At 62.2% G+C, this 115,343-nt stretch carries 96 protein-coding genes and 1 pseudogene (1 of these 97 running past the window's edge); 67 read left to right on the plus strand and 30 right to left on the minus strand.

Annotated features, from left to right (window positions below; genetic code table 11):
* Positions 1-843: hypothetical protein (locus JF616_07940; protein ID MBW8887672.1), on the minus strand; the 843-nt coding region annotated here is incomplete at its 3' end.
* 608 nt (positions 844-1,451) lie between these two features.
* Here JF616_07940 and JF616_07945 point away from each other — a divergent pair.
* The 7 genes from JF616_07945 (at position 1,452) to JF616_07975 (ending at position 10,190) form a co-directional block, all read left to right on the plus strand.
* The gene (locus JF616_07945; protein MBW8887673.1) at positions 1,452-2,315 is read left to right on the plus strand and encodes a hypothetical protein; all 864 of its coding nucleotides are present in this window, start codon (positions 1,452-1,454) and stop codon (positions 2,313-2,315) included.
* 4 nt (positions 2,316-2,319) lie between these two features.
* Positions 2,320-3,144 carry a hypothetical protein gene (locus tag JF616_07950; GenBank protein MBW8887674.1) on the plus strand — a complete coding sequence of 275 codons (825 nt, stop codon included), beginning with the start codon at positions 2,320-2,322 and terminating at the stop codon, positions 3,142-3,144.
* Positions 3,145-3,250: 106 nt separating this feature from the next.
* Complete coding sequence (locus tag JF616_07955; GenBank protein MBW8887675.1) at positions 3,251-6,001, plus strand: vitamin B12-dependent ribonucleotide reductase; 2,751 nt, start codon at positions 3,251-3,253, stop codon at positions 5,999-6,001.
* A 75-nt stretch (positions 6,002-6,076) separates the two neighbouring features.
* Positions 6,077-8,098, plus strand: a complete 2,022-nt coding sequence (locus JF616_07960; GenBank protein ID MBW8887676.1) for a thioredoxin domain-containing protein — start codon at positions 6,077-6,079, stop codon at positions 8,096-8,098.
* A gap of 14 nt (positions 8,099-8,112) precedes the next feature.
* A complete protein-coding gene (locus JF616_07965) occupies positions 8,113-8,433 on the plus strand; it encodes a DUF167 domain-containing protein (GenBank protein MBW8887677.1) in 321 nt (106 codons plus the stop codon).
* Positions 8,434-8,883: 450 nt separating this feature from the next.
* On the plus strand, positions 8,884-9,180 hold the full coding sequence (locus tag JF616_07970) for an HU family DNA-binding protein (protein MBW8887678.1): 297 nt from the start codon (positions 8,884-8,886) through the stop codon (positions 9,178-9,180).
* A 131-nt stretch (positions 9,181-9,311) separates the two neighbouring features.
* A complete protein-coding gene (locus tag JF616_07975; protein ID MBW8887679.1) occupies positions 9,312-10,190 on the plus strand; it encodes a menaquinone biosynthesis protein in 879 nt (292 codons plus the stop codon).
* A gap of 22 nt (positions 10,191-10,212) precedes the next feature.
* On the opposite strand, the gene JF616_07980 is transcribed toward JF616_07975, so the two are convergent.
* Together JF616_07980 and JF616_07985 are read right to left on the minus strand one after the other, a co-directional pair.
* Positions 10,213-10,872: an alpha/beta fold hydrolase gene (locus JF616_07980; protein ID MBW8887680.1), complete on the minus strand. Its 660-nt coding sequence runs from the start codon at positions 10,870-10,872 to the stop codon at positions 10,213-10,215.
* Positions 10,873-10,891: 19 nt separating this feature from the next.
* Positions 10,892-11,179 (minus strand): hypothetical protein, encoded by a 288-nt coding sequence (locus JF616_07985; protein MBW8887681.1) that lies wholly within the window; start codon positions 11,177-11,179, stop codon positions 10,892-10,894.
* Here JF616_07985 and JF616_07990 point away from each other — a divergent pair.
* The 3 genes from JF616_07990 (at position 11,178) to JF616_08000 (ending at position 13,852) form a co-directional block, all read left to right on the plus strand.
* Positions 11,178-12,506, plus strand: coding sequence for a serine/threonine protein kinase (locus JF616_07990; GenBank protein MBW8887682.1), 1,329 nt, complete (start codon positions 11,178-11,180; stop codon positions 12,504-12,506). The two genes, JF616_07985 and JF616_07990, sit on opposite strands and share 2 nt — an antisense overlap.
* Positions 12,507-12,510: 4 nt before the next feature.
* Complete coding sequence (locus JF616_07995) at positions 12,511-12,849, plus strand: Rieske 2Fe-2S domain-containing protein (GenBank protein ID MBW8887683.1); 339 nt, start codon at positions 12,511-12,513, stop codon at positions 12,847-12,849.
* A 73-nt stretch (positions 12,850-12,922) separates the two neighbouring features.
* Positions 12,923-13,852 carry a hypothetical protein gene (locus tag JF616_08000; GenBank protein ID MBW8887684.1) on the plus strand — a complete coding sequence of 310 codons (930 nt, stop codon included), beginning with the start codon at positions 12,923-12,925 and terminating at the stop codon, positions 13,850-13,852.
* Between the two features lie 6 nt (positions 13,853-13,858).
* On the opposite strand, the gene JF616_08005 is transcribed toward JF616_08000, so the two are convergent.
* Positions 13,859-14,218: a DUF423 domain-containing protein gene (locus JF616_08005; protein MBW8887685.1), complete on the minus strand. Its 360-nt coding sequence runs from the start codon at positions 14,216-14,218 to the stop codon at positions 13,859-13,861.
* Positions 14,219-14,367: 149 nt separating this feature from the next.
* Between JF616_08005 and acs the strand changes: the two genes are divergently transcribed.
* The gene (gene acs, locus JF616_08010; GenBank protein ID MBW8887686.1) at positions 14,368-16,323 is read left to right on the plus strand and encodes an acetate--CoA ligase; all 1,956 of its coding nucleotides are present in this window, start codon (positions 14,368-14,370) and stop codon (positions 16,321-16,323) included.
* A gap of 13 nt (positions 16,324-16,336) precedes the next feature.
* Here the strand turns inward: acs and JF616_08015 are convergent, their stop codons facing one another.
* Positions 16,337-18,322 (minus strand): right-handed parallel beta-helix repeat-containing protein, encoded by a 1,986-nt coding sequence (locus JF616_08015; protein MBW8887687.1) that lies wholly within the window; start codon positions 18,320-18,322, stop codon positions 16,337-16,339.
* Between the two features lie 166 nt (positions 18,323-18,488).
* On the opposite strand from JF616_08015, the gene JF616_08020 reads away from it, so the two are divergent.
* The 10 genes from JF616_08020 (at position 18,489) to JF616_08065 (ending at position 31,950) form a co-directional block, all read left to right on the plus strand.
* Positions 18,489-19,367: a DUF3078 domain-containing protein gene (locus tag JF616_08020; protein ID MBW8887688.1), complete on the plus strand. Its 879-nt coding sequence runs from the start codon at positions 18,489-18,491 to the stop codon at positions 19,365-19,367.
* A gap of 45 nt (positions 19,368-19,412) precedes the next feature.
* Complete coding sequence (locus JF616_08025; protein MBW8887689.1) at positions 19,413-21,725, plus strand: hypothetical protein; 2,313 nt, start codon at positions 19,413-19,415, stop codon at positions 21,723-21,725.
* Between the two features lie 75 nt (positions 21,726-21,800).
* Positions 21,801-22,787, plus strand: a complete 987-nt coding sequence (locus JF616_08030) for a Rieske 2Fe-2S domain-containing protein (protein MBW8887690.1) — start codon at positions 21,801-21,803, stop codon at positions 22,785-22,787.
* A gap of 32 nt (positions 22,788-22,819) precedes the next feature.
* The gene (locus tag JF616_08035) at positions 22,820-24,667 is read left to right on the plus strand and encodes a fatty acid desaturase (protein MBW8887691.1); all 1,848 of its coding nucleotides are present in this window, start codon (positions 22,820-22,822) and stop codon (positions 24,665-24,667) included.
* A 2-nt stretch (positions 24,668-24,669) separates the two neighbouring features.
* A complete protein-coding gene (locus tag JF616_08040) occupies positions 24,670-26,304 on the plus strand; it encodes a GH3 auxin-responsive promoter family protein (protein MBW8887692.1) in 1,635 nt (544 codons plus the stop codon).
* On the plus strand, positions 26,301-27,311 hold the full coding sequence (locus JF616_08045) for a fatty acid desaturase (GenBank protein ID MBW8887693.1): 1,011 nt from the start codon (positions 26,301-26,303) through the stop codon (positions 27,309-27,311). Before JF616_08040 ends, JF616_08045 begins: the two co-directional genes overlap by 4 nt.
* Positions 27,311-28,648 (plus strand): B12-binding domain-containing radical SAM protein, encoded by a 1,338-nt coding sequence (locus JF616_08050; protein MBW8887694.1) that lies wholly within the window; start codon positions 27,311-27,313, stop codon positions 28,646-28,648. Before JF616_08045 ends, JF616_08050 begins: the two co-directional genes overlap by 1 nt.
* Before the next feature lie 74 nt (positions 28,649-28,722).
* Positions 28,723-30,066 (plus strand): B12-binding domain-containing radical SAM protein, encoded by a 1,344-nt coding sequence (locus tag JF616_08055; GenBank protein MBW8887695.1) that lies wholly within the window; start codon positions 28,723-28,725, stop codon positions 30,064-30,066.
* Positions 30,063-31,205, plus strand: coding sequence for a hypothetical protein (locus JF616_08060; GenBank protein MBW8887696.1), 1,143 nt, complete (start codon positions 30,063-30,065; stop codon positions 31,203-31,205). The genes JF616_08055 and JF616_08060 overlap by 4 nt, the downstream gene beginning before the upstream one ends.
* 1 nt (position 31,206) lies before the next feature.
* Positions 31,207-31,950 carry a hypothetical protein gene (locus JF616_08065; GenBank protein ID MBW8887697.1) on the plus strand — a complete coding sequence of 248 codons (744 nt, stop codon included), beginning with the start codon at positions 31,207-31,209 and terminating at the stop codon, positions 31,948-31,950.
* On the opposite strand, the gene JF616_08070 is transcribed toward JF616_08065, so the two are convergent.
* On the minus strand, positions 31,938-33,050 hold the full coding sequence (locus tag JF616_08070; protein MBW8887698.1) for a sulfotransferase: 1,113 nt from the start codon (positions 33,048-33,050) through the stop codon (positions 31,938-31,940). The genes JF616_08065 and JF616_08070 overlap by 13 nt on opposite strands.
* 35 nt (positions 33,051-33,085) lie before the next feature.
* Here JF616_08070 and JF616_08075 point away from each other — a divergent pair, with 35 nt between their 5' ends.
* The 6 genes from JF616_08075 (at position 33,086) to JF616_08100 (ending at position 38,294) form a co-directional block, all read left to right on the plus strand.
* On the plus strand, positions 33,086-33,886 hold the full coding sequence (locus tag JF616_08075) for a hypothetical protein (GenBank protein MBW8887699.1): 801 nt from the start codon (positions 33,086-33,088) through the stop codon (positions 33,884-33,886).
* A 6-nt stretch (positions 33,887-33,892) separates the two neighbouring features.
* Positions 33,893-34,579, plus strand: a complete 687-nt coding sequence (locus tag JF616_08080; protein MBW8887700.1) for a hypothetical protein — start codon at positions 33,893-33,895, stop codon at positions 34,577-34,579.
* Positions 34,580-34,617: 38 nt separating this feature from the next.
* Positions 34,618-35,943, plus strand: coding sequence for a cytochrome P450 (locus JF616_08085; protein ID MBW8887701.1), 1,326 nt, complete (start codon positions 34,618-34,620; stop codon positions 35,941-35,943).
* Positions 35,936-36,811, plus strand: a complete 876-nt coding sequence (locus tag JF616_08090) for an acyl-CoA desaturase (GenBank protein MBW8887702.1) — start codon at positions 35,936-35,938, stop codon at positions 36,809-36,811. Before JF616_08085 ends, JF616_08090 begins: the two co-directional genes overlap by 8 nt.
* A gap of 389 nt (positions 36,812-37,200) precedes the next feature.
* Positions 37,201-37,461, plus strand: a complete 261-nt coding sequence (gene hisE, locus JF616_08095; protein ID MBW8887703.1) for a phosphoribosyl-ATP diphosphatase — start codon at positions 37,201-37,203, stop codon at positions 37,459-37,461.
* Entirely contained in the window at positions 37,458-38,294 is an 837-nt protein-coding gene (locus JF616_08100; protein MBW8887704.1) for an ATP phosphoribosyltransferase, read from the plus strand. Before hisE ends, JF616_08100 begins: the two co-directional genes overlap by 4 nt.
* A gap of 27 nt (positions 38,295-38,321) precedes the next feature.
* Here JF616_08100 and JF616_08105 read toward each other — a convergent pair whose 3' ends face one another.
* The gene (locus JF616_08105) at positions 38,322-39,668 is read right to left on the minus strand and encodes a hypothetical protein (GenBank protein MBW8887705.1); all 1,347 of its coding nucleotides are present in this window, start codon (positions 39,666-39,668) and stop codon (positions 38,322-38,324) included.
* Positions 39,669-40,001: 333 nt separating this feature from the next.
* Complete coding sequence (locus JF616_08110) at positions 40,002-42,710, minus strand: choice-of-anchor D domain-containing protein (protein MBW8887706.1); 2,709 nt, start codon at positions 42,708-42,710, stop codon at positions 40,002-40,004.
* 447 nt (positions 42,711-43,157) lie between these two features.
* Here JF616_08110 and JF616_08115 point away from each other — a divergent pair, with 447 nt between their 5' ends.
* Positions 43,158-43,667: a phage tail protein gene (locus JF616_08115; protein MBW8887707.1), complete on the plus strand. Its 510-nt coding sequence runs from the start codon at positions 43,158-43,160 to the stop codon at positions 43,665-43,667.
* Positions 43,668-43,744: 77 nt separating this feature from the next.
* Here the strand turns inward: JF616_08115 and JF616_08120 are convergent, their stop codons facing one another.
* The 3 genes from JF616_08120 to JF616_08130 form a co-directional block, all read right to left on the minus strand.
* Positions 43,745-45,166: a hypothetical protein gene (locus JF616_08120; protein MBW8887708.1), complete on the minus strand. Its 1,422-nt coding sequence runs from the start codon at positions 45,164-45,166 to the stop codon at positions 43,745-43,747.
* Positions 45,167-45,257: 91 nt separating this feature from the next.
* A complete protein-coding gene (locus JF616_08125; protein MBW8887709.1) occupies positions 45,258-45,848 on the minus strand; it encodes a peroxiredoxin in 591 nt (196 codons plus the stop codon).
* A gap of 102 nt (positions 45,849-45,950) precedes the next feature.
* Complete coding sequence (locus JF616_08130) at positions 45,951-46,736, minus strand: hypothetical protein (GenBank protein ID MBW8887710.1); 786 nt, start codon at positions 46,734-46,736, stop codon at positions 45,951-45,953.
* A gap of 195 nt (positions 46,737-46,931) precedes the next feature.
* Between JF616_08130 and JF616_08135 the strand changes: the two are divergent.
* The 3 genes and pseudogenes from JF616_08135 (at position 46,932) to JF616_08145 (ending at position 51,566) form a co-directional block, all read left to right on the plus strand.
* Positions 46,932-49,491, plus strand: a pseudogene (locus JF616_08135) (glycogen/starch/alpha-glucan phosphorylase).
* Positions 49,492-49,576: 85 nt separating this feature from the next.
* A complete protein-coding gene (locus JF616_08140) occupies positions 49,577-50,671 on the plus strand; it encodes a ribose-phosphate pyrophosphokinase (protein ID MBW8887711.1) in 1,095 nt (364 codons plus the stop codon).
* 1 nt (position 50,672) lies between these two features.
* Positions 50,673-51,566: a glycosyltransferase family 9 protein gene (locus JF616_08145; GenBank protein ID MBW8887712.1), complete on the plus strand. Its 894-nt coding sequence runs from the start codon at positions 50,673-50,675 to the stop codon at positions 51,564-51,566.
* 22 nt (positions 51,567-51,588) lie between these two features.
* Here JF616_08145 and JF616_08150 read toward each other — a convergent pair whose 3' ends face one another.
* Both JF616_08150 and JF616_08155 read right to left on the minus strand, forming a co-directional pair.
* Positions 51,589-51,951: a four helix bundle protein gene (locus JF616_08150; protein ID MBW8887713.1), complete on the minus strand. Its 363-nt coding sequence runs from the start codon at positions 51,949-51,951 to the stop codon at positions 51,589-51,591.
* Between the two features lie 62 nt (positions 51,952-52,013).
* Positions 52,014-52,904, minus strand: a complete 891-nt coding sequence (locus tag JF616_08155; protein ID MBW8887714.1) for an MBL fold metallo-hydrolase — start codon at positions 52,902-52,904, stop codon at positions 52,014-52,016.
* 120 nt (positions 52,905-53,024) lie between these two features.
* Here JF616_08155 and JF616_08160 point away from each other — a divergent pair, with 120 nt between their 5' ends.
* Both JF616_08160 and JF616_08165 read left to right on the plus strand, forming a co-directional pair.
* Positions 53,025-54,755: a serine/threonine protein kinase gene (locus tag JF616_08160; protein ID MBW8887715.1), complete on the plus strand. Its 1,731-nt coding sequence runs from the start codon at positions 53,025-53,027 to the stop codon at positions 54,753-54,755.
* A gap of 183 nt (positions 54,756-54,938) precedes the next feature.
* Positions 54,939-55,661: a hypothetical protein gene (locus JF616_08165; protein ID MBW8887716.1), complete on the plus strand. Its 723-nt coding sequence runs from the start codon at positions 54,939-54,941 to the stop codon at positions 55,659-55,661.
* 339 nt (positions 55,662-56,000) lie between these two features.
* Here the strand turns inward: JF616_08165 and JF616_08170 are convergent, their stop codons facing one another.
* Complete coding sequence (locus tag JF616_08170; protein ID MBW8887717.1) at positions 56,001-57,875, minus strand: OmpA family protein; 1,875 nt, start codon at positions 57,873-57,875, stop codon at positions 56,001-56,003.
* 210 nt (positions 57,876-58,085) lie between these two features.
* Here JF616_08170 and JF616_08175 point away from each other — a divergent pair, with 210 nt between their 5' ends.
* The 3 genes from JF616_08175 to JF616_08185 all read left to right on the plus strand — a co-directional run bounded on the left by JF616_08175 (position 58,086) and on the right by JF616_08185 (position 61,259).
* A complete protein-coding gene (locus JF616_08175) occupies positions 58,086-58,946 on the plus strand; it encodes an HDOD domain-containing protein (GenBank protein ID MBW8887718.1) in 861 nt (286 codons plus the stop codon).
* Between the two features lie 223 nt (positions 58,947-59,169).
* Positions 59,170-60,345 (plus strand): nickel pincer cofactor biosynthesis protein LarC, encoded by a 1,176-nt coding sequence (gene larC / locus JF616_08180; protein MBW8887719.1) that lies wholly within the window; start codon positions 59,170-59,172, stop codon positions 60,343-60,345.
* The gene (locus tag JF616_08185) at positions 60,342-61,259 is read left to right on the plus strand and encodes a hypothetical protein (protein ID MBW8887720.1); all 918 of its coding nucleotides are present in this window, start codon (positions 60,342-60,344) and stop codon (positions 61,257-61,259) included. The genes larC and JF616_08185 overlap by 4 nt, the downstream gene beginning before the upstream one ends.
* A 34-nt stretch (positions 61,260-61,293) precedes the next feature.
* Here the strand turns inward: JF616_08185 and JF616_08190 are convergent, their stop codons facing one another.
* Complete coding sequence (locus tag JF616_08190; protein MBW8887721.1) at positions 61,294-62,070, minus strand: UDP-2,3-diacylglucosamine diphosphatase; 777 nt, start codon at positions 62,068-62,070, stop codon at positions 61,294-61,296.
* A 37-nt stretch (positions 62,071-62,107) separates the two neighbouring features.
* Here JF616_08190 and JF616_08195 point away from each other — a divergent pair, with 37 nt between their 5' ends.
* Complete coding sequence (locus JF616_08195) at positions 62,108-62,431, plus strand: (2Fe-2S) ferredoxin domain-containing protein (protein MBW8887722.1); 324 nt, start codon at positions 62,108-62,110, stop codon at positions 62,429-62,431.
* 86 nt (positions 62,432-62,517) lie between these two features.
* Here the strand turns inward: JF616_08195 and JF616_08200 are convergent, their stop codons facing one another.
* Positions 62,518-64,242, minus strand: a complete 1,725-nt coding sequence (locus JF616_08200; GenBank protein ID MBW8887723.1) for an MFS transporter — start codon at positions 64,240-64,242, stop codon at positions 62,518-62,520.
* A gap of 363 nt (positions 64,243-64,605) precedes the next feature.
* Between JF616_08200 and JF616_08205 the strand changes: the two genes are divergently transcribed.
* A complete protein-coding gene (locus JF616_08205) occupies positions 64,606-65,808 on the plus strand; it encodes a hypothetical protein (protein ID MBW8887724.1) in 1,203 nt (400 codons plus the stop codon).
* A gap of 42 nt (positions 65,809-65,850) precedes the next feature.
* Here JF616_08205 and JF616_08210 read toward each other — a convergent pair whose 3' ends face one another.
* Both JF616_08210 and JF616_08215 read right to left on the minus strand, forming a co-directional pair.
* Positions 65,851-66,870, minus strand: coding sequence for an RluA family pseudouridine synthase (locus JF616_08210; GenBank protein ID MBW8887725.1), 1,020 nt, complete (start codon positions 66,868-66,870; stop codon positions 65,851-65,853).
* A gap of 100 nt (positions 66,871-66,970) precedes the next feature.
* Complete coding sequence (locus tag JF616_08215) at positions 66,971-67,546, minus strand: TlpA family protein disulfide reductase (protein ID MBW8887726.1); 576 nt, start codon at positions 67,544-67,546, stop codon at positions 66,971-66,973.
* 326 nt (positions 67,547-67,872) lie between these two features.
* Here JF616_08215 and JF616_08220 point away from each other — a divergent pair, with 326 nt between their 5' ends.
* The 5 genes from JF616_08220 (at position 67,873) to JF616_08240 (ending at position 74,436) form a co-directional block, all read left to right on the plus strand.
* On the plus strand, positions 67,873-69,603 hold the full coding sequence (locus JF616_08220) for a SpoIIE family protein phosphatase (protein MBW8887727.1): 1,731 nt from the start codon (positions 67,873-67,875) through the stop codon (positions 69,601-69,603).
* A gap of 202 nt (positions 69,604-69,805) precedes the next feature.
* Positions 69,806-70,813, plus strand: a complete 1,008-nt coding sequence (gene galE / locus JF616_08225; GenBank protein ID MBW8887728.1) for a UDP-glucose 4-epimerase GalE — start codon at positions 69,806-69,808, stop codon at positions 70,811-70,813.
* Positions 70,814-70,875: 62 nt separating this feature from the next.
* Positions 70,876-72,369, plus strand: a complete 1,494-nt coding sequence (locus tag JF616_08230) for a magnesium chelatase (GenBank protein MBW8887729.1) — start codon at positions 70,876-70,878, stop codon at positions 72,367-72,369.
* Positions 72,370-72,371: 2 nt separating this feature from the next.
* A complete protein-coding gene (locus JF616_08235) occupies positions 72,372-73,514 on the plus strand; it encodes a VWA domain-containing protein (protein MBW8887730.1) in 1,143 nt (380 codons plus the stop codon).
* A 106-nt stretch (positions 73,515-73,620) separates the two neighbouring features.
* Complete coding sequence (locus tag JF616_08240; protein ID MBW8887731.1) at positions 73,621-74,436, plus strand: glycosyltransferase family 2 protein; 816 nt, start codon at positions 73,621-73,623, stop codon at positions 74,434-74,436.
* Here the strand turns inward: JF616_08240 and JF616_08245 are convergent.
* From JF616_08245 to JF616_08255, 3 genes are all read right to left on the minus strand, one after another.
* Positions 74,420-75,565: a diguanylate cyclase gene (locus JF616_08245; protein ID MBW8887732.1), complete on the minus strand. Its 1,146-nt coding sequence runs from the start codon at positions 75,563-75,565 to the stop codon at positions 74,420-74,422. The genes JF616_08240 and JF616_08245 overlap by 17 nt on opposite strands.
* A 66-nt stretch (positions 75,566-75,631) precedes the next feature.
* Positions 75,632-77,128, minus strand: a complete 1,497-nt coding sequence (locus JF616_08250) for a glycosyltransferase family 9 protein (protein MBW8887733.1) — start codon at positions 77,126-77,128, stop codon at positions 75,632-75,634.
* A gap of 8 nt (positions 77,129-77,136) precedes the next feature.
* Positions 77,137-77,301, minus strand: a complete 165-nt coding sequence (locus JF616_08255) for a hypothetical protein (protein ID MBW8887734.1) — start codon at positions 77,299-77,301, stop codon at positions 77,137-77,139.
* Between the two features lie 67 nt (positions 77,302-77,368).
* Between JF616_08255 and JF616_08260 the strand changes: the two genes are divergently transcribed.
* The 6 genes from JF616_08260 to JF616_08285 all read left to right on the plus strand — a co-directional run bounded on the left by JF616_08260 (position 77,369) and on the right by JF616_08285 (position 81,539).
* Positions 77,369-77,575, plus strand: coding sequence for a hypothetical protein (locus JF616_08260; protein ID MBW8887735.1), 207 nt, complete (start codon positions 77,369-77,371; stop codon positions 77,573-77,575).
* Between the two features lie 25 nt (positions 77,576-77,600).
* Complete coding sequence (locus JF616_08265; GenBank protein ID MBW8887736.1) at positions 77,601-78,671, plus strand: D-alanine--D-alanine ligase; 1,071 nt, start codon at positions 77,601-77,603, stop codon at positions 78,669-78,671.
* Positions 78,672-78,678: 7 nt separating this feature from the next.
* On the plus strand, positions 78,679-79,368 hold the full coding sequence (gene tsaB / locus JF616_08270) for a tRNA (adenosine(37)-N6)-threonylcarbamoyltransferase complex dimerization subunit type 1 TsaB (GenBank protein ID MBW8887737.1): 690 nt from the start codon (positions 78,679-78,681) through the stop codon (positions 79,366-79,368).
* On the plus strand, positions 79,365-79,814 hold the full coding sequence (locus JF616_08275) for a GNAT family N-acetyltransferase (GenBank protein ID MBW8887738.1): 450 nt from the start codon (positions 79,365-79,367) through the stop codon (positions 79,812-79,814). The genes tsaB and JF616_08275 overlap by 4 nt, the downstream gene beginning before the upstream one ends.
* A 65-nt stretch (positions 79,815-79,879) precedes the next feature.
* A complete protein-coding gene (locus JF616_08280; protein MBW8887739.1) occupies positions 79,880-80,359 on the plus strand; it encodes a peptidylprolyl isomerase in 480 nt (159 codons plus the stop codon).
* A gap of 7 nt (positions 80,360-80,366) precedes the next feature.
* Positions 80,367-81,539: a YdcF family protein gene (locus JF616_08285; GenBank protein MBW8887740.1), complete on the plus strand. Its 1,173-nt coding sequence runs from the start codon at positions 80,367-80,369 to the stop codon at positions 81,537-81,539.
* Positions 81,540-81,594: 55 nt separating this feature from the next.
* Here the strand turns inward: JF616_08285 and JF616_08290 are convergent, their stop codons facing one another.
* The 5 genes from JF616_08290 to JF616_08310 form a co-directional block, all read right to left on the minus strand.
* Positions 81,595-84,246, minus strand: a complete 2,652-nt coding sequence (locus JF616_08290; protein MBW8887741.1) for a hypothetical protein — start codon at positions 84,244-84,246, stop codon at positions 81,595-81,597.
* Between the two features lie 181 nt (positions 84,247-84,427).
* Positions 84,428-85,246: a prepilin peptidase gene (locus tag JF616_08295; protein ID MBW8887742.1), complete on the minus strand. Its 819-nt coding sequence runs from the start codon at positions 85,244-85,246 to the stop codon at positions 84,428-84,430.
* Between the two features lie 160 nt (positions 85,247-85,406).
* Entirely contained in the window at positions 85,407-86,459 is a 1,053-nt protein-coding gene (locus JF616_08300) for a sulfate/molybdate ABC transporter ATP-binding protein (GenBank protein MBW8887743.1), read from the minus strand.
* 116 nt (positions 86,460-86,575) lie between these two features.
* Positions 86,576-87,349: an alpha/beta fold hydrolase gene (locus JF616_08305; GenBank protein MBW8887744.1), complete on the minus strand. Its 774-nt coding sequence runs from the start codon at positions 87,347-87,349 to the stop codon at positions 86,576-86,578.
* Positions 87,350-87,352: 3 nt separating this feature from the next.
* Complete coding sequence (locus JF616_08310; GenBank protein ID MBW8887745.1) at positions 87,353-88,240, minus strand: LOG family protein; 888 nt, start codon at positions 88,238-88,240, stop codon at positions 87,353-87,355.
* Between the two features lie 88 nt (positions 88,241-88,328).
* Here JF616_08310 and JF616_08315 point away from each other — a divergent pair, with 88 nt between their 5' ends.
* The 14 genes from JF616_08315 (at position 88,329) to JF616_08380 (ending at position 107,163) form a co-directional block, all read left to right on the plus strand.
* Positions 88,329-89,474: a hypothetical protein gene (locus tag JF616_08315; protein MBW8887746.1), complete on the plus strand. Its 1,146-nt coding sequence runs from the start codon at positions 88,329-88,331 to the stop codon at positions 89,472-89,474.
* A gap of 193 nt (positions 89,475-89,667) precedes the next feature.
* The gene (gene flgB, locus JF616_08320; protein ID MBW8887747.1) at positions 89,668-90,090 is read left to right on the plus strand and encodes a flagellar basal body rod protein FlgB; all 423 of its coding nucleotides are present in this window, start codon (positions 89,668-89,670) and stop codon (positions 90,088-90,090) included.
* Between the two features lie 25 nt (positions 90,091-90,115).
* Positions 90,116-90,613, plus strand: a complete 498-nt coding sequence (gene flgC, locus JF616_08325; GenBank protein ID MBW8887748.1) for a flagellar basal body rod protein FlgC — start codon at positions 90,116-90,118, stop codon at positions 90,611-90,613.
* Positions 90,613-91,005 (plus strand): hypothetical protein, encoded by a 393-nt coding sequence (locus JF616_08330; protein ID MBW8887749.1) that lies wholly within the window; start codon positions 90,613-90,615, stop codon positions 91,003-91,005. The genes flgC and JF616_08330 overlap by 1 nt, the downstream gene beginning before the upstream one ends.
* 9 nt (positions 91,006-91,014) lie before the next feature.
* A complete protein-coding gene (gene fliE, locus JF616_08335) occupies positions 91,015-91,329 on the plus strand; it encodes a flagellar hook-basal body complex protein FliE (GenBank protein MBW8887750.1) in 315 nt (104 codons plus the stop codon).
* 209 nt (positions 91,330-91,538) lie between these two features.
* Entirely contained in the window at positions 91,539-93,122 is a 1,584-nt protein-coding gene (gene fliF, locus JF616_08340; GenBank protein MBW8887751.1) for a flagellar M-ring protein FliF, read from the plus strand.
* A 5-nt stretch (positions 93,123-93,127) separates the two neighbouring features.
* Positions 93,128-94,192 (plus strand): flagellar motor switch protein FliG, encoded by a 1,065-nt coding sequence (gene fliG / locus JF616_08345; protein MBW8887752.1) that lies wholly within the window; start codon positions 93,128-93,130, stop codon positions 94,190-94,192.
* Between the two features lie 3 nt (positions 94,193-94,195).
* Positions 94,196-95,059, plus strand: coding sequence for a hypothetical protein (locus JF616_08350; protein ID MBW8887753.1), 864 nt, complete (start codon positions 94,196-94,198; stop codon positions 95,057-95,059).
* A 53-nt stretch (positions 95,060-95,112) separates the two neighbouring features.
* Positions 95,113-96,387 carry a FliI/YscN family ATPase gene (locus JF616_08355; GenBank protein MBW8887754.1) on the plus strand — a complete coding sequence of 425 codons (1,275 nt, stop codon included), beginning with the start codon at positions 95,113-95,115 and terminating at the stop codon, positions 96,385-96,387.
* A complete protein-coding gene (gene fliJ / locus JF616_08360) occupies positions 96,384-96,869 on the plus strand; it encodes a flagellar export protein FliJ (GenBank protein MBW8887755.1) in 486 nt (161 codons plus the stop codon). Before JF616_08355 ends, fliJ begins: the two co-directional genes overlap by 4 nt.
* Before the next feature lie 8 nt (positions 96,870-96,877).
* Positions 96,878-101,590, plus strand: coding sequence for a hypothetical protein (locus JF616_08365; protein ID MBW8887756.1), 4,713 nt, complete (start codon positions 96,878-96,880; stop codon positions 101,588-101,590).
* Positions 101,591-101,692: 102 nt separating this feature from the next.
* Positions 101,693-104,635, plus strand: coding sequence for a preprotein translocase subunit SecA (secA, locus tag JF616_08370; GenBank protein MBW8887757.1), 2,943 nt, complete (start codon positions 101,693-101,695; stop codon positions 104,633-104,635).
* Complete coding sequence (tmk, locus tag JF616_08375; GenBank protein MBW8887758.1) at positions 104,614-105,297, plus strand: dTMP kinase; 684 nt, start codon at positions 104,614-104,616, stop codon at positions 105,295-105,297. Before secA ends, tmk begins: the two co-directional genes overlap by 22 nt.
* Positions 105,298-105,459: 162 nt before the next feature.
* Positions 105,460-107,163, plus strand: coding sequence for a S41 family peptidase (locus tag JF616_08380; GenBank protein ID MBW8887759.1), 1,704 nt, complete (start codon positions 105,460-105,462; stop codon positions 107,161-107,163).
* A gap of 135 nt (positions 107,164-107,298) precedes the next feature.
* On the opposite strand, the gene JF616_08385 is transcribed toward JF616_08380, so the two are convergent.
* Both JF616_08385 and JF616_08390 read right to left on the minus strand, forming a co-directional pair.
* A complete protein-coding gene (locus JF616_08385) occupies positions 107,299-108,168 on the minus strand; it encodes a DUF2807 domain-containing protein (protein ID MBW8887760.1) in 870 nt (289 codons plus the stop codon).
* 367 nt (positions 108,169-108,535) lie between these two features.
* On the minus strand, positions 108,536-108,841 hold the full coding sequence (locus JF616_08390; GenBank protein ID MBW8887761.1) for a putative motility protein: 306 nt from the start codon (positions 108,839-108,841) through the stop codon (positions 108,536-108,538).
* Between the two features lie 37 nt (positions 108,842-108,878).
* Between JF616_08390 and murA the strand changes: the two genes are divergently transcribed.
* Entirely contained in the window at positions 108,879-110,192 is a 1,314-nt protein-coding gene (gene murA / locus JF616_08395) for a UDP-N-acetylglucosamine 1-carboxyvinyltransferase (protein ID MBW8887762.1), read from the plus strand.
* Between the two features lie 42 nt (positions 110,193-110,234).
* On the plus strand, positions 110,235-111,140 hold the full coding sequence (locus JF616_08400) for a ParA family protein (protein ID MBW8887763.1): 906 nt from the start codon (positions 110,235-110,237) through the stop codon (positions 111,138-111,140).
* On the opposite strand, the gene JF616_08405 is transcribed toward JF616_08400, so the two are convergent.
* Positions 111,141-112,067, minus strand: a complete 927-nt coding sequence (locus JF616_08405; protein MBW8887764.1) for a hypothetical protein — start codon at positions 112,065-112,067, stop codon at positions 111,141-111,143.
* A gap of 34 nt (positions 112,068-112,101) precedes the next feature.
* Here JF616_08405 and JF616_08410 point away from each other — a divergent pair, with 34 nt between their 5' ends.
* Complete coding sequence (locus tag JF616_08410; protein MBW8887765.1) at positions 112,102-113,277, plus strand: hypothetical protein; 1,176 nt, start codon at positions 112,102-112,104, stop codon at positions 113,275-113,277.
* A 90-nt stretch (positions 113,278-113,367) separates the two neighbouring features.
* Here the strand turns inward: JF616_08410 and JF616_08415 are convergent, their stop codons facing one another.
* Positions 113,368-114,081, minus strand: a complete 714-nt coding sequence (locus JF616_08415) for a hypothetical protein (GenBank protein ID MBW8887766.1) — start codon at positions 114,079-114,081, stop codon at positions 113,368-113,370.
* Positions 114,082-114,420: 339 nt separating this feature from the next.
* Between JF616_08415 and JF616_08420 the strand changes: the two genes are divergently transcribed.
* Positions 114,421-115,343, plus strand: the beginning of a protein-coding gene (locus tag JF616_08420) for a S8 family serine peptidase (protein MBW8887767.1). Its footprint extends 1,444 nt past the window's final position; the window shows 923 of its 2,367 coding nt (coding positions 1-923); the start codon lies at positions 114,421-114,423; the stop codon falls past the right edge of the window.

Here is a 115,343-nt window from a genome sequence, read left to right on the forward strand (position 1 = left end):
CAGCTCCGCATTAAAGGGCGGATCATTTATGCTATAAATCGCGCCATATTTATCCCATTTCCCCTCGGTAGCCGGCATTCCGAAATTATCCAGCACTTGTGTTTCATAACGGCCTTGCTGATAAATCCCGCTATTGGCGCGACCTTGATCAGTTGCGGTGGGATTAAAACAGGAAAAAAATTCGATGTGCATAAGTACTCTGCCCATGGTGGCAACCGAGTGGATTCCACGATACAGGTAGCCGTTTAGCAGTTTTGGCGCGTTTTCCTGCGCGACCCATTTCGACAAATCAGCGGAACCGGTGGCGGAGTCGAACAGGGAGACCACTCCGCTGCCGCCAGTGAGGGCGGCGACCTTCGTAGCCTTCAGCCCCAAGGTCGGGCTATGGCGCTTGACGCGATGCAGCACATAAGTGGTCGAGCCGTTATGCAAATAAAGGGACTTCTCTTCTCCGGTACCCGTGATGCTGTCCGAGACATACCCGCCCGAAGTAGTACTGACATTAAAAATCTTATTGTTCAGGGTGCCGTTGGCGGGCCCGCTGGCTCCTTGATACAGGGTCTTCTTATCCCATCCGCCATAAGGCTGGCCGGGCATGGGCAACAAGCCGTTGGGTAGGACGACCAAACCATAGCTGGACCCGCCATTGGCAACGATCCATGCGCCTAAATGTTTGGTGGAGTCCTGGGTTTGGGTCCCGTAGTACTCACCCTGAGTTTGCCAAATGGGTAATATGGTTCCGTTTAGTGGCGGTAAGTAATCGGCTTGCGCCCGGACCATTGAGACGGCGCCCAAGACCCCAACAACCGTTAAAAGACCCCCCACTTTCACGCGATTCTTCATCTCCAATACCTTTCTGATCACAGCTCCCCCTCTAATGGTCCATCGAATGTATGGTAAGGTACCCAATTCCCCGTAAGGTCGAAGGCAAAAAGTTAGATCGTATCGCCTGCTTTTGGGGCGATCTCTCCATTCACGGCGCAAAGGATTGGGGAGATTAGGTAAATCGTAGCCATCTTTCAAACCAATTTCCGCATAGCCACGTAATCAACGGGTGTGGGGCGCTACACCTGATCATTGCGAGGCCCAGCGTCTGTTTTTCCTGCTTTTCGCGCAAGAACCAGGTTAAAGCTTCCGCTCGTCCCAGGTGTTCTGTTGCAAAAGTTATGCAGCGCAAAGAGCCGGATTTCGGTAAATTCCATCCGTCCAGTAGGCTGTTTACCCGGTTGTCGGAAAGGATTTGTGGATTTATTTTCCCCACCCTCCAGTTATCCGGGTTTCACCGTCGTGGACAAGTCGCCATAACTCATTTATCAGATGAGGCTGGCGCAGTATTTTGGCATACCTGCGTTGTGGCTGGGGTGCAGGAACGCAAAAACCGGAATTGGGCCGCGGTGTTGGGGAATGCGCTTTAGCCTTTTAGGTTGGGCGCGTAAAGAAGGGGAAGAAGAATGAAGCTGGGAAATTGGGGGACGGCGCTGGTTGCGACTGGCTTGGCCGTATGTTCGGCATCGGCGATGAGCACCTTGAACCCGTACGTGACGGTCAAGGACATCATGCCCTCCGCCTTGAGCAACATCGGCGGCATCGGCGGGATGGCTTTGCTCCCTAACGGGGACGGGGTCATCTGCACCTGGGGCGGAAGCCAGAAAACCGTAGGCGAGGTGTGGATTATCCCCGCCCTGGCCACCGGGACCCCGGGTACCCCGACGCGTATTTCCCAGGGCTTGCGCGAACCGCTCGGCGTGGCCGTGGTGGGCTCGGACTTTTACGTCATGGAGAAGCCCCGTCTCTTGAAGTTCACCGGGTCGGGCACGACTTGGACCAAGTCCACCGTTTGGAGCCTGAATACCCAATGGTATGACGACACCATGTGGCACCATTTTTCCTGGGGCTTGGTCTATAAGGATTCCGCCTTCTGGTTCACCACCGGCATGGCCTATCCCCCCAAGGAAGATGACCCCAAGCAACGCGGGGGCCTGTTAAAGGTGGCCTTCAACGGAAGCGGCTACACCCAATTCGCCCGCGGCATGCGGAATACCGACGGCATCGCGCTGGGACCGGACGACGAGATTTTCATCACGGATAACCAGGGTGACTGGAAGCCCGCGGATCTGATGTACTGGATTCCCACCAAGGGAAACTTGGCCACCGATGGCCGCTTTTACGGATACCGCACCACGGTGAACAACGCCTGCGGCACTACCCCGGACAATCTGGCCCAGGACAATTGCCCCGCCGATCCCGTCTATCCGCCGGCGGTGTGGTTGCCCTACGGAGGCTTCAGCAACAGCCCCACGCATCCATTCCTGTGAAAAGGTGAACGGCGAATACCAAGGCGCCGCTTTCACCTTCATGTCGCAAAAGTTGGGCGGGGGAGGCATCCAATTCGGCGTGCAACAATTCCTGTATACGCCAACCGGAACCATCCTGGCCGCGGGCATCGGCGGGGGCACTTGCGATCTCGGCGGCTCGAACAATTGGAACTGGCAAGGAACCTGCCGCGGTTTGGATCTGTTGACCCCTACGACGACGGCTCCTTTCGACATCCTCGCCATCCGTTCGGTGTCCGATGGATTCGATATCGAATTCACCGAAGCGGCTGGAGCCATGGCCGGCCAAGCCTCCAATTGGAGCATCAAGACCACGGTGTATACCCCCGTGCACGCTTATGGGGGCGATCTGAATACTTCCGATAACAACATCAACGTGGCGGTCTCTTCCGCCACCCTCTCAGCCGATGGCAAGCATGTCCACCTCAAACCGGCGAGCCTTTCCACCAAGCGCATGTACGCCATCACCGCCAATACGGCCATCAAGAGCGCCAGCGGAGCGGATCTGTGGACCAATGTGGGGTACTACACCTTGAACTCGGTCAACAATGTCACCACCGTGGTCTCGGCTCCCGTGGCGTCCTTCGCGAGCCGGATCCATGCCTCAATGCATCTGGGGCACGTGTCCTTGGACGTCCCTTTCGCCGGCGCCTGGAATCTGGAGGTTCTCCGTTTAAACGGCTCGCGGGCCGCTGAGGCTTCCGGTTCGGGCCCCACCCATTTCGAGAGCGGTCCGCTGCGCCCGGGCCTGTACGTCGTGGCCGGCCATGCCGAGGGTTCGTCTTTCGGGGAGAAAATCCAGGTCCAGTAAGCGGGCCCCGCTTGCCGGTGGGGCATCGGGGATTGCCCTTCGCTCGGATCCGTGATAGATTCATACTTGGAGGCGGCCCCGTTAAGGGGTAGCCTCCAGGTAACCTATGCCCGATTCCCGGCCTGAATCCCAATCTTCACCAGGTGCTTCAGGGGAACCGCCCCAGGGCCTGGAAATTCCCTCCTTCTTTGCTCCCGACGGGCACCCCTTCGAGGCCCTGGAATGGGAGCGTCGCGACGCCATCATCGAGGATGAAGCCGGTCGCGTGATCTTCGCGCAGAAGTCCGTCGAGTTCCCCAAGACCTGGTCCCAATCCGCCTCGCAAATCGTGGCGTCCAAATATTTTCATGGAGGAAGAAGCGGGCGCGAGGATTCCCTCAAAACCCTGATCGGGCGCGTGGTCGATACCATCACGGGGTGGGGGCTGGCGCAGGGGTATTTCGCCGGCGGAGAAGCCGCGGAAACTTTCCGACGCGAACTGGCCCACCTGCTGGCGCATCAGAAGCTCGCTTTCAATTCCCCGGTCTGGTTCAACGTCGGCATAGAGACTAAGCCGCAGTGCTCGGCGTGCTTCATCAATTCCGTCGAGGACGACATGGAGTCGATCCTGGGGTTGGTGCGCACCGAAGGGCGCCTCTTCAAGTACGGCTCGGGCACGGGAACCAACTTCTCCAAGCTGCGTGGAAGCAAAGAACCCATTTCCGGAGGCGGCACGGCCTCGGGACCGGTTTCCTTCATGCGCGGCTTCGACAGTTTCGCCGGGGTGATCAAATCCGGCGGCAAGACGCGCCGGGCCGCCAAGATGGTCATCGTGGATGCCGATCATCCCGATATCCTGGAGTTCATCCGCTGCAAGGCCGTCGAGGAGAAGAAGGCCTGGGCCCTTATTGACGCGGGCTTCGCGGGCGGCTTCAACGAGCCGGGAGGCGCCTACGACTCCGTGCAGTTCCAGAATGCGAACCACTCCGTGCGGGTAACCGATGCCTGCATGCGCGCGGCGCTGGAGGGCAGGGAGTGGGTTACGCATAATCGGCTGGACGGGAGCCCTGCGGGTACCATGAAGGCCGCGGATTTGTTGCGGGAGATTTCCGAGGCTGCCTGGATATGCGGCGATCCCGGCATCCAATTCGATTCGACCATCAACCGCTGGCACACCTGCCCGGAGAGCGGCCGCATCAACGCGAGCAATCCCTGCTCGGAGTACATGTTCCTGGACGATTCCGCCTGCAATCTGGCCTCGTTGAACCTGATGCGCTTCCTGGGGGACGACGGGTCCTTCGACACGGAGGCTTTCGGGCATGCCGTCGACATCTCCATCCTGGCGCAGGAGATCTTGGTCGGCGAAGCGGGGTATCCCACCGAAGCCATCGCCCGCAATTCGCATGCGTTCCGTCCCTTGGGCTTGGGCTACGCCAATCTGGGGGCCGTGCTGATGGCACTGGGCCTGCCTTACGATAGCGACGAAGGCCGCGATTACGCGGCGGCGGTGACGGCCTTGATGCATGGGCGGGCCAATGCCATGTCGGCGCGCATCGCCGCGGTCGTGGGGCCTTTCCAAGGATTTCCGCCCAACCGTTCCGCCATGCTGCGGGTGATGGGCATGCATCTTTCGGCCGCGCGGTCCCTGGGGAAAGCGGGCGCACCGGCGGCCTTGCGGACGGCCGCCCTGCGGGCCTTGGAGGAAGCCGTCGCCTTGGGCAAGGCCCATGGCTACCGTAACGCGCAGGTGACGGTGCTGGCGCCCACGGGCACCATCGCTTTCATGATGGATTGCGACACAACGGGGGTGGAGCCCGATCTCGCCTTGGTCAAATACAAGCGCCTTTCCGGCGGAGGCATGCTGCGCATAGCCAACCGCGCCGTCCCCGAGGCGCTTAAGCGGCTGGGCTATGGCGATGCGGAACGCGCCGAGATGTTGGCCTACCTGGAGAAGCGCGGTACCCTGGAAGGCGCGCCGCACCTGAAAGCCGTCCACCTGCCCATCTTCGATTGCGCTTTCGCCGCCGAAGGGGCCACGCGCAGCATCCGTCCCGAAGGCCATCTGGGGATGATGGCCGCGGTACAGCCCTTCCTATCGGGAGCCATCTCCAAGACGGTCAACCTGCCGGCCGAATCCACTCCCGAAACCTTGGCCGCCGTCTTTACCGAGGCCTGGAAGCTGGGTCTCAAGTCGGTCGCCATCTACCGGGACGGATCCAAGCGCACCCAACCCCTGTCGACGTCCGCGGGGGACCGCGTCCGCGGCGAGGCCCGCCCGGCGCGCCGCCGCCTTCCCGATGAACGCGAAGCCATCACGCATAAGTTCAGCATCGCCGGGCACGAGGCCTATGTCACCGTGGGCAAATACGAGGACGGCACGCCGGGGGAGCTTTTCATCGTCATGTCCAAGGAGGGTTCGGTAGTCTCCGGGCTTTTGGACAGCTTCGCCACCGCCGTCTCGCTGGCCTTGCAATACGGCGTGCCTTTGAAGGTCCTGGTGGACAAGTTCAGCCATAGCCGCTACGAGCCCTCGGGATTCACCAACAATCCCCACATCCGCATCGCCAAGTCGATCACCGATTACATCTTCCGCTGGCTGGCGCTCAAGTTCCTGCCGGCGGCCGAAGCCCAGGCGGCCGTCGCCGATGCGGACGAAGGCCTGCTGGCATTGGGAAGTCCCACGGCTAACCCGGGGTCCACCGCGACCGGTGTCTCCGTGTCCTCCGCCGCGGTTCCCGCGAGCGGCTTCGCGGCCTCACCTGCGCCCGCCCCCATGGACATGGACGCGCCGCCTTGCCCGGAATGCGGATCGATCATGATGCCGGCCGGGTCTTGCTTTCGTTGCGGCAACTGCGGGAGCACGAGCGGATGTTCTTGATTCGCGATCGCCATTCGTGAGCGGGACCATCAGATAAAGGTTCCCAAGCCACCGCGGTCATTCTAGTTTTGCCGCATGCCCCAGCACACCAACCGCCTCATCCACGAGACCAGCCCATACCTCCTCCAGCACGCGCATAACCCCGTGGATTGGCATGCCTGGGGCCCGGAGGCCTTGGAGAAGGCCAAGCGCGAGAACAAGATTCTGCTGATCAGCATCGGCTATTCGGCCTGCCATTGGTGCCACGTAATGGAACGCGAATCCTTCGAGGACGAGGAGATCGCCGCCCTCATGAACGAGCGCTTCGTTTGCATTAAGGTGGATCGCGAGGAGCGCCCCGACGTGGACCAAGTGTACATGAACGCGGTGCAATTGGTGAGCAGCCAAGGCGGATGGCCCCTGAATTGTTTCGCCCTCCCCGACGGCCGTCCCATCTATGGCGGGACCTATTACCGCCCGGCGCAATGGCGCGAGGTGCTGCTGGGCCTGGCGAACCTGCATGCGGGCGATCCGGCCAAGGTGGAGCAGTACGCCGAGAAACTGACCCAAGGCGTGCGGCGGCAGGAATGGTCCGGCCCTGCGGAGGCGGAGGCGCCCATGTCCCTGGACGATCTGCGCGGCCTGGTCGCGCAGTGGAAGCCGCTTTTCGATCGCCGCGAAGGCGGCGCCAATCGGGCGCCTAAGTTCCCCTTGCCGAACAATTGGCAATTCCTGCTGCGCTATGCGCGCGCCGCCGGGGACGAGGAGGTCAGGGCCCAGGTGCTTTTGACCTTGGACAAGATGGCCTTCGGCGGCATCTACGACCATCTAGGCGGAGGCTTCGCCCGTTATGCCACCGACGGCCTATGGAAGGTCCCGCATTTCGAGAAGATGCTGTACGACAACGGGCAATTGCTGGAGTTGTACGCGGAAGCCTACCAGGCGGTCGGCGATCCGCTCTATGCCCAGGTGGTCCGCGAAACCGCCGCCTTCGTGGCCCGGGAACTTACCGCCCCCGAAGGCGCGTTCTATTCGGCTCTGGACGCCGACAGCGAAGGGGAAGAGGGCAAGTATTACGTCTGGGCCAAGGAAGAACTCGAGAGCGCCTTGGCGGAAGACTTTCCCTTGTTCCGGGACGCGTATAACATCAACTCGATCGGGTTCTGGGAGGACGGCCATTATATCCCGTTGCGCAAAGCGCGGGATCGGGAACTGGCCGCGGCCGCGGGACTGCCCGTGGAAGAATGGACGCGGCGCATGGAGCGGTCCAAGGCAAAATTGGCGGGCATCCGCGCGCAACGCGTACGGCCCGGGCTCGACGATAAGAGCCTCACGGCTTGGAACGCCATGATGTCCAAGGGCTACGTGGCCGCCTATCGAGCCCTCGGCGAAGAAGCATACTTGCGGGCTGCGGAAAAGAACCTCGGCTTCATCCTGGAGAACGGCCGCCGCCCGGATGGCGGTCTGCACCGGTCCTATAAGGCCGGTCGTTGGACCATCAATGCCTTCCTGGAGGATTATGCCTTCATGGCCGAAGCCCTGGTGGAATTGTACCAGGCCACCTTCGCCGAGAAGTGGCTGACGGCGGCGCGCGAGTTGGCCGACTACGCCCTGGCGCATTTCCTGGATCCCGAATCGGGTCTATGCTTTTTCACCTCCGACCTCGATGCACCCCTGGTGGCGCGCAAGTTCGAGGTCATGGATAACGTGACTCCGGCGGGCAATTCCAGCCTGGCCAAAGCCCTGCATTCCCTGGGCACCTTGCTAGGCGATGATCGCTTCCTGGATCGATCGGCCCACATGCTCGCGCAAGTGCGAGGGGACATGCCCGCCTACGTCCCCGGCTATTCGAACTGGGCCCTCCTGGCCTTGCGCTCGGCGACCCCGTTCTACGAAGTCGTCATCGCGGGGCCGGAAGCGGAAGCGCGTCGGCGCGAGTTCGATCGGCATTGGCTTCCCGATGCGGTTCTGGCCGGTAGTACGGGTCCCAGCAGCCTTCCGCTCCTGGAAGGCCGCATCGATGCTTCGCGAACCCGCATCTTCGTCTGCCGCGGCCGCGTTTGCGATCTTCCCTCCGAAACCGTCGCCGAAGCCTTGATCCGCCTAGGCCGTTCCTGAGACAAGGCGAAGACATGGATTCGCCGGGAGCGAATGATTTGGACCTGCGTCCCGATGGCTCGGGCTGCCTCCTCAAGGTGAAGGTCACCCCGCGCGGATCGTCCGAGGCCGTGCTCGGCATCGCCGAAGGCGCCTTGCGCATCCGGCTTACGGCCCCGCCCGTGGAAGGCGCGGCCAATGCCGCTGCCCGGGCCTTCCTCTCCGATCTCCTCGGGGTTCCCAAGCGGGCGGTGGAATTGGCCCGCGGCCAGACGGCGCGCGCCAAGACCTTCCGCATCGACGGTCTCGCTCCCGATATCGTCCGGGCCCGGCTGGCGAAGTCCTTGCCCGCTTAAGCGGCGGCGGAAGCCGTTGGGCAAGGTCGAAACCCGCCGGCGTAAATCCTAACTCCTTGATTTTCATGGATCTGGATGGCATCGCGAGAAGGCTTGCGGTAGGGAAACCTACGTGTCACCCCCCGGTTCGGCTTCGATGGCGCGCGAGCGCGTAACCGACTAGATCCGATTCTACTAATTCGGCCGGCGACAATGGTTTAGATGCCTTATTCCGGCCCAATGAACACGGGCCTTCCAGGGACCGTCACGCGCAAGCCCCGTCCCACGGGGGTTCCCGGTCGCATGGCCCGGAGGCCCTATGGGCGTAAGGCTCGCGGTCGTCGATTGCGGATAAATGATCGATTCCCGCTTTCATTTTAACGGGATCGGAAGTATATAATTGGACCGAGCCGCGGAAGCATCGCATGGACGCGGTCGCGCGGGCTCGCATCCCATCGAAAGGAAAAGCGCATGAACAAGCAAGAATTGGTACAGACGGTGCTCGCGGACGGCAAGAGCGGAATCGAGACCAAGGCCGCCGCCGAGCGCGCCGTCAACGCGGTGCTGGAAAGCATCGAGTCCGGCATCAAGAAGGATGGCGTGGTGCAATTGATCGGCTTCGGCACCTTCACCGTGAAGACCCGCGCCGCCCGCAAGGGCCGCAATCCCTCCACCGGCGCCGAGATCAAGATCAAGGCTTCCAAGACCGTGGGCTTCAAGGCCGGCGTGGCCCTGAAGGAAACCGCCAAGAAGGCGAAGACCAAGTAAAAGCTCCCGCGTCCGCGTGAGTCGAATCCGCGCGAGCGGTTCGCGGCGAAACTTTCGCCGCAAAGGGGACGGCCTGGGGGTCGTCCCTTTCGTTTCCGGCCCGGCCGCTTCCGGTTTTTTAAATTAGCCGGATGGACAACCTCGGCGGCCTTCGGGCGCCTGCCCCCCTGGTCGTGGGCCGCCTGCCTTTCCTGGTCTGCGCGCCTTTCTTCCATTCCACCTTGCCGGGAACCCCTGGCGGCGCGGAGCTTCCCGACGTGCGTTTCATCGACGGCGTCCCCCGTTTCCTCAATGGCGAATTGGCCGCCGGCCGCGTCGACGCCGCGCCTTCGTCCAGCTTCGAATACGGATTGCATCCCGCGGATTACCGTTTGATCCCCGGCATTTCCACCTCCAGCACCATGGAGATGAAATCCGTGCTGTTCCTTTCCCAGGTGCCTTGGGAAGGATTGGACGGCGTTCCGATCGCGCTCTCTTCCGACTCGGCGACCTCGAACGTGCTTTTCCGCATCCTCTGCTCCCGGCGTTTCCACGTCCGGCCGCGCCTGCTCGGCGGGGGAGAGTCGGCTACCGAAACGGAAGCCAGGGAGGCCCGGGGCCGCGTGTTCATCGGCGATCGCGCCTTGCGCGAATCCTTTTCCGGGAGATGGGCTTATCGATACGATCTCGCCGACGTGTGGGCGCGTTGGCAAGACCTGCCTTTCTCTTTCGGGTTGTGGATGATACGACGCGACGCCCTGGCCGCCAAGGCCGTGGCCGCGACGCGTTTCCGTCGCGCGCTCATGGCTTCCGTGGCTGCCTTCAAGGCCGATCCCGCTTCCGCCCTGGCCCTATGGACCACGGCCTATCCGAACGATCTGCCGCGGGATCTGATGTTAGGGTTCTACGCCACGGCCGATTACGGTTTCGGCGAAAAGCATGCGAGCTCGCTTTCGATCTATTATCGCTTGGCCCACGAAGAGGGCTTCCTGCCCGCGGTCCCGGAACTCGCCTTCGCGCCGGAAACTTGAGGGACGTTTCCTTCTTCCGCTCTTATCCCGCCGCGAATTCCCGCACCGTTCGGAGCAGCCACTCACGCACCTCGCGAGGATGGGAGATGGTGATCAAGTGGTTGCCGCCCTTCAGTAGGGTCAGGTATTGAGGATCGCCCGCGGGACGGATCAGCCAATCGCCCGTGGAGTGGAGATGGCGGAAGCGCGCCGGCGGGCGGCATCCCGGCCAACGCGCGATTTTCGGCGGCATGGCCCGTAGCAGGGCGGGGGGGAAGTGCCCCATGATGTCGGCCAGCAGGGCCTGATCGGGAGGTTCCAACATCTTCTGCAAAGCCAACACGGCGGGGATCAGGCGGAATATCCGGCTGATGATGAAATCGGGCATGAGCGGGGCGATCGGCCACAACCATAGGAAGCGCTTGCGGATATGGCGCGGGTGCGTGGCGGAAGCGATGATGAGCGCCCCCCTCACGTCTATCGCCCGGGCCATCTCCAAGGCCAACATGCCGCCTAATGACACGCCGCCGATGATGTCGCCGGGCCGCAATCCGATTTCCGCCGCCATCCGCAAGGCGTAGTCGCGTAGGCTCTCGCCCCGTCGCGCGGGAATCAAATCGAAGGTCTCGAATTCGGGAGGGAGATCGAGCCGAATGAACGCGCGCTTATCCAAAGCGAACCCGGTGATCAGTAAGACGCGCATTAGGATAAAGTATATGCAATTAAGCTACATTTGAAGCTATGCGTGAGTCGGGAGGCAAGCGAATGGAATGCCGGGAATGCAGCGCGATCATCGCCGCCAACGTCGCCATCTGCCCCTCTTGCGGAGCGAGACAGGTTCCGGCGGTCCCCGCTTCCGCGCCGTCCCCATCGTCCCCGGCAACCGTGTTCCCTTCCGCGCCGTCGAGGCCGCGTACGCCCGCCCGTACCGCGGGGCAACCCGCGCCGTTTCCCGAATCCCAGGGCGCCCAGCCTCCCGCGGTCAGCGGCGGCAATCCGCTGCCGCGCATGGGCGAAACCTTCGCCGGACGCTATCGCGTGGAGAAATACCTGGGTTTGGGCGCGCTCTGCAATGCCTATTTATGCCGCGACTCGGGAGCGGGCAACCGGGAAGTGGTCCTGAAGATCATGCATGCCCGCAAGGCCGCCGAATCCGGCCTCGCGGACAGCTTCCTGTTCTTGGCCGCCTCGGTCGCCAAGTACGATCATAAAGGCATCGCCCGCATCCTGGAGACGGGACGCCACGAAGGCCAGCCCTATTACACCATGGAATGGGTGGGCGGCACGCCCCTGCGCCTTTGGCTCATGGAACGTTTAAGCTTCGATACCCGCGTGCTGCCGGGCCTGGGCCTCATCGCCTCGCTCCTGGATACCTTCGAAACCATCCATGAACGCGGATGTTACGGCTGCGTCAAGCCCGAGAACGTCTTCATCACCCTGAACGGCCCGGTCATCATGGACTTCGGCGTGGTGGGTTTCCTGAGCCCGCAGGAGTTCGAATACAACTCCTATGCCCGCCGCTATCTGCCCTACATGGCGCCGGAGCTGCGGCAGGACTGGGGCAACCTGCTCCCGCAAAGCGATTTCTATTCCATCGGCGCCTTGTTGTACGAGGTCCTGGCCGGCCGTTCCCCCGCTCCGCAATTGAAGTTGCCCAGCGAACTCTCGCGCGCTTTCGGGATCGAGGCGGACGAAATCATCCTCAAGGCCATGGCCCCCCGGCCCCTCGATCGTTTCGCTACCGTCGAGGCGTTCCGCCAAGCGGTGGTTTCCCTGCAGGCTTCCCTGCTGGCCCATCCCCAGGATAACGGTTCCATCCTCCCGGCCTCGGCGTCGCCGCAAGCCCATCCTTCCTTGGAAATCACTTCCGATCCCACCTCCGTGCACAATCCGGACGAGGACTTCGAAGACCCGGGAACCGGCACCCTGCGGATGCCGGGAACCGGAACCATGCCGGCGGGCGGAGACGAACCCTGGATGCGGGAAGCCTCGCGATCCACGGAAGGCCCCGTCTTTTCCGCCGCCGAGGCCGGGTCCCCATCGGCCAGGATGGAAGCCGGCGCCGAAGGCGGAATCCTGTCGTCTTTCGCCCAACTCGGCGATCGGTCCTTGGAGGACGCGCATTCCAAGCGGCGCTTCGCCCATGGCAAGGGGCCGTTAACGATTGCCGAACCCGAGGGGGACCCCGGCAAAGTCGCGTTAGGAGCCGGCGTCAAAGGGATGGGGCAGCCAGGGGACGATGCGTCTCCGGTGCCCGCATGGCTCTGGGTCGTCATCGCCTTGGCCGGCTGCTGCCTGGTCATGCTCTCCGCGTATTTCGGTTTCCGCGGGCGCTGAGCGGATGGAGATCCGCCTCGACGGGATCGGCGCCATGGCCCATGGCGAAGCCCGAACCTTCGCCTTCGACCGCAACGGTCGCCCGGCGCAAGGCTTCCTCATCCGCCATGGAGAAGGATACTTCGCCTACCTCAACCAGTGCCGGCACTGGTACGTGCCTCTGGATCTCGGGGACGGGGATTTCTACCACCCCGCGGCCGACCGGATCATGTGCAAAACCCACGGGGCGTCCTACCAAGTCGACACGGGCCTCTGCGACTACGGGCCCTGCGTCGGTGCTTCCCTGGATGCCTTTCCCGTTTCCGTACAGGGCGATCAGGCCCTGATCACCGTGCCCGGCTGAACTTCGCTGTCGCGTCCGCGCACGCAAAGTTTTAACTTTTCCGCAACCCAAAAACGAACCCGGAGGGGAATCCATGTTTATACCCGCATTCAATAGCTCCGCCATGCTGCAACGCAAACAGGAAATGCCGGTCATCAACGCCGACAAGCCGGGAAATCCGCTTTCGCACCCGGCCCCCAAGGCCCCGCGCATCTTCGCCGACACCGCCACCTGGTCGGAAATCGAACCCTTGTTCAAGGCCGGCATCATCAACGGCCTCACCACCAATCCCAGCCTGCTCAAGAAGGCGGGTGCCAAATCCTGGGGGAACGCCAAGGAGATCATGAAGGATCTCTGCGCCAAGTTGAAGCCGTATCCCGTCTCCCTCGAACTCACCGAGTTGGACGAGGAGAAGATGGTGAAACAGGCGGAAGAGCTTTCCGCCTTGGGGGAAAACTCCGTGATCAAGGTACCGGTGGGCGGCTATCGCGCCGTGAACGCTTCCGCCGATCCCTTCACCGGCCTCAAGGTCATCCGCCGCTTGTGGGAGCGCGGCATCAAGGTGAATACCACCCTCGTCTTCAACACCACCCAGGCCTTCTGGGCGGCCAATGCGGGCGCGACCTACGTGAGCCCGTTCCTGGGCCGCCTCGCGGATTACGCCTATAAGAATGATGCGCATGAACGCACCCCGGGCAATTCCCTCTATTGGGTCGAGGATCACAAGAACGCCAAAGGCGATCAGCATATGTCCAATACCGAATACGTGGCTTCGGCCGGACCGGCCAAGGACGCGGGCGCGCGGCTCATCTTCGAGATCGCGACCGTGTTCGCCAATTACCGCATCAAGACCGAGATCCTGGCCGCCAGCTTCCGCAACCAAGTGCAATTGACGGAATGCCTGCTGGCCGGCGCCGATATCCTCACCGTGCCCGCCGCGATCCTGTCCACCGTCGCGGATCATCCCCTGAGCGATGAGGGCATGAAGGCATTCTCGGAAGATCAGAAGGCCTTCGGCATGTAATGCCGATCAGAGCCCTTTGACGGCTATCCAACCCCAGGCGAAAAGGAAGGACAAGCCGCCGAAAGGGGTAATCGCCCCCAAGGGTCGGAAGCCCGTCAGGGCCAGAGCGTACAGGCTACCGGAGAAGAGGATAATGCCCACTACGAAGCCGATGGCCGGCGCGGTAATCGGGGCGGGCGAAGCGGCGGCCCGTGCATACAGCGCGAGGGCCAGCAGGGCCAGGGCGTGTATCAAGTGGTAGAGCACGCCCGTATGCCAGACCTCGAGCATATCGGCGGAGAGGCGGGACTTCAAGGCATGGGCCCCGAAGGCCCCGAGGGCCACCCCCAGGAATCCCAGCGCCGCCGCGATGCGGATCCAAAGCATGGGCTAAAGGTACTTCCACGCGGGGCTCCGTTCCAGGACCTCGAAGTCGCTTTCTCCCTTTTTCGCGGGAGGACCGCGGACTATATTTCCCCGGGATCCCCGCGCCATTCCCGCGCGGGTGGATAAGTCCTCCAACTCCGAGGTTACGCATGTCCGCCAATATCGACAGCGTCCTGAACGAAACCCGCAAGTTCCCGGCCCCGGAAGGCTTCCGGAAGCAGGCCGCGATTTCCTCCTGGGAGGAATACCGGGCCATGTACGATGAGTCGGTAAAGGACCCGGAGAAATTCTGGGCCGGCGTCGCGGGGCAATTGCATTGGTTCAAGAAATGGGACCGGGTGCGCAATTGGGACAACGCCCCGTTCGCGAAATGGTTCGAGGGCGGCAAGACCAACCTCTCGTATAACTGCCTGGACAAGCACCTGGCGAAGCACCGCAACAAGGCCGCCATCCTGTGGGAAGGCGAGCCGACGGGCGAGCGTAAGGTGCTCACCTATGGCGAACTCCACCGCCAGGTTTGCAAGTTCGCCAACGTCCTAAAGGCCCGCGGGATCAAGAAGGGCGACACCATCGCCCTGTACATGCCCATGGTGCCCGAACTGGCCATCGCCATGCTGGCCTGCGCCCGCATCGGCGCGGTCCATTCCATCATCTTCGGCGGCTTCTCGGCGCCTGCCATCTCGGATCGCGTGAACGATGCGCAATCGAAAATGGTCATCACCGCCGATGGCGGCTATCGCCGCGGGAACGTGCTGCGCCTGAAGGACACGGTCGACGAAGCGCTCAAGACCTGCCCTTCGGTGCATAGCTGCGTGGTGGTGAGCCGCGCCAAGACGCAGATCCAAATGCAAACCGGGCGCGATTTCTGGTGGCACGATCTGATGGGACAAGCCGATGCCGATTGCCCGGCCGAAGAGCTGGATTCGGAGCATCCGCTGTACATCCTGTACACCTCGGGAAGCACCGGGAAGCCCAAGGGCATCTTGCACACCACCGGCGGCTACATGGTGGGAACCTATCTCACCACCAAGTACGTCTTCGACCTAAAGGAAGCGGACACCTATTGGTGCACGGCCGACATCGGTTGGGTCACCGGGCATAGCTACGTCGTCTATGGCCCGCTCAATACCGGCGCCACCGTGCTCATGTACGAGGGCGCGCCCAACGCTCCCGCCAACGACCGCTTCTGGCAAATCATCGAACGCTACCGCGTCACCATCTTCTACACCGCGCCCACCGCCATCCGTTCCTTCATGAAATGGGGCGACGACCTGCCCGCCAAATACGACTTGTCATCCTTAAGGCTGCTCGGTTCGGTGGGCGAACCCATCAATCCGGAAGCCTGGATGTGGTACCACGAGGTCATCGGCGGCAAGCGTTGCCCCATCGTGGATACCTGGTGGCAGACGGAAACCGGCGCCATCATGATCACGCCCTTGCCCGGCATCACCGCGACCAAACCAGGCTCGGCCACCTTCCCCTTCTTCGGGGTGGACGTCGCCGTGGTCAATGACAAGGGCGAAGAGCTAGGCCCGAATCAGGGCGGCTTCCTGGTCATCCGCCAACCCTGGCCCTCCATGCTGCGAACCTTGTACGGCGCCGACGATCGTTATAAGGAAGTCTACTGGAACCGGTTCGCCAAGCAAGGTTGGTACCTGGCCGGAGACGGCGCGGTCAAGGACGCCGAGGGCTACATCTGGATCCTGGGCCGCATCGACGACGTGCTGAACGTGTCGGGCCATCGCTTGTCGACCATGGAAGTGGAAAGCGCCCTGGTGGCGCATGCCACGGTCGTGGAAGCCGCCGTGGTAGGCTTCAAGCATGATATGAAGGGCGAAGGCGTGGCCGCCTTCGTGATCCTGGGCCAAGGCGCGGAGAAGAGCAAGGCGACCAGCGATGCCTTGAAAGCCCACGTCCGCAACATGATCGGGCCCTTGGCCATGCCCGATCAGATCCATTTCACCGATGCGCTTCCGAAAACCCGTTCGGGCAAGATCATGCGGCGCCTGCTGCGCGACGTGGCCAACGGCGTGGATACCAAGGGGGACATGACCACCTTGGAAGATCTCACCGTGCTCGCCAAGCTGCGGCAGGACGAGGACTGAGGGTCGGAGCGCCCTATTTGCCCTTGGCGATCGGCAATATCGCCTGCAGGGCGGCTTGCCGGGTTTTCTGATCAGGATCCCCCGCCATGGCCTTGGCGAATTCGCGGAACCGGTTGGCGAGCAGGCTGGTAGGGGCGCCCGGATAGCGCGCCGTCGCGTCCCCATTGCATATCGCCGAGGTACCCGCTTCTACGCAGGCCAGATTGCCCGCGCTAGCGGTCGGAGGGCATGGGTGCGCGGAATCGGGCACGCAACGGGCTTCCGCGACGGACGCAGGCGGAAGGAATCCGGATTTTCCGTTCCACACGTTCCAAAGCACGTTATCCTGGAAATGGTTAAGCGGCGCTCCGGTGGCGCCCGCGATCCCTACGGTTCCGCCCGCAGGGATAGGCCCGCGGCCATCCCGCAAGGGCGCCAGGCGGTTCGCGTAAAGCACATTGCCTACGATGGCGTGCCCCCGGCCCCTACGGATGCAGATCCCCAAGTCCGCCTCGGCGATGAAGTTGCCTTCCGCGATAATCCCGGAAGCGTTTTCGTCCAGGAACAATCCGTAAGCCTGGGTGGATGCGCCCGCGGTTCCCGCCGCGCTTCCCGGCGCGGATAGGATCAGGTTTCCCCGCACCTCCGAGCCTTCCGTGCCCCACGGACCCTGCGCCGGCCCGGCGTGGATGGCCCCCGCTTCGTCCAAATGCAGGCAGGTCATGCGCAGCGAATTCCCCTCGACCATGTCCCTTTTGCCTAGGAACCGGATCCCGTCGCAAGCCGTGGAATCGATGCGGTTATCGCCGATGTGATCGCCGTCGCCCAAGGCGCGGATTCCGATACCCATTTCCCCGTCGTCGTCGGGGCCCGAGCGTCCCAGGTTCGCGAACAACCCGATGCGGGCGATGCGATTGCCGAGGATGCGGGCCCCCGTCTCCGCGGTTTGCAGAGGATTCAAATCCGGATCGGGCTGCGCCGAGATGCCGGCCAGCAATGCCCCTTCGATGAGGTTGCCGGTCGCCGCGAACCCGCTCCCGCGGAAATCGATCCCCGTCAGGATGGCATTGCGGATGCCGCAGGAATCGATCTCGACGTGGACGCAATCGTAAAAGTAGAGGGCGGCGGAGACCTGGGATTCGAAGTCGATGCCGGCGATGCGGACGTTCGCGATTCCCGATCCCTTGATGCCGTAGCCGGCATTGGCGATGCGCAGGGAATGGGCCGCCGGAGCGTCATCGGGCGCGAGCGCTAGGCGAAGGCGATGCCCGTCGCGGGGAAGCGGGGACTCCTCCGGGTAACAGTACCAGGATCCGGGTTGATCGAGCCCTTCGGGCGTATCGGTGAAAAAGGCTCCCGCGTTCGGGGCGGGATCCTTGGGTAGAGCCTCGTCCCAGGTGAGCCGGCCCGTCGCCGAATCGAAGCCGCGCACGGTCCGGTTCGACAGGATGCGGCGGAGCGCGCGGACCCGCAGGTTAGTCCCCGCGAAGGCATGGGGATGCCCGGCCAATGCCAACGGGTCGAGAACCAGGGATTCGGAATCCGCGCCGGCGATCTTGATGAACCCGGAGGCCGGGAAGCGCGCCAAGGGGACCACGCGATTGTCCTTGATCAGGGCGAAGGGCTGGCCGTCCGTTTCCGGCGGGATGTCGGTGGCGTAAACCCAGGCCGTTGGCCCTTGCGATACCAAGGTCCAGTTCGAAACGGGCAGGCCGCCATCGATGATGGGCGGCAATCCGTCCCCATACGCGGAAAATGACATCGGATCACGAAGGGACCCTGAGCCTTGGGCCAGTATCGATCCCGGGAACCGATCTCCGCGGCGAAGCAAAAAAGAGGCGCCCGGCAATTGGGGAAGGGCGTTCAGTCGATCCAAGGTGCGGCAAGGGGCTGAGAGGGATTGGCAATCCGAAGCGTCGTTCCCGTTGGCGGCGAAGTAATAGGTGGCGCCAGCGCGCGCGGAAACGGCGGCGCAGGCAAGGGCCGCCAGGATCGGGCGAATGACGGAGCGAAAGGGCATAGGTCGACTTATAGGACGTATGGGCGAGTCAAAGTGTAGCACCGGGCGGGGCGGGACATGCAGAGAACATACTCATTTGGGCGGGGATCCCGCCAATAACGGACCAGAAGTATTACTTTTTGCGCGCCCGCCGAATACCAGCCTTGCGGGCGGAAAGATGTCCACCATGGTACCTACTTCATCTACCACCCCTTTGCGGTCTTTGGCCCTCCTGATCGCCGGCATCGCATACTGCGTCCATGCCCAAGCGCCGACGGAATCAGCCGACAGCACGAAAAATGGTTGGAAGAGGCAATTCAACGGCATGCTCAACCTGTCCCAGGCTTATTACGACAATTGGGCCAAGGGCGGCACCGACGCCTTGACGTATGAAGTGAATTTGGGCGGAGAAGCCACCTACGACCAGGACAAATATCAATGGGACACCAAGGGCAAGGCCGTCTACGGACGCACCAAGGTCGGCTCCTTGGCTTCCAGGAAATCCTCGGACGAATTGAACCTGGAATCCATCTATACCTATAAGCTCGCGGTGATGGTGAATCCCTTCGCCTCCCTCACGGCCCAGTCCCAATTCACCCCGGGGTATGAATATTCCGGCGATACCTCCCGCACGGAAATCTCCTATGCCTTCGATCCGACCTATTTCACGGAAACGGTCGGCTTGGGAGTGACCCCGTTCAAGGGTTTCAAGGAACGCCTGGGCGCTTCCATGAAGCAGACCATGTCCTCGCGGGAATTCAAATTCGCCGATGATCCCGAAACCGACGGGATCGAATCCTTTAAGCAAGAGTATGGCGTTACGTCGATCACGGAATACGAAGCGGACCTGATGCAGAACATCAAGGGAACCACCCGGCTGGAAATCTTCGCGAACTTCAAGGGTTGGGACGAAATCGATGCGCGCTGGGCCAATCAGATCACAGCGAAAGTGAACTCGCTGATCAGCGTCAACTTCGAATACGAACTTCTCTACGATAAGGATTTGAGCAAAAGCCGCCAGACCCGCGAAGGCCTGGGCGTTGGCATTTCCTTCCTGAAAATTTAGCCTTCATCGGCCCGGCCTCAAGGCCGGGCAACCCGGGAGCCGACCATGGCTGGAACGCATAAATGGACTTTTTTCCGGGCGGGTGGCTTCGATCAGGTCAAGCTCACCACCGGAGCCGATTTGAGGAACCTCGATCAGCTCGATCAGAAGCTATGGGTGGCCTTGGCGTGCCCCACGCGCGGCTTGGAGATAGAGTCGCGCACCCTGGAGTTGATCGACACGGACGGGAACGGCCGGGTGCGCGCGCCGGAACTGATCGCGGCGGCCCGTTACGCCACGGACAACCTGAAGCGCCCCGATGATTTGTTCAAAGGCGAGGACGGCTTGCCCCTCGAGGCCATCAATGACTCCACCCCGGAGGGCCGCACCTTGGCTTCTTCGGCCCGGCAAATCCTGCGCAATATCGGGAAGGCGGACGCGGCGGCGGTTACGGTAGCCGACGTATCCGACAAAACCCGTCTCTTCGCCGGAACCCCGTTCAATGGCGACGGAGTCATCACCGAACTTTCCGCCCCGGACGAATCGGGCAAGGCCATCGTCCGCGAGATCATGGATTGCGTCGGCAGCGTTCCGGATCTTTCCGGGCAGCCGGGCATCGGCAAGGATCAGATCGAGGCTTTCTTCGCGGAGGCGCGGGCCTACGCGGCTTGGCTGGCCGAAGCCGAGACCGGGCCGGGCACCGCGAAGGTTTTCCCGCTGGGCAAGGACGCCACCATCGCGGCGGTCGCGGCGATGGAAGCCGTGCGGGCGAAGTGCGACGATTATTTCGCGCGTTGCCGCCTGGCCGCGTACGATCCGCGCGCCGAACAGGCCCTCAATCGCCGCGAAGAAGAGTACCTGGATTTCGCCGCGAAGGATCTGACGTTGACCGCATCCGAAGTGGCCGGCTTCCCGCTGGCCCACGTGACCGCCGGCCGGCCCCTTCCCTTGACGGGCCCGGTCAATCCGGCCCATGTCGATGCCCTGAAACGTTTCGCAGAAGCTACGGTCGCCCCGGCCATCGGGGCGCGCAAAGAGCTCTCCGAAGGCGATTGGCTTTCCCTGCAGGACCGCTTCGCGCCCTATAAGGAATGGGATGCGGGAAAGGCGGGCCGCAAGGTGGAAAAGCTGGGCGAAGCCCGTATCCGGGCCTTGTTGGCATCGGGCGCGCAAGCCACCGTCGAGTCCCTGCTGGCCCAGGACGAGAATCTCAAGGCGGAGACCGCCGGCATCGAGCAGGTCGAACGCTTGGCGAGGTACTACCGCGATCTCGCCTTGCTCTGCATCAACTTCGTGAGCTTCAAGGATTTCTACGACGGCCAGGATCCCGCCATCTTCCAGGTCGGCACCTTGTTTCTCGATCAACGCGCTTGCCGGTTATGCCTGCGCGTGGAGGACCCGGCCAAGCACGCGCTGATGGCCGGATTGGCGGGGGCCTACCTCGCCTATTGCGATTGCGTTCGGAGCGTCACCGGGGAGAAGATGCAAATCGTGGCGGCCTTCACGGCCGGCGACGGCGACAACCTGATGGTGGGCCGCAACGGCCTGTTCTACGATCGCAAAGGCCAGGATTGGGACGCCACCATCGTGAAGATCGTGGACAATCCCATCAGCATCCGCCAGGCCTTCTGGTCCCCGTACAAGAAATTCCTCCGCTATCTGGAGGAACAGGTCAACAAGCGCGCCGCCGCCGCGGATGCCGAAGCGCATGCCAAGCTGGCCACGGCCGCGGTGGTCGCCGTCAATCCGGATGCGACGAAACCGCCTCCCCCTCCGCCGCCCGAGCCGAAGAAGATGGACGTGGGTACGGTGGCCGCCATCGGCGTAGCCGCCGGCGCCATCGGCACCTTCGCGACCGCCCTCGTCGGCCATGCCCTGGGCATCTTCCAGATGGGAATCCTAGCCACCCTGGGCGCCCTCATCGGCTTGATGCTCCTGATTTCCCTTCCCTCGGTGGTGATGGCCTACATGAAGCTGCGCAAGCGCAACCTCGGCCCCATCCTGGATTCGAACGGATGGGCGGTGAATTCCAAGGCCAAAATCAACGTTCCCTTCGGCGCCACCCTGAGCAGCATCGCCAAACTCCCGCCGGGGGCGCGCCGCGACTTCAGCGATCCCTACGCGGAAAAAGCCTTCCCGTGGAAACTCGTGGCGACCGTCCTGCTCCTCATTTATTGCGCCTTCCATTGGTACGTGGGAGGATTCGATACCGTGCTCCCCGGCATGGCCCGGTCCACCGCGGTGCTCGGCAAATGGGCGCCCAAGCAGACCTCCGTCCCGAATGGCGCGACCCCGGGAGCGGCCGCATCATCTCCCACGCCTGCGCCACCCCCGCCGCCCGCGGTCCCAACACCGGCGCCGGCCCCAGCGGCGCCGTAACGCGCCGGCCGCTGTTGGAACCGCCCGCATGGCGCTACCTTTCCCCATGCACGATATGCCGAAGGGGCGCCTGCAATGAGACGACAAGCTCCGATTCCCCTCGGTGCGGCGGCGGAATCGGATAGATCCCCGGGCCTTCCGGCATGGCCCGATGCATGGCACGTGGTGGTGCGAAGCGCGGACCTACCCCCGGGAAAAGTCCGGAGCCTTCCCCTCGCGGGACGGGAGCTGGTGGTCTTCCGTACCGCGGCCGGTTCCCTCGGCGCCTTGGATGCCCATTGCCCCCATATGGGCGCCCATCTCGGCTGCGCCGCCGTGCAAGGCGGAAGCCTGGTATGTCCGCTCCATGGCTTCGCATTGGATCCCTCCGGCGAAGTTCGCGCGCCCGGCGAACTAGGCGGCGGCTCGCGTCCAGGCACCCGCGCATATCCGGTGACGGAAGCTTTTGGCCTCGTCTTCGTCCATCCGGGCGGGGACGTTTCGCCGGCAAGACCGCCTCCGCAACCTGCCGCGGGCATGCGATGGCTGGCCGGGAGACCGCTTCGCTTGCGCGCCGACTGGCGCCACGTGGTGGTCAATGCCTTCGACCTCCTGCATATGCGCTCGGTCCATGGCCGCGCCTTGACGGGCCCGGCCCGCATCGAGTCGAAGGACGGCGCCTTGGCCATGAGCTATGAAAGCGGGGTATTGCCGCTGTCCGGGACGGCAGGGTATATCACGCGAAGATTGTCGCGGAACCGGATCAAGGTCATGCAAACGTGCTACGGCCCATGGCTCATGGTCGAAAGCACGGTGGGGCCCATCCGGACTTGCGCCGTGTTCGGCCTCTTGCAGGAAGGCGAATACCTGCGGGTCTTCAATGCCTTCGGAACCGCCCGCCGCGACCCCCTGGCCCGCTGGGGGCTCCACCTCATCCGCCTCTTCTACTATGCCTTTCTCCGGAAAGACTTCGCCATCCTGGAAGGCATGCGTCTGCGGTTCGCGCATCCGGAAGACGAAGGCGTAGCTGCCATAACGGCCTATCTGGAATCCTTCCGCGACCTGGAGCCTTCCGAAGGATGATGGTCGCCCGGAGGAAGGCCGGCATGGATGGCATGGATGGTCTGCAACGGCCGGAGAAACTTAATCTCCTCCTCATATCGTCTGCCTCGGTCGCGAGCGCCGCATGCCTATGGATGGCTTCCCATGCGCGTGGGTGGATACCGATGCTCTTGGCCGCGTGGATCTTCTCTTTCACGGCCAATACCTTGTTCTCCTTGCTCCATGAAGCGGTCCACGGATCGTTCTCCGCGCGGCGGCCGCTCAACGAATGGGCCGGCAGGGCGGCCTCGGCCTGGTTCCCGACGGGCCTTTCGGTGCAAAGGGCCTTCCACTTGACCCATCACCGGTTCAACCGGTCCCGCTTCGAGCAATTCGATGTCCTGCATCCGGGGGACAAGGTGTGGCTGAAATACGCCCAATGGTATTCCATTTATACCGGCCTCTATTGGGCCTTCGCCGTTGCCGCGGCGGCCCTGTTCACCTTGGCGCCGGGATCCCATCGTTGGCGGGTCTTGCGCGATCGTAAAGATCCCGATGCGGCGCAAACCGGATCCGCCGTCTACGCCGAAGCCTTGGAAGGAGCGCCCCCGGTCAAGGCCCGTTCGGAAGTCTTGCTCTCCTTCGCCTTCCAGGTATTTCTCTTCTGGTCCCTGGGGCTCTCGCTCCGGGGTTGGGCCGCATGCTATGGCGCCTTCGCGTTGCAATGGAGCTGGCTGCAATACACCGATCATGCCTTTTCCCCGCTGGATGCCAAACGTGGCGCGTGGAATTTGCGCGTCGGTCCCTTAGGCAGGGCCTTCTTCCTCGACTACCACCTCCATCTCGCCCATCATCAGCATCCGCAAGCCCCGTGGAACCGCCTCCGCCACCTGATCGATGGCGCAACCCCGCGGCCTTCCTTTTTCCAAGTGTTCCGCGCGGCAATTGCGGGTCCTCGTAGGGAGGGGGAGTTCCCGGACTTCGCAGCGGCGCGTGGCCCGGGGTTCCTCGTCATCGCGGAAGCGGAAGCGATGTGCCTCGCGGACTTTTTCCGTTTCGGCCTAAGGCATGTCCGCTATTGGGGCATAGCCGCGGTGATCTTGTTGGACAGCATGCGGAGTTGGCGATCGCGGCGTGCCTTGCGTCTGGGCTTCGCCTTCCTGCAGCGGATAGATGATTTGCTCGACGGCCATCGGCCCGCGCCGCGCGAGCCCCTGCATATCGCGCGGAGCCTGGCGACGGCCCTCTGCGGAGGGGCGGGGGACGATCGGGATGCGGCCTTGATCCGCATGGCGCGCCTCCTCGCCGCCGACTTGGGCGCGCTCGCGGGCGAGGAAGGTCCGTGCAAGCTGGCGGAAATCCTGAACGTGATGTCCTTGGATCGCCAACGGGTCATGGAGGGCGCGATTTGGGATAGCGAGGAATTGCAACGGCATTTCCGGAGCACCTTCCGTTTATCCCTGGATCTCCTGCTTATGGCGCGGGGGTCGGATCTGCGCTCCGCTGATCTGCCGGACCTGGCGGATGCGCTGGCATGGTGTTCGGTGGCCAGGGATCTGCGGGAAGACTTGCGCGGCGGCTTGATTAATATTCCTCGCGAGGTGCTGGAGGTCGGCAGGGAGGGCCGGACCGGGCCTTTCGGAGAGACGACCGCGGATGATGCCAATGTGAAGGCGTGGCTCGCGGAAGAGCATGCCCGGGCCTCGGGCTTGTTGGATCGTCTGGAAGGGAACCTGGCGCTTCTGGATGCGCGTTGCCGGAATTCCGATCGCGGCCGGGGGCTTCTGCCGCTCAGCATGTTCACGCGATCCCTCCGGGATTTCCATCGCCGGCGTTTTCCGCGCCTGTACCGCTCTTCACGGATTCCGGCGATCGCTCCGAGCCCTGCGACCGTGCCGCAACCGGCCGCAGCCAGGGCATAGCGATGAAGTTCCCCTACCTGGCGAATGCCGCGTGGAGCCTCGCCAGCCGCCCGGAAGCTTTGGCTTTCGAGCGTGGCCTCCGCGACGTGGAGACGGTCCAGCGGGCGCTCCTGCGGGACCTGCTGGCGCGCAACCGTGACAGCGGATACGGAAAGGAGCACGGCTTTTCCACCCTCGTCCATGCCGAGGCCTATCGCGACCGGGTACCCGTGGCGGATTATGACGACATGGAACCCTGGATCCGCCGGGCCGCCCGGGGCGAGAAGGCCCTGACGGCGGAGAGCGTTCTGGTGCTCGAACCGACCGGGGGCAGCCAGGGCGGCAGCAAATGGATCCCCTATACCGCATCGCTCCGCAAGGAATTCCGGCGGGGCCTGGCCCCCTGGATCCATAGCATGTTCCGTCGTTTCCCGGCGGCGATGCGCGGCACCGCCTATTGGTCGCTTTCGCCGCCCCTGCAACGCGAACCGGGCTTCGAGTATTCGGTAAAGGCCGGCTTCGAAAGCGATGCGGATTACCTGGGGCCCCTCGGGCGCATCCTGGAAAGCCAAGCCTTCGCCGCGCCGTCCTCGGTGCTGCGGGAAAGGAACGCCGATGCCTTTTTCCATCTCACCGCATCGCACCTGTTGGCGTCGGAGGATCTGGCTCTCATTTCGGTGTGGAACCCTACCTTTCTCGCCTTGCTGCTCGACCGCATCCGCGCGGATCGGGAAAGCCTGCTGCGCGGCCTCCGCGACGGCGGGAGGGGCGCCCGCGCCCGGACGGTCGCAAGGGCATTGGACGGGAGCGAGGACAGGGCCTGGATCGGAATATGGCCCCGCCTCGCCTTGATCAGCTGTTGGCGGGACGGCTGGGCCGCGGGCCCTGCGGATCGTTTGGCGGAATTTTTCCCCGGAGTCGCCTTCCAGGCCAAAGGCCTCCTGGCCACCGAAGCCCTGGTTTCCTTGCCCTGGCATGTTCCAGAAACGCTATCGGAAAACGGGAAGGAAGACGGGAGGGAAGACGGGACGTATGGCGCGCCCCTTCACCTTCTCAATTATCGCGGGCACTTTTTCGAATTCCTCGACGTCGAATCCGGTAAGACCCGTTTCGCCTGGGAGACCAAGGCTGGGGGCGTCTACTCGGTGCTGGTCACGACCGGCGGCGGGCTATACCGGTACCGGCTGCGCGATCTCGTGCGTATCGAAGGTTTCCGCTCCGCCTGCCCGGCGGTGCGTTTCTTGTCGAAGGAAGAGTCGTTCTCGGATCTGACGGGAGAGAAATTGCAATCGGATTTCGTTCAGCATTGCGCGGAGCAGGCGTTAGCCGAGGCCGGGATCGGCACGGTCTTCTATCTGCTGGCGCCGGAGCCGGATGCGACGCCGCCCCGCTACGCCTTGCACGTCGGGCTGGAAGGGGATTCGCGGGCCAGCGCCCTGGAGGCCCGCCTGGAAGCGGCCTTGGAAGGGAACTTCCAATACGGCCTTAGCCGCAAGCTCGGGCAATTGGCACCAGTCCGAGTGGTGCCCGCCGGTCCCGGCGCGGAAAGTCGATATTACTACTATAAGGGCTTACGCGCGAAGTTGGGGGATATCAAGTGGAAGCCGTTGGAAAGCTCAGGCCCCTGGGCGGACATCCTGCGATCGAAACATCCATGATACCCCTGCCTACCATGGCCACCGCGCCGACGGCCCAGGAAAAGATCCGCGGCATCCGCGAGGATCTTGCCTTCGGATGCGAAGCCCGCCTTCGGGATCTGCATGCCCTGGACGCGCGCCTGCACGCGCGCTACGCCCTCTTCCCGGCCTTGCTCGCGGCGGGACTTCTGCTTTCCGCATCGGCCCTGCGCGGGCTGGAGATCGCGTGGCCGCGCTACGCCGCCGGCGTTCTGCTCGCCGCTCTGGGGATGAACAGCTGCTTTCTCCTTATCCATGAGGCCGTACACGGGATCCTGTTCCGGAACCCGGCCTGGAACCGGCTGGCGGGCGTCCTGCTTGCGGTCTGCGGCGGCATGGCCTTCAGCGCTTACCGTTTCCTCCACCTCCGCCACCATGAATTCCTGGGCGATCCCAGGGACCCCGATGACTACGCCAACTATTCGCGCAGCCCGCGCCTCGTCTGGCTCATGCATTTCGTCCGCTTGGGGCTAGGCACGGTCCTCTACGTCTTCGCCATCCCCGTGGTTTCCCTGCGCCATGCCCCCGCGGCCGATCGCCGCGCCATCCTCGCGGAATACGCCTTGCTCTCGATCCTCATCCCCGCCGTGCTGTGCCTGGTTTCCCCCGGCAAGATCCTGGCCGTCTGGGGCGCGCCCTTCCTCCTGGCGAATTGGATGATCAATATCCGGGGCTTCTCCCAGCACGGCATCGCCGAGGCTTCCGATCCGTGGCTAGCCAGCCGGTCCACCGTTCCGCATCCCCTGGTGCGGTTCTTCCTCATCAACGAGAACTTCCACCTGGAGCATCATCTTTTCCCCGGCGTACCCGGCTATCGCCTCGCGGAATTGCACGTCCTGTTGCGCCCGCATATCCCGCGCCGCTTGCTCTGCCGTTCCTACGCGTCCTTCCTGGCCGCCTTCCTGCGGCAAGCGCCCCGCATGGACGAACATCCCATCGGCCTTACCTTCCAATCGGTCCAGGGACGCGATGGAGGAAGGTGCCTATGATGGCCGGCAAGATCCGCATCGCCTTGCTCTCCCCCAAAGGCCCGCTGTACAAGCACAAGACCGGCATCTTCCGCAAGTCCCTGCGGGTGGCGCCCTTGACCTTGACTACCTTGGCTGCGCTGATCCCGGAAGACGTACCCGCCGAGTTACGCCTGATCGACGAAGGCGTGGACGATATCCCCCTGGATCTGGATGCCGACCTGGTGGGGATGACCGTCATCACCGGATCCTCCACGCGCGCCTACGAACTCTCCGCACATTTCCGCTCCCGCGGCATCAAGGTGGTGCTGGGCGGTCCCCACGTGACCCTGGTGCCGGACGAGGCTTCCCGGCACGCCGACAGCATCGTCACCGGCTATGCCGAAGAGACCTGGCCCGAACTGCTGCGGGATTTCAAGCGCGGGAAAATGCGGCCGCGCTATTCCCAGTCCCCGTCCTTCTCCCTGGCCACCCCAGGCAACCATCCGTTTCCGCATCGGCATCTCCTGCCCAAGTCCATGTACAAGACCCGCAACACCTTCGAGGCCACCCGGGGTTGCATCCATGCCTGCGAGTTCTGCGTGGTGCCCACGGCCTGGGGCCGCAAGCCTTTCCACAAGCCCGTGGGCCAAGTGGTAGAGGATATCCGCCGCACCGGCGCGAAGCACCTCGTTTTTTACGACCTCAACCTCATCGCCGATCCCGAGTACGCCAAGGAACTGTTCCGGGCCCTGATTCCGCTCAAGGTGCAATGGTTCGGGCTCTCCACCACCTTCGTCAACCGGGATCCGGAGCTGCTGGATCTGACGGCGAAAAGCGGATGCATGGGCTTGCTGGTGGGCTTCGAGAGCGTGAGCCGCGCTTCCCTGGCGGCGGTCAAGAAGGGCTTCAACAAGCCGGACGACTATCCTGGCTTCATCCGCGAATTGCACGGGCGGGGCATCGCCCTCATGGGCACCTTCGTATTCGGCTCCGACGGGGATACGCCGGACAGCTTCGCCGAGGTGGTGGACTTCGTGCAGGAGCATAAGATCGACCTGCCGCGTTATAGCGTTATGACCCCTTTTCCTGGTACACCGTTGCATACGCGCCTGGAAGCGTCGGGCCGCATCCTCACCAAGGATTGGAGCCAATACGACGGCCAGCACGTGGTGTTCCAACCCAAGCAAATGACCGCCAAGCGATTGCAAGAAGGCCATGAATGGGCCTGGAAGCGAACTTACAGCCTCAAGCACGTGGCGGGTCGCATGCTGCGCATCATGCCCCATTGGCCCCTCATCCTCACGGCCAATTTCGGCTATCGGTTCTACGCCCACAACCTGGGCCGCTTCTATACTTGCCAAGGCGGGCTGGTATGAACAAGATCCGCCTTACCATCGTCCACCCGTGCATCGGCCGCAAGCCCGGGGTGGAGTATATCCGCTCTTGGCAGATGGAGCCCCTGCCCGCGGCCTATCTGGCGGCCCTGGCGGCGCCGTACGCGGACATCTCGTTCCATGACGATCGTATGGAAGCGATCCCTTACGACGAGCCCGCGGACCTGGTGGCTATCAGCGTGGAGACTTATACCGCCAAACGGGCCTACCAGATCGCCACCGAGTATCGCAAACGCGGCGTGCCAGTGGTGATGGGCGGCTTCCATGCCACCCTCATCCCCGAAGAGGTGATGGAATACGCCGAGGCCATCGTGATCGGCGAAGGCGAGCAGCTTTTCCCCAGGCTCCTGGAAGACTTCCGGGCAGGCCGGATGAAACGCGTGTATCGCGCCGAAGGGAGATCCGAGATCGGATCCATCCGTCCCGACCGTTCCATCTTCGCGGGCAAACGATATCTCAAGATCGGGCTGGTGGAGGCGGCCCGGGGTTGCCATTTCAAGTGCGACTTCTGCGCCATCACCACCTACTTCGGCGCCACCCAGAGCCGCCGCCCCATCGACAACGTGATCGCGGAGATCCGATCCATCAAGGACGGCCGCAAGCTCTTCTTCTTCGTGGACGACAACATCGTCTCGCATCCCAAGTGGGCCAAGGAGTTCTACCGGGCCCTCATCCCCCTGAAGATCCGCTGGGTAAGCCAGGCCACCCTGACCATGGCCCAGGACAACGAGTTGATGGATCTGATGAAGCGGAGCGGCTGCCAAGGCGTGCTCATCGGCTTCGAGACCCTGGACCCTGCGAACCTGAAGGCCATGAACAAGCGCTTCAACGAAGTGAAAGGCGGCTTCCCCGCCGTCATCTCCAAGCTGAACCGCCACGGGCTCCGCCTCTACGCCACCTTCATCTTCGGCTACGACGCCGACACGCCCGAAAGCTTCGCGCGCACCGTGGCCTTCTGCAAGGAGCAGAACATCTTCATGGTCGCCTTCAACCATATCACCCCTTTTCCTGGTACGCAGTTGTACAAGCGCCTGGAAAAGGAAGGCCGGCTTCTCTACGGCAAGTGGTGGCTGGACGACCGCTACCAATACGGACAGGTGCCATTCAAGACCGTCCTGCCGCCGGAACTGATCCAGGAAGAATGCGTCAAGGCCCGCAAGAGCTTCTACAGCCTCGGCTCCATCCTGAAGCGCCTCCGCAACCGGGCCAATACCGGCAGCCTGTTCATGTTGCGCTCCTATTTCTTCATCAACTTCCTCCTGGGCAAGGAAGCCTCCCAGCGGGAGAACTATCCCTTGGGAGATGCCTCCTGGCGCGGGACCATCCTCAAGGCGGACGAGGACAGCCTGCGGCGCGCGGGCGTGATTCCTGAGATTCCCGCCATGCAGGCCGCGGAATGAAACAGGTAGGAAAGGCCATCGACTCCGTTCCGGTCCTCGACCTCCACACCGTACGGGAAGCCGTTCCCGGGGACGACGCTTCCATCCGCGCCTTGTTGCGGCGTTCCCCCATGCCCGGGGATATCCGCATGGCCTTTACCCGGGAGCCCTCTTTCTTCGCGAGCCTCGAGGTTGAGGGGAAGGCGGGCCGGGCCGCCGTCGCCGAGGCCCTGGACGGCGCTATACGGGGGCTTATCGTGCGCAACGAGAAGGAAGCCTGGGTGAACGGAAACCCCATGCCCCTAGGCTACCTGAGCGGCCTACGCGTGGAGCCGATCCCGGATCGGGTGGTCGTCCTCCGGCGAGGCGCCGATTTCATCCGGCGCTGCCATGGGGAAGGCCGCGCGCGCATCTATCTCCAGACCGTCACCGAAGGGAATCGCAAGGCCGCGGCCCTGCTCTCCGCCGGGCGCCTCGGCATGCCCCGCCTCAAGGATCTGGGCGGCCTGCATACCTTCCTGCTGTCCCCTTCCGTATCACGCAAGTTACCGAACCTTCTCGGTTACGAAGTGCGGGCCGCCTCCCGGAACGATATCCCGGAGGTGATCGCTTTCCTTGGGGGCGAAGGGGCCCGCCAATTCTTCCCTTGCTACCGACCGGAGGATTTCGGCCCCCGGGGCGGACTTCTCAAGGGCCTTTCCGCCGGCGACGTGCTCCTTCTGACCCGGGACGGCAGGCTGGCAGGAACTTTAGGCCTTTGGGACCAGGAGCCCTGCAAGCAAAGTTTCATCGCCGGCTACGGCCCCGCTCTCAATCGCATGCGGCCCTTCTATAATCTGCTGGCCCGCTTCCGGTCCCGTCCCGGCCTGCCCGCGGCCGGCGCAACCGTGCGGCATCTCAAGGCCGCCTTGCTCCGGATCGAGGGGGATGATGCCGGAGCTTTCGCCGTCCTCCTGAAGCATGCGTTGTGGAAGGCGCGCGAACGGTCTTTGCCCTTGGCCATCATGGTCCACGAGCGCGATCCCTTCCTGCCCGTCCTGCGCGCCTTGCCTTCGGTGGCCTATGCCAGCCGCCTCTTCGCGGCTTATTTCGAGGATGGCCGGGAACTGGCGGAATCCCTGGACGGCCTCGTGCCGTACGTGGAATTGGGGGCGCTTTAGCATGGCTCTCCGCGGCGAAACCGTCCCGGTGGAACAACTCCAGACCGAGGAAATCCGGCGCATGTTCCTGCTCCTGGACCGGCACTACGCCAACGCCAGTTGGGAAGGATTCCGGGAGGACCTGGCGGAGAAGACCTGGGTGATCCTCCTCAAGGACGGGGATGAGTTGGCCGGATTCTCCACCCAGCTTCTGATGGAGACGCGCTTCGAGGGAGAACTACTTTCCGTGGTCTTTTCCGGCGATACCATCATCGATCCCGCCCACTGGGGATCGCCGGAGCTGCAAACCAGCTTCGCGGCCCTATTGGATCGCCTCCACCGGGGGAGGCCGGATCGCAGGCTGTTCTGGTTCCTCATCTCCAAGGGCTTCCGTACCTATCGCATCCTGCCCATCTATTTCCTGGACTTCCACCCTCGCCATGACGTCCCCGTTCCGCCCTGGCACCGCCGCTTGCTCGATCACCTGGCGCAGACGAAGTTCCCGGCAGCCTATCGGCCCGAGCGGGGCATCTTGGATTTCAACGGGCATTCCCAATACCTGCGCCCGCCGCTGAGCGTCATCCCGGAAGCGCGCATCATGGCCAATCCCCATATCCGTTTCTTCGCCGAGGCCAACCCGGGATGGGCCCGGGGCGACGAATTGGCCTGCTTGGCGGAATACGCCCCGCATAATCTCACGCCGTACCTGAGGCGGCGTCTGCCTTCCATGCGCCGGAACCAGCCGGCCGCGCTTCAGGAAGGATAACGGAATGCGGAAAAGAATCGTTCCCACCGCCCGGCTACCAAGGCTTTGACCCGGGATTCCAAAGGATGCAGATCATTCGTCCGGTAGGATTTTACGGTAGCCAGGTAGCCCTCCAGGAACGGGCCGGCCGCGCCGAAGGGCCCGTACCCCAAGGCCCCGTACATCCGCTCCAGCTCGCGCAAGGGATCGGCCGCCAGATCCTCGTAGCGCATCTCATGCAGCCGCCCCGGCGGGATCAGGTTCCGGTCCGCCAGATAGGCGTCGTTCACGGTCTCGTACCGTTGCAGGATGTCCTCGTCCACTTCGGCGGGATCCGGGCTCTGGAGGTACATGTAGGGGAACAGGGTCGCGATGGTATGCCGCGAGCTCTTGAACACGGCGTAGGGGTCCCGCACGATATGCACGAAACGGGCATCGGGAAAGAGCTCCAGCAGAAGCGGGATGCGGGCCGTATGGGCCGGGGACTTGAACGCCAGGGTCCTGGCCCCATGGCGCCAAGCCAGCTTGCGGGCGAAGCGGCCGAAGGCGTCCTGCCATTCCTTCGCGGCGCCGGCCTCGGCCTCCTTGAAGGTGAGGTAACGCGCATAATACCTCCGGTTCGCGGGGAAGCTCACCCCGCAGTAGGGGGAGCGGCCGGTCATCAGGGCCATGGCGAACTCGTCCTCCGCGGGGGAGCCGGCGGAAAGGGCCATGCCGTCCATCGGACGGGTCTTGGGGATGAAGAACCTCAGGATGGGAGCCAACCATCCTTCCGTGAGGAGGAAGGTTTCCGGGCTCATGACTTGGAGCGTGTTGGGGCAGGCGAAGCGGTCCCGGTCCGATGCCAAGAGGTATTGCAGATGGGTCGTGCCCGCGCGCCAATGGCCCAAGACGAAAAGGGGCGGCTTCGGGGCCGGAGTCGATGCCACCTTAGCAGCGTACAACCCGCGCTCCACGCGGGAGACCAAGCTGTTAACGAGGGCGGCCGAGGTTACCGCCGCGGCGCGGTGCCAGTAACGCGGCTCCACCTTCCATCGGTTCTCCTTGAGCAGCCGCAACCACGCGCGGAAACCTATCCCGTACAAGTAATTATTCGCGAGACTTATCTTTCTGCTATCCACCAGCGCCTTCCAACTTGATCCGTAAGGGAATATCCATGAAGAAACTCCTGCTTCCAGCCGTCCTTCTTTGCCTCGCGGCTTTCACCGGCTGCAAGGACTACCATTATGTAAAAGTCGCCCAGGTGTTGCCCGTGGGCAAAACGTCCGGTCTCACGCCGGATGAACGGCAGGCGGACTCGCTGATGAAAGCGCTGGTCTCCAACCAGGCGGCCGTGGATCGCTTCCAGAAGATGTTCAAGTGCGCGGTCCTCGAGATCATCGATTTCGACAGTCTCACCTTCACGGTAAAGATAAACGCGGATTCCGCCGGCGCCGGTCACGCCAAGGCGGAATATTCCCTGGGAACGGATCCGGCCGCCAAGCCCGATCTGGTCTTGCCTATTTACCGCAAGAACCTGTCCAACCTCCTCCAGATCTTCGCCGACAATACCGTATCCGATGAAGAGGCGTACCGCATCCACCGGGCCGTCTTCGGATCTTCCCTGAGGTCCCTCTTCCAAGTGCCCGCCCTGTACGATCCGAAGATCGCCAAGCATCTGGCGCTGCCCAACTTCATCCAGATGACCCTGAAGAACGAGGGGAATTATGAATTCATGGGATCCAAGAAAGAAGCCGTGGTGACCATCGTCAACGTGGACGGCCAGTGGCTGGTGACGCAGGGCGCCTACGGCGATCCGGAAGTGAAGTGGGCCGTTACCCCCAAGCAGTTGGCGGATTTCACCCGCCTGGTATTCGAGCCCGGCAAGGGCGCCGCCACCTCCATGAGCGCCGCCCGGGCCCGCCTCAAGGAGATCAAGGCCTTCATTGACGGCATCACGGTTTATCGTCGGGGCTGATGTCCGTTGGCCGAATTCCTCGTATACCTGAACCGGGTCGTCTGGTCCCTGGCCGGTTTCCCGGTCATGGCCTGGCTGTGGTACCGGCACGGCGGGGCCAGTGTTCCCTTGGCCGCCATCGTGCTCGGCATCCCGCTGGTCTTCGGCTATCTCATACCCGGATTGGCCATCCTGTGGCTGCGCCTCTGGGAGATCAACTCCAGGTTTTCCTATAAAGGCATCCAGATCCACCAAGGCTTCATCTATGCCTCGGGCCTGTCCCTGGACGCTTACGCCGCCCACCATGTGCGCTTCGCCTCCCCCTGGGCCACCGTGATCGTGTCTTGCCTGCTCACGGGGTGCATCGTCGGCTTCACGGGATGGTTCATCGATATCGCCGGGGTCAAGGCGGGCCGTATCCGCATCGATAATCCCCCCGCCCGGGCGGGCCGCGACCCGGCCACCATCGTGACCTATTACGCTCCCGCGTGCTATTTCACCCTGGGCTTCTGCTACATGTTGGCGGTCCATTTGGTTTGGGCCTTCCTGGGCCCGGCCGCCCCGGGACTACCGGGTAACCTTCGAGATACGGTAACTCCCGGGTCACCATCGGCCTTTGCCATAGCCGCGTTGTACGCCGCAGGCTTTCTCCTCACCGCCGCTCCCGCCGGCGCGCTCTACCTTTACCTGCAAAAGAAGGGCCGGTCGGTTTGACGCCGGCATCCACAGGATTCGCGTCCTCCTTAGGCTTCATGCTCGATCCCCTGGGGCGGGGCGCAGGCTTACGGCGTCGCGGCCGCCTGGTCCGCCTGGCCAAGGCCACCGGAGGCATGATCCTGGTTTTCGATCCCGCCGACGTGGACGAGCTCCTATCCCGTCCGGATACGTTCGCCCGCTGGGAACGGGACACCGCCCCCGTCCGTTTCCCCACGGACTCGGCCTCTTCGCGCCTCATCTCGGGCCTACTGGCCATGCAGAACGGCGCTAAGCATCGGGAATTGCGGAGGCAGCTCGCTCCGGCCTTCGATCATAGTCGCCTTAAACATTACTTCGCGCTTTCACGTTCCGGCATCGCCGCTTTCGTGGAACGCCTTGAGGCATCGGGAACGGTCCAGGATCTCAACGGGATCTGCCATGCCCTGGCGATGAACACCGCCTTGCTCACCTTGTTCGGCGCGTATCCGGGCGAGGAGTCCCGCGCCTTAGCCGATGACTTCCGCGCTTGGATGAACGCGGCCTTCTCGCCTTGGACCTTGCTGCTCCGCTTCGATGCGCCGGGCACTTCCTTTGGCCGTTTCCTAAGGCACGGCGAAAGCCTGGAAAAGCGCTTGATCGCGCTCTTTTGCAACCGCCCGGAAGCCCAAGGGGCCTTGGTCCAGGTGGTATTCGGGCCCGATTGGGACCGGCAGGTCACCGAGGCGGAGTTGGTCAGCCGCGCCGCGGGCTATTTCCAAGCCAGCTATGAAACTACGGCCAATACCCTGGTCTGGACTTTGATCCTGCTGAACCTCCATCCCGAAGCGGCCCGCGCATCGAGGGAGGAAATCCGCGCCGTGATCGGCGAAGGCGAAATCGAATATGCGCATCTCCAGGCCCTGCCGTACCTACGCGCCGCGGTGCTGGAGAGCATGCGCCTGTTGCCGCCGGTTCTGCTTTTCCCCCGCATCGCGGTGCAGGAGCTCGCCTTGGGCGGCGTGGAAATCCCGAAGGGCGCCCGGCTCGCGTACGGACCGGCCTTGACACATCGCCTTCCGGACGTATTCGAGGATCCCTTGGCCTTCAGGCCCGAGCGGTTCCTGGGACCGGGCCCCCGCCCGGAGGGCTTCCTGTCCTTCGGGGGCGGGCCGCGCCGATGCCCCGGGGAGCAATTCGCTTTGAACGAAGTGCTGCTGATCCTGGCCGCTTGGCTGAGGCGGGGCTTTCCCCGCATCGAGACAGGCACTCATGTGAAATGCCATGGCTTGGTGGCCCATACTCCGGTCCGACCCGTGCCCTTCCGCAACATCCCCTGGTCCGAAGTTCCGGGGAAGCCTCCGCGTTTGCAAGGCAAGGTCTTCGCCGGGATCAAGCATGCTTAAGCCGCCCGGCCTTCTCTTCCTTGGCTTCGCGGCTGCCCTTCTGGCGGCCCTGCACGCCGGCGCCTTCGCCGCATTCTTCCATTTCGAAGCCGGGTTCTTCCTGGCCGCATTGCTCCTATGGCAGGCCACCGGCATACTGGGCGTCTCCGTCGGTTACCATCGCTTACTTAACCACCGCAGCTTCGAGTGCCCGCGTCCTATCAAATGGGTCTTGCTGTTCCTGGCCGGACTGGCGGGCCAATTGGGTCCCATCCGCTGGGTGCGCGTGCACCGTTTCCACCATGCCCACAGCGATACGGATCTGGATCCGCATACGCCCCGCCGCGGTTTCTGGTTCGCGCATCTGGCCTGGCTGTTCCAGGCAGGCCGCCGCGGGAATGAACCGGCGCTTCAGGAGCCTCCGGCCGATCTACTGGCCGATCCGGACTGCCGCTTTTTCGAACGGGCCTATCCCTTCCTGTTCTACGGCTCGCTCGCCGCCATCGGGTGGGGGTGGGGTTGGGCCGGCTTCCTCTGGCTCGGGACCTTCCGCTTGGCGGTTACCTTGCATAGCATCCTGAGCATCAACTCGGTCGGGCACGTCTTCGGCCGACGCGATTTCGACCTGCCGGACGACAGCCGGAACCTCCGCCTCTGGGCCGCCTTCACCGGCGGCGAAGCGCTCCACAACAACCACCATGCCCATCCCCGCAGCGCCCGCTTCGCCTGCCGCCCCTGGGAACCGGACGCCGGATGGTTGGCCATCCGATCCCTGGCCGCCTTAGGACTGGCCTGGAACGTCCGCTATTACGATCCCGTTACCGGCAGCCTGGCCATCCTCCGCCCCCGACCGCAATCGATCCCGCTTCCCTCGCCGGCCGGAACCTAAACCTCGGCGCCGCTTCCTCACGATAGGCGCCTCTCACTGCGACCCACCCAAATCCCCATCGACCCAACGCGCCCGGCGGACAGTCCGCGCGTCCGCCGTTGACACCGCTCAAGTCTTTCGCCGCCAAGGTTGGGGAAGGATTGGCAAAGGTGGCGGAGCGGGCCGGGGCGGGGCTCCGGGCCGGCGAATTAAAGCGGGCGGGCCATTCCGCGTCGTGGATAACCAAGTCTATGGGCAGTCCGCATGCGCGCTCTAAGCCCCGAAGAAGGATATGCGGACGTCCAGACGCGGAATGGCCCATCAGACCAATTCCACGACCCGCTTTGTCTGAGCCGGCCCGGAGCCCCGCCCCGGCCAGACCCACCCCCAAATTGCTATCCTTCCCGACCATGACATTCGAGGAAATGGTACAGCTAGCCAAAGAGCGCAAGCGCGATATGCCCGCCGGCAAAAGCACCACCGCGCTCTTCGAAAAAGGCGCCCATGCCATCGGAAAGAAGCTGGTGGAAGAGGCGGCCGAAGCCTGGATGGCCGCCCGCTTCGAAGGCCGGGAGGCCGCCTCCCTCGAATTGTCCCAAGTGCTTTATTACGTCGCCTGCATGATGGCGGAACAGGGCTTGACCCTGGAAGAGGTATACGCCAAGCTATGATCAAGGTCGCTTTGCCGAACAAGGGCCAGCTTTTCGAGCCCACCATGGACATCCTCGCGGCCTGCGGCTATCGTGTCAGCAAGTCCTTGCGCTCCCTGTCCACCCTGGACTCGGATAACCATGTCGAATTCTATTTCCTGCGCCCTGGGGACATCCCTCTCTATGTCGCCAACGGCATGCTCGATGCCGGCGTCACCGGCAAGGACTTCGTGGCGGAAAAGGGCGTCGCGCCCAACTGCCTCATCGATCTCAACTTCGGCGCCTCCAAGCTATGCGCCGCCGTTCCCGAGAACCATCCCGCGAAGTCCCTGGCCGATCTGAAAGGCATGCGCATCGCCACTTCCTTCCCGCGCATCGTTTCCGCCCAGCTTCCGGGGTGCCCTCTGATCGAACTGGAAGGCGCGGTCGAGATTTCCATCAAGCTCGGCATCGCCGACGCCATCGTGGATATCGTGGAGACCGGCACTACCTTGAAGCAGGCCGGGCTCCGTATCATCGGCGAGCCCTTGTTCCAATCCCGCGCGGCGCTCTTCGCCCATCCCGGCCGCGAAGTCCAGGAAGAAGTAACCATCCTCCGGAGCCGCATCGAAGGCAAGCTCCTGGCCCTGGAGTACATGATGGTCGAATACGATGCGCCGGATGCCTTGCTCAAGGCGGCCTGCGCCATCACCCCCGGCATCGAATCCCCCACCGTGATGTCCTTACAGGAAACCGGTTGGTTCGCTGTGAAATCCATGATCCGGAAGAAGGAAAGCCAGCGGATCATGGACAGCCTATCCAAGCTGGGCTGCAAGGGGATCATCCTCACCGCCATCGACAGCGTTCGCATCTAACCGCGGTGGGCGCCCGCGAGAGCCCCTTCAAGGCGTTACGGTCAAGGTGACCGGCACGACGTAGGGGCTGGCCTGCGCGGGATCATCGTGCAAGAGCCTGATCTCTCCCTGGTAGGTACCGGGAGCCATCCGATAGGTCCAGATGTTCATGTTCAAGGCCCGCGTCGCGCCCGCGCCCACGGTAAAGATATCGGTGCCCGGGTACGGGTAGGTTCCGTTGGTCGTCATCCACGACGTTTGCGTTCCCAGGTAATCCAGGGCGTTGGCGACCAGCCGGGGAACGTCGCCGCTCCAGTTCTGATCGCCGGGATGGAAATTCAGAAGCGCCAAGGGATACTGGATGTTGACGGCTCCGGTTATGTACCCGTTCGCGTAGTTGCCGAGGGACACGGAAGAGTTGTCCTGTACCCTATAGGTCGCCATCGCGGAGGCGGCCCAGAAGGAACTCACCCCGGCATTGATGGGATGATCCGCGAGAGTTCCGCTCTGTCCGGCGAACGCCGTTTGATATTGCTGGATCGTGGTGAAATTCTGGATGAGGCCGCCCAGGCGCGCAGGGTTATCGCTGAGCGCTTGCGAGAAGTACACCATCCTGCCTCCGCTCAGAAGGTACGCGGCGAGGGAATCCCCGGTAGCCACGGGATCGGCCCAAGCCCCGCCGGCCTCGACCATCACTACGTCGAACCGGTTCAGATAGGCCAGGGTCGGAACACCGGCGCTTCCATCGAACACGTCCAAGGTGTCCACGTTGGAGAAGGTACGGACCGCATCGATGAATTGGCCGTATCCCTCCGGGGTCGGCGTCTGCACGAAGGCCACTTTCCAGCCCGCGGCCGGGCGTGGCAGAACCGGACCGGTGAAATCGACGATCGCTTCGAGACGATCCCCGCCGGAGTTCGCGATCTGAAGCGAAGCGGTCCCTTGCGTTCCCGCGGCCTGGGTCAGCCGCAAGCTCGTTGGGGAAACGCTCATGGTGGGAGGGACCACGCCGGTGCCGTTCAAGGACACACAAGCGGGCTTCGATCCGGAGTTGGAGTAAAGGCAGGCCGAGCCGGCGACGGACCCCGGGGACTTAGGGCGCAGACGGAATTCCAGCCAGGCCGAGGTTTGCCCCGTTAGGTTCACGGGAACCGGGCTGGAGGTCCGGAAGACCGGTTTCGAGACGGTGATTTTGGTGATCGTGATCGCGCGTTCGCACGCGTTCCGGACTTGCAGGTATCCGAGACCTTCATTGCCTATCCAAACGCCGCCGAAGTCCACGGACTGGGAAACGACTTCCAAGCAGTCGTGGTTTTGGGCCGAAGCCGTAAAAGGGATCGCGAGCAGACCGGCGACAAAGCCGGCGCGGATGCGGCTGGGAAACGTTTTGTGCATGGAGGATTCCTTTCCGATCAGGATGAGGCGCGGAACCGTGCAGCGGAAAACAGCACGGCGGGCCGCGCATCAAGGAAAAAATCCTTCCCCGAGGCATGGCACTATCCGCGCGGGCCTGCAAATCCCGGAAGCTTCCGTTCCGCCGCCACTGAATTCCGGGTGTTTAGCGGGATGCTGCAAATCCGGGAGGATGCGCGTCTAAAAGGGGGGATCGCATAGGTAACACTCAAGTTACCTGTCCGGGTTCCCCGCCTGCGAAGGCCATGGAACGGAAAGGCCCGCCCGGAGGGACCGGACGGGCATACTTCGGAACGGGATCCGCTATGCGGAAGATCAGGGCGTAGCGGCGGTCTGCGAGCCGGGCTGCAAGCGCAGGGTCGCCGGAACCGCAAAAGGACTCCCCGTCGCCGGATCGTTATGGTACAGATCCAACCGCCCCGCATAGGTCCCCGCCGGAAGGCCGTACGCGGCGCCGAAGCGGATCGGCACGGTGATCTCCTCGCCCGGCCCCAACGCCAGGGTCCGTTGGGCCGGCCTCATCCAGTTGTAGAATTCGGACAGGTGCCGAAGCGAGTTCCCGAGAAAGCGCACGGTTTCGGACTGGGCATGGTCCCCGTCGTGGGGGAGGATGTTGATGAAGACCACAGGTTTCCGCGGGTTATAGGCGCCGATCAGGGCCCCAGTGGAATACCGTCCCAAGGGAATCCCCCCTCCCTGGGTCGAGGTCACATTCATCGCCCATTGGCTGAAGAGATTTACGGTGAGGCCCTCCGTTATGGGATCATCCGCGAATTCCGCCCCGAAATTCCAGACGACCGGCCCGGCCGCTGCTACTGGCGCGTAGTCCGGCGAGGTGATGCGTCCGCCCAGCGCGGAAGAATGCTGATTAAAGCCGGCCTCAGGGAAAAGCGCCGCACCCATCAGGATCACCTTGCCTCCCGCATCCACGTAGTCGGCGAGGCGGTTTCCCACGGCCTCCGAATCGGCCCATGGCCCGTCCGCCACTGCGATGACGGCGTCGAACTTCCGCATGTAGGCGAGCGAAGGCGTGCTATCGTAACCGGAATAGCTGACGATGCTATCGACGTTGGGATCGTTCAGCAAGCCCCAGAGGAAAAAGTCGCTCTGGCTCTCGAAGGTCTGGCCCGTGGTTTGGAGATACAAGACATTGAGCTTTGCCGGCCCGGTGGGATGGATTCCCGCCGCGGAATCCACCACCGCCCGTAGGCTCAACTTGAGGCTGTCGCCGCCGGGATTCCGGATGCTCAAAGGTTGATAGACGCTATCGCCTTCGGCCAGGGTCACGTCGAATCCGCGCGGTGAAACGGATAGGATGGGTGGCACGATGCCCAGTCCCCGCAAGTCGATGGCCGGGGCCGAGGGATCCTCCGCATCGCTTTGGACCAGTAGCTCCGCGCTATCGGCCCCGATGTCCGTAGGCGCGAAGGACGCATTCACGAGTGCATAGGAGAAGGCGGGAATCTCCAGGGGCAAGGCCGCGGAAAGGGAAAAGGGACCGTCCGTCGTGAATCCCGTAACGTGGGTGGCGGCGCTCCCGATGTTCACCAGTCGTACCGCCCGGTTGGCCCGGCTTCCCTGCCAGGTGGGCCCGAAGTCCACGCTCGTCGGATCCACGGCCAGCCTGCGGACTGAGGATACCGTGAGCGAGACCGGAACGTCGATCGGAACGGCGTTCGTATCGGAGGAGTTCAGCAACCGGATCGCTCCCGCGTGCGCCCCTGCGGTTAGCCGATAGGTGTTTACGGCGATCTTCAACTCCCGCGTTTCGCCATCGGGCACCACGAAAATCACGGGATCGAACGGCGGCCGCGGGGTCATCCAGGCCAGCATTCCGCCCAGATAATCGAAGGTATTCCCGAACAGGCGGGCGATATCGCCGTAAAGCTCGTTATTCCCGACGTTGAGGAAGACCAGGGGCTTGTCCGGATGGTATGCGCCTACCAGGGCTCCTCGGGAATAGTAACCCAAAGGGATTCCGATGCCTTGGCCGCGGGTGGTGCCGACGTCCCGGATGGCGCCGGCTGCGAACCAGCCTAGGCCTGCGGTGATGGGATGCGGGATCAGGCTGGCGCTGGTGTCCCGACGGGTGATCGTCCCCGGTCCGACCGGTTCATAATCCTGGATGCGTCCGTAAAGTGGATGCTCGCCGTCGGTGAGGGTACTGGCCGTAAGCAGAACCTTGCCTCCCGCCTCTAGGTAGTCGGCCAACAGGTCCCCTACGGCCACCGAGTCTTTCCATGGCCCGACGGAAGCCGCCAGCACGATGTCGTATTCCAGCATGCGGGCGAGAGAGGGCAAGGAATCGCCGCCAAACCAGGCAGCGATGGTATCCACGTTCGCCAGGGGCCTCAGTTGGGGGATCAATTGATCGTCCCAAAAGGAGGGCATGGTGGTATTGAGGTAAAGCACCCGCCATCCCCGTTCCGGTCGCGGCGTTGCGGCTCCGATGGCATCGACGAGGATTTCCGCCCGGGGCGACGTTCCATGATTGGTGATCGAAAGCCGGAAGGTATCCGTTTGCGCGGGATTGAGGGCGAGATGGACCGAGGCGGGGGCGACGGTGACGGATGCTGTCGGGGAAGGCGGCGCCGTACCGATCCCGGTCACGGGGACGCGGATCTGGGAAAGCGGAGGCTTAGCGGAGACGGTGAAAAACGCATTCGCGGTTCCCGTATCCGAAGGGGAGAAGGAGATGGGAATCGTTCCTTTGCCCATAGGCGGCAACCGCAACGATCCCGAAAAGCCCGATGCAAAAGCCTGGGATCTGCCAGCGATCTTCCAAATGCTGATGGCATGCGCGCAGCGGTTGGCAACCCGCAAGGAGTCGGTCTTCCGGGTTCCGACCTGCACGGGCCCGAAATCGAGGGGCCCGGCCTCCAGGCAGGAGGGCGGAGGGAGGTAATGTCGATGCTCTTCCGGACGGCGGCGCTCTTGCGGATGCGCCGAAACCAAGGTCGCGAACAAGGGAATGAGGGCGAAGGCCCGGCGCAAGCGCGCGGAAGGGCGAGGTGAGGCGAACATAGGAACTCCTTTGGTGGGCGGACGGATCTCCTGTCGGGGCTGGAACGCGAATCTCCCTTGCAGCGGGAATTTTTTTCGGTCCGGCCGCGCTAGGGGAATAAAATTTTTTATGGTCGCGCGCGCTACGGCCCGGTTTTCCCGCGCTCTTCGCCTGTCTAGAGCGGGCGCTTGCGGAATGCGACACCCCAGGCCCGCCGCGCGTCCAAGCAAGAATGGCCCCGGGGTATCTTGCGTGTTACCATGGCGGGGGAATCCCGGACTCCCCATTCGCGATCCGTTTTCCGTCCTTCCTGCGAGGACTCCGGGCCATCCGGCTTCGAATTCCGGCCTTTTAATGTGGCTTAGCTCACAGATCCGCAAGTTTGGGCCAACCAGCAATGGAATTGGTTATCGCTTCTTCGGGGAATTGGTTATCGTTTAGCCAGCGTTTCCGCAAAAGGAGGGTGTATGCGCCGGAGAGGTTTCCTGGCGTTGATCCCGGCTCTCGGTTTCGGGATGGCCATGGCGGCATCCCCTGCCCATCGATCCCAGCCATCCGTTCAGACGGCTTTCGGGCCGTTCACGCTTAAGGTCGAGATCGAAGGCGTGACCCAAGGGGTATTCCAAAGCGTTGAGGGCCTTGCCTCCGAATCGGAGGTGGTTTCCGGAGAGGAATACGGGGCGCCTGCTTGGATACCCGGCCCCTCGCAAGGGTCCCGCCTTATCCTGCGCCGTCCTTATGATCCGACCTTGAGCGGGCTATGGCGTTGGCGGCAATCGGTGATCGATGGCGACGCGCAAAAACGGGATGGCCACATATTCGTTTTCGATGCGGGCGGCAAGCTCGTTGCGCATTGGGTTTTCCGCAAAGGTTGGCCCAGCCGCTGGGAAGTGCCGAAATTGGAAGCCGGCGTACCCAATGCGGCCGAAGAGGTGGTGGAGATCGTGCACCAAGGCCTGAGCTTGGAAAGCCAGTAGCCGCCGTCAGGCCGGTTTCGCGGCGGCTCCAGGAAGCCCGCCGCGGGATTCCGCGACGGGACTCCCTCACATGCGGTCTAAGGCGAAGTCACTTGCAGCGTGGCGGGAATGTAGATCGGCGTACTGCCATCGTTGGTGAATATTTCCACCGTGCCATAGTTCTTTCCCGGCGCCAATGGGTAGGTATGCCCAACGGGCAGAATCATTCCGCGGGTCTCGCCGGGCGCCAGGGTGAGGACGAGTGAATGGTTCGAGACGGGATTCCTGAGCCAGTTATGGGTTCCCTGCGTTTGATCGATGATGTTGAGGATCAATTGGAACAGGCCGTTGTATCCGGAAAAGTCCGGTTCGTAGGGAAACAGGTTGATATAGTACACGGGCTTAGCGCAGTTGTAGGCCGCCGCGATATTCCCGTCCTCCAGGTAACCCAAGGCTTCGCCCTTTCCCTGCACGGTTTTCACCGCTTGGATGGAATGGCTTTCGAACCAATCCACGCTTTGGGTGAGGGGGTTATCGATGAAGTACCGGGTGGATATATCCGTGTATGGGTCGCTGGGAGACTGGGGGACGGGCGCATAATCCGGTCCGACGATCCGGCCGCCGAGGGAAAGATGGTAGCCGGAAAGATTGTTCAAGGCCATGTGCATGAGGATGACGGGACGGCCCCGGTCGACATAGTCGGCCAGCACGTTGCCGGCGGAATCCGGATCGGCCCAGTTGCCGCCGCTGGAGACGACCACCATATCGTAGTCGAGCAGCTCCTGCAGGGAAGGCGTCCTTTGCTCGCCCGACCGGATGGTAAGTTTGGACACCTTCGGAAGCGCTCCCAGGTAATCCGTGAAGGAGTTGGTGCCGTCATCCCCGTTCGCGGTCGTGAAGTAGTAGATGGACAGGCCTTTCGCGGCGGAATCGCCTCCGGTTCCCGGAGCTTCGACCCAAGTCGCCGCGAAAATCTCCATGGGGGACTGCCCATGATTGGTCAAGCTGACGATTCTGCCCGCCAAATGCCCTGCCGGAAGGGTTTCGTCGATGCGGGATGGGGAAACCTCCAGGTTACCCGAGCGGACCGCGGCCGCCACGCCCGTTCCCCGCAAGGCGATGCGCAAGGTGCGCGACGGGTTGGACGTGCCGACCCGTAACTCCCCCGATACCTTCGCCGTATCCCCCGGGGCAAAGCGAACCTGCACGTTGCGGGCGCCGAGGGCGGATATCCGGAGGGACGCGGCGTCGGCGACCGAGAACGCCCGCGGCGAGGCGGCCAAATACGTTATCGTGACGGGAAACCGGCAGGTGTTGCGCAGGGAGACCGTGCGCCCGGCCGTCCCGCCGGCCGGGACAGGGCCGAAGTCGACCGCGGCGGGTGAAGCGGTCAAGCAGGCGGTCAGCGCGGATTGCGCCTGGACGGGGCGGGAGAGCGCCAGCGGCGCGGCGAGAAGGCAGAGGCCGACGCCCGCGAAGGCCCGGCGGCGTAAAGGGATGAACACCGGGGGACATTGCATCTAAGCCGCCATGTCCGGGAAAAGAAAAGCCCGCCCGGAGGAACCGGACGGGCTTCACGAGTCGGAGGGGACGGCCGGGCGGCCTGCCCGTTTACTTGCCTTGGAAGTAGGCGCGGACGCCTTCGTTGCTGCCCTTCATGGCCTTCTTGCCCTTGGTCCAACCCGCGGGGCAGACTTCGCCATGCTGTTCGTTGTACTGCACGGCGTCGACGAGGCGCAACGCCTCTTCCACCGAACGGCCGATGGGGCGATGGCTGATGTTCTGGGCCATGACCTTGCCATCCTTGTTGATGATGAAGGTTGCGCGGTAGGTGATGCCGGCCGCTTCGTCCAGCACGTCGTAATCGCGCGAGATGGACTTGGTGATGTCGGCGACTATGGGATAGGTCACGCCTTGGATGCCGCCATCGTTCTTGGGCGTGCGCAGCCAGGCCTGATGGCTGTTCACCGAATCCACGGAAACGCCGATGACCTGGACGTTGCGGGATTCGAATTCGCCCAACGCGTCCTGGAAGGCGTGGATTTCGGTGGGGCAGACGAAGGTGAAGTCCAGGGGATAGAAGAAGAGGACCACGTACTTCTTGCCTTTGTAATCGGACAGATTGATTTCTTTGCTCTCGTTCGGCCCTACGGCGGCGGCGGCTTTGAAATCGGGGGCTTGCTTATTGACGAGGACGGCCATTGCGAGTCTCCTGGAAGATTGGTTTTTGAACTGGGTTAATATAAAAATCGGGCCCGGGAATGAAAGTTTCTCGCGGCCACAGGGCTATGGGGCCCCATCGCGTTAGGGACCCGTTCGTATTTCCAGATGGTTACGTCCCGGTGCCCTGGACCGGACCTGGGCTTTCCATCCGGAGAGCTCGAGTTGCCGCGCGACGGCGACCAAGGCTTCGGGATAGGCGAAAGGTTCCCAAAGCAGAATGCGTCCTTCCGGCGCGAGGTAGGGCTTCCAAGCCGCCAGCTTGTAGGCGAAGCCGTATCGCTGTTCCAAAAGGCCGGGTAATTCTTCCGGCGTCGCGCCCTCCGGGCGTAAAAGCGTTCCGTCATCGTCCGAGTTGATTTCCCCCAAGCTGTCTACGCAGAGGATCACGTCGAATCGGGAGTCGGGACTTGAGGGCGGGGGATGGGGGAGGAGGGACAAACCCTGGGCGGCCAGCTCATCGCGGACGGCGGGGACGGGATCGTAAACGACATAGTTCCGGGGCGCGCGATGGCGAAGCAGGGCGGCGGCCACGAAGCCTCCGCCGGCCCCGACGTCCAAGATGGAAGCGCCTGCGGGGATTTCCGCGAGCGCGTCCGATAACACGGCCGCTAGGCGGGCGAAACGGTAGCCGTTCACCTCGCGATACACTCCCAAGGCGAAGACGGTTCCGTAGAAACGCGTGAGGGTGGATTCGCTGCGGTAGGCGACGAAGTTCTTATGGGCGCGGGTGAATCGCTCCATGTCCGCGGGGGAAAGCTTGGCTTTGATGGCGGCCAGGGAGTCCTTCCAGGCCAAAGGCGCGAGGCCTTGCCGGAGCAGTTCCGCCCGCGCATCGAAATCATCTGGACTACCGGTATCTTCCGGCATCGCCTGCTTTCCGGAACACGCTTTGCTGGTGCCCTAACCCATGACAGTTTAGTTTAAAATGGCGTCGGATTGCCGACCGGAACGGCAAGCGAATGCCAGAGCCTGACAATTATTGCGCTGATTGCGTACGGTGCCTATGCTAAGATCCACCGGGATGCTGACAATTGTTCTAAATTTGCCAACCACGGGAATCCCATGCTGAAGACGAAAGCGAAAACCCCCGCCGAAACCAACAACGGAAAAGCCGAAGCCCCCGACGCGGATACGTTGCAGAGGGCCAAGGAAGTTTTCCAGGCGGCCTTCTTCCGCCACTTGCAACTTTCCCTCGGCAAAGACAAGTATTCGGCCACGGCCTATGATCGCTACCTGGCGGTGGCCTACGCCGTCCGCGACAAGCTGATCGAGCGTTGGATCCAGACCCAGCATACCTACTATCGCCAGGACGTGAAGAGCATCTATTACCTGTCGATGGAATTCCTGATGGGCCGCGCCCTCGGCAACGCTATCCTCAATCTGGGCATGGAAGAGGTGGTCGAGAAGGCCATCTATGATCTCAGCTTGGACATGGAAGAGATCCGCAATATGGAATTGGAAGCGGGACTCGGGAACGGGGGCCTCGGCCGCCTGGCCGCTTGCTTCCTCGATTCCATGGCGACCTTGCAGCTTCCGGCTTACGGGTACGGCATCCGTTACGATTACGGGATGTTCCACCAGACCATCAAGAACGGCTTCCAGCACGAGAACCCGGACAATTGGCTGCGCCTGACCAATCCCTGGGAAATCGCCCGGCCCGAATATACGGTCACCATCCAATTCAAGGGCCGCGTGGTCACGCGCAAGAATCCCCACGGCAACGTCGTCTTCGAATGGGTGGACACGGAAGACGTGTTGGCCTGCCCTTACGATACGCCCATCCCCGGCTACGGCAACAACACCGTCAACACCTTGCGGCTGTGGTCGGCGAAGTCGGCGGACGAGTTCGGCCTGCATTACTTCAACAGCGGCGACTACCTGGAGGCCAGCAAGGATATCGCCTTGGCCGAGAGCATCTCCAAGGTGCTCTACCCCAACGACACGTCCATGAACGGGAAGGAGCTGCGCCTCAAGCAGCAGTACTTCCTCTGCGCCTCTACCCTGAGCGACATCATCCGCCGCCATAAGAAATACCATAAGGATTGCAGCCGCCTGGCCGAGAAGGTCAGCCTGCAATTGAACGATACCCATCCCACCATCGCCATCCCCGAGCTGATGCGCATCCTGGTGGACTTGGAAGGCTATTCCTGGGAACAGGCTTGGGAAACCACCACCGAGGTTTTCGCCTACACCAACCATACGCTCTTGCCCGAGGCCCTGGAGAAGTGGTCGGTCGACTTGATGGGCCGATTGCTGCCACGCCATTTGCAGATCATCTTCGAGATCAATTACCGCTTCCTGAAGCAAGTCTCCTGGAAGTATCCCGGGGACGTGGAGCGCCTCAAGCGCATGTCCCTCATCGAGGAGGGCGAGAACCGCTCCGTGCGCATGGCTTACCTGGCCATCGTGGGCTCGCATTCGGTGAACGGCGTGGCGCAGTTGCATACCGATCTGCTGGAACGGCTGGTCGTGAAGGACTTCTACGATCTCTCGCCGACCAAGTTCAACAACAAGACCAACGGCATCACCCCGCGGCGTTGGCTGAAGAAGGCCAATAAGGGCCTGGCCGCGCTCATCTCCGAGGCCATCGGCGACGGTTGGGTGAAGGATTTCTCCCTGATCCGCAAACTGGAGCCTTTCGCCCAGGACGACGCCTTCGTGAAGAGATGGCAAGCGGTGAAGCTGGAGAACAAGAAGCGCCTGGCGGATCACGTGGGCAACGTCAAGGACGTCGTCATCAGCCCCGACACGCTTTTCGACGTGCAGGTAAAGCGCATCCACGAGTACAAGCGCCAGCTGCTGATGGTGCTGCATATCATCCACTTGTACAACGAAGTCAAGGCGGGCCGGGCCCGGGACATGGTGCCGCGCACCTTCATCTTCGGGGGCAAGGCCGCTCCGGGCTACTTCATCGCCAAGCTCATCATCAAATTGATCAACTCCGTCGGGGACGTGGTGAACGCGGATCCGGATACCCGCGGCCTCCTCAACGTGCTGTTCCTGGAGGACTACCGCGTCTCCTTGGCCGAGAAGATCTTCCCGGCCAGCGATCTTTCCGAGCAGATTTCCACCGCGGGCAAGGAAGCCAGCGGCACGGGCAACATGAAGTTCAGCATCAATGGCGCCCTCACCATCGGCACCTTGGACGGGGCCAATATCGAGATCCGCGAGGAAGTAGGGGCCGAGAACTTCTTCCTGTTCGGCCTCACCGCCGAGCAGGTGATGGCCCGCAAGGCGGCCGGTTACAATCCCCTCGAGTCTGATGGCCGTGATGGAACTGTTCCGCACCGGCTACTTCTGCCCGGAGGAGCCCGCCCTCTTCAATCCCCTCATCGATAACCTCATCTTCAAGGATGAGTACATGCTGATGGCGGACTTCGGCGAGTACGTGGCTTGCCAGCAGAAGGTTTCGGAACTCTACCGCGATTACGGGAAGTGGACGCGCATGGCCATCCTGAACGTGGCGCGGATGGGCAAGTTCTCCTCGGATCGCACCATCCTGGAATACAACCGGGATATCTGGCATGCGGCCCCGGTGCCCGTCGAGATCGGCGAGTGGCGCGCGGACGAGGTTAATGGCGGAGAAACGGCGCGCCCTGGCGCGTCCGTAAAATCGGAATGAAACCGGAGGGCCTCGGGGCAGCGTGAAAGATTTCATCATCATCAGTAACGTCTCCGACGACCCTTTCGCCATCGATATCGGCCACATGTGCGGCCAACCCGAGGAAATCTCGGACATCATCTCGCTCAAGGTCTACGCCAATACCGAATTCTGCCCCCGCTTCATCAGCGATGAACGGGATCTAAGCCGCATCGGCGGGCAATTGCTGGGCAAGACCATCATCATCTGCTCGGCGGCCACCAACCATACCCGCGGCTCCCTGGCCGTCCGCAACCTGATCCTGGCACGCGCGGCCAAGGACAATGGCGCCCGGCGTGTGATCCTCGTCGAACCGGATCTTTACTTCAGCGCCCAGGATCGCGGGCCTCATCGGGGCCCGGACGAACAGAGCCGAACCGTCGAGGATTTGAAAAAGTTCGACGGCCAGCCCTTCACCGCGCGCCTGTACGCCGAGCTGCTCAAGATCGCCGGCGTGGACGTGGTGGTGACGGTCCACAACCATTCCGCCAAGGTGCAGAAACTTTTCTCCTACCTGTTCAACGGCGAATTCCATAACCTGCTGCCCGCCGAGCTTTACGCCGATTACATCCGCTACAGCGATTTGGTGGTTACGGGCAAGGACGGGGATAACCTGGTCCTGTGCGCGCCCGACCACGGCGCCGAACCGTTCATGCGGGCCGTCTACGATACCCTCGGCTTGCCTAAGACCTCGCGCATCATCATGGAAAAAAGCCGGGACGGCGAGCGCAAGGTGACCATGAACGTGAGCAAGGAATCGGACCTCACCTTGGAGCAGATCGAAGGCAAGGACGTGATCGTTCTCGACGACATGGTGCGCACCGGTTCCACCATCGTCGAATGTTGCCGCCTGCTCCGCCAGGGCAAGCCGAACCGGGTTTGCTTCGGCGTGACCCACTTCATCTCCAGCGCCGAGGCCCGGGAAAACCTGAACTCGCCGCATATCGACGAGATCCTGACCCTCAACACCATTCCCGCCATCCTCAACCGCGATTCGCAAGGGCGCCTGCGTAAGAAGCTGGTCGTGCTCAAAATCGAGAAATGGATAGCGCGCTTCCTGCTGCAATACATGAGCCGGGATACGGGCAAGTTCGAAAAGGATTTCTACTCGGTCGACATGTCCTCGAAAAACCCGCGCTGGCGCCCGCCCAACCGCTACTGAGATGTCCACCTCCGCGATCCCCAAACCGGGCCCGGCCGAAGGCAAGGAGAAGATCTTCGTCTTTTCCCACCGCGGCGCCTTGGGCGATTTCATCATGACCTGGCCGGCTCTGGTCACCCTGCGCTGGAAATTTTCCGACCACCGCTTCGTAGGGCTGGGCAAGCTCCCGTATCTGAAGCTCGCGGCGGACATGGGCCTGGTGGACGACGTCTACGATTGCGAAGCCCAGGAGTTCCTGTCATTCTACTCCGGCGATATGCTGCCGCGGGCCCTGGACGGAATCACCTCGGCCCTGCTCTGGATGGAGGAAGAGCCCAAGCTCCGGACCCTCTTGCATCAGAGATGCTCCGGCCCTTTCCATATCCATCCGCCTTTCCCGGCTTCGGGCCAGGAACATGCGATGGATCATCATCTCCAATGCCTGCCTTACTTTTCTCTTCCCGCCGTGCCCGAGGAGGATTTGTACTTCCCGCTCACCACCACGCGGCAGGGGTACGCGATCATCCATCCGGGTTCCGGCAGCAAGGAGAAGAATTACGATCCCGAGTTCTACGCCTTCCTGGCGAATGAACTCAAGAGCCGGCGATATCCCGATACGCGCATCGTTCTCGGCCCGGCCGAACGCGAGCTGAAACCCCTGTTCGCGTCGCGCTTTCCCGTGATCGAGCCGGAAGATCCGCTAGAGCTGGCCCACTTGCTTTCCGGCGCCAACCTGTTCGTCGGGAACGACAGCGGCGTGAGCCATCTGGCCGCCGTGCTCGGGACCAAGACCTTGGCCTTGTTCAAAGGGCAGAACTACGTGCAATGGGGCGTGCGCGGGAAGGACGCCCATAACCTGGAAGCCGCGAGCGAGGCCCAGGCGATGACGCGGATCCAGAAGGCCTTGCAAGGGTGAAGAGAGGGTAAAGGGTACAGGGTTAAGGGTACAGGGATTTTTTCAGGCTGAATAGGATCTTTCCGACCTCTTCAGCCTCTTTGTAAGCGGTTTTGATTTGGTCCCGGGATACGAGATCCAGCTTTACCGCCAAGATCAGCAATGTTTGCAATTCAGCTAGAGAGCCACAAGCGATTGCGAGGAATTGGAGATACTCCTTCCGGTACTGCCGAGCGTAACCCTCCGCAATATTAGCGGGTATTGAAACCGCCGCTCTCCTGATTTGCGAGGAAAGCTCAAAGCGCTCTTCAATGGGGAGACTTCGTGCGACGAGATACGCAGCTCGAGCCAAATCAACCCCTCTCCTCCAAGCAGTCAAATCCCGGTAGGAATTCAATTTCGGCATTACATCCCCCCTTACCTAAACCCTTTACCCTTTACCCTTTACCCTTTACCCTAATCCCTTCTTCACTCCCAAGGTTCAATCCTCCTTACTCCCCATTCGCCCAATTCGAAGGCGATCGTCCCTTCCCGGTCCGTCCGCAAGATGCGCGCGTCGTCCCCCGACGCTTCGTCGCCCGACGCGCCGTCTTCCATCACCCATCGCAAATCCGCCAACGCTTCCGCATGGGGATGGCCGTAAACCGAGCTATCGCAGGAGATGACCGCCCAGCGCGGATGCACCGCTTCGATGAAGCCCAGCCCGCTGGAGGTTCGGCTCCCGTGGTGCGCCACTTTCAGGATATCCGCCGCGAGATCGGGGTGATCCGAAAGGATGATTCGTTCGACAGGGTCCTCGATATCCCCCGTCAGGAGGATGCGCATCCCCGCGCTCTCCACGCGCAGTACCGTGGAAAGATCGTTTCCCGAATACGTGGCGCGGGGAGCCGGCCATAGGGCCCGCACCCGCACCGCGTCCCAAAGCAAGGTATCGCCCTCGAAGAGGGTTGCCTTATCCGCCCCGGAGACGTCCAATGCGCGCATCGCCTCCAACCAGGCCGAATCCGATCGGGTCCCTTCGGGCAAAAACACCTTTTTCACGGGGAAGGCATGCAGCACCGCGGGCAGGGCGCCGAAGTGATCCAGGTCCGTATGGGAAAGGACGATGGCTTGCAAGGTGTCCGCCCGGACATGTCTGAGAAACGCGATCAAGGCCCGCTCATCGTTCCCGACGTCATTCAAGTACCATTTGCCTTCGGGAGTCCGCAGGGCGCAGGCATCCCCCTGTCCAACGTCCACGAAAAAAACGCGCAGGCCGGGGGCCTCTTTTTCGGGGACCGCCCAGGGCGAACAGGCGAGGAAAATGCCCGTGCACGGGGCCAGGAATAGAACGACAATTCTAGGGATGGGGATAAACATTTGCTACCTTCCCGGACCAATGGCTTCGGCCGCCGCGAATGAAATAATCATCCACGCCGTCGGAGGTCGTGCTCAGCCGCACACCGGTGCCTGACGGACCGGGCGGCAGCGCCGAGAATCATGGAATACGGTCGTTATAGGATCCTCAGTCAGTTGGGCCAAGGCGGCATGGCCACGGTCTATCTCGCCGAAGATCCCCTCCTGCAACGCCTGGTCGCGATCAAGGTGATCCAGGCCCATCTGTCTTCCAACTCCGGCTTGATGGAACGCTTCACGGTCGAAGCCAAGACCATCGCCTCCTTGCGGCACATCAACATCGTCGAAGTGTTCGATTTCGGGATCCAGGACGATCAGCAATTCCTGGTGATGGAATACATCGACGGCCAGAATCTGCAAGCCATCTGCGGGGCCTTGCTTGGGCGGTCCATGCCCAATACCGTCGCGGCGGCCATCATCTGCCAAGCCGCCGAGGGCCTCACTTCCGCCGAGAAGCACGGCGTGGTCCATCGGGACATCAAGCCCGAGAACCTCATGTTCAACTCCGAAGGCACCTTGAAGATCGCCGACTTCGGCATCGCCCATATCGCTGACGAAGGATCGCGCACCCAAACCGGCGCCGTGCTGGGTTCCCCGAACTTCATGTCGCCGGAGCAGATCGAAGGCCTTCGGCCCACCAACAAGACCGATATTTTTTCCCTGGGCGGGGTGTTCTACTACATCCTCACCGGCAAGCTCCCCTTCACCGGCCCCAGCATCCCGGTGACCATGCGCAATATCTGCGAGCGGCCGCATCCGCCCATCGTCGAAAGCAATCCGCAGGCCGATCCGTTCCTGATTAAGCTCGTGGACGTGCTTTTGCAGAAGCGCCCCGAAGCCCGCGGCGACGGGGCCCGCTGGCTCGCCAACCAGTTGCGCGCCTATCTCGGCTCGCAGGGCATCGTCGATATCGTGGATTACGTGAAGACTTTCATCCAGTCCTTAGGGTTGGTCGGCGGCGGGCATACCCTGGTCGAAGGCGGCCTCACCAAGCAGACCCTACGGCCCACGCGGTCGGGCGGATCTTCGGTAGGGGGCTTTCCGCCTTCGCAGCTCATCAAAGGCGGCGCCACCCCGACCGGGAGCAACACGTATTCCCGGTCCATGGCCGATCCCGCGGAATTCCAGACCCAAGCGACTACCGGGGCGATGGGACCCTCGTCGCGCAGTCCCTTGGTTTGGATCGGGGTCCTGCTTTCCTTATGCGTTTTGGTCCTGGCGGGCGCCATCATCTGGTCGCGAATGCCGCATGACGACACGAGCCTTAAGACGGCCTCGGTTAAGCATACAACCAAGGGGGTTACCCCGACTCCGGTAACGCCAACAAAAGTGCCCGAGACGACCAATCCCGTGCCTTCCACGACAGGGAATCCGACCGCATTCACTTCGGATACCCAGCCCGTTAACCCCATCCCGACTCCCCAATCCCACATCGGAACGATGGAGCCGGCAAATCCGGTCCATTACGGCGGCAAGGTACCGGTAAGGCCGCGCCATACCGGGCGGGAAAACATCGAACTCCATCATACCGTGGCTACGCATAATCCGGAGCCCCGTCCGGTTCCGGCCCCGGCGCCTGTCCACGAGCCGGAAGCCGCCCAGACCGGATTCGTCCTCATCAAGTCGGCCCCGCCCTTCGCGGCGTTGACCATCAATGGTAAACCGCAAGGCGAGACCCCCATGAACGCTTATCTCGAAGTGCCCGTGGGCAAATGCCATATCGAGATCGTCCATCGGCTAAGCCCCCCCTTCGATACGACCATCATGGTCAGTCCGGGTTTCCGCCGCGAATTCAAATTCAAGCTGGATCGATAGGCCGGAATGCCCCCTCGCCGATCGCGGGGATTCCTCGGTCGGATGCGCCGAAATGAGCTACTTTTAGCCCCCGAGGGGCCATTTTTCCTTACCGATGAATTAAGTTTTTAGGCTCCGTGCATGGGGCTTGCGGCCACCTCGTTTCGGGAACGCGACTTTCAACCTCAGGAGCATAAGGAAAAAATGGTGCTGAAGCGAATCCTTCCCTTGGCCATCGTCATGGCGACTTCCCCGGCATTTTCCCAGGTGCAGTTGTTCGAGGCCGAGGTTTCCGGCATTGTTCCCCACGCTGGCATCACTTGGAACTCCGGTATCACGCAATACCTCGCCGGATTCGAGTACACCATCGATGGGCGCACGACCCTGGGATTCGATTACGCGGCCCCCTTGAAGGATACCCTGACCTTTGATCCCGACTTGAAATCCTACACCGTGCATCCCTACGGCGAATTCGAATTCATCGAACCGGACAACCTGAAGACCTTCAGCTTCGCCATGCGCGTGGACTTCATCCACGAGGATACCCACGACAAGCCCAGCAGTACTCCGGCGGCGAAGCGGTACAATAGCTTTACCCGTACCTGGCTGGGGGGCGGCCCCGTTTTCGCGTTACGCATTTTCAGCAGCGAAAGGCTGGCCCTGATTCCGGCCGCCAGCTACGAAGCCTATTACGTCACCTGGCGCAAGGACTTCCTGGACCCCGCCACCAACGGCAATAGCGGAACCTTCAAGGAAGACAACAATCTCTGGCACGACGTGTCCGGTTCCTGCGCCGTCCACTTCATCCTGAATGAGTTCAACGGAATCACCTTCGAACCCAAAATCGTCGCCCGCTTCGGCGACGGCCTGCAATCCTCCGACCTCCTCAACGTGTCAGCCTCGCTGGGCTACGTCCTGGCTTTCTAAGGCATTAGACCGACCGCGTTCCCGCCATCGCCTCAAGAGGATGGGTGTGACTGGGCATCGATCAAGGGCGCCGGTGACGGGCGCCTTAACGGCGCGATCGGGAGGGGTGGTGACGGGGCGGCTGGGAGGGGCGCGGGCGGCGAATTAAGGCCGTCGGCATTCTGCGCCACGCATGGGACCCTAAGCATCGGCAGGACGCGAGCCCGCTAAAAGACCAAGCACTGGATTCGCGGCCGTCGCGCGGCGCAGAATGCCGGGAGGACCGAATCCACTGGCAGGCCTTATCTGAGCCTCCCGCGCCCCTCCCAGACGCACCGGCCCCAATCATCCAGCGACGCGTCAGTTCAGCCGCACCAACTCCACCCTACGATTCCTCTGCCTCCCGATCGCCGTCCGATTATTATCGATCGGGTCCCGCGCTCCTAAGCCCCGCGCCAGGATCTGATCCGGGGGGATCCCTTTGGAAACGAGATATTTCCGCACCGCGTTGGCCCGGGCTTCCGACGAACGCATACCGTCCAATTCGGAGGCGGCCCCGTCCCAGTAGCCGCGCACTTCGACCATGACCCCGGGAATGGCGCGGATGCGTTCGGCCAAGGAATCCAACGAAACAAAGGATTCCGGCAAGAGCTTGTCGGTGTTCCCCAGGAAATGGATCGATTTCAATAAAGAGCGCTTTTCCAGCGGCGCCGCGCCGCTCCCGCCTTTGCCTGGGGCTTCGTCGGGGCAGCCGTCCCCGTCCTCGAAGCCGTTATAGGTTTCCGGCTCGTTCGGGCATTTATCGTTGAGGTCCGGGATCTTGTCGTTGTCATTGTCCGGATCGGGACAGCCGTCGGCATCCTCGAAATTGTCCTTGTCCTCGGGAAGGTTCGGGCACTTATCCACCGCATCGGGCACGCCATCCTTATCGTTATCGAGATCGGGGCAACCGTCGTAATCCTCGAAGCCGTCCATGTCCTCCGGCTCATTAGGGCATTTGTCCTGCAAGTCCGGGATGCCATCCTTGTCGTTGTCGGGCTCCGGGCAGCCATCCTCGTCCTGGAAGCCGTCCTTGTCTTCAGGTTGGTTGGGGCACTTATACAAGGCATCCGGGACGCCGTCCTGATCGTTGTCCGGATCGGGACAGCCATCCGCGTCCTGGAAGCCGTCCTTATCCTCCGGCTCGTTGGGGCAGGTATCCTCCTTGTCGGGAATCCCGTCATGATCGGCGTCCTCGGCGACGAAGGCCCCGCTCCAGCCTATGTTGGCGGCCAAGCCCCAGCGCGGTTGAAAGCGGGCCGCGAAGGCGTAGACGCCGTAATTCGCCGGAAGGGCATAGCGGCGGAAGGGCCGCGCGGAGGGAAGGCTTTTCTGGAGGTTCACGGAAAAGAAGATGCCGTCGTCCCCGCGGGAAGAGAATCCGGCGAAGGCGTAGGAATATTCCTTCCCGATGGCGTCCAAGCCTTTCATCTCCGAGGTACGGGTCTCGGATTGGGCGCCTCCTAGGAAGGACAGATAGGGTAGGGGTACCCATTCCAGATCTCCGCCCAGCAGGAAACGTTCGCGCGCTCCCGGCAACCCCGAGTTCGCGAAGCCGGCGTTCAGTGAGGATCGGAAAGGCAGCGGCATAGGCTCAATGCGGGTAAGGTCGAGGGTGAGCAGGGCGCGCGCCGACCAGCCGAAGCCATAGGTGGAAAAGAAGCGGGGGGGAGCCACGGTGGAATCATCGGGCATTTCCGCGAAGGACTTGGGCAGGAAGCCTTTTCCGTTTTTCGAGGGAAAGGTCAAGCCCGCCAGCAAGGCTCCATCGAGGACGTGATCGCCGACGAAAGCATATCCCCCTTTAACGGAGAGGAGGGGATCTCCCAGGCCGGAGCCGGATAGTTCCTTGGCCTCGGTATCGGTGATGAAATCCCCGTAGTACGGGATGCTGAGGCCGACGTCGAAATGGCTGCCGATGCCCATGGCGAAGTTGAGCCGGATGGCGGCGCTTTGCATGTCCTGGACCTGGTTGCTGTCGAGGAAACCGGTATAGAGTTGCTTGAGGAAGATGTTATCCCGCACCATGGATTCGTCCTCGTGCCCGGTGGCGCTGGCCGAAGCGTACAGGGCCAGATGCCCCAAAGGGCGCGCGGAGGGGATGAACAATTCGCCGGGGAGCCCTTCGAGGGTGGCTGCGCATGCGGCGGAGGCGCAGACGAGGACGGAAAGCCTTAAGAAATTGACCTTTTTCATACACCTATTTCGGACGGCCTGCGGCATGGGTCCCGGGGCGTTCGGAGGCCGATGGCGCCTGCAAAGTTACTAATAACGTTTCCATTCCAAAGTTTTCCGGCCTTGCCGGAAAGACAGGTTCGAGTTGAAAGTCCTTCGCCGATTAGGATATCATGGTTGGGACCGGCCCGCACGGGCAACCTGAAGGTCTATAGCCGGCGCGGAGAAGGCATGAGCAAAAGCCTCGAACAAAAAAAGATTGAACAGATCGAGAACCTTCCGACCCTTCCGGAGGTCGCGAACAAACTCCTCAAGATCATCAACGATCCCACCACCACGGCGGTAGACGTCGCCAACCTGATTTCCCGGGACTTAAGCCTCACTTCGAAGGTGCTGCGCTTGGCCAACTCCGCCTTTTACGGCATCCCCCGTACCGTTACCACCGTCCAGAACGCCGTCGTGATCCTGGGCCTCAAGGTGATCAACACCATGGTGTTCAGCATTACCGTGGTGAAGATGTTCCCCGGCGACGGTCGCAATGAACTGTTCAGCCGCAAGAAATTCTGGGCCCATTCGCTGGCCTGCGCCGTATTATCGCGCCAGCTGGCCCTGCGCATGCGCAAGTTCACGCTCTTCGATCCCGAGGAATGCTTTTGCGCCGGGCTTATCCACGACATCGGCCGCATCGTGCTGGATCAATACTTCCACGAGAATTTCATCAAGGCGATCAAGACCTCGGTCGAGAAGAAGACTTCCTTGCTCGAGGCGGAGATAGGCGTGTTCGGTTTCAGCCATCAAGACGTCGGGGATTGGCTGACTTCGCGCTGGGAACTCCCGCAGGACATCCGCATCCCCATCGTGTACCACCATAATCCCGCCAAGACCGAGTACGCCCGGGAGATCACCACCTTGGTGCACTTGGCCGACAGCATGTGCTTCGACATCGGCTTCAATCTACCCGGCCTGGAAATCCGCCCCCCGCTCGACACCGCCCTCATCGCCCAATTGGGTTTCACTCCCGAGGATTTGGACGCCGTAAAGGGATCCGCCCACGAGGAGATCGAGAAATTCCACTCCGCCTTCGAGATTTGATCGGTTTATAGACATTCGAGAAGGCGCTCCTTCGAGATTTGACCGAACGGTTTGCCTACGAGAAGGCGCGCCTTCGAGATTTGATCGGTTTATAGACCTTCGAGAAGGCGCTCCTTCGTGATTTGACGGAAGCGCTTTCCATCGGGAAACCGTTTCCCGACCCCGCAGCTTAAGTACCTTTGGCCAAGCCCGTCCTACCACGGCGGCTTCCAGGGGTTCGGATTTGATTCTTCTATTCGACATGCAGACCGGCGCTTCCGGGGACATGATCCTGGGCGCCCTTTTCGATCTCGGTCTCGACTTCGGGGAATGGAAACGCGGAATCGATTCTTTGCGGCTCCCCGAAATGAACATGCGCGTCGAACGCGTCGTGAAGCAGGGGCTGACCGCCGCCCATTTCCGCATCGATGCCCCCCATGAGCATGCCCATCGCGGGCTTACGGAAATCCGGGCCATCTTGGAAAGAGGCGCCTTGCCGCCGCGGTCGCTGGAACGGGCCTTGGCGGTCTTCACGCGTTTGGCGGAAGCGGAAGCGCGCATCCATGGGGTGCCGGTGGATCAAGTGCATTTCCACGAGGTGGGCGCCTTGGACGCCATCGTGGACATCGCCGGGGCCTGCCTGGGCTTCGAGATGCTGGGCATCTCCGGATTCTTCACCACCCCTTTCACCTTCGGGTCGGGCACGGTCAGATCCGCCCATGGCGAGTTGGCCGTACCCGTCCCTGCTACCTTGGCCCTCACCGAGGGCTTTCCTTCGCGCCGCACGGGACTGCCAGGGGAACTGGTCACTCCCACGGGCGCGGCCCTGATCGCGGCGCTTTCCGATCCGCTTCCCGACGGTTTCACCGCTTCCCTGGTGCGCGCGGGATACGGCGCGGGTACGCGCGATTTGCCCGGCATCGCCAACGTCCTGCGCATATGCCTGATGCGGGAGGCGGCCGCCGATGTTTCGGGTTATGCGGTGTTCCAGGTAGAATGTAATTTGGACAACATGGCCCCCGAGCTCATCGGATATACGGCTGGGCGGCTGCGGACGGCCGGTTGCAAGGACGTCTGGCAAGAGCCCATCCACATGAAGAAGGATCGCAGCGCGGTTAAGCTCTGCGCCCTTGCGGATCGCGCGGCGCTCGACGCGGCGCTGACCATCATCGCCGCCGAGACCGCCACCGGCGGGGTGCGCTGGTTCCCAGTACAACGGTTGGTAGCGGAAAAGACCATGGGCATCGTCTCGACTTCCTATGGCGAGGTGGAAGTGAAGCGGATCTCCTTTCCCGGGCGCGCGGCCTCCCGATGGTCGCCGGAATACGAGAGCTGCCGCAAACTCGCCGAAGCCAAAGGCGCTCCCTTGCAGGACGTTTACCGCGAGGCCCTCGCGCGGGCCATGGGAAAGGACCGATGATCCAACTTCCCGGCATGCACCTGGAGCAACGTAAGGGCGATCCACGCAAGCTGAAAGGCAAGCTGATCGCCTACGTCCGCGTGGAAACCGACGAGGGCGAATCGACCTCGGGCCCGGGCGATGAGGGCAACGCGAACGCCTTGGCCGCCATGGTGCGGAACGGCATCCTGGCCGTGCAGGCCAACTTCGTGGACCAGCGCAACATCCGCGACTTCTTCCGGGAAGAGTTCGGGATTTCCCTGGAGAAGGGGATCCAGGAAGTGATCGATCAAGCCAAAGAAACCGGCGGCCTGGAAGGCGCCTTGGATCCGGAGGCCGTGAAAGAGCGTTTGGACTCGATGAAGAACGCCGATTTCATCCCCATCCCGGCCAAGATCGCATTCTTCAGCAGCGAAGCGGAGATGCTCTCCGGCGACGCGGACGTCTACTATCTCGGTTCCTTCACCGTGCTCAGCCATGCCCACCTGTGCGTGAACTCCTTCCCGATCATCTACCAAGCCTATTTCCGGGAGCAGGAACATCGCGCCATGGAACGGGAGATCGCGGCCTTGCTCGGCAACATCGAGGATCCGCGCAGGGGGGAGGGCGAGAGCGCCGGGGAAACCCCGCGGCTACAGACCTATCGGGGCGATATCAAGGCCTACCTGCTCAAGGACATCATCCCCAATATGATCTATAGCCTGAGCGATCCGGCCGAATACCAGAAGGCCTTGTCCCACTTCAAGGAATTCATGGGCGATTTCGGTTATCCGGAAGACATGCAGGCCATCATCAACCTGGTCGAATCGACGCCCCAGCACGATGCCAAGGGCCTCCGGAAGTTGGAGTTGTTGGTCGCCAAGGTGGAAGCGTTGCAGAACGAGGATTACGAGAAGTTGGACGGAATCCGTAACGAATTGGGCAAGCTCGGCTAGCCGCTCGGCTCAGCAGGGATTTTTTTTCGTCCCTTCACGGGTCCAGGCCGTCTTCCCTTCCCAGTGCGGAGGCGCCGGCATAACGCTCGATCCGGCAGGCCCCGTTCTCCATGACGGCGTAGCGCATCCCGTAAAGCCACTCCCCGCTGTTCACGTAGATGCCTTCCGGAACGTCCTTTACGAAAGCCGCATGCGTATGCCCGTGCATTACGATATCGCAATCGCCGCGGGCGAGCAGGGCCCGGCCGGCGGCCTCGTATTCGTCCAGCTTACGCGGGCGGTTCCCGTGCCGGTCGCGGGAAAGCCCGCTGATGGCGTTCGCCAAACCCATGCCCCAGTCGGGATGCAATAGGCGGAACAGGAGGTTGGAAAGGGGATTCCGGAACACCTTCTTCATGATCCGATAGCGGCCATCGCTGGCCGCCAGCCCGTCCCCATGGAGCAGTAGAAGCCTTTTGCCTTGCAGTTCCACCCGGAGCTCGTCGGCATGCACCTGAAGGCCCAACTGATCTCGGAAGAAGTCGCCCAGGTTGAAGTCGTGGTTGCCCGCCAGGTAGTGGACCTCGACGCCGGAACGGGACAGGGCTTCCAGCGCCGCCAGCACCCGGAAGTGGCTTTTAGGCACGTAGCTCCGGTACTCCATCCAGAATTCGAACAAATCGCCCAGGATGAAAAGATGGGATGCCCGCGGCGCGTCTTCGCGGAGGAACCGTAACAGCCAGGTTTCCCTCTCCGCCGGCATCCCGCGGTAGCGCGCTCCCAGGTGAAGGTCGGATATGAAGTAGGCGGGCCGGGCTTGGTTCATGCTCACGGTATTTTAGCTAAATTGGATAACCAAGAGGATCCCGATGCGCCTGCAAGCGACCCCCCATAAGCTTCACCTGTTCTTCTGCACCAATACGCGCGAAAACGGGGATAAGTCCTGCGGGGATACCCCGGCTACGCGTGTCCTCGCCGACCTGCTCAAGGCGCGGTTCAAGGAGGCCAAGCTCCCCATCCGCATCACCCGCACGTCCTGCCTCGGCCCCTGCGCCCAAGGCCCCAACATCATGTGCTATCCCCAAGAGGTATGGTTCCAGGACGTCCGGGAGGAAGATGTCGATGAAATCGAGGCCCAAGTGAAGCGCATCCTCGCCTCCGCGACCGCCGGAAAGTCCGGAACCGCCGGATAGCCCGGTCATCCCGGCCCTAGCCCCGAACGCCTGACGGGAAACCGGCGGCCAAAGGTCCACGACCCCGGGCCGGCACGGCGGATGGATCAATCCTGATGGTAAATCATGCTGTCCTTGGTTTCCTTCACGAAGAGCATGCCGACTACGAAGGTTGCCAAGGCGATCACGACGGGATACCAGAGGCCGCTGAAAATATTGCCGCGGGCGGCGACGATGGAAAACGCGATGGCCGGCAGGAAACCGCCGAACCAGCCATTGCCGATATGGTAGGGCAGGCTCATCGACGTGTAGCGGATGCGGGTGGGGAACATTTCGACGAGCATGGCGGCAATCGGACCATAAACCATGGTCACGTAAATCACCAGGATGGTCAGTAGGCCCACCAGGGCGAACCATTGGCCGGAGAAGGCGTTGATGGGGTCGGCCTTGGAGGGGTAACCGGCTTTATCCAAGGCGGCCCTCAGCTCGGTCTCGAACCGGACCTTTTCCGTTTTGGCCGTAGGCGCCGCGCCGTCATAGCCGACAATGGAGGCGTCGCCCACGGTGACGGTGGCAATCGATCCGGCGGGACCTTCGACCTTGTCGTAATTGACGCCCTGGTTCGCCAGGAAAGAGCGGGAGACATCGCAAGGCGTCGTGAACTTGGCCGTACCCGTCAGGTTGAGAACCAGGTTGCAAGTGGAAGGATCCGAGACGACCTTGACGGGCGATGCGGCAATGGCGGCTTTGAGTTTCGGATTGGCGACGGCGGTGATGGCTTTGAAAATCGGGAAATATGTGAGGGCGGCGATCAGGCATCCCGCCATGATAATGGGCTTGCGGCCGATGCGATCCGAAAGCCCGCCGAAGATGACGAAGAACGGGGTTCCCAGTATGAGCGAAGCCGCGATGAGGATGTTGGCGGTGGGCGCCGCGACCTTCAGGAAAGTCTGCAGGAAATAAAGCGCATAAAATTGGCCGGTATACCAGACCACGGCCTGGCCCGCCGTGAGCCCGAAGAGCGCCAGCAGTACGATGCGCAGATTCGGCCCATGCAGGAATGATTCCTTGAGCGGGGCTTTGGAGGTTTTCCCTTCGGCTTTGATTTTCAGGAAAGCGGGCGACTCGCTGAGTTTAACGCGGATCCACACCGAGATGACCAGCAGGATGCCCGAGAAGGCGAAGGGAATGCGCCATCCGCCCCAAGCGGCGCCGAAAGCCTTTTCGCCTTCGGGTGAGAATGTCCCGCCGCCGGAATAGTAACGCGTCGCCAGGATAACCATGAGGGCCAACATCAACCCCACCGTGGCCGTGGTTTGGATCCAGCTCGTGTACAATCCGCGGCGCCCATGCGGAGCATGCTCGGCGACATAAGTCGCGGCGCCGCCGTATTCGCCGCCCAGGGCGAGCCCCTGCAAGAGGCGGAGCGCGATGAGGCAGCAGGGGGCGAAGATCCCCCAAGCGCTATAGCTCGGCAAAAAGGTAAGCAGAAAGGTGGAGAAACCCATGATGAGGATGGTCGCCAGGAAGGTGTACTTGCGGCCGATCATATCCCCCAAGCGGCCGAAAACGATCGCGCCGAACGGGCGCACGGCGAAACCGGCGGCGAAGGTCAGCAAGGTGAAAATGTTGCGCGTGGCGGGATCGAGAGGCGCGAAGAACTGGGCGCCGATGATGGTCGTCAAGACCCCGAAAAGGTAGAAGTCGTACCACTCGAAAATCGTTCCCAGGGAAGACGCGAAAATGACTTTTCTCTCTTCTGCCGAAATGGGGCGCGTTTTGCCTGCTTTCTCTCCGGTCGAAACGGGATTGATCGTATCAGCTGTCGCCATGGTTTGCCTTTCGGATGAGAAGTGGTGAATATGTACATCCAAACCCCGTTCCGCAACATATAGAGGTGCGGGCAATTTCGAGAAGTTAAAACACGCTTGTGAAGAAAAGCATTCTCGCGTCCGGAAATGCCGGATAGGTCCGGAACCGCGGATTATCGGACTGATCTTTCTTTCTCTCCAGATTCATCGGTAGCTTCTTACCCGGTTTTCCTTCCTAGGGCGAAAATCTTGCGGTGAGAAAATCTTGTGGTGAATGGCAATGATTGGAATTATTCTTTTGCCGCTTTACCGGGCCGGCGTAAACGCCGGACGGATTTCTTAAAAGCTTCATTCCCACCAACAAGGCTCAGCCAAAGGACGGTTATGAAATCGAATTCGCTTCACGCCCTCGTTTTACTATTCGCGGTGGGCGGGGCCGTTCCGGCCGCGCATGCCCAGACGGCGGCCCCGGCCGCCGCGGAAGCCGGGCCCAATGTCGGCGTTACGCCCAAGGGCGGCGGTCTCTTCATCAAGAGCGATGACGGCCGCGCCGTCGTCCGCCTGATGGGCTACGCCCAACCGACCTTCATCGCCACCGCCGAATCCAACAAGCAGGCCTATAAGATCCCGTCTTTCTTCGTGCGCCGCGCGCGGGCGGACTTCAAGGCCGAGTACGATAGCCTATACACCCTGTTCTTCGAATACGACGGGGGGCCGGCCGCCGGCACTTCCCTCGTGGAAGGCTATGCGCAAGCCGCCCTCGTTAAGGACTACTTGAACTTCCGCATGGGTAAATACATCCAGCCTTTCAGCGCGGAGAATCTGCGTTCATCGCGGGCGTTGGAGACGGTGGAGCGCTTCCAGGCCTTGAACGCTTTAATCGGATTGCCCGCTTTCGACGCCAAGATCGGGGCCATGTTCTTCGGGACCTTGGATCCGGCGAAGCAGGTCAAATACTTCCTCGGCGTGAACAACGGGGGGACGGGCACGGCCGGAACCGGCGGCGACGTACGCGACAACAATTGGCAGAAGGATTGCATCGCCCGTTTCGAATATTCTTCCGGCAAGACCCTTCGCGTCGGCGTGGCGGGGGACTATGATAAGGAGAAGGGCCAAACGCTCAGCGTGAAGAGTTATTCCGGCGCCGTCTTCGATAGCCTGCACGTGTATGGCACCCGCATCGGCGTGGACGTGGACCTCCACTCCCAGCTCAACAACCTGGGATTGGAAGCCGAATGGCTTTGGGCCGATTTCTCGGACACCGGCGCGAGCATGAATGGCGGTTATGTCCAAGCGGGATATTGGGTGAAGGGAAGCGAGGCTGAAGGCGGTATGGAACCCTTGCTGCGGCTGGAATACACGCATGTGTCAGCCGATCATCCTATCGGACCAGTATCCGGTGACGTCGATGGCGCTACCTTGATGGCGGCCACCTTGGGCGTCAATTGGTGGATGAACGGATGGACGCGTTGGCAGTTCAACTTGATCGAGGAAACGACATCGAAGAAGGGGAATGGCACCTACGCCGCCGCCGACGATGGCCGCTTCCTTCCGACCCTGTTCGCCCAGTTCCAGATCAAGTTCTAAGACCGGGGCAATCCCCTTCCGCCGCGCGAGCTTGGCCGCCAGTCAGGCCCGCGCGGTTTCCGCTTCCGCCATCAACTCGCTGCAGGCCGGCGTGGCGCACCACGCCCGCGCCTCCAGGGCCTTGAACTTGGCCGCGAATTCGGCGCCCACGTCCCAATCCCAGGCCTCCATGGCGGGTTTGCCGTCTGTCGCGATGCGCAGGCAAAAGGCATGCAGCAGATGGCGCCGGGCTCCCAGGGCCGCGTAATCGGCCTCGTCCAGTTCCGCGTCCAGCCGTTTCATATATGCGCGGCCGCCGTCGGCGTAAATCTTGTCTCCCACGATGGGACAGCCGAGATGGGCGAGATGCGCCCGCAACTGATGCTTGCGGCCCGTGATGGGTGCGAGGGCCACCAAGCCCATGCCGTCCCGCTCTGCGATTACGCGGTACAAGGTCAGGGACGGCCTCCCGCCGGCTTGCACGTGCATTTGGCTGCGGATGGGGGAGACCGGCCCCTCTCCGTCGCGGCTCTCCCCCAAGGGAGCGTCGATGGCCCCGGAAAGGGATGGCGGTAGCCCGCGGGTTACTGCGACGTAGAGCTTGAGCCAGCGGGCACCGGGAGCGGAAGGGGCATGGGTACGGGCCGCCTCCGCGCCGCGGGCGAAAGCCATAAGCCCGCTGGTCTCGCGGTCCAGCCGGTTCAACGGGGCCCAGGCATCGTCCCCGAGTTCCTCCCGGACCAGGTTGGCCAGGGTCTGGAAAAAAATCTTCCCGGTCCGGTGTACCGGCATGCCCGCGGGTTTATGCACGAAAGCCAGTTCCGGGCCGCGCTCCAGCACGCGGAAATCCAACGGCACCTCGGGTTCCTCGTAATCCACGACGTCGAAGCGAAGGCGCATGCCCTCGCGCAAACGCTCGTCCCCGCGGGCGGGAGCGCCCTCGAGTTCGAAGCGGCCCAGGGCCAGGAGCCGATCCCATTCCCCGGGCCCATGGTAGGTGAAGCGACGCGACAGGTATTCGGCCAGATTGGCGCCGCCCGGATTGCGGATGATGGAGGTGAACGAAGAGTTGATGAGGGGCATGGATCGATTTCGCCGTTGCCGGCCTAGGCCAAAGGCTCAGCCGGGAACGAAAAAGGGGCGGCCGATGGCCGCCCCCTGGTTCCGCGCCGGAACGGGATGATCACTTGGCCGAAGCGAATTGGGCCGCTTCGGTCTTGATCTGATTGGGAGTCTGGTCCGCATCGAAGGACTTGTAGCGGATGTATTCGCCTTTCTCGTTGATCACGATCAGCAGCGGGATGGAGCCCGTACCGTAGTTCTCGCCGATGGAGCGGTCTTCATCATAGAACACCGGCATGTGCACGCTGTAGTCGCGGATGAATCCGCGGATATCGTCCTCGGTGTTGTACTTGATGGCGATGGCGATGGAGGTGAAGCCCTGGGCGTTCAGATCATCGGCCAGCTTTTGCACGTAGGGAATGGCGTGCTGGCAATGCGGGCATTTCGCGGAGAAGTAGAAGATAAGGAGCTTACGGTTCGCGAAATGGGAGAACTTGAGGTTGGCGTCCGAGATCGGCTTGGGGGTCAGCGCGAAATTGATATGGGCGCGCTTGCCCTTCTTGTCGAGCTCGAAGGTTGGCGGCGCCTCGGGAGCTTCCGGTCCCTGAACCGGACCGCGCAAGGGTTGGGCGCCCGCCAGATCGAAGGCAAGGCAGGTCAGGATGGTAGCCGTCAGGAAAACCTTGATTTGCCGCATAGGAACGCTCATCTCCTCGGATATTACCGTGTCTTTTGGACCCTAGAAAGATACCAGTCCAAGCGAACCAGGACAAGCCGGGAACATCGAACCGGATAGGATATCGCCATATCCCGTAATCCGTCCCTGGCCCCAAAAGCCGTGGAACTAGGCGCGGGATTTTTTCTAAGACATGGTGGGATATGGGATTGCGATTGTAGCGGGGTGGGGGTTATTGTATACTTATACGGTGACCAATTCCGCGATTCGCGCGTCCCGGGCCGGGACCCAGGCCTTGGGGAAAGCGTCCGTTTTCCATACGACGCGGGCTTGAAATGGAGACTCCCTTGGATTCGGGACCCCACGGCGGCGACCTCACATCCGAAGTCTATAAGCTAAGGCAGCAGAACGTCCAGCTCCAGCATTTGCTGAAGTATAAGGACGATGTGGAAATCCCCACCCTGAAGCGTCAGATGGGCCATTTCCAGCACGAGCTGCAAGCCACCAAGGCCCAGATGAGCGAGACGGCGAAGCAAGAGGACTTCATCGATCGGCGGTCGGGCATCCTCCACATCGATCGCGACATGCGCGTGGTGAAGATCAATAGCTACGCGTTGGAAATCCTCGGCACCTTGCACACCCAGGCCATCGGCCGGCCCATCAAGGAAGTGGGGGTGAACTCGCAATCCGGCCGCCCCATCTTCGGGGACATCGATTATTACCTCGAGCCCGAAGGCAGGGAGAGCGAGTGGGAGAAGGAAATCCCCATGCCCAACGGGGAGAAGCGCTACTACCACTTCCGCAGCGCCCTCATCAACGGCATCCGCCTCGTCAGCATCAGCGAGGTGACCGATCTGCGCCTCTCCGAAAGCCGCGTCAAGGCCATCATCGGCTCGTCCAAGGATGGCATCGCCTTGGTGGACGAGGGCTCGGTGATCCGTTCCACCAACGCCCGCTTCGGCAAGCTATTCGGGCTGAACTGGCGCCAGTTCGCGGGCATGCAATTCGACATCGCCGCCGAGCTGCTGCAATACCATTTCAAGGACCCGCACGAGTTCATGGCCTTTTACGGCGCCATCCAGAAAGAGCCGCAGCTGCATTCCGAAGGCCTGTTCGAAATGGTGCTGCCGCAATCGGCCGCCTTCCAGATCTACACGCGTCCGATCGTGGATGAGCAAAGCCGCCTGATTGGTCGCGTATGGTTCGTCACGGATGTCACCAATTTCAAGGAGATGGAGAAGAAGCTGGCCGCCGACGCGGCCAACCTGGAAGTCAAGGTCAACGAGCGCACCGAGGAACTGTACGTCCAGAACCAAGAACTGGTGCGCGTGCGCCAGGAGATCGAGATGGAGCTGGACATGGCCAAGCAGGTGCAGCAAGGCATGCTGCCCAAGACCTTGCCCAAGCTGGACGGGTACGAGGTGGGGGCCGCCTACGCGCCTACCGGCAAGGTTTCCGGCGACTTCTACGATTTCATCCGGTTGGACGAGGATCGCATATTCATGCTCATGACCGACGTTTCCGGGCATGGCGTCCCGGCGGCCCTGGTCACGGCGATGGCCAAGATGGCCTTCGACCGCCACGTGAAGGCGGGCCTTTCCGTCTCGGCGATCCTCATGAACGTGAACGTGGATTTATGCGCGGCCATCAATACCGATCATTACCTCACCGCATTCGCGGGCATCCTCGATCTCAACACCGGGAAGCTGACCTATAGCCGGGTATGCCATCCCTATCCGGTCATCTACCGGCACGCGGACCAGAGCCTGGAGCATTTGCAGATGCGCGGGGGCTTTTTCCTGGGCATGTTCGAGGACAATAGCTATTCCGAACAGGAGACCTTCCTGAACCCCGGCGATCTCCTCTTCGTATACACCGACGGCATCAACGAGAGCTTCAACAACAAGGATGAACTCTACGGGCGCAAGCGCCTGGACGAGGTGATCCTCCGGTTCGCCCGCCACGGAGCCCAGGAAACCATCGCCCAGGCGCAGCTCGACAAGGAGCGGTTCTCCGAAGGGCGGCAAAGCCTCGACGATATCTCGATTTTCGCCATCAAGCGGCGGGAAGCCAGGTAAGAAAGGGTATAGGGTAAAGGGTACAGGGTTAATCAAGACCAATCCAATCTGCCGCCGGGCATCGCCCTTTACCCTTTACCCTTTACCCTTTACCCTTTACCCTTTACCCTTTACCCTTTACCCTAAAACCCCCACCGGCCATCTACTATCTCCACTCCGCGAGAAAACTATCTTCTCCCCACACCCTTCGGAGGTTTCTTCCGTGAACGTTCTCGTCGTCGGCGGAGCCGGATACATAGGCTCCCATGTGGTCAAGGCCCTGTTGCGCGCGGGCGCGCGGGTTACCGTGTTCGACAACCTTTCTTCGGGCCTACGGGGCAACCTGCGGCCCGGGGCGAAGTTCCGGCATGGCGACATTCTCGATTCCCGCGCCCTGGATGAAGCTTGCGCCGGGGAGGGCGCCGCCGGTGAAGGCGCCTACGACGGGGTCATCCATCTTGCCGCCCTCAAGGCCGCGGGCGACTCCATGCTGCAACCCGAGAAATATTCCACCCATAACATAACGGGCACCTTGAACCTTTTGAACGCGGTCGCGCGCGCGGGCATCAAGCACTTCGTGTTCTCTTCCTCCGCGGCCGTCTACGGCGATCCGGTTTACCAGCCCATGGACGAAAAGCATCCGACCGTGCCCGCCAATTATTACGGCTACACCAAATTGGCCATCGAAGGATTCCTGGATTGGTACCAGCGCCTGAAGGGCGTCCGCTTCGCCGCCTTGCGCTATTTCAACGCGGCCGGTTACGATCTCGACGGGGAAATTAATGGCCTGGAGCAGAACCCCAACAACTTGTTGCCTGTCATCATGGAAGCGGCCATGGGCTGGCGGAAGGAACTCCAGGTATTCGGAAACGACTATCCGACCCGGGACGGGACCTGCATCCGCGATTATATCCATGTGGAGGATTTGGCTTCCGCCCATGTCCTGGCCTTGCAAAAGCTGATGGCGGGCACCGATCGGTTAGTGGTCAACCTGGGGACGGGCTCAGGCATCACCGTGATGGAAATGGTGAAAATGGCCGGGGAAATCTCCGGAAAACCCGTTCCCTACCGCATGGTAGGCCGCCGCGAAGGCGATCCCCCCTCCGTGACCGCATCCGCCGGCTTGGCCAAACAGCTGCTGGGATGGGAGGCGAAACACAGCGATGTAGGTACTTTATTGAGAACCACCTGGAAGGCCTATCAAGCCAATGCCAAGGAACGATTGAACTAATCGCTCCTGCATGGCCGCCGCGCGGCGAGATGGAATCCTTACCCGTGGCGAAAGGGATTGGCATGAAGGAATTCCCGGCTACCTTAGGGGATCTCAAGCGCTCGGGTTGGCGCAGCAAATCGGTCAAGGATGAATTGAGGGACAACCTGCTGGCCCGCATCCGCGGCCGGTCGGATGGCGACTTGCGGGATCCGTTGATGCCCGGCATCGTCGGATACGAAGAGACGGTGCTCAAACAATTGACGCATGCGATCCTGTCCCGGCACGACATCCTGCTCTTAGGATTACGCGGGCAAGGCAAGACCCGCATCCTGCGGCAGCTGGCGAGCTTCCTGGACGATCGCATCCCCATCGTGGCGGGCAGCGAGGTCAACGACGACCCGTACGCGCCCATCTCGCGCTACGCCCAGGAAAAGATCGCCGCCCAAGGCGACGAAACGCCCATCGAGTGGATCGGACGCGAAAGGCGCTACGGCGAGAAGCTGGCCACGCCGGACGTGTCCATGGCCGATCTTATCGGCGACATCGATCCGGTCAAGGCCTTCCACCAGAAGATCGGGTACGGCCACGAAGGCGCCATCCAGTTCGGGATCATCCCGCGCACCAACCGGGGCATCTTCGTCATCAACGAGCTTCCCGATTTGCAAGCGCGCATCCAGGTGGGCCTGCTGAACATCATGGAAGAGCGCGACATCCAGATCCGCAGCTTCCGGGTGCGCATCCCGTTGGACATCCTGATGGCCTTTTCCGCCAATCCCGAGGACTATACCAACCGGGGCAATATCATTACGCCTCTCAAGGATCGCATCGATTCGCAGATCATCACCCACTACCCGAAGAATGCCGAAGCCGCGATGGAGATCACGAAGCAAGAAGCGCGCATCCACACCTCCGGTCCGCAGCCCGTCATTTCCGACTTGATCCGCCTGGCCATCGAGCAAATCGCCTTCGAGGCCCGCGAGGACAAGGATTACGTGGACCAGAAGTCCGGCGTCTCCGCCCGCTTGCCCATCGCCGCCATGGAGCTCCTGGGGAGCGCGGTGGAATTGCGGGGCCTGCTGACCGGGGAAGATGCGCCGCGGGCCCGCCTTTCGGATCTGGAAGCGGTGGTTCCCGCCATCACCGGCAAGCTGGAGCTGGTATACGCCGGAGAGCAGGAAGGCCCGGCCAACATCGCCCGCGCCATGGTGGGCAAGGCGGTACGGACGGTTTTCCATAAGCTCTTCGCCGATCCCTACAACAAGAAGGAAAAGCAGCCTGAGGAGAATCCCTACTATCCGATCATCTCGTGGTTCGAAAAAGGCAATACCCTCACCTTGGGTGATCGCATGACGGACGCGCAATACCGGAAGGCCCTGGAGTCGGTTCCGGATATCCGCAAGGCGGCGGCGCGCGCGGCCCTGGATCCCAAGGCCCTGGAAAAGGAGAAGGCGGACGATATGCTGCACCTCGAGTTCTTGCTCGAAGGTCTGCATCTGCATTCGCGCCTGAGCAAGGAAAACCTTTCCGAAGGCTTCACTTACCGCGACATGATGTCGGACATCCTGAAGGACTGAAGATGGAGATCCGCTATGGCCAAGCCCTACCGGATCCGGAGGGCGGAGAAGGCGAAGGCCAGGACGGGGCCGACCTGGTCGATCTGTTCTCGCAGCTTTTCCTGCGGAGCAACGGCGACGCGCGGCAGGCCTTGGAGTGGCTGCGTCGCATCGCCGAACGGCAGGGCTGGCTGGGTCGCGAGCGTACCTTCGAGGACATGCTCGACGAGCTCGAAGAGAAGGGCGTCATCAAGCGCGATCACGGCGATTTCAGTATTACCCCGGCGGGAGACCGGGCGGTGCGGGAATCGGTGTTCGAAAGGGTTTTCAAGGGCTTGGGCAAGAGCTTCCGCGGCGGCCATAACACGGGTAAGCTGGGGAAGGGAGGCGAGCGGCAGGCGGAGACCCGTCCTTACGCATTCGGGGACGAGCTGGCCGATCTGGATTTTTCGGAAACCCTGAAGAATGGTTTGCGGCGGGGCGCCGAGGAGGGCGCGGGATCCTCTCTGCCGGACGCATGGTCCGGGCTACCGTCGGAGGGGCTCTCGGAAGAGGATTTCGAAGTCCATGAACGCGAGCAACTCGCCAGTTGCTCCACCGTACTGATGATCGACATCAGCCATAGCATGATCCTCTATGGCGAGGATCGCATCACCCCGGCTAAGATGGTGGCCATGTCCCTGGCCGAATTCATCAAACGCAATTACCCCCGCGATACCCTCGACGTGATCACCTTCGGCGACGAAGCCAAGGAAATCCCGGCGGACAAGATTGCCCACGTGGCGGTGGGGCCTTACCATACCAATACCTGCGACGGCCTGCGGTTGGCGCAAAACCTGTTGCGCAAACGAAAGAATTCCAACAAGCAGATATTCATGGTGACCGACGGCAAGCCCTCGGCGGTATTCGACCGGGGCCGCCTCTACCGCAATTCCTTCGGGCTCGATCCCCTGGTCTTGCAGAAGACATTCGCCGAAGGCCGCGCCTGCCGTAAGAACAAGATCCGCGTATGCACCTTCATGATCGCCAAGGATCCTTACCTGGTGGAATTCGTGGAGGAATTCAGCCAGGTATCCGGCGGGCAGGCGTTTTATACGGGCCTGGACGGACTAGGCGAATTCATCTTCGTGGACTACGCCGCCCATCGCCGCGGAAAGATCCGATAGGGCTTGGCGCCGGGGATGACCCGGCCCTATTCCTCCGCACCGGCCCGGTCCGTTACCTTTGGTTTTACTCCAAGCGTCCTAGCATCAGGTCGTTCCCGGAGGCCCTATGTCCCATCCTACCCTCACGGTCGTCATCCCCTATTACAACGAAGCCGGGTTCCTGCCGCGGACCCTGCGTTGCTTTTTATCCCAAACCCGGCTTCCCGATCAGTTGATCCTGATCGATAACGGTTCCACCGACGGGACGGAGGCCCTATGCCGGGCGGTATTGGAAGGGGCTCCCATCCGGGACATTGCGTTCTTGCGGGAGCCGCGCCCGGGAAAGACTTTCGCCTTGGCCGCGGCCGAGCCCTACGTGCGTGGGGACTTGATCGCTTTCGCCGATGCCGATATCGAGTATCCGCCGCGTTACCTGGAACACGCCGCGCGTTTGTTCGCGAAGTCCGGGCCGGAAGTGGTGGCGGTCATGGCGCTGTACTTGCATACCCCGCCCCAAGGCCCTACCGCCTTGGCGTACCGCGCCGTCATGCCGATCCTCTCCCGCTTCTTCCCCACCAAATGCCTCACCGGCGGGGGAGGGCAGGTGTTCCGCAGCGATGCTTTCCGCCGGGCCGGGGGCTTCTCCGGCTCCGCTTGGGAGCACGTGCTGCTGGATCACGAGATCATGCACCGCGTCTTCAAGCAGGGAACCTCGCGTTACCATCCGGCTTTCTGGTGCCTCCATTCCAATCGGCGCGGAAGCCGCCAGTCGGTGCGCTGGAACGTATGGGAACGCTTCCTATACCTTTACATGCCGCCCTTCGGATTGGATTGGTATTTCTACCGGTACCTGGGGCCCAAGCTGGGCCGTAGGAAAATGTCGCAGTTGAAATTGCGGGAGCAGAAATGGAACCGGACCGGGGGAGCTAACCCCTCTCCCTGATCCCGTCCGCTTTCACCGACTCGGTCCCGATGGCATCCCCGCCTTTGCATTTCACCGCGTACATCGCCTCGTCGGCGCGTTGCAGGAATTCCTTGACCACGTGGGCGGTTTCCTTGTTTTCATCCCCCGGGAGGTATTGCGAGATGCCGATGGAAAGCGAAGTGGGTTCGGCATGCAGCCTTCGGAAGGCGTTCAGGATGCGATCGCAGATGACCTTGGCGCCGTCGATCTTGGTATCGGGCAGGAGCAGGACGAACTCGTCCCCGCCGTAGCGGTAGGCCGAATCCATCTCGGCGCGGATCTCGCTCGTGAAGATGTTGCCCAGCATCACCAGGAGATGATCGCCGGCCTGATGGCCCTTGCTGTCGTTATAGACCTTGAACTTATCCACGTCGATGAGGGCGATGGAAATGGGGCGGTTGGGGAAACGCTTCTGCGCGCGGATGAGGCGGCCCAGCTCCGCATTCAAATGCCTCACGTTGTATAGGCCGGTGAGGCTGTCCGTGATCACGAGGCGCAGCAATTGTTCGTTCTTCTCGTGCAACTGGCTTTCCAGTTGCTTGCGCTTGGTGATATTGCTGCAGTTGAAAACCTCGCCGATCACCTCTTTGTCCCGGTTGAGCATGCGGGTCACGCTGAGGGAGATCCAGATCTCTTCTCCGGAATCGGTCTGCTTGATGAGCAATTCGGGCGCTTCGGCCGAGCCGTGTTCGTCCACGCGCGCCAGCAAGGCGGAGATTTCCACGGGACTCGCGAACAAGGCGTGGACTTCCTTCCCCAGCACATCGGTCTGCGAGATCCCGAAGGCACGCTCCGAACCCCGATTGAACTTGAGGATGCGGTGCTCGACGTCGGTGGTGAAAATGATGTTCCCCGAATTGGTGATGACGGACTCGAAATACCAGGCCTTGGCCTCCAGCCGTTTTTGCTTGAGCGAATGGATCTGCAGTTCGACCAGGAAATCGCCGCCCTTACGGTGCAGCCATATCGCCAAGGCGGCCAGGGCGGCTCCGATGGGGAAGGCCGCCCATGGGGCGTAATGCACGGAAAGATAAAGGCCGCCTAAGGCGAGCGCGATGAGGAACGAATATGCAGCGGTGGCTTGCCAGCCCCGATTCCCGAATAGCATCAGATTAGGGTGATTTTACCTCTCCGGTGACGGTTCTGCAATGCCGGCCCCTCGGAAGGCGTCCGGTTACTGGCCGGAGCGAACCGCTTCTTCGCGCAGGGCGAGGCGGAAGCGTTCCCGGCGAGCGCGGAGATGGGCGGGGAAATCGCGCGCGGCCAAGCCGTTCGTAGCGATGCGGTAGGCTTCCCAGACCAAGCTGACGGGCGTTTCCTCCCGCAGGGCGTCCTCCGCCGATCGTAATCGGGCGAGGTAACCCGGGTCCGGGATCCACCCTCCCGGCCTATTGGCCCCATCGTTCAGGATGTGATCCAAATCGGCACGGGCTCCTTCCGGAGCGGGAGCGGCGGGCAAGGTCCCTTCCGGCCGTTCGGCGGATGCGTCCAGCGCGCGGGCCAGGGCCTTGCCGCGAGCGCAGGCGGGATGCGGCCAGCGGTGGCGATCGACCAGGATTTGCCGATCGGCTTCGCCGTCGCGGACGGTCTCCCAAACGGGGAAGCCCGCGGGCAATTCCCCTTCCAGGACCCAAGCCGCCACTTCCCCGGGTTCCAGGCGCGACAGGCCCGCATGCGGCCGGTCCAGGGCGAGATCGGGCGCGGGCGCCGCATCGGTTTGGATCACCAGATGCCCCCGGCCATACGGGCCCGTCTCCACGGGATTGGAAGGGCCGAACAAGGCCAGGACGGGGGTACCGGCGGCGGCGGCCAAATGCATGGCTACGGTGTCGCCGGTAATCGATAGGCGGGCATGCGCGTGCACCCAGGCCGATCCCAAAAGCGAGGTCGAGCCGCACAAATCGACGGCGCAAGCGCGGGCTTCGGGCGGGCCGGCCGCGAGGATCCGTTCCGCCAAGGGACGCTCCTCGGGAGCGCCCGTCAGGGCCACCTTCATCCCGGCGCGGGCGCAGCGCGTCAGCAAACCGGTCCAATGGGACTCCGGCCAGCATTTGCCGGGCCAAGCCGAACCCGGGTGGAAAGCCAGGTATTCCCCGGGAACCAAATCCCGGGCGGCTTCCGGCCGGATCAAGGGCGGAAGCACGTTGGCGGAAAGGACGGCCTGCATGGGCGGGGGCGGGGTGGCGTTCCCGGCCAAGGCGCGCAGCATGGCCCGGGCGTAGAGATCGACCGCATGGAAAGGGTTGCCCGCGCGATCCACCGGTACGGCGAACAGATGCTCCATCCAACGGGAGCCGACCTGGAATCGTTCGTCATCCCGGAACTCCAGGCCGATCTTCCTTTCCGCGTCCACTTGGCTATGCAGCAAGCCGCCGGCGCGTTCCTGGTACAAGTTGGCGGATAGAACGTAACGTGTTGCGCGTAACGCCGCGATAAACTCTTCCAATGCGGATCGAAGTCCCGCATCATCGCCGGCGTCCCAATGCGCCCGCATGGCCCGGCGCGGGATGACGAACGCTTGCCGCAGCAGCGGATTTCCTTCGACCAGGCTGCGGCATTCTTCGGAGGCTACGTAGTCGACCGGCAGGCCGGGATAGGAAGCCTTCACGCGGCGGATGGCCTGCAGGGCCATGACCACGTCGCCCGGATTGTGGGGCAGTAGGACCAGCATTCCACCGCTCATGGGCCCGCGTACCTCCGTTCCTTCCGGGTTTCTTGCTTGGCCAGGAGGCGCGCGAGCAGGGCGAGCTGTTCTTCACGGGACAGGGGGAGGGTCTTGGCCAACTTCTCTTCGGCCGCCTGGGCCAGACGCGCCGCTTGGGGAGGTTCCATCACCGCAAGCATGGCATACCGAGCGCTCCCGGAGCAAGCCGCCCAAGCCGCGGGCCGGGGTTTTGCTAGCTTTCCCGCCATGCCAAGATACGCCATCGCCTTTATCAGCCCCAAGCCATCTTTGATCCATCAGTTGGTGGAAATGGATTCCCGCGAATCGGCGCTGCGCTTCTTCTTCAATCAATTCGTAAGCCAAGGCTACTCCAAGGACAACGAGGGCTACAGCTATTTCAAGGAGGATTTCCAAGACGCGGAAAATCCCCTGGGCAACATCCTGGAAATCTGACGACGCGATAGGTTAAGGATCCTTCATGGCCTCGAAGCAAACAGTCGGCGTTTTGATGGGCGGCATTTCGCCCGAGCATCCCGTCTCCCTGGTATCGGGAACCGGGATGCTCAAGAATCTGGACGGCGCCCGCTACGCCGGTTTCCCCATCCTCATCTCCCGGGACAACGAGTGGATCTGGCCCGAGCCCAAGGACGGGGCCGGGAATTACGGCATCGATTCGCCCGAGAAGGCCGCCGCCTGCCTGGCCGCGCCGCCCGCGGGGTGGCATCGCGTGCGGTTCCCGCGGTTCGAATCCTATCCTCGCTGCGACGTCATGTTGATCGGCTTGCACGGCGTGGGCGGCGAAGACGGCCGCTTGCAGGCGTTTTTCGAATTGTCGGGCCAAGCCTATACCGGAAGCGGCAGCCTAGGTTCGGCCCTGGCGATGGACAAAATCACCGCCAAGCGGCTTTATCAGGCCGCGGGCATCCCCACCGCGCGATATCGCGTACTGGAGAAATCCGATTTGGCCGGGAAGCTTCCCTCCGTGCGGGCGTCGCTCGAGAAGGAATTCGGATATCCCCTCGTGATCAAGCATCCCCTGGGCGGTTCGAGCATCGGCATGGGCATCGCCCGCGACGCGGCCGGATTGGAAAAACTGCTGGAAAGCCTGGGCGCCGATGCCGAACGCCTTTTGGCGGAGGAGTTCATCGCGGGCCGCGAAGGCACCTGCGGGGTGCTCGCCAATTTCCAGCCCTTGGCCCCCACGGAAATCCGCCCGGTCAAGGATGGCTATTTCAATTTCGAAGCCAAATACCAACCCGGCCGCACGGAGGAGATTACGCCGGCGCAGTTCCCGGCCGAAATCATCGCACGCATGCAGTCCATCGCCCGCAAGGCCCATGAGATCCTGCAACTCTCCGTCTATAGCCGAACGGATTTCATCTACGCGGAAAACCGCCCGGGCCCGGACAACCTCTTCGTGCTGGAAACCAATAACCTGCCCGGGTTCACCCCCACTTCGCTATTGCCCCAGGCCGCCGCCCATGCCGGCTTGAGTTACTCCGGCTTGTTGACCAAGGTCATCGAAGAGAGCTTGGCGCGGAAGCGTTAGAGCTCCCATGCCGGCGCCACTGCTCATCCTCGATCTTTCCTCTGCCTTATACGTGGGGCTGTGGGACGGATCGCGCGTTGCCGCCTCCCGCATCCGTCCCCAAGGGACCCGCGGCGAGAATGCCCATGCCCTCATCGATGAATGCCTGGGGGAAGCGGGAATGGCGCCCGGCGATTTGGCCGCCTTGGGAGTGGGCGTCGGGCCCGGAAGCTTCACGGGCATCCGCGTATGCGGCGCATTGGCCCAGGGCCTGGCTTTCCCGCGACGGCTGCCCTTGTATCCCTTCTCCTCCTTGGCCGCCGTGGAAACCTGCCTGCCTCCGGATCGGCCGGGCGCATCCGCCATCGCGGCCAATGCGGGCAAATGGTACGTCCGGATCCGGGGCGGGGAAGAGGCTTTGCTCTCCACGGACGAATTATTGGGCCTGGGAAGCCCGGACGCAGCCCTGGCGATCTCCGGATCGATACCGGAGCGCGAGCGCCTGGAAGCCGCGTTCGGCCTGGTGCTGGCGGCCGAAGAACGCTTGGACTTCGGGCGCCTGGCGGCATTGGCGTTGGCCGCCGCGCCGGCTCCCGCGGGGACCCTGCGCCCCAATTATCTGGCCGCTTCGGCAGCCGAGGACAAGCTGAAGGCGGGGCTGTTGGGCGTGAAGGCCGGAAAAAGGGGACCGGGCCCCGGAGGGGAAACGTCCCCGTGACGGTAACCCGCGTGCGACCTATGACGCGCGCCGATCTCCCGGCCGTCCTCGATATCGAAGCGGCCGCCAATCCCGTGCCCTGGGGCGCGCCCGAATTCGAGGTCTACCTGGACGCCAATGCCGGCTCCGGGACGCGGGCCTGGGTCTGGGCCGATCCCGTCGTGCAGGGTTTCCTCTGCGCTTCGTCCGCCGCCGATGAGGCCGAGCTGCAATCCATCGCCGTGGAAGAGTCCCATCGCGGAACGGGCGTAGGATCGGAACTGATGCGGGCATTCCTGGCCTGGGCGGTCGCATCGGGGGCGCGCACGGTACATCTGGAAGTGCGGGAAGGCAATGCGCGCGCGCGCGCCTTTTACGCCCGCTGGGGCTTCGCCGAGATGGGTCGGCGGCCCCGATATTACCGCGACAACGGGGAGACGGCGCTCCTGTTGTCGTTGGCCGTGTAAGCACCCGAAAATGCTAGATTGTCGGCTCCGCCGGAGGGCGGATGCACATCCGATTTGGAGCACTCATGACCAAGGCCATCATTACCACCCGCCACGGCGATATCACCCTCGAATTCCTTCCCGAAGTGGCGCCTAACCACGTCAAGAATTTCGTCGAGCTCGCGAAGCAGGGCTTCTACGATGGAACGCTGTTCCACCGCGTGATCCCGGACTTCATGATCCAAGGCGGCGATCCCAACAGCAAGAACCCGGACAAGCAGTTGCATGGCACCGGCGGTTCGGGAAAGAACGTGAAAGCGGAGTTCTCCAAGACTCCCCACGCGCGCGGCGTCGTATCCATGGCCCGTTCGGCCAGCCCGAATTCCGCATCCTCGCAATTCTTCATCGTGGTGGCCGATTCCTCCCATCTCGACAACCAGTATTCCGCCTTCGGCAAGGTGGTAGACGGCCTGGACGTGGTGGATAAGATCGTGGCCGAAGAGACCGATCATCGCGACAACCCCCTGGAACCGGTCGCTATAACCGTCAAGGTCGTCGAGGAGTGAGAACGCCTTGCCCATAAGGCCACGTACCCCGCCCAGAGCCCGTTCCGAACTGTTGCGGCACTGGACCCTATGGGTCTGGTTCGCCGGAGCCGTGTTCTTGAGCGTGGGCGGGGTTTGCCTCTGGCGTTCGGGCCGTTGGCTGGTCCACGAGGACGCCTTCGACCACGTCAAATGGGCCCTGGTTCTGGCAGGAGAATCCCGGGATTGCGAACGGACCGATGCCGCCATCCGGCTTTTCCAGGAAGGCAAGGTGGACACCCTTATCCTTTCCGGCTGCCGCATTTTCAAGAACCGCTACCAAAGCGAATTCATGTCCGAGTACGCGGTGCAACAGGGCGTTCCCCGCGAACGCGTTTTCGAATTCCGCCAGGATACCTATTCCACCCAGCAGGAAGCCCGCCAGTTGGTGCGCCAGTTCCGCTTGCAGAATCTGGATACCGTACTCGTGGTCACCTCCAGCTTCCACACCGCCCGCACCCGCCGGATCTTCCGCAAGCTGGCCCAAGGCTATCCGGTGGTGCTGTTGGCTTCCGCCGACTACCACCTTTATGACCCCAATGCGTGGTGGTCGAACCGCGAAAGCCGGAAGCTCTGGTTCAACGAATGGATCAAGACATTCTTCACGGCCTACGAGCTATGGAGCGAGAAGCCGGAATTGGGAAAAGCGGAATACCAGGGCCTGACTCCGGATCCGTCGGCCACCTCGGCGGGTTTCGCGATGCCCGCGGCCGCCGTCGAAAAAGCGTCCCACGCGACTGCGGATAGCGCTGCCCGCGCTGCCGCGGAAAAACCGACTGGTAAGGATGCCCCCAAAGAAGGGGCGGGGGATAGCCTGAAGGCGGAGCGTCGCGGGATCGAAGGTACCGATTCCACCCGGGTCCGCAAGGATTCGGCGCAAGGGGCCTCCAAAGATACCTTAGGCGCCGAAGGGACGCGGACCGGCGAAGCCGTCAGGACCGGGATGGAAACCCAGCGGACGGAAAACCAGCGGACGGAAAGCAAAGCGACCCCTGCGGCCACGGCGACTCCCGCTTCAACGGTATCGGCCCGCGAAGCCGCCAAGGAAACGGAGGCTAAAAAGGCGCCGGCCCATGCCGCCAAAAAACCCACGGCTTCCGGATCGAAAACCCAGCCTAAGCACGAAGAGAAAAAGCCGGAAAAATCCAAGAAGAAGAGCTGAAGCGGCGCGGCTCCCGCCCGGTTTCCCGGGTAGGAGCCGCTACGTAACGCGGATGTTACTTGGCCGCGGCCGTGATCAGATTGGCGAACAGGGCGTCCGCCAGCGCGTTCTTGCCCAGCTTCCCGAAGATATCGAACTGGCAGAAGATCGCCTTACCCTTGCCTAGCGGGACGGTGAGCAGATCCGCCCCCCAGCGCAGGCGGGACTTGCCGCTTTCGGGAACCAGGCTGATGCTGCCCGCGCCCACGGTCGAGTTCGGCAAAGCCTCCAGGCTCCAATACGGCATCACGTCGGCGTAGGTCTGATCGAGGATGCAATTCGAGGGCAGGTCCTTGAACTCGGGCCCGCTTAGCGCGTAATGGAAGCTGCCGAACTGGCTCCCCGAACTGCGGAATACCGTCAACTCGAAAGGCAGAACCTTCATGCCATTGAGAAGGCGCGCGTCCTCTTCGGATACGTTGCCCAGGATGATGGTGCCTCCCGCCAAGGCGCGCTCGAAGCGCTTGCGGATGGAGCCTTCCACCAAGGTGGAAAGGTCGGAAACCACCGAGATGGCGGCATCGGGCGTGGTGAAGCTGGCCACCGTATCGGGGAAGTTACCCAAGACGCTCACCTGCTTCAGCGGGATCTCCAACTTGGTTTCCGGGGGCACCAGGAATACTTCTTCGGTGCGCGCCATTTCCTTGTTGTTCTTGGAAAGGTTCAGATCGAAGGTGAAGCGGCCCTTCTCGAAGCCGACCGGGAACTTGAAGCGGCCCACCAGGTTCACGCCGGCCTTGGCTTTGCCGGGCAGGCTTTCCTGATGCCAGATGCGCCCGTTGGGGCCTTTTACGCGCAGCAGCAGGCCGTAGTCGCCGAGATGACCGTCGTTGACCATATGGATCTTGATGGCCGCCGAAGTGCCGATGTAAGGCGTGCGATCCTCGGCTTCCGCGATGACGTGGATGGGCCGATTGACCTTCCGCACGGTATCGAAGATGGCCTTGGGCTTGCGCTGCCAATCGACCAGGCCATCCATATGGATGCCGTAATCGCCCCAGGCATCCAGGATGAATCCGGAAACCTGCGGGTTGATGAGGAGCGCCTCGATTTGCTTGGACAAGCCCTGGCGGGCCACCGCCGAAGCCTCTTTCCAGAAGGTCTCCGCGTCCTTGAACAGGCCGAGCAGCTGTTTTTCCTTGAGCAGGTGGGCCAGCTCCTGGTTCAGCTTCTGGACGTCCTTGTATTCGGGATGGGAGGAGAACTTCTTGGACGCATCCAATTGCTCCTGCAAGCCTTCGGGAGATGACACTCCCAAGCCGTCCACCAGCACCTTGCCGTCGAGATCGTCCTTCAGGTAGTTGTACCGTTCCCAGAACGACTTGCTGCCGTGGATGCCATCGGTCACCGATTTGCCGTCCTTGGACGAGCAATAGCTGGCCAGCATGGAATAGGTCCGCAGGGAGACCGGGAAGCCGATCTTCAGGCGATGCGATTCGAACGGGCTGATGGCCGCCGCGATGGGCTCGTACACCTTGCCCAAATCGATTTTGCCCCCGCCCATGCTATCCATGTTCACCGAGCAAAGGTTGCTGAATACGGGACGGGTGGGATCCAGCTCCGCCGCGTAGCGCAGCAGCTTGTTGCCGTTCTCCAGCACCATGGAACCGTTCTCGGAACCAATCACCCAACCGAAAATGCTGGGATGGTATCCTTCTTGGTCGATCAAGGTCTGGATCTGCGACTTGAGGTTTTCCAACCCTTCTTTGCTGGACTTCTGGTTGAAACAGGTGGTCTCTTGCAGAACCAGCATCCCGATCTCATCGCAGATGTCCAACGCTTCCTTCGGCAAGGGCGCGCCGCCGGAGCGCAGGAGGTTGAAGCCACTCTCCTTGATGGAGGTGAGCTCCTTACGGAGATCGAAGTCGGGCGGAGGGGCGCCGTGCAAGAAAGGGAAGAACCAGGGATAGGTCACGCCCTTGATCTTGACCGGATGATGGTTGCGCTTGAAGGAGCCTTTTTCAACCTTGCCGCCCTCCAACTGCAGGGTAAGGCTGAAAATGCCGTTCTCTTTTTCGAGCTTCAGGCTTTTCTGGACGATGCCGGCTTCCCCGTCCGGGCTGGTGATCTCGAAGGTGAGATCGGCCTGGAAATTCTTGGGGTTCCAGAACTTGGCCTCGACGGTGACGCGGTCGGCTTCGAAGTCGGGGAAACAGTTGAGCGAGCGGATGCCGGCTTTGCCGACCATGTAGAGATTGACATCGCCCGTGATGCCGGCGAACGGGCCGCGATGGTACGGGCCGCCCAGGGCCAATTCCGATCCGGTGTATTCCCCGATCTTGCCCTGGCGATCGAGGACCTGCACGCGGATGACCAGGAAGTTGTTTTCCCCGATCTTCACCGCTTTGGAGCCATCCATCTCGAAAGGGTAATGCCCGCCCAGATGGGTCCCCAAATCCTCCCCGTTCAGCCAAACTTGCGCCTGATGCTGGATCGATCCGAAACGGATGAAGAAGCGCTTGGGCGACTCCTTCTTATCGACCTGGAATTCCTTGAAATAATACGCGATGTGGGCGTCTTCGTCGTTCGCCTCCAAGCCCCAGACATGGGGGAGGGCGACCTTCTTAACGCTGGCGGGTTTCTTCCGGTACCATTGATCGATGAGCCCCGCATCCACGGGGTCAAAGCTGAATTCCCAGGTCCCGTCCAGTTTAACGATGGTAGCCATAACCCTCCCGGCAAGGCGATTCCGAGCGCGTCCATCCCGAAAAGGCGGACGCGAACCAGGAATAAGGGTGAGGAAGATAGTAAAATCCCCCGGAATTGGCGCTATTAGGGCCTTCGCGGCCAAGCGCTTCGCGGTGGGCTCGGGGGGAATAACGCCGGGGTTACCTGCGCGCGATCGGCAGCTAGCGCGGCATAACCAGATTCAAATACCAAGCGAGGACGGGAGCGGCGAAGAAGGCCGCCAGGGCCGTCCCCACGCAGATGTACGGGCCGAAAGGGATATGCCGGCTTTCGTTGAGACGGCGCAGCCAAAGCATGGGAACGCCGACCAGGCATCCCAAAACCGAAGCGAAGATGAGCCCGAACAAGGCGGTTTTGATCCCGAACAGCGCCCCCGTCATAGCCACCAACTTAACGTCCCCCAATCCCATGGCTTCTTTTTTCAGGACGAGCGAGGCCGCGAATCCGATGAACCAAAGGAGGCCGCCGGCGCCGGCCGCCCCGATCAGGCTTTGCATCAGGCCGATGCCGCCGGGGAGAAAGCTTATTCCAAGGCCCAGAACGATGCCGGGATAGGTCAGCATGTCGGGGATGAGGAAGTGGCGGAAATCGATCACGAAGATGGGGATGGAGGCGAGCACCAGGTATGAGAATCCGATCCGGAAATCCAGGTCGGAGTCGGGAAGCGCATAGACGAAGAAGCCGGCCAGGGCGGCGGCCACCAGGCCCGTGAGGGCCTCGATGAGCGGGTACTGGGCGCTGATAGGGGCTCGACAGGATTTGCATTTGCCGCCCAGGAATATCCATGCGAACACCGGGATGTTCAGATAGGAGGGGATGCGGTATCCGCAACTTTGGCACTTGGAGGGCGGCCAAACCACCGATTCGCCGCGAGGCATGCGGTAAATGACGACGTTGAAGAATGAGCCGGCCATGAGACCGAAAATGCCCGCGAGGAGGATGAGGATGGGAGGGGGGAGAGGGACCAGCAGGTTTTCCATTCTTCGTCTGATTAGGGTTAAGGGTTAAGGGTTAAGGGTTAAGGGTTAAGGGTACGGAATGAGTTGAGTCGAACCTTATACCTTAAACCCTTTACCCTTTACCCTTTACCCTTTACCCTTTACCCTTTACCCTCGATTGTCCCACATCGAATGGCGCTGGTCAAATCGTATAGTCATCGTTGAACACCTTGGCCCCCTTCGGCACGGCGAAAGCGGTGTCCCCTTTACGTAGTCCCAGGGTTTGGAACTCGGCCTGGGGAAGTTCGACCTGGATTTCGGGACCGGTTACGGTGGCCAGGCTGACGCGCACGGAAAGGCCGATGGTGCGCACGTGGATCACCCGGCCCTCGATGGGGTTGGACCCTTCGCGTTCGCGATGCAAGGTGAGTTCATGCGGGCGGACGTATACGGAAGTGGCGCCGCTATCCGCCGGGGCTTGTCCCGGCCGAACCAGATCCAATTGGCCCATTCCGCCCCCATGTTCGATGCGGCTATGGAAGATGTTCACGTTCCCGAGGAAGTTCATCACGAAGCCGTTGGCGGGATGGTGGAAGATTTCCTCGGGGGAACCGATCTGCTCCACCCGTCCACGGTTCATGATCACCACGCGGTCGGCCACTTCGAAAGCCTCGTCCTGATCATGGGTCACGAACACGCTGGTCATCTTCAGCTCATCGTGAAGGTTGCGCAACCAGCGGCGCAGATCCTGACGCACCTGCGCATCCAAAGCGCCGAAGGGCTCGTCCAGCAGCATCACCCGCGGGCGCGCGGCCAACGCGCGGGCCAGCGCCACGCGCTGCTTTTGCCCGCCCGAAAGCTGAGAGGGAAAGCGCTTGCCGATCCCGCGCAATTGGATCAGGTCGAGCAATTCGTCCACGCGCCGCTCGATCTCCGCCTTGGGCCGCTTCTGGATCATGAGCGGGAACGCGATGTTCTCCGTCACCGTCATGTGCTTGAAAAGGGCGTAATGCTGGAAGACGAATCCCACCCCGCGATCGCGCACGTTGAGGCTGGCCGAATCGGTCTCGCCGAACAATACTTCGCCCTCGTCCGGCGTCTCCAGTCCCGCGATGATCCGGAGCAAGGTGGTTTTACCGCAGCCCGAGGGGCCCAGAAGAGCCACCAACTCGCCGTCCGGTACTTCCAAGGAAACCGAGTTCAGGGCCTGGGTGCCCTCGAACCGTTTGACCACGTTGCGGATGGAAATCTGCATAAATGGGGTTATCCTATCAAACCTACCGGAATAATAGGCAAGGCGCTTCCGACCGTCAATAGGGCTAGGCAAAGGCTCGGAAACAAAGCCCGGGGCGTAAGGGGAAGCGGGGTGGATTAACGGGTGCGGCGGCGATCCAACCAAGCCAAGGCTTCGGCTTCCAGATGCGCCCGCGGAAAATCCAAGGTGAGCACGTGGTTCCCATTATTGAACGCCACCAAGGCCTTGTCCTCGCTGCCCAGCTTTTCGATCAGCAATTGGCTGCCGCGGAAATCGCTCGTGCGGTCCCGGACGGAGTGGAACACCAGGGCGGGCGCTTTTATCAAAGGCAACGATTCCGGCAATGCCCGCGCGGCCACGACCACGCTCACCATCGAGGCCGAAGGCATGCCGCCGTAAGCGATATGCCCGGACCGTCCTTCGGGATCGAGGATGGGGCCGTCCTTGCCTTTGGCTAAGGTCGCGGGCAGGGGAACGCGGCCGATGAGCCATCGGTTGGGGAGTCCCAAGGTTTTCCCGGCGGGCAACAGGAAGGGCGCGATCAGCAACATGCCGGCGACCGGGAACTTGCGCGCCAGGTGGAGGGACAACAGGCCGCCCATGGAAAGCCCGCAGACGAAAACGCGCGCATGGCGCGATGCGAGGGCGGAATAGGCGGCTTCGCTGTCGGACAGGTATTCGGCGAAGCGCGTCGGGGCCAGGTCCGCGAGGTTGGTCCCGTGTCCCTTGAGCAGGGGCCCTTCGCACCGGAAACCCAGGGGGGCGATCCGTTCCGCCAGGAAACGCAATTCCCGCGGGGAAGAGGTCCATCCGTGCAAGAACAGGATCCCGTCCGGGCCTTCCCCGAACGCGAAGGGCTCGGCCCCCCGTATCACCCCGGTTACCGGCAAGGCCTAGCCTTTCCCGCTCGTCTTTTTCTTCCGCGGCGCCGCGCTCTTTTTCGCCGCGGCCCGCTTCGCCTTAGGGGACGCCCCGTTCGACTTCGCCGGGTTCGCGCTGGTATCGAGATGCCCGGTCACGTAGGCATAGGCCTCTTCCACGGTGGAGCAAATCTTGAACAGGCCCAGGTCCTGGGGGCTGACCATTCCCGTCTCGACCAGGGTGTCGAAATTGATCACCTTGGACCAGAAATCCGAACCGTAGAGCACGATCACCATCTTCTTGGTGATGCGCTCGGTTTGCACTAGGGTCAATACTTCCATCATTTCGTCCAAAGTGCCGAAGCCGCCGGGGAACATGATGATGGCCTTGGCCATGTACACGAACCAGAATTTGCGGACGAAGAAGTAATGGAATTCGAAATTGAGATGCGAGGAGATATACGGATTGGCGTGTTGCTCGAAAGGAAGATGGATGTTGAGGCCGATGGACGGGGCATGCGCCAGGTGGGCCCCCTTGTTGGCGGCCTCCATGATGCCCGGGCCGCCTCCCGAACAGATGGCGTAGGCGATCTCCTGGCTCTTGTTCCATTCTGACAGGCGCCGGGAAAGCTCGACCGCGTCTTCATAGTAGCGGGACATCTCCAGGTCCCGGCCGGCCTTGGCCAACTCTTCCGGCTTGGCCTTGGGATCTTGCTTCAGGCGGCGGAGCTTGGTCTGGGCGGCCCGGCGCGAGAGGATGCGGGCCGATCCGAAGAATACGATGGTGTCGTCGATCCCGAATTGCCGGAACCGGTATTCCGGCTCCAGGAATTCCGCCAGGATGCGGATGGCCCGGCCATCCTTGTTATGCAGGAATTCCTTATTCATGAAGGAAAAAGGGCTCAAGCCGTTCTTGCCCATAATGCGCGCGCCCGCCTTTTCGAATGTTGAGGTTGCTCCCCCTAGTTTCCAATTTTCCGCCTGTTTTTGCAACCCGGATCCGGAATCCATGCGCGCCGGCGGCCGACCGTGGTGGGGGAATGGACGCCTATGGTATCCTTTGCGCGTGCCGGCCCAATCCCCTGCGCGCGCCAGCGCGCGCTTCTTCGATCCCCTGTCGCGAAAGACGATGGAAGTCCTGCGCTGGCGCCTGCGCGGATTGCTTTCGGTCTGGCCCGCCCGGGCTCCGGCCGCGGCCGCGCCGGAGCTGCCGAAGGGCGCGCGCATCGCGTACCTTTTCGCGGGTACCTATGGCGATTTCGTCCAGGCCTTGCGGCCGTTGGCGCGCTTGGCCTCGGCCTATCCGCGCGCCGAAATCATCCTGTGCGGCGCCGATCGGTACGCGCGCGAGTTCGCTTCGGAATTGCCTCCCTCCCTGCGCATCTCCCGGGGAGGCGAGCCCTGGACCTGGGCCTTCGGCCGAGTCGATCTGCTCTTGACCAATTGCGTCGGGGTTTACCGGGTCGGCTTCGATTGGGCCGCGCGCTTATGCGCCCGGCGCGCATTCGGTTTCCGGCATGCCCATGAGGCCGGCCGCGGCGGTTACGCGGCCACCGTACCGTTGCTCCCCGACTTGCGGAGCTTCGCGGAGGAAAACCTGAAGGCCTTGGACATCGCCGGCGTCCCCGCCTCGCTGGAACCGCCGGGGGCTTTCGCGGGCGGGACGGACTCCAGGGCGAATCCGGGAGCGCGGAAGGAAGCCTGGGGCCGGGGCAAAATCCTTTTCCATATCGGCAGCGCCGGGCTGAAAAGCGATTTCGGCTTGCGCGATTATTCGCGATTGGTCCTGGCGATCCTGAACGCGTTGGAAGGCCGGCCCGTGGAAGTCATCATGGGACCGGGGGACGAGGACATCGCCCTCGAGGTCCGCAGCGGCACGGGGCATGTCCCGCAAATGTATCCTCTCGTCCGGCTCACGCGCATCCTGCGCACCTTCGAGGGTACCGTGCTCTGCTTCAACAGTTTCCCCGCCCACCTCTGCCATTACCTGGACAAGCCCGCGGTGGTCATCCACCGCGAAAGCGTGCCTTACGGATATGACTGCGCCCCGCTGCATCGGCAGGTGGCCCTGAAGCGCGCCAAGGATTGGGACTTGGGCGAAGTTTGGGCGGCTTTGGGCATCCCCTCCGCGGGCCCGCGTTCCGCGGCCGGTTGATCCTTCCGGCAGCTTTTTCCCGTCCCCGGAATTTATTTCCCAGGCAAATCCTTCCGCGGCCGCGCCCGTAATTGCCGTAACCCGGCGGTTTCCCCTGGCGCGTATGCCGCATCCGGAGCGGTTTGGCGGCCACGAACCTTTCCCGACGGTGGCACGCGCGTTGCTTCTTTCGCAACCGGAAGGAAAACCTCGCATGTTCCTCAAGGAAACCTTGTTCTCAAGGACCTCCATAGCGGCGGTGGCGAAATCGTTGGATGCCTGCGCCATGCGCGGCCGCGCCATCGCGGCCAACCTGGCCAACGTCACCACGCCGGGTTACCAACGTATCGAGGTCTCTTTCGAGGATCGTTTGAAGAAGGCCCTGGACGGTGCCGGCCTGCAAGGGACGGCCGATCAGACGGGGCACATGCCCATAGGCAAGCCCGATCTGGATCAGGTCCGGCCGATCGCGTATCGATCCCAGGATCCCACCCTGCCGGGCGAGATCAACAACGTGGACGTGGATGAGGAAGCCGCCAAGATGGCCGAAAACCAGATCCTGTTCAGCTACGGGGTGAAATTCATCCAGGAACGCAAGGGCGACATCTCGAGCGCCATTTCCGGGCAGCCGGGATAGCGGAGGGTAAAAGCGTATGGGAATGATCGATCTATTCTCGGGCCTCTCCATCAGCGCCAGCGCGCTGCGGGCGCAGCGGGTGCGGCAAAACGTCATCTCCAGCAATCTGGCCAACGCGGAAACCACGCGCACCAAGGAAGGCGGGCCTTACAAGCGGCAATTCGTCATCCTGCGCGAGAACAAGACGGAAACGGATCAACGATTCGTGTTCGGGTCGGACAAGATGCAAGGCTTCACCACCCATGACAACCATATCCCCATTCCCGCGCCGGGCATGCCCATCGACAAGGATCACGTGGGGAGCGGGGTGGAGGTGGCGTCCATCGAGCAGGATCAGACGCCTGCCAAGCTCGTGTATGATCCCAGCCACCCCGACGCCAACGCGCAGGGATACGTGGCCATGCCCAACGTGAACGTGGTGCAAGAGATGACGGACATGATTACGGCGACGCGATCCTATGAGGCGAGCGTGACGGCCATGAATTCGACCAAGTCCATGCTCATGAAGGCCCTGGAGATCTAATGGGCATCGCTGGCGTAGGCGGGAACGGGACCGGAGGCGGATCGCCTCTGGATCGGTTCCAACAGCTGCGCGATTCGGCGCAGAAGAAAATGGAAAGCGCGGATCGCCAATCCGGTTTGGCCGGGCTGATCCAGCGCAAGCAACAGCAATTGGGCACGGGCGCTTCGGCGCCCGAAGCGGCCCGGTCCCCGGCGGAGCGCATCCTGCCGGGCCCGGCCGCGCCGGGCATCGCAGGTGCCGCAGGTCAGGCCGCGAACGGGCCCGCCGCCGCGGATGCGGCCGCAAGGGCCGGATTGGCGGCCCCGCCTTCGGCGGCTTACGGACGATCGGGATCGGCGCGCCAACAGGACGCGGCGCCCCGGCTCGGGCAGTACGTGGACTTCAGGGCATAAGGGGGGGATATGGCTGACATGAATCCCATCTTCAACGTAGGGCCGAACAACGTCGAGCTCAATCCCGGCGGGCAGCAGCCCGTCATTAAGCCGAAGGAAGGCGGCGCCGATTTCGGCGCCATGTTCAAGGGCTTCCTGAAGGACGTCAACGAGATGCAGCAGAAGGCCGACCAGTCCATCCAGAAGATGGTAACGGGCGAGGTCAAGGACGTGCATCAGGTGATGCTGGCCGTGGGCGAAGCCAAGGTGGCCTTCAACCTGTTGCTGGAAATCCGCAACAAGACCATGGACGCCTACCAGGAAGTCATGAGGATGCGGGGATAAGACACGAGACAGGGGTCGGGCCTTAGAGATTAGGGTAAAGGGTAAAGGGTTCAGGAAAGCCAAGCATGCGCATAGACCTCCATCAATCTCCACCCTTTACCCTTTACCCTTTTTTCTTCGCTATCGACTCAATTACGCAACCCGTCCCTTTTCGTTCATCGGCAAGCAAACTGAAGACTTGAATTTTTTCTCCCGCATGAGGACATGAAATGTCAGAATACCTGAAGCAACTGATCATCCAGCTCCGCGCCATCTGGGACAAGCTGAGCGGGACCCAGAAGGTCATCCTGGTTTCCACGTCGGCGGTGGTCCTGGCGGGAATGATCACGGTGATCGCCTGGTCGGCGAACGGGAGTTCGGGAAGCGGCGGGAGCGACTCGGGCTATTCCACCCTCTTCATCAACCTGGAACCCGAGGACGCGGCCAAGGTAACCGATGCCTTGAAGGACATGAAGGTCCAATACAAGCTCGAGAACAACGGCCGGCAGGTGACGGTCCCCAAGGAGATGCTCTACGAGGCGCGCATGCAGATGGCGCGCTTAGGTCTGCCGCAAACCGGCGGCCAAGGCTACGAGATCTTCGACAAGATGCAGTTGGGCATGACCGACTTCGTGCAGAACCTGAATTACCGGCGCGCCTTGGAAGGCGAGTTGCAGCGGACCATCGAAAGCCTGCACGAGGTTGAGAAGGCCCGGGTGCACGTGACCATCCCGAAACCCTCCCTTTTCACCGAGAAAAAAGAGGAAGCGACGGCTTCGGTCATCCTCAAGTTGCGCCCCGGCGAAGAGATCGACGATCGCCAGGTCCGCGGCATCACCCATCTTATCGCCAGTTCGGTGGAGGGGCTCAAGGCCCGCCAGGTGACCGTGCTCGACATCCACGGCAATATGCTCACCAAAGGTTTCGCCGATAATAGCCTGGCCGAGCAAACCGACCATAACATGACGCTCCAGAACGCGGTGGAACGGGACCTTGAGCACAAGGTGGACGACATTTTCCAGGGCTTGCTGGGGCCGAACAAGACGCGCGTGAAGGTTTCCGCCGAACTGGATTTCGATCAGGTCAACAAGACGGTGGAATCGTACGACCCCAACACCAAGGTCATCCGTTCCCAGCAGCGGGACGAGGACGCCTCCAAAGGCTCGCCCCAGGCCGGCGCCGCCGATCAGAAGGAAGGCTCCATCACCAATTACGAATTCGACAAGACGGTCGCGCAGATCGTCGGCAGCCCGGGCGCGCGCAAGCGCATCACCGTATCGGTGGCGGTGGACGGGACCTATAAGCCGCCCGCGAAGGATGGCAACCGCGAATACGTTCCGCGCAGCCAGGAGGAGTTGGACAAGTTCACGGCCCTGGTCAAGAACGCCGTCGGCTACCAGCCCGGGAGCAAGGACGAAGTGTTCGTAACCAACCTCCGCTTCGATAACCAGTACATGCTCGAGGAGCAGGAGGAAATGAAGAAGGTCGAGAAGAAGGAATGGATGGAGATGGGCAAGAAATACGGCGTCCTGCTCCTCATCGTATTGTTCGCCCTATGGTTCTTCCGCGGGTTGGTGCAGAACCTCGCCGCAGCGATGAACCCGCCCATGCCCAAGTACGCCGGGCTGAACCTCGAGCCGGAGGATGAAAAGATCCCCCAAAACGTCCAAAAACAGAAGGACATATTGGAACGCGTGGAGTTCATGACGCGAACCGAACCCATCAACATCGCCAACCTCATCAAAACGTGGCTCCACGAGGAGAAAATACGGGACAATGGGGATAAGAAAAAGGCCGCGGCGGAGAAGGGCTAAGGGGCATGGCGGAAGCGAAAACCAAGTCGAAAGACGCGAAAGACGAGGCGCCCGCTAACGGGGGCCTGGCCACCATCGGAGGGCCCACCAAGGCGGCCGTCATGATGGTGACCCTGGGCGCGGAGGCGTGCGCGCAGATCTTCAAGAGCCTCGATGAAGAGGACGTGGAGATCCTGACCGCGGAGATCGCCCGCCTGGAGGGCATCACCCCGGAGACGCGCGAGAAGGTTCTGGAGGAATTCCACCAGATGGCCGTCGCGCAGAAGTACATCCTGCAGGGCGGCGTGGATTACGCGCGGCAGGCCCTGGAGGCGGCCATGGGCGCGCGTCGCGCCAAGGAGATCCTGGAAAAGGTGCAGAGCTCCATCCGCACCACGGGATTCAGCCTGCTACAGGACGTGGATCCGGCCCAATTGGTGAACTTCATCCAGAAGGAGCATCCGCAAACCATCGCGCTGCTCTTGGCCCATATGGACGCCTCCATGTCGGCGCCCATCCTTTCGGCCCTGCCGCAGGAGTTGCAGGTCGACGTGACCACGCGCCTGGCTACCATGCAATCGGTTTCGCCCGACGTGCTTTCCCAGGTCGAAGAGGTCCTGGCCACGCAGATGAAGAGCCTGTTCGGAGGCAACGTTTCGGAAGTGGGCGGCGTGAAGTTCGTCGCCGAGATGCTGAACCAGGTCGACCGCGGCGCGGAGAAGAACATCCTGGGCAACCTGGAGCGGGAGAACCCCGAATTGGCCACCGAGATCAAGAACCTGATGTTCGTGTTCGAGGACATCATGCTGCTAGACGACAAGGGCATCCAGCGCATGCTGAAGGAAGTGGACACCAAGGAATTGGCTTTGGCGCTCAAGGGCGCCAGCGATACCGTGGGCGACAAGTTCTTCAAGAACATGTCCAGCCGCGCCTCCGAGATGATGAAGGAAGACATGTCGTTCATGGGCCCCGTGCGCGTGAAGGACGTGGAAGCCGCGCAGCAGCGCATCGTGGACATCGTGCGGCGCCTGGAAGACGACGGGGAGATCATCATCTCCGGCCGCGGCGGCGACGACGAGATCGTGGTGTAAGGCATGGCAGTAATACCAAAGCAAGACGGCCCGGCCGACGGGCCCGCGCGCGTGATGAAGGGGTCGGACTGGGGAGCTGTTGCCGATTCCGGCATGCGCGGCTTCCAGATGGAAGCCCTGGCGATGCCCGGCCGGACCGCTCCCAAGCCTACGCCGGAACAATCCCGTTCTTCCCAGTTGGAAAAGGATCTGCGCAAAGCCGAAGAGGCCCATAAGGCCGCGCTCGCCAAGGCCAAGGCCGAATCCGAAGCCGCGTCGAAAGCCGCCCAGGCGCGCGGCCGCGAAGAAGGCCTACGGGAGGGCGAGAAAAAGGCGCTGGACCACTACCAGAAATCCCTCGATGAACTGCGCCGCAACGCCTCGGTGGCCTTGGACGTACTCTCCCAGGAGAAGGCTTCCCTGTTCCTGGAATTCGAGGGACAGGCCCTGGAAATGATTTCCGCGACCATCCATCGCGTGTTCGAAGGCTTCGCGAAGAACGAGGCCGAGGCGGTACTTCCGCTCGTCAGGCAGGCGATGGCCGCCCTGGGCCACGCCAATGCCATAACCCTCAAGGTAAACCCCTCCGATTTCAAGACCGCCTCCGACAACCGGGACTTCTGGCTGCCGGTCGAAGCCGGCCAGAAGGACGTACGCGTCGTCGCGGATGAGCGTATCGCCCCGGGAAGCTGCCTGGTGGAATCCGATTCCACTTCCGTGGGCATGCGCGCGGACGAGATCGCCGATCGTATCGACGAAGAGCTCAAGCGCGTGTTCGCCGCCAAGGCCCAGGCCCTGAAGTTCGAAAGCGCGCCATCCCCCGATGCCGCGGGCGCGGAAAACGCGGGTCCGGAAGAGATCGACGCCATGCCCGACGCGGGAGGCTGAACTCCTTGGCGCAAGAGCAGGTTTTTTCCCAGTACTCCCGCGCCCTGGCTTCCATGTGCCTCGCTCCCGTGCGGGCCAAGATCGTGCAGGTCATCGGCCTGGTTATGGAAAGCACCGGCCTTTCCGCCAGCCTCGGGGAGATCTGCGCCGTCTTCGACGGGCAGCGCCAGATAGGCCAAGCCGAAGTGGTGGGTTTCCGCAGGCAGTCCACGCTCCTCATGACCCTGGGCCATCTCGACGGATTGCGGCCCGGCATGGAGGTGATGGCTACCGGTAAGGTCTTCACGGTCAAGGTGGGAACGCCTTTACTGGGACGCGTGCTCAACGGTTTGGGCGAGCCCATCGACGGGCACGGCCAGATGTTGCTATCGGAAGAAGGCCGGGTCAACGCCGATCCGCCCAACCCCTTGGAGCGGCGCCGCATCTCCGAGGCCATGCCGACCGGCATCCGCGCCTTGGACGGATTCAAGACCATCGGCAAGGGCCAACGCGTGGGATTGTTCGCCGGTTCCGGGGTGGGGAAGTCCGTGCTCCTGGGCATGATCGCCCGCAATTGCAAATCGCAGGTGAACGTCATCGCCCTCATCGGCGAGCGGGGCCGCGAGGTGAAGGAATTCCTGGAAAAGGATCTGGGGCCGGAAGGGTTGGCCCGTTCGGTGGTCGTGGTCGCCACTTCCGATCAGCCCGCGTTGATCCGCATCAAGGCCGCCATGGTGGCTACCGCCATAGCCGAATACTTCCGTGATCTAGGTAACGACGTAATGTTGATGATGGACTCTTCCACCCGGCTGGCCATGGCCCAACGCGAGATCGGCCTTGCCGTCGGCGAGCCCCCTTCCACGCGCGGGTATACGCCTTCGGTCTTCGCCTTCCTGCCCCGCCTGATGGAGCGCGCGGGCATGGCCGGCAACGGTTCCATCACCGCATTGTATACCGTGCTGGTGGAGGGCGACGATATGGACGAACCCGTGGCCGATGCGGTGCGCTCCATCCTCGACGGCCACATCGTGCTTTCCCGCTCCTTGGCGCATCGCAACCACTATCCCGCCATCGACGTCCTCAAAAGCGTGAGCCGCTGCATGACCGACGTAACCTCCAAGGAACATCGGGCCGCGGCGGGCAAGCTCCTCAATGCCATGGCGGTCTACGCCGATGCCGAGGACATGGTCAACCTGGGGGCGTACGTGCGCGGCACCAATGCCCAACTCGATCAGGCCATCGCCCTCCATGCCGAAGTCGACAAGTTCCTGATCCAGGCCGTGGAAGACAAGAGCGACATGAAATCCATCCTCGATCGGGTCTACGCCCTGGCCGGCGCCCTGAAATGAAGAATTTCCGGTTCGATCTGGAGCAGCTCCTGCGCCTGAAGCGCTGGCGCGAAGAGGAAGCGAAGAAAGCCCTGGCCGCCGAAGTGGCGGCTTTGGAAACCCTCAAGGCCAAGCTACTGGAGTTGCAAGGGGATCTGGACGGAGCCTGGAGGAATGCGCCGGGTAACGTGGGTGATACCGTGGACGCGCCGGGGCGTTTGCAACTGCTCGGATACGCGCGCCACATGGGAGGGCTCATTTCCGGGCAGGAAGGCGAAATCGCGGAGCAGTCCCGCCGCCTCCGGGAGAAATCCGATCTGTTGATGAAGGCGATGCAAGAGAGAAAAGTCCTGGAAAAGCTCAAGGAGCGCCGCCACTCGGAGTGGCGCAAACAGAGGAACAAGCTGGAATACGCCAATATGGACGAGGCGTCGGCGGCTTTGCTGCGCCGGGCCTCGGAAACGCATCCCGTCCCCGCTTCCGGTTCCGCCGCCCCGGAATGAATCGCCGCATGGCTCCATCCCTGTCCCATCCGGCGCCGCCCCGTTCCGGTCCCCGTTCCGCGGCGGCCTTCGTCCTCGCCGCCGCGGTTTCCGTTTCCGCCTTGAATCATACCGTCACCGATTTCCGGTTGGACTGGAACGGCGCGGCTTCCGATACGTTTTTCCTCGATGCGGGATGGAAGGATTCCCTACTGCTGAAGGCCAAGCGCAACGCATTTAAGACGATGCTGGTAGCAAGGCTGAACGAGGATGCGCAGGGCCACATCCTGAATTCGCCCGGGGGCGGCGCGGCAGCCGCCGTAACGGGCGACTACGGATTCAAGGTGGCCTACCTGCAATGGAATTCGCCCCATACCGCGGCCAACGCCAACAGTCCCGGCCCCGCGGACATCATGGTGAAAAACATCGCCCTAAGCCCCGATACGGCGGCCATAGACGTGGCCGGTACCATCATCGCCGGTCAAGAGGTGCCGGGCAAGCCCCCGCCCGTTTTCCTCAACTTCGCGGCCGACGGCCCCAAGTACGCGGCCTATTGGGGATCGAATACCGCTCCGGGGCCCATCCGGCGTACGACCCATCTCAATGCCGCGTCCGGCGCCCCAACGGCGTCGTGGGGTCAGGACGTCACTCCGACGGCGCCCGTCGCGGCCGCGGGTTACGGCAAGGTGGGAATGGGCCAGCGACCCGGATCGGGCGGCGAGGATTACGCCTTGGCTTACGAAACCAAGCTCTTCCCGGGCCAATTCGAAATCCGTTGGGAATCCATCGGGGCCGGCACCTCGGTCGCTTCGGCGCTTTATAATACCGCCCAGTGGCCCCAGGATTTCGCGGTGGCATTGGACTCCTCCGGAAACACCATGGTGCTGTGGCGCGAGCAACAGGCGGTGAACCAAGGTTCCAAAAGCGATATGTGGATGGTCGGATTCGATCCTTCGCATACCGAGATTTATCCGCCTACCAAGATCGAGACGGATATTTTCGCCGATGATACGGTCTCCACGACGACTACCGCCTTTACGCATTACTATCGTCCCTTCGCCATCACCAGCCAGGCCAATAAACGTTTCCTGATCCTGTTCGGCAGCCCCGGCAGCCTTCCCGCGGGCGCAGGCCAATCCCGCATCTACGCCCGATCCCTGACCCTCGATTCCCTCGGGCCCGGCGTACATGATCTTTCCGCTCGGACCGATCTTACGCCTCCGGGAGACGTCGCGCCCTTCCGCTACATGTATCCGGACGTGCGCTCATCGCGCGATCGCGTAGCGGTCGCCTGGTTCAAGCGCGGGCCCACCAACTTCACGCAGCGCCTGATGGGTAGCATCTTCAACAAGAACGGCCCGGTATATACCACCCAGGGGCGGGTGGACATGGATTTCACGAACGATTTCATCTCCTTCGGACCCCCCACCAACGGTCTTTGGTATCAATACCACTATTTCAAATGCGCGAATCTCGCCTTGGATGAAAAAGGCGACATGGTGGTGGCCTACGATAGCGGGACCGCGGCCAAGGTCGCCCTGGTGAGGAATACGCCTATCTACAACGATTCAGGCGCATTCATCAGCAAAATCCTGGAAGTGAAAAACCCGGCTATCCCCTCCTTCGTTTTCGATCCCGCATCCGACTCGGTCGCTTTCCAGGTTCCGCTCGTGAGCGCGCTCGACTCCGGTTACAGCCGGGTCAAGGTAGCCCTCTCCGCGGACTCCGCTTTCGGGGCGCCGGATGCCGGCTTCCAAACCCTCGCGGGCCCCAGCGCGGGCACGCGGCGGTATTTCCGGTACAAAGTGGAATTGTCGACCAATATCACCGGAGATACGGCCACGTCCAATCTCAAGACCGCCAAGGTCAAATCGGTGCGGATCGATTACGATATCAAGCCCTGGAAACCGCAGGTCGATTCGCTCAAGATCGGAGCCGCCGCTTTCGCGGCATACGATCCGTTTTCGTCCTATAGCCTGCTTCCGCGCAAGGATTCCCTGAAGCTCATCGTATCCGGCTTCGATGCCGACGATGACGGCATGGCCTTCCGCGTTCAGCTGGGCGGCCGCGTTTATCCGGACGTTAACGGCTCGCGCACGGCTCCGGGAAGGTTTCGCGCCGTGATCAGCGTAATGCCTCCCGATACCCTTCTCGACCCGCTGCCGCTGAAACTCACTGCCGTCGATCCGCAAGCATGGGCCAGCGCGCCCGCCAATGCGCTTTTCGGCTACAACAATATCCCGCCAACGCAGACGGTCACGATCTACCGCGGGAGAGGGCGCGATTCGGCGTCGGTTTTCCGGCCCTCGGGGGGCGGGACGGATACCCTGCATCCCGCATCGGGCGATTTGATCGTTTTGCAGACCGGGGATTCGCTCGCGGTGAAGGCGAAGTACACGGATGGCAACGACGATAACATCACCGCTCAATGGTTCCGCAATTCGACTCGCATGGGCACGCGACCGCTGCCGGTCACGGATTCCCTGACCTTCAAGTTCACGCCCGATCATCTGAATCCCTGGATCGACACCTTGGTCCTATCCGTTTCCGATCCCAACGTCACGCTTTCGCAACGTTTCCCGGTGCGCATCAACCGGAATCCGGAAATCGATACGGTATGGCACGCGGCCTACCAAGGCAAGGACTCGGTCTGGAAATCCGGGCCCTTCGATCGGGTCAGCGACTTCGCCTCCGATACCGGATTGATCATCCCGGCGGGGCTTCCGACCAGGGTGCAGGCGGTCGTCTCGGATTCGGATATGGCCTATGGCGACAGCGTGGGCGTTCGCTGGAAGGTATGGCGGAAAGGGACCAGCGCTTGCCCCACGGGGAACATGGCCTGCTACCAGATCGTCGATTCGGCGGATGGGGAAACCCTGACGCGGGTTTTTTCGACTCCCGAACAATACCTGACCGTAAGGGTGACCGACAAGTCGGGCGCTTTCCGGGAACGCCGGCTTTGGCTGGAGTATCCGGTGCTCGACACGGCGGGGACCACCGACTTCGCCGCTTCCGTGAAATCCCTCACCTCCGGAATCGACTTCATCATCGGCGCGGAACAGCATGATACCGTGCTGCATGCGGAGATCCGGAGCCAAGGAAGTTCGCCCCTGCGGATCGTTTCGGTGGCCACGCAACGGAACGATCGCAAGTGGCTGAACGTCAATCTGGAATGGCTCACCGGCTCGCCGCCCCGGCCCGATAGCGCCAAGTTCGCCGGTCCCACCACGGCCAACGCCTTAGCCGGCGGGAAAACGATTTCCTTGCCCCCCGGGGCCACCCTCGGCTTCGACTTCCGCTTCCTGAGCGATTCCCTGCGCGGCGACAGCGTGCTGATCGATACCCTTCTGGTGCAAACCAACGACTTCGCCAACCCCGTGCTCAAGATCCCGTTCCGCATGGTCTACAACGATCTTCCCTTGGTCACCTTGGGCGTGCCGGGGCTCCCGGGAGCCGGCCCTCCGGGCGGCTACAACGCCGCGGGCCTTCCCCGGTTCCTGCCGGCGCGCTCCACGCTATCCCTCGCCTTCTCGGAAACGGTCCGCATCGCCGATCCCTCCAAGGTCATCCGCGTGTATTCCTTGCTCGACTCCCTCAAGTATCCGCGCGGATTCCATGACATCCACGGGAACTTCGAGTATGTACGGAAGCGCGCCCCCAAACGGGCCGCGGGCGGTTCAGGCGCGGGGACCAGCCTCGCCCTCGCCAAAGCCGCGGCGGGCAATTTCGGCCTGGCCAAGGGAGCGGTCGCGGACTCCCTCGCCGACCAATTGATTTTCACGCCGGCTTACGATCGCCCCTCCGATTCCCTGAAGGTGACGCCCCTCCCGGGCTTCTTCGTCTACCGCGACATCCTGCGCATTCGCCTCAGCAACGGGATCGTCGATCGCGCGGGCAACGGTTTGGATTTGCGCCTGGACAAGAAAGCCGCCGCTCCCGGCAGCCTGGACACCGTGTTCCAGGCCAGGGTGGATACCAGCGTCTTCAGGGTAACCGGTACCGTTCCCGATGCCGGGGGAAAAGGATGGGGTCCCGAGGATCCCATCCGTATCCGCTTCAATCGGAAGCTGGCGCTGCCTCCTCCCGCCGGGAGGGACACCTTGACCTTGCTCGCGCTGGGTTCCTTGAAGGCCGCCGATAGCCGCGCCATCCGGGTCACCTCGGTTTACCGTCCCGGACGCCCCTATGATTTCCAATCGATATCCCTGGAAGAAGGGGATTCGGCATTGCTCCTGCACGTCCGGCCGCGCCTGCCGGCGGAGGACACCGTCACCGTGGAATTGTCCGGCGGCATCCTCGACAGCTCCGGCCTGCCTCTCGACGGCAACGGCGACGGCATCCCCCAATGGCTTTATGATCGCCGCGATACCGTGGACCAGTTCTCTTTCTCCTTCGGGACCAGCCAGGCCGAATTCTACGTATTCCCCAACCCATTCCGCTTCGGCGACCCCCGCCATCGCGAGAAGGGGACCATTACCTTCAAGAACCTGAATTCGTTGCATGGATTTACCGCGGGAGACGAACTGACCTTGCGGGTGCATACCCTCAATGGCGACCTCGTATACGATTCGGGCTTGCGTAACGGCGATCCGCTCGGTCCGACGCGCAGGCAATCCACCAGCCTGGACTGGGACCTCAAGAACGACGGGGGCTCGACGGTGGGGACCGGCGTTTACATCTACAGCCTGAGCACGGGAGGCAGAACCCTGCTGCATAAGGGCAAGGTGGCCGTGGTGCGATAGCCGAATGGAAACCGGGGAATCGGGCTAAAAAGGAAGCGCCGATCCTCCCCGGAAACCCCGCGACCGGCCCCGACTACCCCCATTTTTCTACCTTACTCCCGCATGATTCTCAATGCCGTACTCGCCAAAGTATTCGGGACCAGCCACGAGCGCGAAGTAAAGCGTCTCGGGCCCAAAGTGGAGGCCATCAACGCCTTGAGTCCCGCCGTGGAGGCCTTGGACGACGAGGCCCTGGCCGCCAAGACCGTCGAGCTGCGCCAGCGCCTCGCCGAGGGGAAAACCCTGGACGATATCCTTCCCGAGGCCTTCGCCGTCTGCCGCGAAGCCGCCGATCGCCGCCTGGGCATGTTGAACATCCTCAATCCGGATTACGCGTTCGACTTCGCCAAGCTTTCGCCCGCCTCGCGGGCCCTAGCCGAAGACGCCCGCCGCAAGCTCCAGATCGGCGTCCCCGAACCTGCCGAAGGCGAGCCGCCCCTGCCTCCCGCCGTCCCGCACCACACCTTAATGTTCCCGGCTTCCTTCTACGGGGAGATCCGCACGCTCCATTCCGAAAGCCGCTACCCGTTCCGCTACCGTCCCTTCGACGTGCAGCTGATAGGCGGCATGGTCCTGCACGAAGGCAAGATCGCCGAAATGAAAACCGGCGAAGGCAAGACCGTGGTCGCGACCCTGCCTTGCTACCTCAACGGCTTGGAGGGCAAGGGCGTGCACGTGGTGACGGTGAACGATTACCTCGCCAAACGCGACGCCCTCACCATGGGCAAGGTCTACCAGTTCCTCGGCCTCTCCGTGGGCATCATCGTGCACGGCCAGGACGAAGAGGAGAAGCGCGCGAACTACGCGTGCGACATCTCTTACGGCACCAACAACGAATTCGGCTTCGATTACCTGCGCGACAACATGGCGCATAACATCGAAGAGTGCGTCCAGCGCGAGCTGAACTTCGCCATCGTCGACGAAGTGGACTCCATCCTCGTGGACGAAGCGCGTACGCCCCTCATCATCTCGGGCCCGGCCGAGCAGTCCACCGAGAAGTACAAGCAGGCCAACGAGGTGGTGCGCTACCTGGTGAAGGATACGCATTTCACCTTGGACGAGAAGGAGAAGCACGTTTCGCTCACCGAAGAGGGCGTGAACGTCTGCGAGGATAAGTTGAAGCTGGAGAACCTCTACGGCGATACCAACGTCGAGTGGGTCCACCATATCCAGCAGGCCCTGCGCGCCCACATCATCTTCAAGCGCGACGTCGATTACATGGTGCGCAACCGCCAGGTCGTCATCGTGGACGAGTTCACGGGCCGCCTCATGGAAGGGCGCCGCTACTCCGAGGGCCTCCACCAGGCCATCGAAGCCAAGGAAAACGTCCCCATCATGCGGGAAAACCAGACCTTGGCCACCATCACCTTCCAGAACCTTTTCCGCCTGTACAAGAAGCTGGGCGGCATGACCGGCACGGCCGACACCGAGGCCACCGAGTTCCACCAGATCTATAAGCTGAAGGTGGTGGTCATCCCCACCAACCGGCCCATGGTCCGTCAGGATCAGGACGACTTGATCTACAAGACACGGCGCGAGAAGGTCCAGGCCATCGTGGCCGATCTCAAGGAGCGCCATGCCAAGGGCCAGCCCGTGCTGGTCGGCACCGTGTCCATCGAGAAGTCCGAAGAGTTGAGCGGATTCCTCCTGCGCGAAGGCATTCCCCACGAGGTCTTGAACGCCAAGCACCATCAGAAGGAGGCCGGCATCATCGAAGGCGCCGGCCAGGTGGGCAAGGTCACCATCGCCACCAACATGGCCGGCCGCGGCACCGACATCCAGCTCGGGCCCGGCGTGACCGAACGGGGCGGACTCTACGTGCTCGGCACCGAGCGCCATGAGAGCCGCCGCATCGATAACCAGTTGCGCGGCCGTTCGGGCCGCCAGGGGGATCCGGGCGAATCCCGCTTCTACCTGTCCCTGGAAGACGATCTGATGCGCATCTTCGGATCGGATCGCATTTCGCGCATCATGGACCGGCTCGGCGTGGAGGAAGGCGAGGTGATTTCGCATTCCCTCGTCAACCGCGCCATCGCCACGGCGCAGAAGCGCGTGGAAGGCCAGAACTTCGAGATCCGCAAGCATTTGCTGGAATACGACGACGTCATGAACAAGCAGCGCACCGTCATCTACGGCCTGCGCCGCCGCATCCTGCAAGGCGAGGAGATCAAGGACGAAATCGAATCCCGCGTGGAAGACGCCGCCGACCAGGTCGTGTCCCAGTATGCCTTGGCGGGGAACTATCCCGAGAATTGGGAATTGGACAACCTCTACGCCGAACTGAAGCGCGCCTTCGACATCGATTACGCCATCGTCGATGACGTGCTGCATTACCAGACCGCCGAGCAGACGGTGGAGCAGGTGATCGCCAAGTGCAAGGAGAAGTACGCCGCCATCGAGGCCGGGCTGGGATCGGAACAGCTCCGCGAAATCGAACGCCAGGTCTTATTGGGGGTGATCGACCATCTGTGGCGCGAGCATCTCTACGCCATGGACCATCTGCGCGACGCCACCCGTTTCCGCGGTTACGCCCAGAAGGATCCTCTCCAGGAATACAAGAAGGAAGGCTTCGCGATGTTCGCCACCACCTTGGAGCGCATCGCCATGGACGTCACCCAGCGCATCCTGCACATCGATCCCGATTTCCTGAAACGGCAACAGGAGGCGATGGTACACGCCCGGGAACTGGAACAGGCCCGCATGCGCCAAATGCAATTCAGCTCGCCCGACGTCGCCTTGCCCCAGGGTTTCGCGCCCCCGAATCCCACGGTGGAAGGCCCCGAACGGGACGGGCCCGCCATCCGCGTGGTCCCCGCGCAGTCTCCCCGGCCCGCCCAGCCGCAGCCCGGCCCGCGGCCGGCCGCAGGCCCGGGTCCCCGTCCGGGCCCGCAGATGCGAACCATGCCCGCCGGCCCCGCCATCGACGTGAAGAACATCGGCCGTAACGATCCTTGCCCGTGCGGCAGCGGCAAGAAGTTCAAGAAATGCCACGGAGAGAATCTCTGACGTCCGTTCCGGGCGCCTTTTCCCAAGGCTCCCTTCCCGGCGGCTCTCCGCGTTTCTTTTCCCTGGAAGGGATCGATGGCAGCGGCAAGTCCACGCAATTGGCCCTGCTCGCCGACCGCCTGCGCGCGAAAGGGCGCGAAACCGTCACCGTGCGCGAGCCCGGAGGCACGCCGGTATCCGACGCCATCCGACAAATCCTCCTCTCTCCCGGCAATCGCGTCGCTCCCTCGGCGGAGCTTTTGCTCTTCTCGGCGGCCCGGGCCCAGTTGGCCGAAGAAGTCATCGCCCCGGCCCTTTCCGCCGGGAAAATCGTCCTTGCCGATCGCTTCGGCTGGTCGACCCTGGCTTACCAAGGCTATGGCCGCGGCCTCGACCAAGAGTCCATCTTCGAATTGTTCCGCATCGCCTGCGGCCCGGTTTGGCCCCTGCATAGCTTTCTCCTGGATCTGCCGGCATCCGAACTCGCCGGACGCTTGCGCTCCGGGGGCAGGGCGGCGGATCGGATGGAAAGCGCGGGCGAGGAATTCTTCGCCCGGGTGCGCGAGGGATACCGTTCCATCGCGAAGTCCTATCCGGATCGCTTCACCGTCCTGGACGCGTCGCTCCCGCCCGCAACCTTGCACGAGGCGATCGCCGGCAAGCTTGATCGCATGCTTGCTTAAGACCCCGCCACGATTCCCTGGTTAGCGAAATTTGTACATTCCTGGGAACTTCGCTTCCGATCGCCCGGCCGCGTCCGGAAGCGTCGATCCCGCGGGTCGCATATTTCCCCGGGGCATGCTAAAATCGTCGGAGGGGGCGTCCTTCCGCCGCCAGGGAACAAGATGAAAAAGAGCAAGTTCTACTACGCCACCGTCGCCATCCTCATCTCCGGATTCGCCCTCATCAGCAATCGCGTGCAAGCCGGAGGGGAAAAGTTCTACTCCGATCTCATCCGCCTGGACAAGGTCGTCACCAAGATCAACGAGAACTACGTGGAGGACGTTTCCTCCGAGGAACTCGTCGACGCGGCCATCGGCGGCATCCGTTCCATCCTCGATCCCCATACGGCCTATTTCACCCCCAAGGATTACGAGGACCTGAAGGTCAACACCGAAGGCGAATTCGGGGGCCTGGGGATCCAGATCGGGATCCGCGACGGGATCCTCACCGTGGTCTCGCCCCTGGCCGGGACGCCCGCGCACCGCATGGGGTTGCAGGCGGGCGACAAGATCATCCGCATCGATACCCTCAGCACCCAAGGCATTTCCATCGACGACGCCGTGGAGAAGCTACGCGGAAAGCCCGGTTCCCCGGTGAAGATCCAGATCCTGCGCGAGGGCATGCCCGAACCCATGGAATTCAATATCGTGCGCGAGGTGATCAAGATCGAGAGCGTGCCTTACGCGGCCATGATCAACGATTCCACCGGATACGTGAAGATTACCCAGTTCGCCAAGCGCACCGGCGAGGATCTCGAAGAGCGCATCAACGATCTCAAGAAGAAAGACATGAAATCCCTCATCCTCGACTTGCGCGTGAACCCGGGCGGCCTTTTGAACCAGGCCATTTCGGTCTCCGAGCTGTTCCTGGATAAGAACCAGATGGTGGTGTACACCAAGGGCCGCGTGAAATCCCAGAACCAGGAGTACCACAGCCGGCGCAATCCCATCTGGACCAAGAAGTTGGTGGTGCTGGTGAACGAAAACTCGGCTTCGGCCTCGGAAATCGTGGCGGGCGCGATGCAGGATTGGGACCGCGCCATCGTGCTGGGCGAACCCTCCTTCGGCAAAGGTTCGGTGCAAACGATTTTGCCTCTCGACGGGCAGCAGAATACCCTCAAGCTGACCACGGCCTATTACTACACCCCCGCGGGCCGCTGCATCAATAAGCCCGAGAACGCGGTGCGCTTCAAGAAGGCGCAAACAGATTCCGCCCGGAAGGACACCACCTGGTTCTATACCAAGGCGGGCCGCAAGGTACTGGCCGGCGGCGGTATCACCCCGGACGTGATCCTGGCGGGACGCAAATACACCCGTTACGATCAGGAGCTGCTCCGCAAGACGATGTTCTTCAATTACGTGATCAAGAAGCGTAACGACATCGCCAAGCGCCAGAAAATCACCCCGGACTTCACCGTCTCCAAGGACGTCCTGGACGACTTCCGGAAATTCGTCTATACCGATACCACCTTCACGCGCTTCAAGAGCGCCTCCATGATCGCCCTGGACAATTTCCGCGACGTGGTGAAGAAGGAAAGGGCCGATCGCGATAGCTCGGTCGCGGCCGACCCCGACAAGACCCAGGTGGATCAGGCGACCAACACCTTGGACGGGATCCTTAGGGCCGAAGCCGATAAGGAATTCGAACGCAACCTGGACTTCATCGCCTACCAGCTCAAGTGCGAGCTCCTGGGAGCCGCCCTCGGCGAAGACGCCCGCACCGCCTTCGAATTGAAGAACGACAATCAGGTCATCGAGGCCAGCCGCTATCTCGCCGACCAGAAAATGTTCGCCAAGGCCTTCAAGAAGGGTAAGGACAAAGGCTAACCTTCTTGAAGGCCCGCGTTCAAAAAAGGTAAGGACAAGGGTTAAGGTTCCGGGCCGCCGGGAAAATGAAGAAGGCCCCGCTTTTGGCGGGGCCTTTCCGTTTCTACCATCGGCTAATACCATCAACGCAATCGTCTATTTCGCGCTAGCCTGCTTGAAGGGGATGACCACGACCGGTCGGCGCGAAACCTCTTCGTAGCCGGCGCCCACCTTCGCCGCCGCTTGCGCTCCATCGATTCCCGAACCCTGCGCGGCAACTTTCCCCGCCGCCGAGCGCTTGGGCAGGCCGCGATGTTCCACCACCTTGCCCTCGCCGCTGATGTGGTAGTCGAGATGCGCCGGCGATCCCCACCATTCCACCCGGCCCGAACCGGTCAAGGCCAAGTCCAAGGTCGACTGGTAATCCATGTCCAGGAACACGTAGCCCGATCCGCTCAGGTCCACGTTGGCGTCTTCGGCCAACAGGTTCTCGGCATGGATGGCGCCTTCTCCCGCCAGGGTGGCCGTTAACGAAGCCGCGAAGCCCTCCAGATCGATGACGCCGGCGCCGTTCACGGTGGCCCTGAGATTGGTGGCCGTGCCCGAAAACAGGATTTCCCCAGAGCCGTTCAAGGTGAGATCGAGGTCGGGGAAATCGCCGCCTTCCTGGATTTCCACCGTGCCGCTTCCGTTGTGGACCAGGGAGCGTAGCCCGGGCACGACCACGGTGATTTGCGGTTCGACGGTGGGCGCGATGGTATAGGGGAGGCCGATGGTGAGGGTCCCGTTCCAGGAATCCGTCGTCAGGTACCCGGTCAGGTTCCCGTCGGTGGTGACATAAGCCGCGTAGGCGTCGCCCGACTTCACGGTCACGTGGACGGGAGCATCCAAGCGTACGCGATCGAAGGCCGGGAGGCTGCGGGTTTCGGTAACCGCCATGCCGTTGCCTTGGGCATCCTGCACGTCCATGACCATGCATCCGGAAAGCAGAAGGGGGAGGGTCGCGAGGATCAACCAGGTTTTCATGTTTCGCTCCTTCGCCGACCCATTCGCCCGGGCCGGGTTCGCCGGACCTGATTAAATCAAAAGCCGGGCCAGATCTTTTCCGCCAGGGTGGGCCCTGGAAACGCCGAATTCCCGCCATAAGCCTGCCGCTTCCGCCTTCGCCGTCTACGCTATGGACAGGCCTGTCCAGCAATCGGATGATTAGCGTGTTCCCTGCGTGAAACGGAATCAGGGCCCTCCGCTCCCCGGCCTCCCCGCTCCCCGAGGCGCATAGAACTGCGCTGGGCTCCGGAAGGGAACGCGGAAGCCGTGCCGGGGCCGGCATAGGGATGAAATCGGATCCGATTTGGAGGAGCGCCGGTCCGCTCCGGGATGAACCCAGGCCCGATCAGGCCATGAGGTCGATCTTACCGCCCGTGCCCGGCGGGCTTGGGGACCGCGGAGGCGGGAGCGATTCGAGCAAGCGGGAAGCGGTGTCCTTGGCCAGGTCATGGGACTTTTTGAGCAATGTCAGATTCTTGGTCGAATCCGCATTGTTGGCGGACTGCGCGCTGGCGGCTGGCTGCGCGCCGTCACCGGAATCCGAGTTGTCGCCGGAACCCGTGCTAATGGTGGGTTGCGGGGGAGGTGTCGATCCGAGGCTTGATAGGGCGTCCATGGGGAAGAGGTTATCGCCGGCGCGGCGCGCCGTCAAGGGCCGGCGGATTCGGACCGGTTTCTACATTTGAGGTATGGCCAAAAAGTTCATCATCGAGGGCGGACGCTACCTGAAAGGGGAGATCCGCGTCAGGGGCGCCAAGAACGCGGTGACCAAGCAGATGGTGGCTTCCCTCCTGGCCCCCGGCAAATCCGTCCTCCAGAACGTGCCTGAAATCGGGGACGTGGAAATTACCAAGCAAATCCTGGCTTCCATCGGCTGCGTCGTGGCCCATGACCCGGAAGCAGGCGTGATGTCCTTGGATGCCACGCACCTTTCCACCCATCGCGTGCCGGAAGAATACTCCGGCTTGAACCGCATTCCCATCCTGATGGCCGGCGTCCTGCTTCATCGCTTCGGCGCGGCGGAAATACCCATGATGGGCGGATGCGATATCGGTCCGCGGCCGGTGGATTTCCATCTCGAGGGCTTGCGTTCCCTGGGCGCGGACATCCAATATGAAAAGGGCGTGTACCGGTTCGCCGCCAAACGGCTCACTGGAGCGCGCATCACCTTGCCTTTCCCCAGCGTTGGCGCGACGGAAAACATCATGATGGCGGCGGCCACCGCCAAGGGCACGACCGAGATCAAGAATGCGGCCATCGAGCCGGAGATAGTGGACCTGGCCCTGTTCCTCCAGTCCATGGGAGCCATCATCACCCAAGAGACCGATCGCACCTGGGTCATCCAGGGGGTGGGCGAATTGCATCCGGCCCAGCACCGGGTCATCAATGATCGTATCGAAGCCGCTTCCTTCGCGGTCTCCGCCATCGCCACCGGCGGCGATGTCACCATCAAGGGCGCGGATCAGCTGCATATGCTCACCTTCCTCAACTGGTTGCGGAAGGCCGGAGGCGAGTTCGAGACGGTGGAAGGGGGCATCCGCTTCGCCGGCGTGCATAGCAAGCTGAAGCCCATCGCGGTGGAAACCGGCGTCCACCCCGGCCTCATGACCGATTGGCAACAGCCGCTCGTCATCCTGCTAACCCAGGCCCACGGGATGTCGGTGATCCACGAGACGGTATACGAGAACCGATTCGGGTATACCGAAACCCTCAACCGCATGGGCGCCAAGATCCAACTCTATAACGAATGCCTGGGCGGCCGCGATTGCCGCTTCCGCAACCTGGGGCATCGCCATTCCGCCGTCATCATGGGGCCGACGCCATTGCAAGGCGCCTCCATCGAGATCCCCGACCTGCGCGCCGGTTTCTCGTACCTGGTGGCCGCGGCCCTCGCGAAAGGCAAAACCGTCCTTTCCGGGGTGAACTACATCGAGCGCGGGTACGATCGCGTGGTCGAGAAATTCCGGACGTTGGGCCTACCCATTTCCGTGGTCGAGGAATAAGCGGTTGCCGAAGCGTATCCGGATGAGGGGATTGCAGACGTTATGACCCGGTCCTTCGCGTTCCTCAGCAAAAAGGGCGGCGTGGGTAAAACCACCTTCTGCCTCAACTGCGCCCATGCCTTGGCCTTTTCCGGCTTCCGCACCTTGCTGGTGGACATGGACGGCCAGGCCAATCTCACCCGGCACCTCTTGCGCGGATCCCCCGGGCCCGGCCTGCCGGATATTTCCAAGGCGTTGTTGCGCCGAAGCCCGCCGGATGAATCCATCCTCACCACCGGTTACGAAAACCTGGAATTGCTCGCGGGCAGCGCCAGCCTCGACGATCTCCCCATCCTCGATCCGCGCCTCTTGCGGGAGCCCACCCGTTTGAAAATGATCCTGGAAGAACTATCCGGCGATTACGATTTCATCCTGGCGGACTGCCCTCCAAGCGTCAACTGGCTCACGCGCATGGGGCTTTTCGCCGTGCAAGGGGTGATCGTACCCATCCAGGCCGAGCCCTACGCCCTGCAGGGCCTGCAGGATCTGATCCCGATGCTGGACAAGATGACGGCCACGGCGCAGTTGCACAAAATCGTGGTCAACATGTACCGGGCCAATACCCAGCTGCACCAATCCATCCTACGGGAGATCGCCGAGGCCTTTCCCGGTCGCATCGCCAAGCAGGCGGTGCGCCAGACCATCCACCTGGCCGAAGCCGCCCGGGCCGGGCTCTCCATCTTCGAATACGCGCCCGCCTCCAGCGGCGCCTTGGATTTATACGCCCTCTGCTTCGAGTTGTTCGACCTCTCGCCCGAGAAGGTGAAGGAGCGGGTGCTGGCCCGCACGGCCCCAGTTACCGGGCATGTAGGTGACGTTAGCGGATCCGCGGGCGATGGGGTACCGCAGCGCGAGCCTTCCGAAGGCGTAACGACCTTCCCCGAGTCCGGCAATTCCGATCGCGCCTAGCTAATCCCCGACGCCGAAATCCAGGCCCAAGCGCTTTCGCAGCCCTGCGTTGGCGTTATGGTTGTGCTCCCAATAGGTGTCGCGCAAAGAAGCGATCAGCACGCCTTTTTCGCCCCGGCTGTTTTCCCAGCCCAGCAAGGTATGCGGCGATGCTTCTTCTACGTGCCACGTGGTCGTGACCCCTTGCGCCTCCAAGGTCCATCGCATGGCCGGGACCGTTTCGCCCTGGGCCAGAAAGGGTTCCGGCCCGGACTTGGCCAAGACCGCTTCCGCGATGGCCAACGGGACATGCCGTTTGCGCCGTTCCCAAAGGCCCGGCACTAGGTGGATCTTCCGCGAGGTTCCGTTCGCCTGTACGGGGCCGTCGAGCTCCCTGACTAGGATGGGCATCTCGTCCTCATAATAAAGGGCGGAATCGCCTCCGGGAGGATAGGCCAAGGTCGCGATGGAGTCGCCTTCGGCCTCGAAATAGGAATGGATCTCGGAGCGCAATCCGCGCGGTCCGGGTATGAGTTGATGGAAGACGTTGCCGCACCATTCTTGCGACGTGAAGGATACTTTCCGCGGTTGCAGGAAGCGGTTGACCCCCGGCCCCGAAAGCCCCGCGAAGACCGAAGTCAGGATGGAGTAATCGTATATCCCGGTGTTGAATTTAAGGACGTGATTGAGCTTGAGGACGGGAACGCGCAACTCGCGAGGGATGCGATCGCTTTCCGCCTTGATGCGGGTGCGCGCGTCCATCTCTTCGTACACGTACACCAATACGGCTTGGCCCTTCCGCATTTCACCGTAGCGCTCCACGTCCACGGTATAACTCGCGATTTCGGCCAGGCCGGATTTCCAATACCGCAGGAAGCCGGCGCTCGGACCGGTTCGTCCCGCCGCCGCGCCGATCGAAAGCGCGGCCAGCATTGATAATACGGTCATGTGGAGTTACCTATTCTGGGATGAAGGAATGCCGATGGGTAAGATAAACCCTTTCCGCCGCATGCGCCTCTTCGCCCTTTTCTCCCTGCTTTCCATGTTCCTCGCCGCTCCCCGCGCCCAAGTGGTCAACCGCGCCGCGGTGGAGAGTTTCCTCTTGGAAGGCGAAGTGGGGAAGGCCCAGAAGATCCTGGAAAGTTATCTGGGTTCGTCGGACCTCGCCTACCAGGACAGCGTTTATATCCTGAAGAACCTGGGCGTGCTTTATAGCTCGAGCCCCAAGCGCAAGGAGCTTGGGGACCGATACTTCTACAGGCTGCTGGATCTGGATCCCTTCGCATCCATCCATGATACCTACGCCAGCAACACCATCCTGGCCCGCTTCAAGAAGATCCGCAAGACTTATCAGTCCCAAAAGGGAGGGAAAGCCTTGGTACCGGCCGTGGCGGTTTTCGACTTCACCGGCGAGGGCCTCAAGGAGGGGGACGGGGTCGCCATGGCGCAGCAATTCATCGCGGAGATGCAACGATTGGACGTGTTCCACACCCTCGATCGCAGCAGCGTGGCGGAGACCTTCGAAAAGATGCGCATGGCCCCGGAGAAATGCGTCAGCAAAGAATGCCGCTTGGACATCGCCCGCCGTCTGACCGCCGACGATATGGTGACGATCCATGCTTCTCGCCTGGACACCGTCTTCACCTTCACGCTGGCCTATATCAACGTGGAAACCGGCGAAGCCACGACGACCTTGACCGAAATCTACGCCAAGCGGCCCGAGAAAATCCTCGCCGAAGGATTCAGCGATCTCGCCAATGAGCTCCAGAACCATGAGGCTGCCTTCTTGAACCTGAGCATGGAACCCACCAACACCCAATTGACCATCGATCACTCGCCCATGGCCGCCATCGCTTCGCGGGTCCCGCTGAATCCCGGCAAACATCGCATTTGCGGGAGCAGCCCGGGATACGAGACCCTTTGCAAGGAATTCGAGGTCAAGCGCGCGGATGCGCTCACCTATTCCCTGGTTCTACTGCCCAAGGCCGGTTCGCAGATCCAGTCCCCGAAGCCTAAGGATGAGGATGAGGACGACCCCGAAGAGACTCCCTCCGCGCCCGGCGAACCGAAGGGCTCGCATGCATTCGTCTGGTGGGTATTGGGTGGCATGACCGCCTTGGCGGTGGGCCTGGCCGTCCTCTTCGCCGCTAAGGGCTGAAACGAAAAAGCCGGGCGGCGATACCGACCCGGCTTCCATGAAGTTTTCCCGACTCCGGCCCCTAGAGCCTCGGCCGGATGCGCTCCGGAACTAGTCCGCGCTCGGTAACAGCAGGGTTACGCCCGTCAGTTTCCCGTCTTGCAGGGTAAGCGCTTCGCGGTTCTTCTGATCGATCTGGGCCAGGCGATGCTTGGACGATTCCTTCAACCGGCCCTTATCGTCCAGTAGGAGCTTGCGCTCGTTCTCGTTTATCATGGCCAGGGCGCCGGACCAGTTTTTCCGGTTTACCGCCGAGAAGAACTTGTTCACGGCGGACTTGAGCTGCGGGTCGTTCGGGTTTCCCGCGGAGGCGGCCATGGAAGCGGCCATATCGTCCTCCTGGGAGGGAGCGACGGCGGCCTCCGAAGCCATGGGGCCCTGGGGAGCGGCGGCGGCGCTCGGGGAAGAAGAATCCGGCACGCCGCTGCTTTCATTGGAAGCCATGTTCGCGGTGGCTTCGCCTTGTTTCAGGTTGGGCAGCAAGCCGTAGATGCCAGCGATATGGCCGTTCTCAACCCGCACGGCAGGGCTGCGGATCAATCGTTGCAGAGGGAGGGCCATCAGCATTTTCTGCTTTTCGGGAGGCACGACGCCTCCCTCGAGCATGAGGGCCTTTTCCTCGGGCACCATGTAATCGACGGCCTTGGTGAAGTTGCGCTTGGAAAGGGATTCCCCGAAACCGGTCAACAGTTCCAGCAAATCGTCCGACCGCGGTGCTTGGGAGACCTCTTTGTTCGAGGTGGCGCAAGCCACGAGCAATCCCATGGCGGCCGCCAATCCAATCCGAGATCTGGCGAATGTTTTCATAAAATCGGAACCCCTTCCAATTCGGCCATCGCGGTAAAACGGCCGCATTTTCAGCCCATAATATAGCCTCATAACCCCGGAAGCGGGCCGCATTTTAGCCGCGGCCCTCGCTTGTGGCAAGCGTTCGATTTCGATCGAAATTGGGTACTTCGGGTTCCCTCCCAAGTTCCGGCAATGCCGCAAGAGGTTAAAACCCTTAACCTCTCCCAATGGTCCAACTTCGCCCGATTTGCGATATTCGGATGGGGCCTTTTCCGCGGCCCCGGGATATACTTTTCCAACGGGATGGGGATTCTGGTGTCGGTACGTATCGCCGGGCTTTGGGCAGCCGGTATGGGAATGGCTTGGGCCGGAACGGCTTCGCGTATTCCTTGGGTTCCTAAGATTTCCCATCAACCGATTCCGGCCGTTTCCGCGCCTTTCCTTTGGGGCTCCTTCGGTATCGATGGGCCCCGTCTGGCCGCCTTCAAGGCCTTAACCGCGCATATGCATATGGACTCGACCCGGCACTGGGAGGTCCGGAACGGCCGCTTGTGCATCTCATACGACTTGATGCAGGACCTGGCCGGCGGGAAATTGTCGCCCGGCGAGGGCCATCTGGGCGAAAAGCTGGCCGAGGCGTTGGCCGGTAAAGGCTTGGCATTGGAAGCCCCCGCTTCCGCGCATGCCCAGTACCTACCCGGGGACGAGCAAGTGCTCGCCGCCCCGCAATGGGCCATCCATAACACCGGGGTCACCGTACAGGGGCTGGCGGCGCAGGCGGGAATCGATGTTAACATCGAAAAGGTATGGGACAAGTTCTCGGGCAGCGATTCGCTGGTCATGGCGGACGTGGATGCGGGATTCGATTTCAATCATCCCGATTTGAAAGGCCGCAATTGGATCAACGCTGCCGAGGCCCATGGGAAGCCCGGCGTCGATGACGATGGCAACGGCTACGTGGACGATTCGATCGGCTGGGACTTCGTCGATAACGACAATTATCCCCTGGACGTGCATGGGCACGGGACCATCACCAGTTCGGTGATGGCCGCCGGATTCGACAACCAGATCGGCATCGCGGGGGCCTTGGCCCACGCGCGTATCATGCCCATCCGGGTTTTGGACGCCAGCGGTCATGGGGACGAGGCCGTGATCGCCAAGGGCATCCAATACGCGGTGCGCAATGGGGCCAAGGCCATCAATTTCAGCATCGGCGGCAGCGCCGACAACGCGGCGAT

It is taken from the genome of Fibrobacterota bacterium (genome assembly GCA_019509785.1).
Lineage (GTDB): Bacteria > Fibrobacterota > Fibrobacteria > UBA11236 > UBA11236 > Chersky-265.

What these genes read in the sequence shown, in the direction of transcription:
- JF616_07945 (MBW8887673.1), top strand. Translation starts at nt 1,452, where the DNA reads ATGAAGCTGGGAAATTGGGGGACGGCGCTGGTTGCGACTGGCTTGGCC.
- JF616_07955 (MBW8887675.1), top strand. Translation starts at nt 3,251, where the DNA reads ATGCCCGATTCCCGGCCTGAATCCCAATCTTCACCAGGTGCTTCAGGG.
- JF616_07960 (MBW8887676.1), top strand. Translation starts at nt 6,077, where the DNA reads ATGCCCCAGCACACCAACCGCCTCATCCACGAGACCAGCCCATACCTC.
- JF616_07965 (MBW8887677.1), top strand. Translation starts at nt 8,113, where the DNA reads ATGGATTCGCCGGGAGCGAATGATTTGGACCTGCGTCCCGATGGCTCG.
- JF616_07970 (MBW8887678.1), top strand. Translation starts at nt 8,884, where the DNA reads ATGAACAAGCAAGAATTGGTACAGACGGTGCTCGCGGACGGCAAGAGC.
- JF616_07975 (MBW8887679.1), top strand. Translation starts at nt 9,312, where the DNA reads ATGGACAACCTCGGCGGCCTTCGGGCGCCTGCCCCCCTGGTCGTGGGC.
- JF616_07980 (MBW8887680.1), bottom strand. Translation starts at nt 10,872, where the DNA reads ATGCGCGTCTTACTGATCACCGGGTTCGCTTTGGATAAGCGCGCGTTC.
- JF616_07990 (MBW8887682.1), top strand. Translation starts at nt 11,178, where the DNA reads ATGGGCGAAACCTTCGCCGGACGCTATCGCGTGGAGAAATACCTGGGT.
- JF616_07985 (MBW8887681.1), bottom strand. Translation starts at nt 11,179, where the DNA reads ATGCGCGGCAGCGGATTGCCGCCGCTGACCGCGGGAGGCTGGGCGCCC.
- JF616_07995 (MBW8887683.1), top strand. Translation starts at nt 12,511, where the DNA reads ATGGAGATCCGCCTCGACGGGATCGGCGCCATGGCCCATGGCGAAGCC.
- JF616_08000 (MBW8887684.1), top strand. Translation starts at nt 12,923, where the DNA reads ATGTTTATACCCGCATTCAATAGCTCCGCCATGCTGCAACGCAAACAG.
- JF616_08005 (MBW8887685.1), bottom strand. Translation starts at nt 14,218, where the DNA reads ATGCTTTGGATCCGCATCGCGGCGGCGCTGGGATTCCTGGGGGTGGCC.
- acs (MBW8887686.1), top strand. Translation starts at nt 14,368, where the DNA reads ATGTCCGCCAATATCGACAGCGTCCTGAACGAAACCCGCAAGTTCCCG.
- JF616_08015 (MBW8887687.1), bottom strand. Translation starts at nt 18,322, where the DNA reads ATGCCCTTTCGCTCCGTCATTCGCCCGATCCTGGCGGCCCTTGCCTGC.
- JF616_08020 (MBW8887688.1), top strand. Translation starts at nt 18,489, where the DNA reads ATGGTACCTACTTCATCTACCACCCCTTTGCGGTCTTTGGCCCTCCTG.
- JF616_08025 (MBW8887689.1), top strand. Translation starts at nt 19,413, where the DNA reads ATGGCTGGAACGCATAAATGGACTTTTTTCCGGGCGGGTGGCTTCGAT.
- JF616_08030 (MBW8887690.1), top strand. Translation starts at nt 21,801, where the DNA reads ATGAGACGACAAGCTCCGATTCCCCTCGGTGCGGCGGCGGAATCGGAT.
- JF616_08035 (MBW8887691.1), top strand. Translation starts at nt 22,820, where the DNA reads ATGGATGGTCTGCAACGGCCGGAGAAACTTAATCTCCTCCTCATATCG.
- JF616_08040 (MBW8887692.1), top strand. Translation starts at nt 24,670, where the DNA reads ATGAAGTTCCCCTACCTGGCGAATGCCGCGTGGAGCCTCGCCAGCCGC.
- JF616_08045 (MBW8887693.1), top strand. Translation starts at nt 26,301, where the DNA reads ATGATACCCCTGCCTACCATGGCCACCGCGCCGACGGCCCAGGAAAAG.
- JF616_08050 (MBW8887694.1), top strand. Translation starts at nt 27,311, where the DNA reads ATGGCCGGCAAGATCCGCATCGCCTTGCTCTCCCCCAAAGGCCCGCTG.
- JF616_08055 (MBW8887695.1), top strand. Translation starts at nt 28,723, where the DNA reads ATGGAGCCCCTGCCCGCGGCCTATCTGGCGGCCCTGGCGGCGCCGTAC.
- JF616_08060 (MBW8887696.1), top strand. Translation starts at nt 30,063, where the DNA reads ATGAAACAGGTAGGAAAGGCCATCGACTCCGTTCCGGTCCTCGACCTC.
- JF616_08065 (MBW8887697.1), top strand. Translation starts at nt 31,207, where the DNA reads ATGGCTCTCCGCGGCGAAACCGTCCCGGTGGAACAACTCCAGACCGAG.
- JF616_08075 (MBW8887699.1), top strand. Translation starts at nt 33,086, where the DNA reads ATGAAGAAACTCCTGCTTCCAGCCGTCCTTCTTTGCCTCGCGGCTTTC.
- JF616_08085 (MBW8887701.1), top strand. Translation starts at nt 34,618, where the DNA reads ATGCTCGATCCCCTGGGGCGGGGCGCAGGCTTACGGCGTCGCGGCCGC.
- JF616_08090 (MBW8887702.1), top strand. Translation starts at nt 35,936, where the DNA reads ATGCTTAAGCCGCCCGGCCTTCTCTTCCTTGGCTTCGCGGCTGCCCTT.
- hisE (MBW8887703.1), top strand. Translation starts at nt 37,201, where the DNA reads ATGACATTCGAGGAAATGGTACAGCTAGCCAAAGAGCGCAAGCGCGAT.
- JF616_08100 (MBW8887704.1), top strand. Translation starts at nt 37,458, where the DNA reads ATGATCAAGGTCGCTTTGCCGAACAAGGGCCAGCTTTTCGAGCCCACC.
- JF616_08105 (MBW8887705.1), bottom strand. Translation starts at nt 39,668, where the DNA reads ATGCACAAAACGTTTCCCAGCCGCATCCGCGCCGGCTTTGTCGCCGGT.
- JF616_08110 (MBW8887706.1), bottom strand. Translation starts at nt 42,710, where the DNA reads ATGTTCGCCTCACCTCGCCCTTCCGCGCGCTTGCGCCGGGCCTTCGCC.
- JF616_08115 (MBW8887707.1), top strand. Translation starts at nt 43,158, where the DNA reads ATGCGCCGGAGAGGTTTCCTGGCGTTGATCCCGGCTCTCGGTTTCGGG.
- JF616_08120 (MBW8887708.1), bottom strand. Translation starts at nt 45,166, where the DNA reads ATGCAATGTCCCCCGGTGTTCATCCCTTTACGCCGCCGGGCCTTCGCG.
- JF616_08125 (MBW8887709.1), bottom strand. Translation starts at nt 45,848, where the DNA reads ATGGCCGTCCTCGTCAATAAGCAAGCCCCCGATTTCAAAGCCGCCGCC.
- JF616_08130 (MBW8887710.1), bottom strand. Translation starts at nt 46,736, where the DNA reads ATGCCGGAAGATACCGGTAGTCCAGATGATTTCGATGCGCGGGCGGAA.
- JF616_08140 (MBW8887711.1), top strand. Translation starts at nt 49,577, where the DNA reads ATGTGCGGCCAACCCGAGGAAATCTCGGACATCATCTCGCTCAAGGTC.
- JF616_08145 (MBW8887712.1), top strand. Translation starts at nt 50,673, where the DNA reads ATGTCCACCTCCGCGATCCCCAAACCGGGCCCGGCCGAAGGCAAGGAG.
- JF616_08150 (MBW8887713.1), bottom strand. Translation starts at nt 51,951, where the DNA reads ATGCCGAAATTGAATTCCTACCGGGATTTGACTGCTTGGAGGAGAGGG.
- JF616_08155 (MBW8887714.1), bottom strand. Translation starts at nt 52,904, where the DNA reads ATGTTTATCCCCATCCCTAGAATTGTCGTTCTATTCCTGGCCCCGTGC.
- JF616_08160 (MBW8887715.1), top strand. Translation starts at nt 53,025, where the DNA reads ATGGAATACGGTCGTTATAGGATCCTCAGTCAGTTGGGCCAAGGCGGC.
- JF616_08165 (MBW8887716.1), top strand. Translation starts at nt 54,939, where the DNA reads ATGGTGCTGAAGCGAATCCTTCCCTTGGCCATCGTCATGGCGACTTCC.
- JF616_08170 (MBW8887717.1), bottom strand. Translation starts at nt 57,875, where the DNA reads ATGAAAAAGGTCAATTTCTTAAGGCTTTCCGTCCTCGTCTGCGCCTCC.
- JF616_08175 (MBW8887718.1), top strand. Translation starts at nt 58,086, where the DNA reads ATGAGCAAAAGCCTCGAACAAAAAAAGATTGAACAGATCGAGAACCTT.
- JF616_08185 (MBW8887720.1), top strand. Translation starts at nt 60,342, where the DNA reads ATGATCCAACTTCCCGGCATGCACCTGGAGCAACGTAAGGGCGATCCA.
- JF616_08195 (MBW8887722.1), top strand. Translation starts at nt 62,108, where the DNA reads ATGCGCCTGCAAGCGACCCCCCATAAGCTTCACCTGTTCTTCTGCACC.
- JF616_08200 (MBW8887723.1), bottom strand. Translation starts at nt 64,242, where the DNA reads ATGGCGACAGCTGATACGATCAATCCCGTTTCGACCGGAGAGAAAGCA.
- JF616_08205 (MBW8887724.1), top strand. Translation starts at nt 64,606, where the DNA reads ATGAAATCGAATTCGCTTCACGCCCTCGTTTTACTATTCGCGGTGGGC.
- JF616_08210 (MBW8887725.1), bottom strand. Translation starts at nt 66,870, where the DNA reads ATGCCCCTCATCAACTCTTCGTTCACCTCCATCATCCGCAATCCGGGC.
- JF616_08215 (MBW8887726.1), bottom strand. Translation starts at nt 67,546, where the DNA reads ATGCGGCAAATCAAGGTTTTCCTGACGGCTACCATCCTGACCTGCCTT.
- JF616_08230 (MBW8887729.1), top strand. Translation starts at nt 70,876, where the DNA reads ATGAAGGAATTCCCGGCTACCTTAGGGGATCTCAAGCGCTCGGGTTGG.
- JF616_08235 (MBW8887730.1), top strand. Translation starts at nt 72,372, where the DNA reads ATGGAGATCCGCTATGGCCAAGCCCTACCGGATCCGGAGGGCGGAGAA.
- JF616_08240 (MBW8887731.1), top strand. Translation starts at nt 73,621, where the DNA reads ATGTCCCATCCTACCCTCACGGTCGTCATCCCCTATTACAACGAAGCC.
- JF616_08245 (MBW8887732.1), bottom strand. Translation starts at nt 75,565, where the DNA reads ATGCTATTCGGGAATCGGGGCTGGCAAGCCACCGCTGCATATTCGTTC.
- JF616_08250 (MBW8887733.1), bottom strand. Translation starts at nt 77,128, where the DNA reads ATGCTGGTCCTACTGCCCCACAATCCGGGCGACGTGGTCATGGCCCTG.
- JF616_08255 (MBW8887734.1), bottom strand. Translation starts at nt 77,301, where the DNA reads ATGCTTGCGGTGATGGAACCTCCCCAAGCGGCGCGTCTGGCCCAGGCG.
- JF616_08260 (MBW8887735.1), top strand. Translation starts at nt 77,369, where the DNA reads ATGCCAAGATACGCCATCGCCTTTATCAGCCCCAAGCCATCTTTGATC.
- JF616_08265 (MBW8887736.1), top strand. Translation starts at nt 77,601, where the DNA reads ATGGCCTCGAAGCAAACAGTCGGCGTTTTGATGGGCGGCATTTCGCCC.
- tsaB (MBW8887737.1), top strand. Translation starts at nt 78,679, where the DNA reads ATGCCGGCGCCACTGCTCATCCTCGATCTTTCCTCTGCCTTATACGTG.
- JF616_08280 (MBW8887739.1), top strand. Translation starts at nt 79,880, where the DNA reads ATGACCAAGGCCATCATTACCACCCGCCACGGCGATATCACCCTCGAA.
- JF616_08290 (MBW8887741.1), bottom strand. Translation starts at nt 84,246, where the DNA reads ATGGCTACCATCGTTAAACTGGACGGGACCTGGGAATTCAGCTTTGAC.
- JF616_08295 (MBW8887742.1), bottom strand. Translation starts at nt 85,246, where the DNA reads ATGGAAAACCTGCTGGTCCCTCTCCCCCCTCCCATCCTCATCCTCCTC.
- JF616_08300 (MBW8887743.1), bottom strand. Translation starts at nt 86,459, where the DNA reads ATGCAGATTTCCATCCGCAACGTGGTCAAACGGTTCGAGGGCACCCAG.
- JF616_08310 (MBW8887745.1), bottom strand. Translation starts at nt 88,240, where the DNA reads ATGGGCAAGAACGGCTTGAGCCCTTTTTCCTTCATGAATAAGGAATTC.
- JF616_08315 (MBW8887746.1), top strand. Translation starts at nt 88,329, where the DNA reads ATGCGCGCCGGCGGCCGACCGTGGTGGGGGAATGGACGCCTATGGTAT.
- flgB (MBW8887747.1), top strand. Translation starts at nt 89,668, where the DNA reads ATGTTCCTCAAGGAAACCTTGTTCTCAAGGACCTCCATAGCGGCGGTG.
- JF616_08330 (MBW8887749.1), top strand. Translation starts at nt 90,613, where the DNA reads ATGGGCATCGCTGGCGTAGGCGGGAACGGGACCGGAGGCGGATCGCCT.
- fliE (MBW8887750.1), top strand. Translation starts at nt 91,015, where the DNA reads ATGGCTGACATGAATCCCATCTTCAACGTAGGGCCGAACAACGTCGAG.
- fliF (MBW8887751.1), top strand. Translation starts at nt 91,539, where the DNA reads ATGTCAGAATACCTGAAGCAACTGATCATCCAGCTCCGCGCCATCTGG.
- fliG (MBW8887752.1), top strand. Translation starts at nt 93,128, where the DNA reads ATGGCGGAAGCGAAAACCAAGTCGAAAGACGCGAAAGACGAGGCGCCC.
- JF616_08350 (MBW8887753.1), top strand. Translation starts at nt 94,196, where the DNA reads ATGGCAGTAATACCAAAGCAAGACGGCCCGGCCGACGGGCCCGCGCGC.
- JF616_08355 (MBW8887754.1), top strand. Translation starts at nt 95,113, where the DNA reads ATGTGCCTCGCTCCCGTGCGGGCCAAGATCGTGCAGGTCATCGGCCTG.
- fliJ (MBW8887755.1), top strand. Translation starts at nt 96,384, where the DNA reads ATGAAGAATTTCCGGTTCGATCTGGAGCAGCTCCTGCGCCTGAAGCGC.
- JF616_08365 (MBW8887756.1), top strand. Translation starts at nt 96,878, where the DNA reads ATGGCTCCATCCCTGTCCCATCCGGCGCCGCCCCGTTCCGGTCCCCGT.
- secA (MBW8887757.1), top strand. Translation starts at nt 101,693, where the DNA reads ATGATTCTCAATGCCGTACTCGCCAAAGTATTCGGGACCAGCCACGAG.
- tmk (MBW8887758.1), top strand. Translation starts at nt 104,614, where the DNA reads ATGCCACGGAGAGAATCTCTGACGTCCGTTCCGGGCGCCTTTTCCCAA.
- JF616_08380 (MBW8887759.1), top strand. Translation starts at nt 105,460, where the DNA reads ATGAAAAAGAGCAAGTTCTACTACGCCACCGTCGCCATCCTCATCTCC.
- JF616_08385 (MBW8887760.1), bottom strand. Translation starts at nt 108,168, where the DNA reads ATGAAAACCTGGTTGATCCTCGCGACCCTCCCCCTTCTGCTTTCCGGA.
- murA (MBW8887762.1), top strand. Translation starts at nt 108,879, where the DNA reads ATGGCCAAAAAGTTCATCATCGAGGGCGGACGCTACCTGAAAGGGGAG.
- JF616_08400 (MBW8887763.1), top strand. Translation starts at nt 110,235, where the DNA reads ATGACCCGGTCCTTCGCGTTCCTCAGCAAAAAGGGCGGCGTGGGTAAA.
- JF616_08405 (MBW8887764.1), bottom strand. Translation starts at nt 112,067, where the DNA reads ATGACCGTATTATCAATGCTGGCCGCGCTTTCGATCGGCGCGGCGGCG.
- JF616_08410 (MBW8887765.1), top strand. Translation starts at nt 112,102, where the DNA reads ATGGGTAAGATAAACCCTTTCCGCCGCATGCGCCTCTTCGCCCTTTTC.
- JF616_08415 (MBW8887766.1), bottom strand. Translation starts at nt 114,081, where the DNA reads ATGGGATTGCTCGTGGCTTGCGCCACCTCGAACAAAGAGGTCTCCCAA.